This is a genomic window from Sunxiuqinia elliptica, assembly GCF_900113005.1.
GTDB lineage: Bacteria > Bacteroidota > Bacteroidia > Bacteroidales > Prolixibacteraceae > Sunxiuqinia > Sunxiuqinia elliptica.
On the sequence record NZ_FONW01000015.1, the window covers coordinates 1 to 94,762 of the forward strand.

At 41.5% G+C, this 94,762-nt stretch carries 73 protein-coding genes and 4 tRNA genes; 32 read left to right on the top strand and 45 right to left on the bottom strand.

The window, feature by feature from the left end:
* The first annotated feature begins 382 nt into the window (after window positions 1-382).
* Window positions 383-991, top strand: coding sequence for a hypothetical protein (locus BM156_RS18715; RefSeq protein WP_093921439.1), 609 nt, complete (start codon window positions 383-385; stop codon window positions 989-991).
* A gap of 109 nt (window positions 992-1,100) precedes the next feature.
* Here the strand turns inward: BM156_RS18715 and BM156_RS18720 are convergent, their stop codons facing one another.
* From BM156_RS18720 to BM156_RS18755, 8 genes are all read right to left on the bottom strand, one after another.
* Window positions 1,101-2,813 (bottom strand): acyl-CoA dehydrogenase family protein, encoded by a 1,713-nt coding sequence (locus tag BM156_RS18720; protein WP_093921440.1) that lies wholly within the window; start codon window positions 2,811-2,813, stop codon window positions 1,101-1,103.
* 43 nt (window positions 2,814-2,856) lie between these two features.
* Complete coding sequence (locus BM156_RS18725) at window positions 2,857-3,876, bottom strand: electron transfer flavoprotein subunit alpha/FixB family protein (protein WP_093921441.1); 1,020 nt, start codon at window positions 3,874-3,876, stop codon at window positions 2,857-2,859.
* Window positions 3,877-3,894: 18 nt separating this feature from the next.
* Window positions 3,895-4,770, bottom strand: a complete 876-nt coding sequence (locus BM156_RS18730; protein ID WP_093921442.1) for an electron transfer flavoprotein subunit beta/FixA family protein — start codon at window positions 4,768-4,770, stop codon at window positions 3,895-3,897.
* A 316-nt stretch (window positions 4,771-5,086) separates the two neighbouring features.
* Window positions 5,087-6,739: an AMP-binding protein gene (locus tag BM156_RS18735; protein WP_093921443.1), complete on the bottom strand. Its 1,653-nt coding sequence runs from the start codon at window positions 6,737-6,739 to the stop codon at window positions 5,087-5,089.
* Window positions 6,739-7,305, bottom strand: coding sequence for a helix-turn-helix domain-containing protein (locus BM156_RS18740; RefSeq protein ID WP_093921444.1), 567 nt, complete (start codon window positions 7,303-7,305; stop codon window positions 6,739-6,741). Before BM156_RS18740 ends, BM156_RS18735 begins: the two co-directional genes overlap by 1 nt.
* A gap of 189 nt (window positions 7,306-7,494) precedes the next feature.
* On the bottom strand, window positions 7,495-8,706 hold the full coding sequence (locus tag BM156_RS18745; protein WP_093921445.1) for a sodium ion-translocating decarboxylase subunit beta: 1,212 nt from the start codon (window positions 8,704-8,706) through the stop codon (window positions 7,495-7,497).
* A gap of 15 nt (window positions 8,707-8,721) precedes the next feature.
* A complete protein-coding gene (locus BM156_RS18750) occupies window positions 8,722-10,623 on the bottom strand; it encodes a biotin/lipoyl-containing protein (protein WP_212733559.1) in 1,902 nt (633 codons plus the stop codon).
* A gap of 48 nt (window positions 10,624-10,671) precedes the next feature.
* Window positions 10,672-10,935, bottom strand: a complete 264-nt coding sequence (locus BM156_RS18755; RefSeq protein ID WP_093921446.1) for an OadG family protein — start codon at window positions 10,933-10,935, stop codon at window positions 10,672-10,674.
* A 522-nt stretch (window positions 10,936-11,457) separates the two neighbouring features.
* Between BM156_RS18755 and BM156_RS18760 the strand changes: the two genes are divergently transcribed.
* From BM156_RS18760 to BM156_RS18770, 3 genes are all read left to right on the top strand, one after another.
* On the top strand, window positions 11,458-12,789 hold the full coding sequence (locus BM156_RS18760) for a Gfo/Idh/MocA family protein (protein WP_093921447.1): 1,332 nt from the start codon (window positions 11,458-11,460) through the stop codon (window positions 12,787-12,789).
* 144 nt (window positions 12,790-12,933) lie between these two features.
* The gene (locus BM156_RS18765; protein ID WP_093921448.1) at window positions 12,934-13,149 is read left to right on the top strand and encodes a dodecin family protein; all 216 of its coding nucleotides are present in this window, start codon (window positions 12,934-12,936) and stop codon (window positions 13,147-13,149) included.
* A gap of 208 nt (window positions 13,150-13,357) precedes the next feature.
* The gene (locus tag BM156_RS18770) at window positions 13,358-14,641 is read left to right on the top strand and encodes a citrate (Si)-synthase (RefSeq protein ID WP_093921449.1); all 1,284 of its coding nucleotides are present in this window, start codon (window positions 13,358-13,360) and stop codon (window positions 14,639-14,641) included.
* Between the two features lie 53 nt (window positions 14,642-14,694).
* Here the strand turns inward: BM156_RS18770 and BM156_RS18775 are convergent, their stop codons facing one another.
* The 21 genes from BM156_RS18775 to tamL form a co-directional block, all read right to left on the bottom strand.
* On the bottom strand, window positions 14,695-15,015 hold the full coding sequence (locus BM156_RS18775) for a DUF3467 domain-containing protein (protein WP_093921450.1): 321 nt from the start codon (window positions 15,013-15,015) through the stop codon (window positions 14,695-14,697).
* Between the two features lie 2 nt (window positions 15,016-15,017).
* Entirely contained in the window at window positions 15,018-19,295 is a 4,278-nt protein-coding gene (rpoC, locus tag BM156_RS18780) for a DNA-directed RNA polymerase subunit beta' (protein WP_093921451.1), read from the bottom strand.
* 54 nt (window positions 19,296-19,349) lie between these two features.
* Complete coding sequence (rpoB, locus tag BM156_RS18785) at window positions 19,350-23,162, bottom strand: DNA-directed RNA polymerase subunit beta (protein WP_093921452.1); 3,813 nt, start codon at window positions 23,160-23,162, stop codon at window positions 19,350-19,352.
* A 110-nt stretch (window positions 23,163-23,272) separates the two neighbouring features.
* Window positions 23,273-23,653: a 50S ribosomal protein L7/L12 gene (gene rplL / locus BM156_RS18790; protein ID WP_093921453.1), complete on the bottom strand. Its 381-nt coding sequence runs from the start codon at window positions 23,651-23,653 to the stop codon at window positions 23,273-23,275.
* Window positions 23,654-23,690: 37 nt separating this feature from the next.
* Window positions 23,691-24,209 carry a 50S ribosomal protein L10 gene (gene rplJ, locus BM156_RS18795; protein WP_093921454.1) on the bottom strand — a complete coding sequence of 173 codons (519 nt, stop codon included), beginning with the start codon at window positions 24,207-24,209 and terminating at the stop codon, window positions 23,691-23,693.
* A 14-nt stretch (window positions 24,210-24,223) separates the two neighbouring features.
* A complete protein-coding gene (rplA, locus tag BM156_RS18800; RefSeq protein WP_093921455.1) occupies window positions 24,224-24,919 on the bottom strand; it encodes a 50S ribosomal protein L1 in 696 nt (231 codons plus the stop codon).
* A 14-nt stretch (window positions 24,920-24,933) separates the two neighbouring features.
* A complete protein-coding gene (gene rplK / locus BM156_RS18805; RefSeq protein WP_093921456.1) occupies window positions 24,934-25,377 on the bottom strand; it encodes a 50S ribosomal protein L11 in 444 nt (147 codons plus the stop codon).
* Between the two features lie 22 nt (window positions 25,378-25,399).
* The gene (gene nusG, locus BM156_RS18810; RefSeq protein WP_093921457.1) at window positions 25,400-25,948 is read right to left on the bottom strand and encodes a transcription termination/antitermination protein NusG; all 549 of its coding nucleotides are present in this window, start codon (window positions 25,946-25,948) and stop codon (window positions 25,400-25,402) included.
* Between the two features lie 17 nt (window positions 25,949-25,965).
* A complete protein-coding gene (gene secE / locus BM156_RS18815; RefSeq protein WP_093921458.1) occupies window positions 25,966-26,157 on the bottom strand; it encodes a preprotein translocase subunit SecE in 192 nt (63 codons plus the stop codon).
* Window positions 26,158-26,298: 141 nt separating this feature from the next.
* Window positions 26,299-27,486, bottom strand: coding sequence for an elongation factor Tu (tuf, locus tag BM156_RS18820; protein ID WP_093921459.1), 1,188 nt, complete (start codon window positions 27,484-27,486; stop codon window positions 26,299-26,301).
* 43 nt (window positions 27,487-27,529) lie between these two features.
* Window positions 27,530-27,601, bottom strand: a tRNA-Thr gene (locus BM156_RS18825).
* Window positions 27,602-27,662: 61 nt separating this feature from the next.
* Window positions 27,663-27,735 (bottom strand) — tRNA-Gly (locus BM156_RS18830).
* Window positions 27,736-27,751: 16 nt separating this feature from the next.
* A tRNA-Tyr gene (locus tag BM156_RS18835) sits at window positions 27,752-27,834 on the bottom strand.
* Window positions 27,835-27,863: 29 nt separating this feature from the next.
* Window positions 27,864-27,937, bottom strand: a tRNA-Thr gene (locus tag BM156_RS18840).
* Between the two features lie 164 nt (window positions 27,938-28,101).
* On the bottom strand, window positions 28,102-28,404 hold the full coding sequence (hpf, locus tag BM156_RS18845; RefSeq protein ID WP_093921460.1) for a ribosome hibernation-promoting factor, HPF/YfiA family: 303 nt from the start codon (window positions 28,402-28,404) through the stop codon (window positions 28,102-28,104).
* A 19-nt stretch (window positions 28,405-28,423) separates the two neighbouring features.
* The gene (locus BM156_RS18850; protein WP_093921461.1) at window positions 28,424-29,308 is read right to left on the bottom strand and encodes a tyrosine-type recombinase/integrase; all 885 of its coding nucleotides are present in this window, start codon (window positions 29,306-29,308) and stop codon (window positions 28,424-28,426) included.
* Window positions 29,309-29,356: 48 nt separating this feature from the next.
* Window positions 29,357-29,548 carry a 30S ribosomal protein S21 gene (gene rpsU / locus BM156_RS18855; protein ID WP_093921462.1) on the bottom strand — a complete coding sequence of 64 codons (192 nt, stop codon included), beginning with the start codon at window positions 29,546-29,548 and terminating at the stop codon, window positions 29,357-29,359.
* Window positions 29,549-29,683: 135 nt separating this feature from the next.
* Window positions 29,684-30,607: a ComEA family DNA-binding protein gene (locus BM156_RS18860; protein WP_093921463.1), complete on the bottom strand. Its 924-nt coding sequence runs from the start codon at window positions 30,605-30,607 to the stop codon at window positions 29,684-29,686.
* A 77-nt stretch (window positions 30,608-30,684) separates the two neighbouring features.
* A complete protein-coding gene (locus BM156_RS18865) occupies window positions 30,685-32,046 on the bottom strand; it encodes a sodium-dependent transporter (protein WP_093921464.1) in 1,362 nt (453 codons plus the stop codon).
* Window positions 32,047-32,215: 169 nt separating this feature from the next.
* The gene (gene fbaA, locus BM156_RS18870) at window positions 32,216-33,298 is read right to left on the bottom strand and encodes a class II fructose-bisphosphate aldolase (RefSeq protein ID WP_093921465.1); all 1,083 of its coding nucleotides are present in this window, start codon (window positions 33,296-33,298) and stop codon (window positions 32,216-32,218) included.
* Between the two features lie 117 nt (window positions 33,299-33,415).
* Entirely contained in the window at window positions 33,416-35,752 is a 2,337-nt protein-coding gene (gene tamL, locus BM156_RS18875; protein ID WP_093921466.1) for a translocation and assembly module lipoprotein TamL, read from the bottom strand.
* A 98-nt stretch (window positions 35,753-35,850) separates the two neighbouring features.
* Between tamL and BM156_RS18880 the strand changes: the two genes are divergently transcribed.
* Window positions 35,851-36,621, top strand: a complete 771-nt coding sequence (locus BM156_RS18880; protein ID WP_093921467.1) for an RNA methyltransferase — start codon at window positions 35,851-35,853, stop codon at window positions 36,619-36,621.
* Window positions 36,622-37,111: 490 nt separating this feature from the next.
* On the opposite strand, the gene BM156_RS18885 is transcribed toward BM156_RS18880, so the two are convergent.
* The 4 genes from BM156_RS18885 to BM156_RS18900 all read right to left on the bottom strand — a co-directional run bounded on the left by BM156_RS18885 (window position 37,112) and on the right by BM156_RS18900 (window position 41,294).
* Window positions 37,112-38,668, bottom strand: a complete 1,557-nt coding sequence (locus BM156_RS18885; RefSeq protein ID WP_093921468.1) for an NAD(P)/FAD-dependent oxidoreductase — start codon at window positions 38,666-38,668, stop codon at window positions 37,112-37,114.
* A gap of 2 nt (window positions 38,669-38,670) precedes the next feature.
* Window positions 38,671-39,450: a type IX secretion/gliding motility protein PorT/SprT gene (gene porT, locus BM156_RS18890; protein ID WP_139218335.1), complete on the bottom strand. Its 780-nt coding sequence runs from the start codon at window positions 39,448-39,450 to the stop codon at window positions 38,671-38,673.
* A gap of 84 nt (window positions 39,451-39,534) precedes the next feature.
* The gene (ubiE, locus tag BM156_RS18895; RefSeq protein ID WP_093921470.1) at window positions 39,535-40,257 is read right to left on the bottom strand and encodes a bifunctional demethylmenaquinone methyltransferase/2-methoxy-6-polyprenyl-1,4-benzoquinol methylase UbiE; all 723 of its coding nucleotides are present in this window, start codon (window positions 40,255-40,257) and stop codon (window positions 39,535-39,537) included.
* The gene (locus tag BM156_RS18900) at window positions 40,254-41,294 is read right to left on the bottom strand and encodes an AIR synthase-related protein (protein WP_166642878.1); all 1,041 of its coding nucleotides are present in this window, start codon (window positions 41,292-41,294) and stop codon (window positions 40,254-40,256) included. The genes ubiE and BM156_RS18900 overlap by 4 nt, the downstream gene beginning before the upstream one ends.
* Before the next feature lie 107 nt (window positions 41,295-41,401).
* Between BM156_RS18900 and BM156_RS18905 the strand changes: the two genes are divergently transcribed.
* From BM156_RS18905 to BM156_RS18925, 5 genes are read left to right on the top strand one after another with little or no spacing between them, the layout of a single operon-like run.
* Window positions 41,402-42,160, top strand: a complete 759-nt coding sequence (locus tag BM156_RS18905) for an SDR family oxidoreductase (protein ID WP_093921472.1) — start codon at window positions 41,402-41,404, stop codon at window positions 42,158-42,160.
* Window positions 42,161-42,168: 8 nt separating this feature from the next.
* Window positions 42,169-43,257: an Ldh family oxidoreductase gene (locus BM156_RS18910; RefSeq protein ID WP_093921473.1), complete on the top strand. Its 1,089-nt coding sequence runs from the start codon at window positions 42,169-42,171 to the stop codon at window positions 43,255-43,257.
* Window positions 43,250-43,960: a glycosyltransferase gene (locus BM156_RS18915; RefSeq protein ID WP_093921474.1), complete on the top strand. Its 711-nt coding sequence runs from the start codon at window positions 43,250-43,252 to the stop codon at window positions 43,958-43,960. Before BM156_RS18910 ends, BM156_RS18915 begins: the two co-directional genes overlap by 8 nt.
* A complete protein-coding gene (locus BM156_RS18920) occupies window positions 43,960-45,000 on the top strand; it encodes a sensor histidine kinase (RefSeq protein WP_093921475.1) in 1,041 nt (346 codons plus the stop codon). Before BM156_RS18915 ends, BM156_RS18920 begins: the two co-directional genes overlap by 1 nt.
* On the top strand, window positions 44,997-45,698 hold the full coding sequence (locus BM156_RS18925; protein ID WP_093921476.1) for a LytR/AlgR family response regulator transcription factor: 702 nt from the start codon (window positions 44,997-44,999) through the stop codon (window positions 45,696-45,698). The genes BM156_RS18920 and BM156_RS18925 overlap by 4 nt, the downstream gene beginning before the upstream one ends.
* Before the next feature lie 324 nt (window positions 45,699-46,022).
* Here BM156_RS18925 and BM156_RS18930 read toward each other — a convergent pair whose 3' ends face one another.
* Together BM156_RS18930 and BM156_RS18935 are read right to left on the bottom strand one after the other, a co-directional pair.
* On the bottom strand, window positions 46,023-46,766 hold the full coding sequence (locus BM156_RS18930; protein WP_244525763.1) for a nitroreductase family protein: 744 nt from the start codon (window positions 46,764-46,766) through the stop codon (window positions 46,023-46,025).
* An 861-nt stretch (window positions 46,767-47,627) separates the two neighbouring features.
* Window positions 47,628-55,109: an Ig-like domain-containing protein gene (locus BM156_RS18935; protein ID WP_093921478.1), complete on the bottom strand. Its 7,482-nt coding sequence runs from the start codon at window positions 55,107-55,109 to the stop codon at window positions 47,628-47,630.
* Between the two features lie 1,837 nt (window positions 55,110-56,946).
* Between BM156_RS18935 and gap the strand changes: the two genes are divergently transcribed.
* Window positions 56,947-57,954 (top strand): type I glyceraldehyde-3-phosphate dehydrogenase, encoded by a 1,008-nt coding sequence (gap, locus tag BM156_RS18945; RefSeq protein WP_093921480.1) that lies wholly within the window; start codon window positions 56,947-56,949, stop codon window positions 57,952-57,954.
* Window positions 57,955-58,163: 209 nt separating this feature from the next.
* Here gap and BM156_RS18950 read toward each other — a convergent pair whose 3' ends face one another.
* Window positions 58,164-59,411, bottom strand: a complete 1,248-nt coding sequence (locus tag BM156_RS18950; RefSeq protein ID WP_093921481.1) for an ABC transporter permease — start codon at window positions 59,409-59,411, stop codon at window positions 58,164-58,166.
* 321 nt (window positions 59,412-59,732) lie between these two features.
* Between BM156_RS18950 and BM156_RS18955 the strand changes: the two genes are divergently transcribed.
* From BM156_RS18955 to BM156_RS18995, 9 genes are all read left to right on the top strand, one after another.
* Window positions 59,733-60,260: an IS1096 element passenger TnpR family protein gene (locus BM156_RS18955; RefSeq protein WP_093921482.1), complete on the top strand. Its 528-nt coding sequence runs from the start codon at window positions 59,733-59,735 to the stop codon at window positions 60,258-60,260.
* A gap of 64 nt (window positions 60,261-60,324) precedes the next feature.
* Window positions 60,325-61,230 (top strand): tRNA (adenosine(37)-N6)-dimethylallyltransferase MiaA, encoded by a 906-nt coding sequence (gene miaA, locus BM156_RS18960; protein ID WP_093921483.1) that lies wholly within the window; start codon window positions 60,325-60,327, stop codon window positions 61,228-61,230.
* A complete protein-coding gene (locus tag BM156_RS18965) occupies window positions 61,227-61,691 on the top strand; it encodes an NUDIX domain-containing protein (protein WP_093921484.1) in 465 nt (154 codons plus the stop codon). Before miaA ends, BM156_RS18965 begins: the two co-directional genes overlap by 4 nt.
* A 61-nt stretch (window positions 61,692-61,752) precedes the next feature.
* Window positions 61,753-62,898 carry a glycosyltransferase gene (locus tag BM156_RS18970; protein ID WP_093921485.1) on the top strand — a complete coding sequence of 382 codons (1,146 nt, stop codon included), beginning with the start codon at window positions 61,753-61,755 and terminating at the stop codon, window positions 62,896-62,898.
* Entirely contained in the window at window positions 62,891-63,472 is a 582-nt protein-coding gene (locus BM156_RS18975) for a D-sedoheptulose-7-phosphate isomerase (protein ID WP_093921486.1), read from the top strand. Before BM156_RS18970 ends, BM156_RS18975 begins: the two co-directional genes overlap by 8 nt.
* 156 nt (window positions 63,473-63,628) lie before the next feature.
* Entirely contained in the window at window positions 63,629-65,869 is a 2,241-nt protein-coding gene (locus tag BM156_RS18980) for a RelA/SpoT family protein (protein ID WP_093921510.1), read from the top strand.
* A 68-nt stretch (window positions 65,870-65,937) separates the two neighbouring features.
* The gene (locus BM156_RS18985) at window positions 65,938-66,378 is read left to right on the top strand and encodes a Fur family transcriptional regulator (protein ID WP_093921487.1); all 441 of its coding nucleotides are present in this window, start codon (window positions 65,938-65,940) and stop codon (window positions 66,376-66,378) included.
* Between the two features lie 186 nt (window positions 66,379-66,564).
* Window positions 66,565-67,842 carry an adenylosuccinate synthase gene (locus BM156_RS18990; RefSeq protein WP_093921488.1) on the top strand — a complete coding sequence of 426 codons (1,278 nt, stop codon included), beginning with the start codon at window positions 66,565-66,567 and terminating at the stop codon, window positions 67,840-67,842.
* Window positions 67,843-68,291: 449 nt separating this feature from the next.
* Window positions 68,292-69,395, top strand: a complete 1,104-nt coding sequence (locus BM156_RS18995; protein WP_093921489.1) for an alanine racemase — start codon at window positions 68,292-68,294, stop codon at window positions 69,393-69,395.
* On the opposite strand, the gene BM156_RS19000 is transcribed toward BM156_RS18995, so the two are convergent.
* The 5 genes from BM156_RS19000 to BM156_RS19020 are packed head-to-tail and all read right to left on the bottom strand — an operon-like array spanning window position 69,373 to window position 75,549.
* Window positions 69,373-71,184, bottom strand: a complete 1,812-nt coding sequence (locus tag BM156_RS19000) for a prenyltransferase/squalene oxidase repeat-containing protein (protein WP_093921490.1) — start codon at window positions 71,182-71,184, stop codon at window positions 69,373-69,375. The genes BM156_RS18995 and BM156_RS19000 overlap by 23 nt on opposite strands.
* A 13-nt stretch (window positions 71,185-71,197) precedes the next feature.
* Window positions 71,198-72,046, bottom strand: coding sequence for a hypothetical protein (locus tag BM156_RS19005; RefSeq protein ID WP_093921491.1), 849 nt, complete (start codon window positions 72,044-72,046; stop codon window positions 71,198-71,200).
* A gap of 6 nt (window positions 72,047-72,052) precedes the next feature.
* Window positions 72,053-73,597 carry a polyprenyl synthetase family protein gene (locus BM156_RS19010; RefSeq protein WP_170847016.1) on the bottom strand — a complete coding sequence of 515 codons (1,545 nt, stop codon included), beginning with the start codon at window positions 73,595-73,597 and terminating at the stop codon, window positions 72,053-72,055.
* A 5-nt stretch (window positions 73,598-73,602) separates the two neighbouring features.
* Window positions 73,603-74,778 carry a radical SAM protein gene (locus tag BM156_RS19015; RefSeq protein ID WP_093921493.1) on the bottom strand — a complete coding sequence of 392 codons (1,176 nt, stop codon included), beginning with the start codon at window positions 74,776-74,778 and terminating at the stop codon, window positions 73,603-73,605.
* A 3-nt stretch (window positions 74,779-74,781) separates the two neighbouring features.
* Window positions 74,782-75,549 (bottom strand): ATP-binding protein, encoded by a 768-nt coding sequence (locus BM156_RS19020; protein ID WP_139218336.1) that lies wholly within the window; start codon window positions 75,547-75,549, stop codon window positions 74,782-74,784.
* Window positions 75,550-75,797: 248 nt separating this feature from the next.
* On the opposite strand from BM156_RS19020, the gene BM156_RS19025 reads away from it, so the two are divergent.
* The 5 genes from BM156_RS19025 to BM156_RS19045 all read left to right on the top strand — a co-directional run bounded on the left by BM156_RS19025 (window position 75,798) and on the right by BM156_RS19045 (window position 81,276).
* On the top strand, window positions 75,798-76,079 hold the full coding sequence (locus BM156_RS19025; protein WP_093921495.1) for a TfoX/Sxy family protein: 282 nt from the start codon (window positions 75,798-75,800) through the stop codon (window positions 76,077-76,079).
* Window positions 76,076-76,522: a VOC family protein gene (locus BM156_RS19030; protein ID WP_093921496.1), complete on the top strand. Its 447-nt coding sequence runs from the start codon at window positions 76,076-76,078 to the stop codon at window positions 76,520-76,522. The genes BM156_RS19025 and BM156_RS19030 overlap by 4 nt, the downstream gene beginning before the upstream one ends.
* A gap of 227 nt (window positions 76,523-76,749) precedes the next feature.
* Window positions 76,750-78,789 carry a DUF3858 domain-containing protein gene (locus BM156_RS19035; RefSeq protein WP_093921497.1) on the top strand — a complete coding sequence of 680 codons (2,040 nt, stop codon included), beginning with the start codon at window positions 76,750-76,752 and terminating at the stop codon, window positions 78,787-78,789.
* Between the two features lie 19 nt (window positions 78,790-78,808).
* On the top strand, window positions 78,809-80,719 hold the full coding sequence (locus BM156_RS19040; RefSeq protein ID WP_093921498.1) for a DUF3857 domain-containing protein: 1,911 nt from the start codon (window positions 78,809-78,811) through the stop codon (window positions 80,717-80,719).
* Between the two features lie 116 nt (window positions 80,720-80,835).
* Window positions 80,836-81,276 carry a hypothetical protein gene (locus BM156_RS19045; protein WP_212733560.1) on the top strand — a complete coding sequence of 147 codons (441 nt, stop codon included), beginning with the start codon at window positions 80,836-80,838 and terminating at the stop codon, window positions 81,274-81,276.
* 631 nt (window positions 81,277-81,907) lie between these two features.
* Here the strand turns inward: BM156_RS19045 and BM156_RS19050 are convergent.
* Both BM156_RS19050 and ccsB read right to left on the bottom strand, forming a co-directional pair.
* Window positions 81,908-83,779 (bottom strand): AMP-dependent synthetase/ligase, encoded by a 1,872-nt coding sequence (locus tag BM156_RS19050; protein WP_093921500.1) that lies wholly within the window; start codon window positions 83,777-83,779, stop codon window positions 81,908-81,910.
* A gap of 152 nt (window positions 83,780-83,931) precedes the next feature.
* Complete coding sequence (gene ccsB / locus BM156_RS19055) at window positions 83,932-86,985, bottom strand: c-type cytochrome biogenesis protein CcsB (RefSeq protein ID WP_093921501.1); 3,054 nt, start codon at window positions 86,983-86,985, stop codon at window positions 83,932-83,934.
* 233 nt (window positions 86,986-87,218) lie between these two features.
* Here ccsB and BM156_RS19060 point away from each other — a divergent pair, with 233 nt between their 5' ends.
* Both BM156_RS19060 and BM156_RS19065 read left to right on the top strand, forming a co-directional pair.
* Window positions 87,219-87,431 carry a YgaP family membrane protein gene (locus BM156_RS19060; RefSeq protein WP_093921511.1) on the top strand — a complete coding sequence of 71 codons (213 nt, stop codon included), beginning with the start codon at window positions 87,219-87,221 and terminating at the stop codon, window positions 87,429-87,431.
* Between the two features lie 62 nt (window positions 87,432-87,493).
* Window positions 87,494-87,730 carry a putative signal transducing protein gene (locus tag BM156_RS19065; RefSeq protein WP_093921502.1) on the top strand — a complete coding sequence of 79 codons (237 nt, stop codon included), beginning with the start codon at window positions 87,494-87,496 and terminating at the stop codon, window positions 87,728-87,730.
* Window positions 87,731-87,795: 65 nt separating this feature from the next.
* On the opposite strand, the gene alaS is transcribed toward BM156_RS19065, so the two are convergent.
* On the bottom strand, window positions 87,796-90,417 hold the full coding sequence (gene alaS / locus BM156_RS19070; protein ID WP_093921503.1) for an alanine--tRNA ligase: 2,622 nt from the start codon (window positions 90,415-90,417) through the stop codon (window positions 87,796-87,798).
* A 305-nt stretch (window positions 90,418-90,722) separates the two neighbouring features.
* Between alaS and BM156_RS19075 the strand changes: the two genes are divergently transcribed.
* From BM156_RS19075 to BM156_RS19090, 4 genes are read left to right on the top strand one after another with little or no spacing between them, the layout of a single operon-like run.
* Window positions 90,723-91,694, top strand: a complete 972-nt coding sequence (locus tag BM156_RS19075) for a M23 family metallopeptidase (RefSeq protein ID WP_093921504.1) — start codon at window positions 90,723-90,725, stop codon at window positions 91,692-91,694.
* Window positions 91,695-91,706: 12 nt separating this feature from the next.
* On the top strand, window positions 91,707-92,045 hold the full coding sequence (locus BM156_RS19080; protein ID WP_093921505.1) for a MerR family transcriptional regulator: 339 nt from the start codon (window positions 91,707-91,709) through the stop codon (window positions 92,043-92,045).
* 49 nt (window positions 92,046-92,094) lie between these two features.
* On the top strand, window positions 92,095-93,189 hold the full coding sequence (locus BM156_RS19085; protein WP_093921506.1) for a Nif3-like dinuclear metal center hexameric protein: 1,095 nt from the start codon (window positions 92,095-92,097) through the stop codon (window positions 93,187-93,189).
* Between the two features lie 25 nt (window positions 93,190-93,214).
* Window positions 93,215-93,985, top strand: coding sequence for a zinc ribbon domain-containing protein (locus BM156_RS19090; protein WP_093921507.1), 771 nt, complete (start codon window positions 93,215-93,217; stop codon window positions 93,983-93,985).
* A gap of 120 nt (window positions 93,986-94,105) precedes the next feature.
* Here the strand turns inward: BM156_RS19090 and BM156_RS19095 are convergent, their stop codons facing one another.
* A complete protein-coding gene (locus BM156_RS19095; protein ID WP_093921508.1) occupies window positions 94,106-94,396 on the bottom strand; it encodes a hypothetical protein in 291 nt (96 codons plus the stop codon).
* Window positions 94,397-94,501: 105 nt separating this feature from the next.
* Here BM156_RS19095 and BM156_RS19100 point away from each other — a divergent pair.
* The coding region (locus BM156_RS19100; RefSeq protein WP_139218337.1) for a transposase at window positions 94,502-94,762 on the top strand (261 nt) is incomplete at its 3' end.

Consider the following 94,762-nt stretch of genomic DNA (forward strand, 5'->3'; position numbering starts at 1 on the left):
TCTCTCAAAGCGGGTGCAAATATAGGGACCTTTTTCTTTCCCGCAAGCGTTTTGATAATTTATTTTCTGCCTTTTTTTAACCCTTTTTCACATATACGCTAGAATACAATTACTTAAGCCTCGAAAAAAAATTCACACTATTTTCTATTCTTTCTTCGGGAAATAAAAACCGCCTCTTTCCGTTTTGCCATTGACTTGTAAATTGAGTATCTTACTCTAGTTAATACCTGGGCAGATTACCCCATATTCTGTTCGGGTCAATCAAGCAAAATAAATTTATACACTATATTGCACGATTCAAATTAGCGAATACAATTACCAAGTAATAGCTATTATTAAATAAGATCAGATATATCTTTATATGAATAAACAAATGAAAAAAATGAAAAGAGCGTTTTCGAAATACTTATTCTTCTGCTTGTTTTTAACCGTGTCTTCAGGACTTTCAGCACAGACGACATCCTTCAAAAGTGCATTTGACACCCTTAGCATTCAAGAACAATTTGACTTTTTATACAAAAGATCAAACACTTACGAGCAGTACAAAGTCATGTCGATTAGCGGTTATATGGATTTAAAGGCCAATCTTATTGATAGTGTATCAATGTACCAACAAGATGCCAACAGCCACATTCAAGAGATTAATACCCTAAAAGAAAACCTGATTGCGACAAATACGCAAATTGAGAAACTCGAAAAAGAGCTAAATGATACAAAGAATTCCAAGGATAGTATGAGTTTGCTTGGGATTGAGGTTAGCAAAGCCAGTTACAATGCAATCATGTGGGGGCTTATTATAGGATTGGCGGTTGTTGCATTGGTTTTATTCTCCTTATATAAACGGGGACACCAAGTGGTCAAAGAGACCAAAACACGACTAGGGGAAGTACAAGAAGACTTGGAGAGTCTTCGGAAGAATGCTTTAGTAAGGGAACAAAAGCTAGCAAGAGAATTGATGGACTACAAACTAAAGCATAAACCAAACCGCTAGGTTCGGTTTTAAACAAGCCGAAACACACTATATAATACATTGAAATTTTAACCATAAAAAATGGAGGACTGTTTTCAGACCTCCATTTTTCTTTTATACACGATATGATTTACTGCATTTCATATTTATAGGAGCCTAAGTCGCTTAAATCAGAAGTACGGATAAACTCAGCATGAGCTTTCACCTGAGCTTTGGCAATCCGAATGTAGTTTTTAGCTGACTTGGCAAACATGGCATCCCGGTTAGAGTCGAGCACCAGCAAATAACTCATGATAATATTTCCAGCCATTTCGACTAAACGACGAGCATGGAAATCGATAAACTCATTATCTTCAGTTGCCAGTACCTTATTAACTGCTTGTTCATACTCATCTGTTAAAATAATCAGCGTACGACGCAAGTGTTCAAGTTCCGGAGATACTTTTTCAGCTTCGTAAACCCGAATTTGATTGAGGTAAGCACCTGTAGTTACTCCGCGAATGGCTGCCACAACCTGTAACTGGGTAGTCCCTTCATAGATTGAGGTGATACGAGCATCGCGATAAATCCGTTCAACCGGATAATCCTTCATGAAACCTGATCCACCATGAATCTGCACAGCATCATAAGCTAACTGGTTGCTGTACTCACTGGACATTCCTTTAACCAAAGGCGTATAAATATCAGCAAGTCTCTGATATTTTTTCATCTCATCACGCTCTTCTTTCTCCAGTTTTCGCTCTTCGGCAATATGCATGTAGGTTTTATATACATCCACAAAGCGAGCTGTTTCATATAATAATGTACGCGATGCATCCAATTTTGCTTTCATATTGGATAACATTTCGTAGACTGCAGGGAAACGCATAATGGCTTTACCAAACTGCATCCGTTCTTTGGCGTAGGCTAAAGCTTCACGATAAGCAGCTTCAGAAACTCCAACCGATTGAGCGGCGATTCCTAAGCGAGCGCCATTCATCAAAGCCATTACGTATTTGATCAACCCCATTTTACGAGAACCGACCAACTCAGCAGGAGCATCTTTGAATACCAATTCACAAGTCGGTGAACCAATAATTCCCATTTTGTGCTCAATACGACGCACTGTTACACCTCCGTCATTCTTGTCATAAATGAACATCGACAATCCACGACCATCTTTCGTTCCTGGTTCAGAACGGGCAAGCACCAATGAAATATGACCATCACCATTGGTAATGAATCGCTTCACTCCATTCAAAATCCATTTACCTGATTGTTCATCATAAACCGCTTTCAACTGAACAGCCTGCAAGTCAGAGCCTGCATCAGGTTCTGTCAGGTCCATGGCCATGGTATCGCCATTACAAACACGTGTCAAGTATTTTTCTTTTTGCTCTTCAGATGCAAATTCGTTGATGGTTTCAGCACAATCCTGCAAGCCCCAAATATTCACAAAACCAGCATCGGCACGCGATACCACATCAGCAGCCATAATATAAGGTACAATTGGGAAGTTCAGACCACCATATTTCCGAGGTAAGGACATTCCCATCAAGCCTGCCTTATTCAATGCTTCAATATTTTCAGCAGTTCCACGGGCATAAACCACGTGTCCATCAACAACCTGAGGGCCTTCCGCATCAATTGACTCGGCATTTGGACCAACAAGGTCGCCACAGATTTCACCAACAACCTCCAGCACCTTATCGAAGTTATCCATCGCGTCTTCATGATCCATTGGAGCATATTCAAATGCTTCTTTCTCTGTGAAATTCCTTTCTTTTAAACGAACGATTTTCTCCATCAAAGGATGATCCAAGTGGAATTTCAATTCTTTATTATCGGTATAATAATTAGCCATTTCTTTAAAGATTTAAAGTTTTTACAAGCACACAAAGCCTACCCTATTTGGTATTCTTTTTATAATACTTGATCATTTTTGGAATAATTTCGGCTACATCGCCGGTAATCACATAATCAGCTACTGCATTGATCGGAGCCTCAGGATCCGTATTGATTGCAATAATCTGAGCTGACTCTTCCATACCCGCACGGTGCTGAATTTGTCCTGAAATTCCACAGGCAATATATAGTTTTGGACGAACGGTAACACCGGTTTGCCCAATCTGACGCTCATGCTCCACATAACCAGCATCAACAGCAGCACGAGATGCTCCAACTTCGCCTCCTAAAACTTCGGCTAAATCATACAGTAATTGGAAGTTTTCTTTTGAGCCCATTCCGTAGCCACCTGCGACAACGATTGGAGCTCCTTTCATGTTAACCTTGCTTTTCTCCATATGACGCTCAATGATTTCAACAGCGAAATCGGCATCACTGACATACTTAGCAACATCAAGCTTAACAACTTTTCCTTTATATTTTGGATCCAGAACTTGCTTTTTCATTACTCCTTCGCGAACTGTTGCCATCTGCGGACGACAATCCGGATTAATGATGGTAGCAATAATGTTACCTCCAAATGCCGGGCGAATCTGATAAAGTAAGTTTTCGTAGTTTTTATCTTGCTTTTTATCCAAATGGTCGCCAATCACCAAGCTGGTGCAATCGGCAGTCAAACCACTGTGCAAAGCTGAAGAAACGCGCGGCCCCAAGTCACGACCGATTGAAGAAGCTCCCATCAAAGCAATTTGTGGCTTCTGCTCTTCGAACAATTTTACAATAATTGAGGTGTGAGGCAATGTACTGTAGGGAAACAAGCGTTTATCATCGGCAACATGAACCGTATCGACTCCATAAGGGAAAATTTGTTCTTCAACACCCTCTAGCTGATGCCCAATAACAATCGCTTCCAATTTACATTTTAACTCGTTGGCCAACGAACGGCCTTTGGTCATCAACTCCTGGCTGACTTCAGCCACCTGACCATCTTCTATTTCGCAATATACAAATACGCTATTCATAACTGATCTGTTAGGGGATTAACCAATGGTGTGACTTTCAATCAGCTCGCGCATCAAATCATCGATGTCGCTATCTGCTGAAGTAATAACTTTTGCCTCTTTCGCCTGAAGAACAACGTTCTCCACCTTTTTTACTTTTGTTGGCGAACCACTCAAGCCCAACTCAGCATGATCCACTTCAATATCATTTACCGTCCACTCCGGAATATTCAGGTAAGGACGATCATTATAAAGGTGTAAATAATCTTCGTTTGAATTCTGAAGTTCAGTTACCGTTTTAGCGTGCTTGTACTTCATGATCAATTTGGCATTGCGCGCCCGACAATCAGGAGCCGACCCGTTTACTGTTAATACCAACGGAACCGGACAAGAAACAGTCTCCACTCCACGCTCCAAACGACGCTTCATCTCAACTTTACCATTCTCAATCTTTTGAATTTCTTCGACGTAAGTAACTTGAGGCAAGCCCAATTTTTCAGCAACCTGAGGACCTACCTGAGCAGTATCTCCATCAATTGCCTGGCGACCAGCAATTACAATATCAAAATCTTTCACTTTTTTCAATGCTCGAGAAATAGCATAAGAAGTCGCCAACGTATCAGAACCTGCAAAAGCACGATCGGTCAATAAAATACCGCCATCTGCTCCACGGAACATTCCCTCCCGAATAATCTCGGCAGCACGACCTGGTCCCATCGTCAAAATTGTAACTGTAGATCCAGGAAACCTATCTTTAATGCGAAGCGCTTGCTCCAATGCATTTAAATCTTCCGGATTAAAAATTGCCGGCAAAGCTGCACGGTTTATCGTACCGTCAGCTTTCATCGCATCCTTGCCAACATTACGGGTATCGGGTACCTGTTTGGCAAGAACAATAATCTTATAAGCCTTCATCTTATTTAAATTTGTCAGTTTTATTTCTGTTTATTTTGTGTTTTTGCAGAAGGGAGGAAGAGCGGGTGAAATGCCATATCTCCCTTGCAAGGCAAGCAAATATAACCAAACAGCCCTAAGAAATCAAGCAAATGGGCTCCCCTAGCCGCTCACTTCGGGATTCAAAAAAATCAATTCATAGTTCGAGTAAATTAATTCGAAAAGGAAGTATTCCTAAAAATCTTGGTCTACGAGCGTTTAAAACAATCTAACCTATTTTTCTAAAAATCATTTCCTTTCCGATCAACAACTCTATTTATAATGATTTTAATCTAAATTAAGCTTCTTCACCCCGAATTTCAACCCGTCTGATTTTCCCTGAAATTGTTTTAGGAAGTTCATCGACAAACTCCACAACTCGTGGATATTTGTATGGAGCCGTTGTATGTTTGACATGATTCTGAATTTCTTTACGTAGCTCAGGAGTTCCCGGACGATAATCTTTTGCCAGAACGATGGTTGCTTTCACCACTTGTCCTCTCACCTCGTCAGGAACCGCAGTAACAGCACACTCCACCACTGCCGGATGTTCCATCAAGGCACTTTCAACTTCAAAGGGCCCAATTCGATACCCTGAGCTCTTAATCACATCATCAGCCCGACCTACAAACCAGAAGTAACCATCTTCATCTCTCCATGCCAAGTCGCCGGTGTAATAATAGCCATTGTGCCAGACAGCTTTGGTTCGTTCTGGCTCGCAATGGTATTCTTTAAATAAGCCAACAGGAACATGTTCCTTCGTTTGCACTACAATCTCCCCCACTTCGCCATCTTCACAAAACCGCCCTTCGGGGTGTTGCAACTCAATTTTATAAGCAGGATTTGGCACACCCATTGAGCTCGGTTTAGGTTCCATCCATGGGAAAGTAGCAATTGTTAAGGTTGTCTCTGTTTGACCGTAGCCTTCCATCAATTTAATGCCGGTTAACTTAAAGAAACGATTGTACACTTCTGCACTTAACGGCTCGCCAGCAACAGTACAATATTTTAATGCCGATAAATCATAAGCTGAAAAATCTTCCCGAATCAAAAAGCGGTAGACCGTTGGAGGAGCACAAAAGGTATTTACTTTATACTTACTGATCACCCCCAACAAATCAACTGGATCAAATTTCTCGTGGTCATAAACAAACACTGCAGCACCAGCTAGCCACTGTCCATATAGCTTTCCCCAAACAGCCTTTCCCCATCCGGTATCGGCCACGGTTAGGTGTAAATCATTTTCGGATACCTTGTGCCAATACAAAGCTGTGACGATATGTCCTAAAGGATAGGTAAAGTCGTGAGCGACCATTTTGGGATTTCCAGTCGTTCCCGAGGTAAAATACAGCAACGAGATGTCAGAGTTTTTGGCAAGTGCTCTCTGAGAAGCAAATGGAGGAGCTGTTGCAATGCCCGATTTAAAATCAAGCCATCCCTCCTTCACCGAAGGACCGACAGAAATTCGGAATTGCACCGAGGGCGAGTGCTGCATTGCTTCATCAACTTCTTTGGTTATTTCGTCTTCGCCTACTGCAACAATCGCTTTCACTCCAGCCGAATTGTTCCGATACACCAAATCTTTCTTCTTTAAGAGGTGTGTCGCCGGAATACAGACCGCTCCAATCTTGTGTAGCGCTATGATTGAAAACCAAAACTCAAACCTTCTTTTTAAAATGAGCATTACTCTATCGCCATGAGAAATTCCAAGGCTTTGAAAGTACGAAGCTGTTTGATCAGAATATCGTTTGATATCAGCAAAAGAAAATTCGTGAAACTGACCTTGGTCATTCGTCCACACCAACGCCTTTTTTTCCGGCTCGAGCCGGGCATATTCATCAACGATATCGTAAGCAAAGTTGAAATTATCCGGAACCTCAATCTTTAGTTTACTATTAAATTCACTTAAGCCTTCAAATTCCGATTGGTGTAAATATTTTGTTGCTAGCATTATTCCGGTATTTTAAATATCATGGCTAAAAATTTGGCTTCTCTCTCATTCAAGGCAGTCATACAGTGGGGTAAGGAAGAATCGAACCAAATGGAATCACCTTCATCCAGAATGAGTGATTTTCCATTCAATACAATCTGCAACCGCCCTTCCAATACCAAATTAAATTCCTGTCCGGCATGGCGATAACCGTTACTCTGATCGATCTTGTTTTCTGGAGATACAGTCACCAAGAAAGGTTGCGCAGCCTTATTGATAAAACTTTCGTTTATTGACTGGTATTGATATTCTTTTCGACGAGCGACAATGGGACCAGTTCCTTTTCGGGTAATGGAGTAATGTTGCATTCGAGGATTGTCTCCTGTTAAAAGAGTTGTCAACTCAATATTATAGACTGAAGAAAAGCGATAAAGAAAACTCACTGGAATATCGACCTCTCCACTTTCATATTCCTGATACTGCTTCAGGGAGATTTCACAAGCCGTGGCACAGTCTTCTTCTGATAGATCTAATGCATCGCGAAGCCCGCTCAAGCGTTCAGCGATTTGCTTAAGTTTTATATCCATAGTTAGTTGTTGTTTTTTTGAAGTACTCTTAAACACTCCTGATCTTAAAAATAGAAATTATATCAAAAAAATCCCCCCATTAGCTCAACGAATCAAGAAAACACTTTTAGCCTTAACCTATGGTTCATGTCAACTAAAAAAGCCTCATCCCGCGAACGGAATGAGGCTTCTCCTTCAGTTTATTCTTTTTTACCCTAAAAATGAGATCAGAACACCAGCAGCAACGGCCGAACCGATTACTCCTGAGATGTTACTGGCCATGCAATATTGTAGAACATGATTCTTAGGATCATATTGAATTGCAATTTCATTTGCTACTCTGGAAGCCATTGGCACAGCACTTAACCCAGTAGCCCCAACCAAAGGGTTGATTTTTTTACGGGCAAACAGGTTATATACTTTAACAGCCAAAATACCGCCAGCAATAGAAATTGCAAATGCGATAAAACCACCAACAATAATCATGATGGTTTGAACATTTAAAAACACTTCTGATGTCATGGTCGCTCCAACCGTCAATCCTAAAAAGATAGTTGCAGTGTTCATAATAGAACCGGTTGCCGCATCGGACAAACGAGCAACAGTAACTCCAACTTCCTTAATCAGGTTACCAAAGAGCAACATTCCTAAAAGTGGAACTGACGAAGGAACGAAAATTGCAATAACAATTCCCAACACAATCGGGAACGCAATTTTCACTGCTTTTAGGTTCTTGATTTTACGCTTAGGAGGATACAACTTATCCATCTCCTTCATGTTGATCCGAAGCTCCTTTTCAGAACACAGTTTGCGTGCTACCAAAGGAACAATAACAGGAACCAAGGCCATATATGAATAGGCTGCAATGGCAATCGGTCCCAACAAATGCGGAGCCAACATGATGGTGGTATAGATCGCTGTTGGGCCATCGGCACCACCAATAATCCCTAATGAACCAGCCTCTGCCGGAGTAAATCCGAAAGCAATGGCTGAAAGTAGTACGGTAAAAATACCGATTTGCGCTGCTGCCCCAAAAAATGCCAGCCGCAAGTTACGAAGCATCGGGCCAAAGTCGGTTAAAGCCCCAACTCCCATAAAAATAATAGGAGGCAGAAAACCAGTTTTAATTAGCGAATAATACAGGAAGTTCATGATTCCATGATCATGCGCAATTTCAAACAAGTTCTTATAATGATGCTCGTCAATTTGAATATACTCTGCAGGAACGACTCCCATACCTCCTCCAGGAAGGTTGGCCAGGATTAGTCCGAAAGCAATTGGAATCAATAGAAGTGGTTCATACTTCTTCTTAATTCCGAGGTAAAGAAGCAAGGCTCCTATCACCAACATTAAAATTGTTCCCGGTCCATCAATAAAATCCTGGATGGCAGTCATATTGTAGAGTTTCTCTAAAATAGCCATAAACAGGATTTTGGATTATTGGATTTTTACTAATACGTCGTCTTCTTCAACTTCTGCTCCAGTGGCAAAGGCAACTTCTACAACCTTACCGGCGATATCCGATTTAATTGCGTTAAAAGTTTTCATTGCTTCAACATAGCCAATCAAGTCGCCAACCTTAATGTCGTCGCCAACTTTAATTGGTGTTTCCGAACTTTCCTTTGTCAGGTAGAATTTTCCTTCCAGAGGTGCTACTACTTCTTTCACGGCACCATTAACAACTGGAGCTGCAGGAGCTGGAGTGCTAGCTTGCACAGGTGCTTCTGCTGTTTGAACAGCACCATTTTCACCATATGCAACAGACACGTTGAATTTCTCTCCGTCCACATCAACAATCATTGAACTTGGAGCGAAGTTGGCTGGCGCTGCAGCTGGTACTTCAGCTTTCTTAGTTCCTTCAAGCAAACCGGCACCTTCTTCGCGACGCTTAGCCAAATCTTCTTCAAAAGCCTTTTTCGCTTCGCCTGATTTGTATGCCCGATATTGCTCAGGATGCATGGCCAACTCAAACAATTCTTCCTCGTCTTGCCCGTATTCCCAACCTTTTTCGTCCATTTCCTTACGGAAAGTATCCAATGCATTAGGGTACAAACTTTGTGGATTTTCGGTAAACTCTTCTTTTCCTTGCTCTTTCGCCAATGCTTTTAATTCAGGACCAAGTTCTCCCGGAAGTTTTCCGCCTTTGCCCATCAGCATATCCCAAATGTTATCAGCAATCATACTCCAGCGTTGTTTCCCTTTCTCAAGCTGCATCACATTCATCAAGGCGAGGTTTTTCACATACTGGCTATATGGAGTTACCAATGGTGGATAACCTACAATTGGCCAAATATGCTCAACTTCGTTAAACAGTTTAACCAGCAAGTCATCTTGCGATAAAGTCGGTTGATTATTTTTTGTTTTCCATTTATTAATACTTGCCAAGTTGCTTTCCAGGTCGGCCATCAACGATCCCATCATTCCTCCGGGGAGACCAGGTCCGATCAACAAGGAGTTCATGAAGCGGTTTTTAGGATTGATGTAGTAACCCAAGAAGTCATCGATAAAGCTTTGGGTCAAACTACGTACCTTCATGTAGGCGTCCATGTTAATTTCCGGCACATCAAATCCGGCATCTTTCAACATCGCATGAACTGCCAACAAATCAACATGACCTGTTCCCCACGAAAGTGGCTCCATTGCAACATCAACATATTCAACTCCCGCGCGGCAAACTTCTAAAATAGAAGCTAGTGCAAAACCTGGGCCTGAGTGAGAGTGGTATTGCAAAGGAATTTCTGGATGTAATTTCTTAATGCCTGATACAATTTTTCCAAGCCAAACCGGACGACCGATTCCAGCCATGTCCTTCAAGCAGATTTCGTCAGCTCCTCCTTTAATCAAGGTATCAGCCAAGTTTACGTAATATTCTACAGTATGAACTTTCGAATAAGTCAAACTCAGGGCTGCCTGAGCAATCATTCCTGCATCTTTGGCATATTTGATTGAATCCAAAATATTCCGGGGATCATTCAATCCACAAAACGGACGGGTAATATCTGTGCCTTGAGATTTCTTCACCTTATACATCATTTGACGTACATCAGCAGGCACCGGACTCATCCGCAAACCATTCAACGACCGATCCAACATGTGTGTTTGAATTCCAGCATCATTAAACGGTTGGGTCCATTTACGAACGGCATTATTGGGATTTTCACCAAATAGCAGGTTTATTTGTTCAAAGCCACCACCATTGGTTTCAACACGCGCAAAACATCCCATCTCAACAATGTGTGGTGCAACTTTTACCAATTGGTCTACGCGCGGCAAATACTTTCCCGACGACTGCCACATGTCGCGATAGACCAATGAAAATTTGATTTTTCTCGTTTCCATAAGGTTTACTATTTTTTATATGGTTTTTTCTCGCTAGAAATTGAAAGCTTAGGACATCTTTTCAATCTTTGTTACATGTCCTTTTCCTTCAGTAACTGTTTTAACTGCCGACACAATAGCAGCCACTTTTTTACGATTTAAAGCGGTGGTTTGCTCAGCTATTTTCTCAACCTTTTTACTAACTTCTTCAGGTAGGTATTTATTGACAAATCGAATAATCAAATTACCAATCAAAACAACCAAGGAAAGGATGATAAACACGGTTATCATACCAATGCCCATTAACTGTAATGCAAATCCAAAGTCACTCATCTTTTCTATCTTTTTTTATAAAAAATTCTTCCCATTATAATCGAATGGCGGCAATAATACCAAATTTTTCTCCGATCGAAAATGTTGAAAAAAATAAGCAGAATACAATTATTAATTAATTAACATTGATAAATATCAAATCGAAATCGATCGATATGTTTCAACTTACGATTTTCATCGATCATCCTCTTGTAACCCTCAGTCATTCTGTGCAACACAGCATTCTCACGCTTGCTTAAGTCATTTTCACACTAAAAACAAAAAGATCTTTAGTTCGTTTTTGCAATCGATTACCTCATTCCGTATTTAAACATCCGTTCCAAAAAATAAGAATTCATCTAATCGTCTATTTTTAACCTAAGCCAGAAAGTCAACCTTGAAAGTTGGCTATCACCTCATTTATGTTTCTAAATTTTTTTAAGAATAGAAACATAATCCGTATTTTTATGTCTTCGATAAACCAGAGCCAACGAAAGAGACTCTCTTATTATATACAACAACGTTTTATAAATCAACTAAAAAATGAAAAAACAATCAAGAAAGGAACTGTCCAGAAGACGCTTCCTAGGGACTGCTGCCATTGGTATGGCAGGAATTACCCTTCTTCCATCGCTAAGTTCTTGTAGTTCTCCTAAGAAAACCGACGACAAAATCAGACTAGGTTTTATTGGCATGGGACGCCAAGCCATGTTCCTGTTAAATGGATTCATCCAAATTCCAGGGGTTCGTGTCATTGCCGGATGTGATGTTTACGGTCGTAAGCGTCAACGTTTCGAGAATCGGGTTAACGAATTCTACTCGAAAAATAACGTACAAGTTGAAGTAAAAACCTACGAAAAATACCAAGATCTGCTTCAACGAGACGATATTGACGCTGTAGTTATTGCCGTTCCAGATCATGCTCATGCCATGATTGCCATTGCTGCTTGTAAAGCCGGCAAAGATGTTTACCTCGAAAAACCGATGACTTTCACGATTAAAGAAGGTCAAGAGTTGAGACATGTGGTTCGTGAAAACGATCGTATTTTGGCAATCGGAAGTCAGCAACGTTCGGATCCAAACTTCCAACACGCCATAAAAATGGTTCACACAGGCCGCTTAGGCGAAATTCAGCAAGTAAACGCCTATGTTGGTGCTCCTCCTGTTCCATACAACCTGCCTAAAGAAGAAATTCCTGCTGATTTAAACTGGGATTTGTGGTTAGGACCTCTTCCGGGAGACATCCACTTCAATAATGAACTAAACCCTCCAATCTCGCTTGACCCTGTTGAGCACGAAAAAATTTGGGGTGCTTGGCGTTGGTACAAAGAAATGGGTGGTGGCTTTACCACTGACTGGGGTGCCCATATGTTCGACATTGGTCAATGGGGACTTGGCATGGACGACAGTGGTCCTGTAGAGATTTCGCCAGTTGGTGATGGCACAGAATACATGCAGTTCAAGTATGCCAATGGTGTTGTCATGACTTCAGAGCCTTTCAACGAGCAAATGACTAAAGGGGTTAAATTTACCGGAACTGATGGTTGGCTTGAAGTATCGCGTGGTCACTTTGTAGCCTCTGACGATTCATTACTACCTCCAAAGTCAGCTCAGACAGATGACGACACACCTTACGAGACTAAGATCCCTCACCAAATCAACTTCATCGAAGCTGTTAGAAACCGCGTAGATCCAGTTGTTCCTGTTGAAGTAGGTCACCGAACTTGTACGGTTTGTACACTTGGAAATATTGCCTGCGATCTGAAACGCACCATTAAGTGGGATCCGGCAACCGAAACTTTTGTTGATGATCAGGACGGAGCAGCAACAGCTCACCTGCACTATCAATACCGCGATGGTTGGACACTTCTCTAGCCTGCGATAAAATACTTCATATAAAGCTACCCGGTGCTCTGGGTAGCTTTTTTTATCTCCCTATTGTTTAGCAGTTCGTTTTTCGAAACAAGGGGCTTCATTTCGGAGTACAAAAAAGTACTACATTAAAACAAAGGAGGCCCTATGACAAACAGTGTTTACAAAGTAATTGAATTGGTTGGCACCAGCAGCGAATCTTGGGAAAAAGCAGCTGCCAATGCCATATCAAAGGCATCTGAATCACTTCGTGATTTACGCATTGCCGAAGTATCTGCTATGGATATGCACATCAGTGATGGCAAAATTGAGTACTACCGTACCAAGCTAAAAGTATCATTCAAATTCGAAGGACACCACTAATGAATAAACAAACGCACTTGAAACAACTTGCAGGATGTTCATCATTTCTACATCCTGTGAGTTTTATTCCGCATTGTTTTAATTTCAAAACAATCGAATTGAATCTAACTCAGCAAGCTCCTTAATCTGTATTCCTGCTTTAAAATGCTATTGACTGTACCTTTCTCTCAGGAAAATTAAGGAAGCTGACCAATAAAATTTTAAAGCCATGAAACTACTTAAAGCGAAAATTGAACAACGAATCTCAAGTTTATGTCAGGAGATTACAGAGATTTATGCCAAACATACCCAACAACCAATCGATACAATCACTATAAAACATGTTTTAGGTGGCATGCGGGGCATGAAAGCGATGGTTTGTAACACTTCGTATGTTGATCCCTATGACGGACTTTTTATTAGCGGCTACAGTGTTCCCCAGTTTGAAGACAAGACACCCGAGGAAATATTCTTTCTGCTCTGCACCGGCACCTTTCCGTCCTTGGAAGAACAAGAAGAGTTACATCAAGAATTGCAACAACGTTCCGAAGTTCCCTCCTACATCTGGAACCTACTTCGGTCCATGCCTTCCACCACTCACCCCATGACTTTGTTTAGTATGGGAATCCTTGCCATGGAAGAGCTTTCAGTATTCAAACAAAAGTATCTTGAAGGTGCTCCCAAGTCAGACTACTGGAAGTACAGCCTGGAGGATGCTCTCAACCTTATTGCAAAACTCCCAGCATTAGCAGCCGGAGTATACAAGATTCTCTTTATGAATGGAGAGTTAGCTAACAACAAGCTGAATCTTGACCTTGCAGGAAAATTCACCCATCTACTTGGAGTAAATAACAAAGATGCATCGTTTACCAACCTCATGCGTTTGTACCTGGTTTTGCATTGTGATCATGAAGGAGGTAATGTTAGTGCATTCACAGCACGAGTTGTCAACTCTGCCCTTTCAAACCTTTACTATGCAGCCTCTGCCGGCTTAAATGGTCTTGCTGGTCCCTTACATGGCCTAGCCAATCAAACTTGCCTCCACTTTATCAATAGCATTCATGAACAAATCGGATTAGATGCATCATTAAATGATATCAGCTCCTTTGTACAAACAAAACTCGACTCGGGACAGGTCATACCAGGATATGGACACGCCGTGCTCAGGGAAACGGATCCTCGCTTTACCTCTTTTATGAAATTTGGTGACACCTATTGCTCCGACTCTCCCTATTTTAAAACCGTGAAAAAACTCTACGCCGTGACACCCCACATTCTGGAGAAATTCAAAGGTGGCAAAATCTCAAATCCGTGGCCCAATGTTGATGCCATTTCTGGCTCTTTATTGTATCACTATGGAATCACTCACTTCGACTTCTATACTGTCCTATTTGGCTTCTCCAGAATCCTCGGTTTTTGCGCTCAGAACATCATGGCCCGGGGCTTAAATCAACCGATTATTCGACCTAAAAGCATAACGAATGAACAACTCAAGGAGCTCGTTAATAAATAAAAAAAGAGCCGCTTCATAAAAATGAAACGGCTCTGTATTATCTTTTCTAAGAATTAAGCCTCAGCTGCAGGCCCTCCAAAACTCATGGGCGGAACCATTGGGTTTCCGGGACCACTAACCTTGATCGGACCATGTTGTTTCTCATATTTGTTAACATTGTCTTCGAGTGCCATCAAAAGCCTTTTGGCATGTTCCGGGGTTAAAATCACCCGCGACTTAACATTAGCTTTTGGAACTCCCGGCATAATGCGAACAAAATCGAGAACAAACTCAGAACTGGAGTGCGTAATAATAGCCAGGTTTGAATAAGTTCCCTGAGCTACTTCTTCACTCAATTCAATATTAATCTGATTTTTATTCTTATTTTCTGTCATAATTAACCCTCGTAATTTTGACGTTCAGTTTCCTTCACATCAACGATGCGATCATATTCTTCGCGCGACCCTACAACCAAGTTTTTGTATTCTTTCAAACCAGTACCTGCTGGAATTAAGTGACCACAAATAACGTTTTCTTTCAATCCGTCTAAATAGTCCACTTTTCCTTGGATAGCTGCTTCGTTCAATACTTTTGTTGTTTCCTGGAACGATGCTGCAGACAACCAACTACGAGTTTGCAGTGCTGCACGTGTAATCCCCTGCAAAATCTGGCTTGATGTTGCTGGAATTGCATCGCGAGATTCAACCAGTTTTTTGTCTTTACGACGCAAAACAGAGTTCTCATCACGCAAACGACGAGCAGTTACAATCTGACCAGCGCGCAACTCTGAATCACCCGGATCAACAACAACTTTCTTATTGTAAATCCAGTCGTTTTCATGGGCAAACTCGTTCTTGTCAACAATTTGTTTTTCAAGGAAACGCGTATCACCTGAATCCAGAATTTCAACTTTACGCATCATCTGACGAATGATAACCTCATAGTGTTTATCGTTGATACGCACACCCTGCATCCGGTATACATCTTGCACTTCGTTCAAAATGTAGTCCTGAACAGCTGTAGGTCCTTTAATCGCCAAAATATCAGAAGGCGTAATTGCTCCATCAGAAAGTGAGATTCCCGCACGGATATAGTCATTTTCCTGAACCAAAATCTGCTTAGAAAGTGGTACCAAGTACTTTTTAACTTCGCCAGTTCTTGAGGTTACGATAATCTCGCGGTTACCACGCTTAATCTTACCAAAAGAAATCTCTCCGTCAATCTCAGAAACAACCGCTGGGTTCGATGGGTTACGAGCCTCGAACAACTCGGTAACACGTGGAAGACCACCGGTGATATCGCCTGCTTTACCCGAAGCACGAGGAATTTTCACCAATACTTGACCAGCAGTAACAGTATCGCCATCACTAACAGAGATGTGACCTCCTACTGGCAAGTTATAGCTTCGAATAACTTCTCCTTTTTCGTCTAAAATACGCAAGGATGGGTTCTTCGTTTTATCACGGGTTTCAATAATTACTTTCTCTTTATAACCGGTTTGCTCATCCGATTCTTCACGGAAAGTGATACCGTCAAGTAAGTTTTCGAATGCAACTTTACCTTTATATTCAGAAATAATTACCCCGTTATATGGGTCCCATTCACAAATCTTTTGTCCCTTAGTTACTTCTTGTCCATTTTCAATGTACAATTTGGAACCATAAGGAATTGTATGAGTTGACAATGGAATCCGAGTATTCTTATCAATAATCTTCAATTCAGCCAAACGTCCAACCACAATGCCAATTTTGTTGCCTGTTTCGTCTTCAGTCTCAACTGTTCTAAGCTCTTCAATTTCGGCAATACCGTCGTAACGAGACTCAACCATTGATTGAGAAGAAATGTTACCCGCAATACCCCCTACGTGGAAAGTACGCAGTGTAAGCTGCGTTCCAGGCTCACCAATTGACTGAGCTGCAATAACTCCAACAGACTCGCCTCGCTGTGCCATGTTTCCAGTGGCCAGGTTACGTCCGTAACATTTGCTACATACCCCATTCTTGGCTTCGCAAGTAAGTACCGAACGAATTTCAACGCTTTCAATCGGAGAATCTTCAATCTTCCTACCAATCTCTTCGGTGATCATTTCACCTGTACCGATAATTAGTTCTCCAGTCAACGGATGGTATACATCGTGAACTGTTGTACGTCCAATGATTCTTTCGTAAAGCGACGCAACAACTTCTTCGTTGTTTTTGATTGCTGTTGCAACCAAACCACGTAAAGTTCCACAATCTTGATCTGAAACAATAACATCTTGTGCTACATCCACTAAACGACGAGTCAAATATCCGGCATCGGCTGTTTTCAATGCGGTATCCGCCAAACCTTTACGAGCACCGTGAGTAGAGATAAAGTACTCCAATACCGACAGTCCTTCTTTAAAGTTTGCCAAAATCGGGTTTTCAATAATCTGAGCTCCGGTAGAACCAGACTTCTGGGGTTTCGCCATCAATCCACGCATACCGCACAACTGACGAATCTGCTCTTTCGAACCACGAGCTCCCGAGTCAAGCATCATATAAACAGAGTTAAACCCTTGCTTATCGGTACTCAGTGTTTTCATTACAGAGCTAGTCAACTTGGCGTTGGCATGTGTCCAAATATCGATTACCTGATTGTATCGTTCGTTGTTGGTAATGAAACCCATATTATAGTTAGCCATCACTTCTTCTACTTCTTGATAGCCCGAGTCTACAATACTAACTTTATCTTCCGGAATAATAACATCACCTAGGTTAAACGACAAACCTCCATGGTAAGCCGCTTTATACCCCATACCTTTAATATCATCCAGAAACTTAACAGTCGTTGCATTTCCTGATTTCTTGAAGATATCTGAAATAATGGTACGCAATGACTTTTTAGTCAGCAATTCGTTAATGTAACCAGCCTGACGAGGAACAACCTGGTTGAATAGAACACGCCCTACTGTTGTTTCAACAATATGGTTGAAGTATTCTCCATTGTCGTCTACGTCTTCAACTTTCACCTTAATAATTGAGTGCTTTTCAAGACGACCTTCATTAAAGGCAATAATTACTTCTTCTGGAGAATAGAAAGTCATTCCTTCTCCTTTTGCTCCTTCACGATGTTTGGTCATATAATACAATCCCAAAACCATATCCTGAGAAGGTACCGTAATTGGCGCTCCGTTCGCAGGGTTCAACAGGTTGTGTGAAGCAAGCATCAGTAATTGAGTCTCTAAGATTGCTGCGTTACCTAATGGCAAGTGAACCGCCATCTGGTCACCGTCAAAGTCAGCGTTGAAACCGGTACATACCAATGGGTGCAACTGAATTGCTTTACCTTCGATCAAGACAGGCTGGAAAGCTTGAATTGACAAACGGTGCAGAGTCGGCGCCCGGTTTAGCATCACTGGATGTCCCTTCAATACATTTTCCAGGATATCCCAAACTACCGGGTCTTTCCGATCGACAATTTTCTTAGCAGACTTCACTGTTTTTACAATACCACGCTCAATCAATTTACGAATGATGAATGGTTTGTAAAGCTCAGCAGCCATATCTTTTGGAAGACCGCACTCATGTAATTTAAGCGTAGGTCCAACAACGATAACAGAACGTGCTGAGTAGTCCACACGTTTACCCAACAAGTTTTGACGGAAACGACCTTGCTTACCTTTCAATGAATCAGAAAGTGATTTCAAGGCACGGTTATTTTCCGTTTTAACTGCGTTAGATTTACGCGAGTTATCAAATAATGAATCAACAGCTTCCTGAAGCATCCGTTTCTCGTTACGAAGAATTACTTCAGGTGCTTTGATCTCTATTAATCGTTTCAAACGGTTGTTACGAATAATAACACGACGGTACAAGTCATTCAAGTCAGAAGTCGCAAAACGACCACCATCCAATGGCACCAACGGACGTAAATCCGGTGGAATAACAGGAACAACTTTAACAATCATCCACTCGGGACGATTTATGTTTTTGCTAGCACGGAAAGCTTCAACAACCTGTAAGCGTTTCAACGCTTCATTTTTCCGTTGTTGAGAAGTTTCAGTACTTGCTTTATGTCTCAATTCGTATGAAAGATCATCCAATTCAATACGCTCCAATAATCCGTAAAGAGCTTCAGCCCCCATCTTCGCGATGAATTTGTTTGGATCGTCATCATCAAGATATTGGTTTTCTTTTGGAAGGGTATCCAAGATATCTAGATACTCTTCTTCTGTAAGGAAATCCAATTTTTTAATACCATCTTGTGCTTTCACACCAGGCTGAATGACTACATACCGCTCGTAATAAATGATGGTATCTAGCTTTTTAGTCGGTAATCCAAGCAAGTAACCAATTTTGTTTGGCAATGATTTAAAGTACCAAATATGAGCAACCGGAACAACCAATGAAATGTGTCCCATACGCTCACGACGTACTTTTTTCTCAGTCACCTCTACTCCACATCGGTCACATACGATTCCTTTGTAACGAATACGCTTGTATTTACCACAATGACACTCATAGTCTTTCACAGGACCAAAAATCCGCTCGCAGAACAAGCCGTCACGCTCAGGCTTATACGTTCTGTAGTTAATGGTTTCAGGTTTCAGCACTTCTCCGTGAGAACGTTCCAAAATCTCTTCCGGAGAAGCAAGACTAATCGCTATTTTGGCAAAATTACTTTTAACTTTATTGTCTTTTCTGAATGCCATATATCGATGTATATTTATATCAAGTTAATAAAAGGAAAGGAAAAGCCACTGGTCTTAATCCAATGTCACACTTAATCCCAATCCGCGTAATTCGTGGAGCAGTACATTCAATGATTCAGGAATACCTGCCTGTGGCATCGGCTCACCTTTAACAATTGATTCGTATGCTTTAGCACGACCCAGCACGTCGTCAGACTTCACTGTCAGAATTTCCTGAAGAATATGCGATGCACCAAATGCTTCAAGTGCCCAAACTTCCATCTCACCAAAACGCTGACCACCAAACTGTGCTTTACCTCCAAGAGGCTGCTGGGTAATCAAAGAGTATGGTCCGATCGAACGGGCGTGCATTTTATCTTCAACCATGTGTCCCAGTTTCAACATGTAGATAATACCCACTGTTGCTGGTTGATCAAATGGTTCACCTGTTTCTCCATCGTGAAGAGTTGCTTTACCGTATGCTGGCACACCTGCTTTTTCAGTATATTCTGTTACTTCTTCAAGAGTTGCTCCATCGAAAATTGGCGTTGCAAATTTCAATCCCAATTCTTTTCCGGCCCATCCTAAAACAGTTTCATAAATCTGTCCAAGGTTCATCCTCGAAGGTACCCCCAGTGGGTTCAACACAATATCAACCGGTGTTCCATCTGGCAAGAAAGGCATATCTTCATCACGTACAATACGCGAAACAATACCTTTGTTACCGTGACGACCTGCCATCTTATCTCCAATTTGAAGTTTACGTTTCTTCGCAACGTATACTTTAGCCAATTGAATAATTCCTGCAGGTAGCTCATCTCCAATCGTTACATTGTAACGTTTACGACGAGCAACGGCTTCATGTTCTTTATATTTCTGGATATAGTTGACTACCAACTTAAAGATCAGCTCATTTTTAGCTTGATCAGTTGTCCACTTACTTGGATTAACGGTTAAGTAATCAATCTCTTGCAATTGCTTCAATGTAAACTTAACACCTTTAGGAATAATATCGCCACCGTAGTAGTCTTTTACTCCCTGACTGGTTTTCCCGTTCACCAATGAGAACAACTTATCTTCCAATTTAGCACGTAAGCCAGTTACAGCGCGATCCAATTCTTCATCGATCTGGTCGAGCAATGGCTTCGTAGCTAATTTCCCTTTCTTATCTTTTACTACACGAGAGAAAAGCTTCTTATCGATAACAACCCCCTTCAAGGATGGAGAAGCTTTCAACGATGCATCTTTTACATCACCAGCTTTATCCCCAAAGATTGCACGCAACAACTTTTCTTCCGGAGAAGGATCCGATTCTCCCTTAGGAGTAATCTTACCGATCATGATGTCGCCCGGCTTCACATTCGCACCAACGCGAATCAAACCAGCTTCATCCAAGTTACGTGTAGCTTCCTCGCTTACGTTAGGAATATCTGAAGTGAACTCTTCAACTCCTCGCTTGGTATCACGCACTTCCAATGAATACTCATCAACGTGAATTGAAGTGAAGATATCTTCACGCACAACGCGCTCAGAAATCACAATCGCATCCTCGTAGTTATATCCCTGCCAAGGCATGAAGGCAACTTTCAGGTTACGTCCCAGAGCAAGTTCTCCTCCCTCTGTTGCATACCCTTCAGTCAACACCTGCCCTTTTTCAACCCGCTGTCCTTTCACAACAATTGGTTTCAAATCAAGGACAGTACCTTGGTTGGTTTTCTGATATTTTGGTAATTTGTAAGAAACAACTTCAGGATTGAAGTTTACAAACTTCTCATCATCCGTCATGTCGTACCGAACAATTACTTCTTTAGCATCAACATAGTCAATTACACCTTCTCCAGTAGCTGAGAACAAAACGCGTGAATCACGAGCTGCGCTTCCTTCCAATCCAGTTCCTACAATCGGAGCTTCTGGACGTAACAATGGAACCGCCTGACGCATCATATTAGATCCCATCAATGCGCGGTTAGCATCATCATGCTCCAGGAAGGTAATCAAAGAAGCCGCAACAGAAGCAATCTGGTTAGGGCCAACGTCCATCAACTCAACTTCTTCCCGTTCAACAACAGGATAGTCACCTTCCAAACGAGCTTTTACCTTTTGATTTACGAAGTAACCTTCGTCATCAATTGGCGCATTCGCCTGAGCGATAATCTTTCCTTCTTCTTCCTCTGCGGTCAGGTATACAACGCCGTCTTCCGACAGGTCAACCTGTCCGTTAACAACTTTTCGGTATGGTGTAGCGATAAATCCAAGATCAGTAACCTTGGCGAAAACACACAATGAAGAAATCAAACCAATGTTTGGTCCTTCCGGTGTTTCAATCGGACATAAACGTCCGTAGTGAGTAAAGTGAACGTCACGAACCTCGAAACCGGCACGCTCACGAGACAAACCTCCTGGTCCTAATGCTGACATACGACGTTTGTGCGTCATCTCAGCCAAGGGGTTGGTTTGGTCCATAAATTGCGAAAGCGCGTTGGTTCCAAAGAATGAATTAATAACCGATGACAATGTTTTTGAGTTAATCAAATCAATCGGCGTAAACACCTCATTGTCCCGAACATTCATTCGTTCACGAATCGTCCGTGCCATACGTGCTAAACCAACACCAAATTGGTTAAACATCTGTTCACCAACTGTACGAACACGACGGTTACTCAAGTGGTCAATATCATCAACATCCGTTTTGGCATTCACCAACTGAATCAAATACTTGATGATTTCAATAATATCTTCTTTCGTTAGTACCTGCGTATCCATGTCAATATTCAGGCCTAACTTCTTGTTGATACGGTAACGTCCTACTTCTCCTAAGTCGTAACGCTTTTCGGAGAAGAACAATTTATCAATTACGTCACGGGCTGTAGCCTCATCTGGCGGTTCAGCATTCCGCAACTGACGATAAATGTGCAATACGGCTTCTTTTTCCGAGTTACACGGGTCTTTTTGAAGCGTATTATATATGATGGCAAAATCTTGCAAATTCTGGTCTTCCTTATGTAGCAAGATTGTTTTTGCTCCTGAATCCAGAATTTCTTCAATATGATCATTTTCAATCACCGTTTCACGGTCGATGATCACTTCGTTTCGTTCAATTGAAACAACTTCTCCGGTGTCCTCATCAACAAAATCTTCTACCCAGGTTTTCAAAACACGGGCAGCAAGCCTTCTTCCTACAACTTTCTTCAATCCGGATTTGGATACTTTAATTTCATCAGCCAGTCCAAAGATTTCTAAAATATCTTTGTCGCTTTCGTATCCGATGGCCCGCAACAAGGTTGTTACAGGTAATTTCTTTTTACGGTCGATATAAGCAAACATGACAGAATTGATGTCTGTCGCGAATTCGATCCATGACCCTTTGAACGGGATAATACGTGCCGAATAAAGTTTAGTACCATTAGCGTGCAAACTTTGTCCGAAGAAAACCCCTGGCGAACGGTGTAGCTGAGAAACGACAACGCGCTCTGCTCCGTTAATCACGAAAGTTCCCCTTTCAGTCATATAAGGAACGGTTCCCAGATAAACATCCTGAATAACCGTGTCGAAATCTTCGTGCTCGGGATCTGTACAGTACAATTTTAATTTTGCCTTAAGCGGTACGCTAAAGGTTAAACCTCGTTCGATACATTCTTCTATCGAGTACCTCGGCGGGTCAACCTGGTAATCAAGAAATTCTAAAACGAAGTTATTTCGAGTATCCGTGATTGGGAAGTTCTCTTCAAAAACCTTGTACAAGCCTTCGCTCTTTCTATTTTCCGGCATGGTAGCCATCTGAAAGAAATCGATAAACGATTTAACTTGAACCTCCAGGAAATCAGGATAATCAAATTTAGTTTTTGTGGACGAGAAACTAATTCTCTGATTTTCAGTATTTAACGACATGTATCAACAAGATTAAGTGAACTTAATACGTAAATATACAAAAAGGCTTAGAACCCCACGTAAGTGAGGTTCTAAACCACTACAGACCATTCATAAAGGTCTTAAGTCTCTTATTTAAGTTCAACTTCAGCTCCAGCTTCTTCTAACTGAGTTTTCAACGCTTCTGCTTCGTCTTTAGAAACTTTTTCTTTGATGGCTTTAGGTGCTCCGTCAACAACTTCTTTTGCTTCTTTAAGACCTAATCCAGTCAATTCTTTAACCAACTTAACAACTGCTAATTTTGAACCACCAGCTGATTTCAAGATTACATCGAATTCAGTTTGCTCAGCAGCACCACCTTCTTCACCACCAGCGGCAGCAGGTCCAGCAACAGCTACAGCAGCAGCTGCAGGCTCGATTCCATATTCTTCTTTTAAAATGTCAGCTAATTCATTGACGTCTTTTACAGTCAAGTTTACTAACTCTTCTGCAAGTGCTTTTAAATCTGCCATTTTCTCTAATTTTTATGCTATAAAATTGTAACTAAATTTATTCTTTTTCTGAAAGTGTCTGAAGGATACCATGGATTTTGTTTCCACCTGATTGCAATTGACCAACAACTGTTTTCATTGGTGATTGTAACAGGGCAACCAAATCGCCAAGTAATTCGTCCTTAGACTTGATTGTGGCTAACACATCCAATTGGTTTTCACCCACATAAACTGATTCTTCAACATACGCTGCTTTTAAAACAGGCTTGTCGTGTTCTTTAGTGAACTGCTTAATCACTTTAGCAGGGGTATTTCCAACTTCACAAAACATGATGGAAGTATTACCCTTGAGAGTTTCGTAAAGCTCTTCAGTATTCTTTTCTGAATTTTCCAAAGCTTTACGCAATAGTGTATTCTTAACTACAACCAGCTTTACATCTTTAGTAAAACATAGGCGCCTTAAACTACTTGAGTCTTCTGCATTCAGGTCAGCAATGTCGGCTAGGTAAAAATGATTGTAAGAGTTGATCTGTTCAGTCAGATTATCAATAATCGCTAATTTTTCTGATCTTTTCATCTTGCAATATTTTACTAGTCAGTAACTGACTTAGGTTCAACTTGAATTCCAGGACTCATTGTGCTTGACAGGTAAATACTTTTAACGTAAGTACCTTTTGCTGCAGTCGGTTTCAGTTTGTTGATTGTGCTCATAAACTCTTGGGCGTTCTCAACGATCTTATCAGCAGTAAATGATACTTTACCGATTGATGTGTGAACGATTCCGAATTTATCAACTTTAAAATCAATTTTACCTTGTTTAACTTCAGCAACAGCTTTGCCTACTTCCATAGTCACGGTTCCGCTTTTTGGGTTTGGCATCAAGCCTCTGGGACCTAAAACCCGACCTAACGGGCCAACTTTTCCCATAACTGGTGGCATTGTAATCACAACGTCAAAATCAGTCCAACCACCTTTGATTTTGTCGATCATATCGTCCAAACCAACGTAGTCAGCACCTGCTTCTTTCGCTTCCGCTTCTTTGTCGGGAGTTACCAAAGCAAGTACGCGAACTTCTTTCCCAGTTCCATGGGGTAAAGATACAACGCCTCTAACCATCTGATTAGCTTTTCTCGGGTCAACTCCAAGACGAACGTCTATATCAATCGAAGCGTCAAATTTTGTGAAAGTAATTTCTTTCAACAAAGAAGCAGCTTCTTCTAATGAATAGACCTTATCTTTTTCGAGTTTTTCCTGAGCAAGCTTTCTATTTTTTGTAATTCTGCCCATTTTAAAAATTTTAATTAGTTATTAGATGGAAATTCACCTGTTACGTTAATTCCCATACTTCTGGCAGTACCAGCAACCATTTTCATAGCAGATTCCACGGTGAAACAGTTCAAGTCAGACATTTTTGATTCAGCAATCTGTTTAACCTGATCCCAGCTTACTTTAGCCACTTTTTTTACGTGTGGCTCAGCTGATCCTGATTTCACTTTAGCGGCTTCAAGCAATTGAACGGCTACTGGGGGTTGTTTAATTACAAAATCAAACGATTTATCTGCATATACAGTAATGATTACTGGAAGCACCTTACCAGCCAACTCTTGTGTCCGGCCGTTAAACTGCTTGCAGAACTGCATAATATTAACCCCTTTGGCACCTAATGCTGGTCCTACCGGAGGTGAAGGGTTAGCTGCACCCCCCTTAATTTGTAACTTAATTAATCCAGCAACTTCTTTAGCCATAATAAAATCAATAAAAATTTAACTACTCCTTTTCAACTTGCATAAAGCTAAGTTCCAAGGGTGTTTTACGTCCAAAAATTTTGACCATCACTTTCAACTTCTTCTTCTCCTCATTGATTTCCTCAATGATTCCGTTGAATCCATTAAAAGGACCGTCAGTAACTTTCACTGTTTCTCCAACCACGTAAGGAATGTTAATTTCCTCATCGTTTTCGGCCATTTCATCAACCCTACCTAAGATACGATTAACTTCAGACTGGCGCATAGGAACAGGATCTCCTCCTTTGGTGTCACCTAAGAATCCGATCACGTTGGTAATATTTTTCAACATGTGTGGAATCTCACCTACCAGAGCAGCTTCGATCAAAAGATAACCGGGGAAGAAGTTACGCTCTTTGCTTACTTTTTTCCCGTTACGAATTTGATACACCTTTTCCGTTGGAATCAAAACCTGTGAAACGTACTCTTGAAGTCCAGCATTTGCAATTTCGCTTTCGATATATTCTTTTACCTTCTTCTCTTTTCCTCCAATAGTCCTAAGAACATACCACTTCTTTACAATTTCGCTCATGTCGATCTCCAATCGTATTAGTAAAATAAACTGTACACAAAGTTCATAATGGTCTCAAAAGAGATATCCATTAAGAATACAATAAGTGCTATAATAAAGGAAGCAACCATCACGATAAATGCACTATTCTGCAACTCTTTCCAAGTTGGCCAAGAAACTTTATGAACAAGCTCATTATAAGCCTCTTCGAAATAGATTTTAAGTTTCATTTTTGTGTGTTTTTTTTAGTTGCTCGGACGGCAGGAAATCGAACCTGCTTTATTAAACACATAAAAACTCCCTTTTGAGTTTCATCCGAAAAGAGTCCCGAACCTCGGGGCTCGGGACTTCTTATTATTTAGTTTCTTGTACTATTCAAGAATTTCAGTTACCTGTCCAGCACCTACTGTACGTCCACCTTCGCGGATTGCAAAACGTAGACCAGTATTCAAGGCTACAGGGTAAATCAAGTTAACAGTGATGGTAACGTTATCACCTGGCATTACCATTTCACGTCCTTCTTCCAAAGTAATCTCACCAGTTACGTCAAGCGTACGCAAGTAGAACTGAGGACGGTATTTGTTATGGAATGGAGTGTGACGTCCACCTTCTTCTTTTTTCAATACGTAAACCTCAGCTTTGAATTTCGTGTGAGGAGTGATTGAACCTGGCTTAGCCAAAATTTGACCACGCTTGATCTCTTTTTTGTCAACACCACGAAGCAACAAACCAACGTTGTCTCCAGCTTGACCATCATCTAAGATCTTACGGAACATCTCAACACCAGTACATACAGTCTTACGACCTTCAGCACCTAAACCAATCAACTGAAGCTCATCACCTGTGTGAACAACACCAGTTTCGATACGACCAGTTGCAACTGTACCACGACCAGTAATAGAGAATACATCTTCAACAGGCATCAAGAATGGCTTGTCAATATCACGTGGAGGAAGTGGAATCCAAGTATCACAAGCTTCCATCAATTCCATCACTTTTGCTTCCCACTCTGGTTCTCCGTTCAATGCACCAAGTGCAGAACCTTGAATTACAGGAGCGTTATCACCATCGAATTCGTAGAAATCCAACAATTCACGAATTTCCATTTCAACAAGCTCTAACAATTCTGGATCTTCCACCATGTCAACTTTGTTCATGAAAACAACCAGTTTAGGTACGTTTACCTGACGAGCCAACAAGATGTGTTCGCGTGTTTGAGGCATAGGACCATCAGTAGCAGCTACTACAATAATAGCACCGTCCATCTGAGCAGCACCAGTTACCATGTTTTTAACGTAATCCGCGTGACCAGGACAGTCAACGTGCGCGTAGTGACGCGTAGCTGTTTGGTACTCAACGTGAGCAGTATTAATAGTAATACCACGCTCTTTTTCTTCTGGAGCACTGTCGATAGAATCGAATGATTTCACTTCAGAGTGTCCATGTTTTGCTAATACTGTAGTAATAGCAGCTGTCAGGGTAGTTTTACCGTGGTCAACGTGGCCGATAGTACCAATGTTCACATGGTCTTTATCCCTGTTAAAATGTTCTTTAGCCATAACTCGTAATTATTAATTTTCTTTTCTATTAATTTATCTTTAGAGCCGAGGACGAGAATTGAACTCGTGACCTCATCCTTACCAAGGATGCGCTCTACCCCTGAGCTACCCCGGCCTTTTCGATCTTACAGTCCAAAAAAATGACTACTAAATTAGTAATCATTTTTTTAAAGTTGAGCGGGAGACGGGATTCAAACCCGCGACCCTTAGCTTGGAAGGCTAATGCTCTATCAGCTGAGCTACTCCCGCAAATTTATCTTCACCGTGGGGAGAGCAGGATTCGAACCTACGAAGTCATAAGACAGCAGATTTACAGTCTGCCCCAGTTGGCCACTTTGGTATCTCCCCAACAATATTTCTAAAGAACTTTTATTTTGAGCCGAATCTCAGATTCGAACTGAGGACCCCGAGATTACAAATCACGTGCTCTGGCCAACTGAGCTAATTCGGCAACATTTTCAAAACCTCTTTTCCCTTCTGCGACCACCCCAATAAAACCTGCTCATTGCGACCAAACCGCTGCAAGCCTTGATTAATCAAGGACTTGTCCGAAAAGGGTTTGCAAATGTATAAATATTTTCAATTAATCCACAAAAAAAAATCTTTTTTTTGCAATTATTTTTCCTTCAGTTTCTCCTTGAACTTAGTTAACTGTCGACGAATCGCGTCAGTAGCTAAATCAATAGCTTCTTCAAATGAGTCGGCTTCTTTTTTAGCGAACAAATATCCGTTTGATGGAATCGAAAGTTTAATCTCAGCTAACTTGTTTTCGGCAGTTTCTGGCTTCAATACTTTTAATGTTACTTCGGCTGAAATAATTCCCTCAAAAAAAGTATCCAGTTTATTTATTTTCTTATTGGCAAAGGTTACCAATTTTTGATCTGGTGTAAAATGAACCGCATTCACATTAATGTTCATAATTTTTCCTCCTCTTAATTTAGGCTCTTGGATGAGCTTGTTTATAAATGCTTTGAAGTTTATCCGTGCTTGTATGGGTATAAACTTGCGTTGCAGCAAGATTACTATGTCCCAACAATTCTTTCACGGCATTTAAGTCGGCCCCATGATTTAATAGATGCGTAGCAAAGCTATGTCTCAATACATGCGGGCTTTTTTTCTCCAATGTTGTTACTAACGCAAGATACTTTTTCACTACGCGATAAACTAATTTTTCATACACCTTTTTTCCTTTTTGAGTCAAAAAAATGTACGGAGAAGTCACTCCAAACTCGGCATCTCTAATTTGAAAATACGCTTCAAATAAAGAATTCAAGCTTCGAGGATATGGAACAATACGTTCTTTATTGTTTTTACCCAACACTTTAATCAAGTGTTCCCTTAAATAAACCTGACTTCGGGTTAGATGAATCAACTCTGAAAGACGAATTCCTGTTCCGTAAAACAGGCTAAGGATTAATTTATCCCTCACCCCTTCAAAATCTTTTTGAAAATAACCATCATCCAACAGGTGATGCAAACTATTTTCATCAACAAATACCGGAAGCTTCTTTGGAATCTTTGGAGTAATTACTCCATCAACCGGACTCAGCGGAACCACTTCCTGCCGAAGCAGGTATTTATAGCACGACTTTAAGGATGTAATTTTTCGTGTTACTGTTTTAGATGTATTACCATCATTCACCAAGGCAACCACCCAAGTTCGAATCAGTTTTGTATCTACCTGCTTAACATCAAAATCCCCGACCGTTTTGAAAACAAACTCTTCAAACTGATCGAGGTCTTTACTGTATGCTACCAAAGTGTTCTTAGAACACCTTTTCTCGAATTTCAAATATTTTAGAAATGATTCCCGATAGGACATTTAAAAACATCATTTAAAGATGCAACAGGGAATCAGGCTAAAAATAATTTAGTCTTCTTCGCGTTGCATTTGTTCAATATAGATAGCCTTTTTTATCTCTGCTCTTCTTTCTACAGAAGGCTTAGTATAGGCTTGTCTTCCACGTAACTCTTTAATCACGCCAGTTTTTTCAAACTTTCTTTTGAATCTCTTAAGGGCTCTTTCGATATTTTCGCCTTCTTTAACAGGAATAACGATCATATTATTTTATTTTAAGCTGTTTAAATTTCGAGCCGCAAATTTATGAATTCTACAGTACTAATCAAATTTATCTCATAAAATTTAACTCTTCTATTCATTATTATCTCAAAATACTCAATAAATTAACGTCTACAGCTATTCTTTAGTTTTCAAATAAGGGGAAATTCTTCGAAAATCCTGATCATTAATCAAGCCATTTAAACGTACAAGCTGAAGATCATGAATAAATCCGTTCGCTGAACGAAAGTCAACCAATGCTCTGGCCATATCCCAAGTAATGTAAGGATGACGGGCCAGTTCTTTTGTTTCTGCAAAATTGATATTAATTTGCGCAACCAAGCTAGTGTCTAGTTCCAGATACGGAAGAATCTTTTTAATAGTTTCCGGTTTTAAGCCATAAACTTCATTCAACTGTTCCAAGCTGGCAAATCCTCCCAACAAATTCCGATACTTGACAATTCGCTTAGACAACACCTCGCCTATCCCATAAAGTATAACAAGCTCTTCTGGTGTTGCAAGGTTGAGCTCGATCAAATCAGGCATCTCCTTTTCATGATGAACAGGAGCTTGGTATCGCTTCTTTGACTTATCAGACAACACATCTTTCTCCCGAGTTATTTCCTTCGGAACTTTCTTATGCGAAAATGTCTTTTCAACAACGATATAAGGCTCAAATTGAGCATAAATGGAATCCGTCACTCCATAGAGCTTGCCAAAGTCTGCAGCCTTATAAAAGCGTCCTCCTTTATCCCGATACTTTAACAGGTTTCGCTTTATTCTGAGAGGAAGTTTCAAACTATCCAGCGCTAGACTATCGATCGTATTTGGATCAAAAGTAAAAAGCACGCCCTTTGCTCTTTGTTCGTCCTTCCGCCTTTTGTCCAACACCAGCATTAGCTCATCCAACTCATCTGGATCAATCTTTGCGGGTTTCTCGAAATAAAAAACAAGCTGATTGGCAGCAATGCCCAAACCAATAAGAACAAGCAAGACAATAATTCCCAAGCGCTCATTACGAGTGAAGGTAAAATACTCACGTATAACATTACGAAACCGCATCTTAATGAATTTGGGTTCATAAAGTTAACACTTTATTTATTAAAATTATTCTTATCTGCCAATTAGGAAAGAGACAACTAGAAACTTAGCAAGCCTATTTGCTGCAAAAACACCATCGCGATAGCAAAAGGAGCAATAAATTTTACGATCAACATGAATGGAGTGATGTACCATAATTTCAAGTCTCCATCATTCGATAATTCCATTTCCGTTTTTTTACGCCCCAGGTACCACCCAACAAACAAAACAATAAGCAAGCCTCCCAGTGGCAATAAGATATTGGCAGAAGTAAAATCAAGAAGCTCGAACACATTCTTTCCCCAAATGCTCACATCTTTCATTGGCCCCCAAGATAACGCACACATAAAACCCAATACAGAAACCGATGCTGCTGCGAGCCAAGTTGCCTTCTTTCGACTCACCCGGAATTCTTCAACAAAGTAGGCTACAATAACCTCCAGCACCGAAATCGTAGAGGTAAGTGCAGCAACCCCAAGCAGTAAAAAAAACAATATTGAGAAGAAATATCCCCCGGTCATCTGTTGAAAGATATTGGGCAGTGTAATGTACACCAAGCCCTCGCCCGAACCTGGCTCAATTCCAAACGCAAACACCGCAGGAAAAATAGCGACACCAGCCAATACTGCAATTAAGGTATCAGTAAAAGCAACCGACAAAGCGGCACTTCCAAGGTTCTCCTTTTTCTGAATGTAAGAAGAATAGGTTATCAGCGTTCCCATTCCGATACTTAATGAAAAAAAAGCTTGCCCTAAGGCCTCCAAAATCGTGGAAGCTGTTAGTTTCGAGAAATCCGGTTTAAACAAAAACTCCATTCCTCCAGCAGCACCATCCAAGGTTAGCGACCGAATGCACAAAACAATCAAAATCACAAACAAAATGGGCATCAAAATCTTCGTATATTTTTCAATCCCATTTTTTACGCCCGACACGATGATTAATGCAGTTAATCCCATAAAGACAAAAAACCACAATAACGGCCTTGAACTCCCACTTCGGAAGTCATTAAACATGGTTGTCAGCTCAGTGGCATTTTTCCCGGCAAAGCCATTTGTAAACGACTGGTAAATATATTCAAGAGTCCAACCGGCAACAGCTGTATAGAAAGCTAAAATCATAAAAGCAGCAGCAACCCCCATAATTCCAACAACGGACCATGGTTTTCCGGGAGCCAAAAACTTGAATGCCCCAAAAGCATTTCGCTGCGAACTACGGCCAATAACAAACTCAGACATCATCACCGGCAAACCAATGGCAACAACAAAAGCCAGGTATACAATGAGGAATGCTCCTCCCCCGTTTTCTCCGACCACATACGGAAACCGCCAAATATTACCTAAACCAATGGCGGAACCAGCCGTAGCTGCAATCACACCAAACCTACTTCCAAACGAATCACGACTAGCGGGTACTCCTGACATACTTTTTGTTTTAAATCAGTAATTAAAGGTTATGTTTTCTTATATTTTTTTACTTTTTCGGCGTAAAAATGCAAATATTTTCTTTTTCATCAAATTATCCCTTTAAAAGCAAGCACAAAAAAAGGCCCTCCTTTTCAGGAGAGCCTTCGATTTATTGTATGGTCAAAAATTAGTTTTTGCCAATGCAGTTCAAGTCTTCGAATGCTACTTTCAAACGAGCAATCATTGCTTCTTCTGCTTTACGAATCCAAACACGTGGATCGTAGAATTTTTTATTTGGTTTTTCGTCACCTTCTGGGTTACCAATTTGTCCTTGCAGGTAGTCATGGTTAGCAGCTTCGAATGCACGAACGCCTTCCCAATATGCCCACTGCGTATCGGTATCGATATTCATTTTAATAACACCATAAGAAATTGCTTCACGAATTTCTTCCAAAGAAGAACCTGATCCACCGTGGAAAACAAAGTCTACAGGCTTAGCATCTGCAGTGTTGTATTTTTCTGCGATGAATTTTTGAGAATCATCCAAAATTTTCGGAGTCAATTTAACGTTACCTGGCTTGTAAACACCATGTACGTTTCCGAATGAAGCAGCAATTGTGAAGTTAGGGCTGATTTTGCTCAATTCTTCGTATGCGTAAGCTACTTCTTCTGGTTGAGTATAAAGCAATGAATTGTCAACATCAGTGTTATCAACACCATCTTCTTCACCACCAGTTACACCCAATTCAATTTCCAAAGTCATACCAATTTTGCTCATGCGAGCCAAGTATTCTTTGCAAATAGCGATGTTTTCTTCCAATGGTTCTTCTGACAAGTCAAGCATGTGAGAAGAAAACAAAGGTTTTCCTGTTTCAGCAAAGTGTTTTTCACCAGCGTCAAGCAATCCATCAATCCAAGGCAACAATTTTTTTGCGGCGTGGTCAGTGTGCAAAATTACTTTCACTCCGTAAGCTTCAGCCAACATGTGAATTGATTTTGCTCCAGCAACAGCACCAGCAACCTGAGCTTGTTGTCCTTCTAATTTCAAGCCTTTACCGGCATAGAATTGAGCTCCTCCGTTAGAGAATTGAACAATTACAGGAGAGTCAACAACTTTTGCAGCTTCGATAACCGCGTTAACTGAACTTGAAGTTGTTACGTTAACAGCTGGTAATGCAAATTGATTTTCTTTAGCAACTTTAAAAATGTATTGCACATCCTCACCAGTTACAACACCTGGCTTGATGTTATCAAAAAGTTTTTCGCTCATAGCTTCTATGTATTAAAAATTTATACGAGATTAAATTGTTCGGATTCTAAATCTTTGATCGGCTGCAAATTTACGAATAAAAAAGCAAAAAAAGTGAGCCGTTGTATTAAATGGAAGTTAAAACGGATACCCAATTGCAAAGCTTAAAGCAAAATGGTCTTTGTTAATCGGATAATTCCCAATAATAAATCGCTTACCAGGATCCAGTGATGGGTCGCGCAATTTCATTCCCAAGTCGAGCCGAAAAACAAAGTAGGTAAAATCAAATCGCAAGCCTGTTCCGGTACCAATTGCAATTTGCTTATAAAATTCGTCAATCCGGAATTGAGCCCCGGGACGGTTATCCTTATTATTGATGGCCCAAATATTTCCTGCATCCAGAAAGAAAGCCCCTTCAATCCGCCAAAAGAAACGGTAACGATACTCCAGGTTGGCTTCCAGTTTAATGTCTGACGACTGGTTAGGATATGCTCCTGTTTGTGCCTTATAAGTCCCCGGGCCCAATGAACGAACCTGCCAGGCTCTAATCCCGTTGGCTCCCCCTGTAAAATACTTTTTCTCAAAAGGCAAGACATCAAAATTACCATAAGGCAAACCGACTCCGACAAACGCACGTCCGACCAATGAATTGTATTTATCAATCATATAACCATAGCGGTATTCGAAGTCTGCCTTTAAGTATTGCGCAAAGCGCGTTCCCAAAATCTTATGATAGCTCGATGTCTGTCCAGTCACCGTATCGGTTACCACAGCCTTTTCATGATTCACCAAGCCGGTATAAGCTGACAACAAATTACCAGCCGATTCAAACGACCATTTCCAATAGCGGTAATTGGCTCTTTTCTTCAGGTTTTGATTGTTGTTTACCTGGGTGTAATTCAAGGCAAAAATAAGGTGGTCTGTAAAACTACTTTTAATGTATAGGTCCTTGATTGAATTAATGAACTCATCATTAAACTCATATAAATTGACGTAGTTAAAGTCAACCAAATTCAGAAAATGAGTTCGTTCTGTCGAGGATTTCCAGTTGTACCCAAAGCGAAAGTTGGTGATTGTCCGCGTATAATCAGGTCTACGCTGGTAGTTAAAACCCAACGTCAGGCTCGTCTGCGGAACCTGGTAATTAAACAAGCGTGGACTCTTTAGCGGACTCAAAAACTTCGGAATAGTTAAGGAGCCTTCCAAGCCAAACTCGCGGGTATTAAAATCCAGCTTATCATCACTGAATAATCGTTGCTGACGCTCAATGGCCCCTTTTAAATTTAGGTTAAATATTTCAGCTCCCCGAAAAACATTTCGATGTTGATAATTCAAGTTACCAGCGACTCCAAGATTCCCTGAAGAGTTTGTCCCTTCTACGTCTACTGAAAATCCTTGACGGGGAAGTGCCGTTAGTTGAAAGTTACAATCAAGAATACCTGTACGCTCATCAATTACCGAATCAGCCTCTTCAAAGTTAAGGTTGACCACCCGAAACTGCCGCAGCTGAATCAACGAACGGTATGTTTTCTCGACATTACTTAAAGAATAGTAAGTACTATCGCCAATCCGGTTAATGTTATAAAATAACTCTGGCTTGTATTTCAACTTATCCCGAAAAGTAAAGGTATAAGGCGCGTCCTGCAAGGTATCGTTTTTTGCCAGTAGTTCAGGAGTTACCAATGGGGCCGGAACAAAATCGGGAATGATATGATAATTGCGGACGACGTACTTCTTATGAGGTAAAACCGAGTCTTGCTCACTCTCCAAATCCCGATCAGACACCTCGACCACCAAATCCACTTGCTTTTCGGCTCCCCTTAAACTACTATCGGCCTGATAGGTGATGTAATCTTTTGTAAAATTATAATAGCCATGATTTCTCAGATGGTTAGCAATCCGACTTCGTTCAGCATTCAGAACATCCACATCAAAAACAGAACCACTACGGATTAATTGCTTGGTTGAATCGCCCATAATTAAAGGTTCAAGCGTTTTGTCCTGTATATGGTATGAATAGTTCCGAATGCGATAAGGCTTCCCTGTTTCGATACGATAGATTAAATCAACCTTGCGTTTTCGTACGCGTACCGTCAACTCTTCTTCGATATGCGCATCATAATAGCCTTTGTTTTTCAAATAGAGTTTCAACTGCTGCTTCGATCGCTCAGTCATATACTCATCATAAACAACCGGAGCCTCGCCAATTCGCTTAAACCATCCTTTCTCCTTCTTTTTTGATGATAAATTATACAAGCCCAAGTGAAATTTCGTAACCCCCAGGATCTTCAGGTTCTCCTTTTGACGAATTTGCGCTTGCAACTCTTCCTTATTCACCAACTTATTGTCGATCTCAACATCGGTATCATTCAGCAGGTATTTCCCTTCCGGGACAAAGCGGGTAGATGAGCAAGAATACAATACGCCTGCCAATAACAGACCTATCAAGTAATTAACCAGTTTTCTCTTGCTCATTGCTCTCTTGTTTCTAGTAGTTTTCACAAAAATAAACACTATCGGACGCAAACAAATCGATTAGGCTTTTTATTTTTACAAATTGTTTGCCAATCATCATGCTAAGTAAAAATAAAATAAAGTTCATCCAATCGCTTAATCGTAAAAAGATACGCGAGCAAGAACAGGTTTACCTTGTTGAAGGAAGTAAGATTGTACTAGAAGCCATTGAAAATAAGCTCACTATTAAGCTCCTGATTGGAACACCCGATTTTTTTGAAGCCAACCAAATCCCTCGGAATGTAGCTGAAGAATGTGTGATCTGCGGGTTGGACGAGCTAAAAAAGGCGAGTCTTCAACAAGCACCGCAGCAAGCCATCGCTGTCATTAGTCAAAATAAGTCGGACTTTATTCCCCAACAACTGCCCCAAGAGCTGGCTTTAGCGTTGGATTTCATTCAGGATCCAGGGAATTTGGGGACCATTATCAGAATGGCTGACTGGTTTGGAATTCGTCATATTTTTTGCTCGGATAATACGGTTGATTGTTACAACCCTAAAGTGATCCAAGCCAGCATGGGAGCAATCTTCAGAGTACAGCTACACTACATCAATTTAGAAGATCTCATTACCCAGGCTGCTAACGAGCAGCTACCTGTTTACGGAACTTTTTTAGAAGGCGAAAACATATACCAGGCAACACTTGCCCCTGCAGGGATTCTGGTTATGGGAAATGAAGGAAAAGGTATTTCAAATTCGGTTGCAAACAAAATCAACCAGAAAATTCATATTCCCTCATTTGCTTTTGGCAATGGTTCCGAATCGTTGAACGTAGCTACTGCTACAGCTATTTGTTGCTCCGAGTTTAAGCGAAGGGCTTTGGAAGATTAGAAGGTTGGAAGATTAGAAGGTTGGAAGGTTAGAATATTAGAAGGGTTGAATGACAGAAATTTTGGAGTTCGAGATCAATCATCAATCCTTCTAGCCTGAGCATCTGAAAATCCGACTATCTGAAAATCCGTCTTTTGCCTTCTTCTACCAGTCTCCTCTTTCCCAGAAGAAAAACTCCAAAAGCAGCGCAATGTAAAAATCAGCCTTTGACTATTTGCCAAAGGTCATTTTTTCAACAAAATAGGCTTTGGACAAAACTCCAAAGGTCATCCAACCAAGAAAACGCCGCATTTTAATTTATCCAAAGGCTGTCCAAGCAAAAAAACAGTTCATTTCTACTTCTCCAAAGCTCCACCAAGCAAAAAGCTGGTTTGGATAAACCAAAATAAAGCCAAATCAACTAGTTCTACTTTAATTCTTAAAATCATCGTTGAAAGATAATCCTTCTAGTCTGAGCATCTGAAAATTTTTGCCTTTGCCTTTTGGGTCTTTAATCTCCAATTGCCAAGGCTACCGCTTCTGCACATCGCTCCCCGTCAATAGCCGAAGAAGCGATTCCACCGGCATAGCCAGCCCCCTCACCACAAGGATATAAACCTTTGATGCGAATGTGCTGCAAATTGGTTTCATCACGCGGAATTCGCACCGGAGAAGAAGTACGGGATTCCACCCCCACCGCAATGCCTTCACCTGAAAGAAATCCGTGGGCTTTCCGATCAATTTGCCGAATCCCTTCCCTTAACCGGCTTGCAACACGCTTAGGAAGTTTCTCATGCAAAGGAGAACTAATTAGGCCCGGGCGATAAGAGCTCTCAGGCAAATCAGCAGAACGCTTCCCGGAAACAAAATCGGTCAGTCGCTGAGCCGGAGCAAACTGTGTTTGCCCATTCATCATGAAACAAAGTTTCTCGATATGCTTCTGAAACTCCAGGCCGGCAAAAACACCGTACTGCTTAAATTCGCGCAGATCTTCCGGCCGAACCTCGGCCACCAAGCCGGAATTAGCAAACGGCGAGTTACGCTTTGATGCAGACATCCCATTAACCACCAACTCGCCAGGAGCTGTAGCTGCCGGAACAATAAATCCACCGGGGCACATACAAAATGAATAAACGCCCCGATCGTTAACCTGCTCAACAAAAGAATAGGTGGCTGCTGGCAGGTAAGGTCCCCGCTGTGCTTGATGATATTGAATAGAATCAATCAGTGCTTGTGGGTGCTCCACCCGAACGCCCATTGCAAAGGTCTTTGCTTCCAAATTCACGCCCTGCTTCCAAAGCATTTCATAAATATCACGGGCCGAATGGCCTGTTGCCAGAATTACAGCATCAAAATCGTAACGTTGGCCATTAGCCAACTTCACTCCTTTACATTGGTCATTTTTCAACACCAACTCTTCTATCCGACTATTGAAATGAATTTCTCCTCCTGAAGCTATAATCTGTTCCCGAATTCCGCGGATCACTGCTGGCAATTTATCTGTTCCCACATGCGGATGGGCATCAATCAGGATCTGCGGATCTGCCCCAAACTGAACAAGCACCTCCAAAATCTTCTTAACACTTCCCCGCTTTTTTGAACGGGTATAAAGTTTCCCATCCGAAAAAGTTCCGGCTCCACCTTCTCCAAAACCATAGTTCGAATCGGGATCGACCGTGTGCTCTCGGTAAATTTTGGCAATGTCCCGCTTCCGATCATGGACATTCTTCCCGCGCTCAAAGATAATCGGTTTATACCCCAATTCGATTAATCGCAGGGCTGCAAACAAGCCAGCCGGCCCAGCACCAACAATCCCTACTGGTGGTCGGTGCGCCACTTCCGGATAGGTGTAAACAGTCGATTCCTGCTCAGGCTGCTCTCCAACAAAAACAGCTACACCCAGGTTGATACGAATTTGCCGCTGACGAGCATCAATCGACTTACGACGTACGACAATTGCCGTAATATCATCTTCAGTTACCCCCAACTTATGTGCGATTAAAGGGCGGTAAAACTGTTCATCCGACGCCTGTTTAGGAGTCAAGGAGATGTTAAATTCTTTCTTCAATGTTATTCGAAATGGAAACTTAAAGTGAATACGTTTGAACTCAGCTTTTTAATTGCTGAGGTATAATACTGGCGTTGAGTCATTCCGTCCGGGCCATCATTCAGCATGTTGCCAAGCCCCAGACTAACTTTCAACTCGGTAGACAATCGGAAAAAACGCAGGTAAGTATCCCAACCAACACCCGCTTCAAAATAAAAACCGCCCCGCTTGACACGAACCAAATCTTCCTTACCCGTTTTTGAGATATCGACCCTAAAGGCAGGTCCTGCAATCAGATAAGGCCGTTGGTTATTCAATCGGCTTGATTTGTACTTAACCAGCAAAGGCAAGTCAATGTAAGTACTCTTAATGGAGTAATATTCGAGTGGTTCAGAACCTTCATTCACATCATAAACGGGGACATTATAGGTCAGGCGACGCTCGCCAAAAGACAGTCCCGGTAAAAACCGTAAATCAAAGTACTCTCCCAATCTCAAGTTGGTCACAATCCCAACCGTTAAACCAGGAACCTGTTCCGCAATATCGGCATACACCGTATCTCGAGCAGTAACTGGCCGCTCTCCCGGATTAAACAGGGGCGACTGCCAAGTATCATCAATTTCAGGATTCAAGCTCAAAGGACGATAGTGTTCCAAGTGGAAGTCTAGCGTATTAATAGCGATGGTAAAACCAAAGTGCAAAGGTTTATCATCAAAGGTGGTTAAGTTCTTTACCCGCTCCATTTGGGCAAAGCCACTTAACGACAAATACAAAAATGCGATAATGCTAATGAGCTTTTTCACTGATCCTGGTCTGTATTAATATCCTAAATCAAAAACCACAATATTCGAAAAATATTGTCTGACAGAACATTTGAATGCCTGTAATTATTTCTGTGCAATATAAATCGTTGCAATCCCCAAAGTTAATCGCTTTTGCGAAACCTTCCGAAAACCGGTATCCCGAAGAATCTTCAGCATGACTTGGTCATCGGGGAAAGCCATCACCGACTCCGGCAAATAACTATAGGCCGATGCATCTTTTGACACCATTCGCCCGACAAGTGGAAGAATGTGGAAAAAGTAAAAACGATAAAGTTGTTTGAACGGGAAATAGCGCGGTTTTGAAAACTCTAAAATAATGGCAACCCCATCCGTTCTCAACACGCGTAAAAATTCATCCAACCCTTTCTGCAGGTGTTCAAAATTCCGCACCCCAAAGGCAACCGTAATAGCATCAAACTCATCATTATCAAAAGGCATCGCTTCCGAATCACCTTTTTTAAACTTGATGAGTTTCTCCAGGCCAAGCTTACGAACCTTTTCCTCTCCAACCTTCAGCATTTGTTCCGATAGGTCGAAGCCAACAATCTCGTCAACCTTCAATCGGGCTGTCGCAATGGCAAAGTCGCCTGTTCCCGAAGCAACATCTAAAATTCGTTTGGGCTGAAAGGTACTTAAAACGCGTACGGCTTTTTTCCGCCAAAGCTTATCGATGCCCAAACTTAAAAAGTGGTTTAAAAAATCGTATTTCGGAGCAATATTGTCAAACATCTGTTCAACTTGCTCTTTCTTGTTCTTATCAGAATCTTGGTATGGTGCTACTGTCATTCAGCGTTTGGTATCATTTTATCAATATAACCCAGCGACTCGTCATCAATTCGAATCTCCCCTTTTGTCACATGGCCTGCAGTAAAGAATGGGAGCTTTGTTTCTTGCATGAAATCAACAAAGTCATCCACCTTTTCCTGAGGTACTCCCACAATCAAACGGCCCATGGATTCGCCAAACAAAAAGGCATCGCGACGAATCTCTGCATCGGTTGTAATATCGAAGCCATAACCAGCCGACATTCCTGCCCGAAGCAACGAAAAGAAAAGTCCTCCTTTTCCTACAGGGCTTGCTGATGTTATCAGTTGTTGATCAACCAGCGTTTTCATCGCTGTTTGCAAGCGAACCTCCAAATCGATATTAAACTTTGGAAGTGGAGAATCAAATATCTCATGATAAAACTCCAGGTACTCCGAAGAGTTAATGTCATCGTAAGACTGTCCGATCACAAAAATGTTATTCCCCTTATTCTTCAGTTTGTGGGTGATCACCTTGTTTTTATCTTCCACACTTCCCATCATACTGATGATGATGGTTGGAGTAACTGCCCCGTGCCCACTAAAATAGTCGAAGCGAATTTTCCGGTCAGCCACTTTTATGCCAAATTTATCGCAGGCATTTTCCAATCCCTGTTTGGCTCCCGAAGCAATAAACTGTCCATTCGGATGAGCAATATTGATATGATAAAGGAAGGCGTTCACCGCTTCCGGTTTTACACCATAGCAAGCCATGCGCCGGGCTGCACGACTAATCAAAATCTCAATTGCGGTCTTCGGATCCGTTTCCAGGTGATGATGAAAAGCATGAGTGGTCATAGCCATCATCTGCCCATTGTCGGCAGTAAAAATCCCCGAATCATCGGTCTCTCCGTTAGCCACGTTTTCCAGATCAAATCCTTCTTCACTAAAATCATTAAAGTAATTAACCGGAGCCAAATTAGGATTGACCATTAGGTTAAAAACAATATCATTGATATCTTTGGGCTCTTCAATCTGATCAATAGAGAACACCTCTTTGTTTTCAGCAATTTCAGCCATAACTTTTAATTCTTTACATCGATTAACGAAAACAAAAATAGTCAAGTAGTTGATTTTTCCATAAAAAAAAGGGAATTTTAATTCCCCTGAAAAAATACCAATCAGCCATGAAACAAAAAATTGCATTCATTACCGGAGCAACTGCCGGAATCGGATTAGAGACAGCCAAAATACTTGCTGAGAACCAATTCAAGCTTATTCTTACCGGAAGGAGAAAAGAGCGCTTGGATCAATTGAAAACGGACCTGGAAAAAGAAGGGACTCAAGTAATCACCTTATGCTTTGATGTTCGCAACAAGGCAGAAGTGGAACAAGCCTTAGCGGCACTTCCCGAGGAATGGAAAAAAGTTGATGTCTTGATTAATAATGCCGGCTTAGCGGCTGGCCTTGATCCAGTTCACCAGGCAGCGATCGATGATTGGGAAACCATGATTGACACCAATGTTAAGGGCCTGCTTTATATGTCACGCATCGTGTCTAATTGGATGATTGAGCAACAAAGTGGACAGATCATCAATATTTCATCCATCGCCGGAATTGAATCCTACCCCAATGGATCAGTATACTGTGCCACCAAGCACGCCGTGAACGCCATTAGCAAGGCCATGCGCATTGAGTTGGCTCCTCATAACATCAAGGTGGGCACCATCAGCCCGGGAGCTCTCGAAACAGAATTCTCACTGGTTCGTTTTAAGGGAGATCAGCAAAAAGCCGATCAGGTTTATGAAGGTTTTACCCCTTTAAATGCCCGCGACATTGCAGAAAGTATTTACTTTGTGCTTTCAAGACCAGCCCATGTAAACATTGCAGACATTCTCATTATGCCTACAGCACAGGGCTCGGCCAGAGATATTTTCAGAAAATAAAAGAAGAAATGAAGGTAAGTTCAGAGTACCTAAAACAATTTACTCAAGACGTATTTGAACGCATGGGCTGCCCTGCCAACGAGGCGGAACTGGCAGCCGATTGTTTAAACCAAGCCGATTTGCGTGGTGTTGATTCACATGGCGTTGCCCGCCTAAGCGGCTATGTTCGCCTGTGGGAAAAACAACGCTTAAACGCAACTCCCCAATTAAAGCTTGTTCATGAAACACCATCAACCGCAGTACTTGATGCCGACCTGGCCTTAGGGCTTGTTGCCGGGCCTCATGCCATGCGCTTAGCCATGGATAAGGCCAAGCAAGTTGGTAGCGGATGGGTTGCGGTTAAGAATTCCAACCATTATGGAATTGCCGGCTATCATGCCATGCTAGCTTTGGAAGAAGATATGATTGGTATTTCAATGACCAATGCCAGCCCGCTGGTATCGCCAACGTTTTCCAAAAGTCGCTTTTTGGGAACCAACCCAATAGCGGTTGCCATTCCGGCTAAAGAGGAACCTCCTTTTGTGATGGATATGGCGACAACAACAGTTGCCAATGGCAAACTGGAAGTGCTTCAACGCAAAGGAGAAGATGCTCCACAGGGCTGGGCTCAGGATAAAGAAGGTAATCCAACAACCGATGCCTTTGCCCTAAAAAAGGGAGGTGCCATGTTACCTTTGGGAGGTGATCGTGAGCACGGCAGTCATAAAGGCTATTGTCTGGGATCGATGGTTGATATTTTTACGGCTGTATTGTCCGGAGCCAACTATGGCCCTTGGGTCCCTCCGTTTGTCGCTTTTCTAGATCCACCGGCCAATCCTGTTGGTGATGGTATCGGCCATTTTTTCGGCGCATTCCGGATTGATGCTTTCCGTCCAGCTGATGAATTTAAAGATCATATGGACAATTGGATTCGCACATTCCGCCAAGCGGAATCGGTTCAAGGGCAACCACAAGTACTCATCCCCGGTGATCCGGAACGACTACTCACCCAAGAACGCCAGCAAGATGGTGTGCCGATGCAGCAAGCCGTTATCGAAGATCTTGAAAAACTTGCTTCAAAATTTGAATTAACCTTCAACCCCATGCAATATGCCTAAGACACTTGTTATTACCCCCGTAAAAGACTCGCTCACGACCACTTTGGAAACCATCTCGGCCATCCACCGCTCAGAGGGCGACCATTTGTACCAGGTATATAATGATTTCAGTACCGCCGAAACAAAAGCGGTATTGGAGCAAAAGCAAAAAGAGTATGGGTTTGAGTTGATTAATTTAGAAGATGTCACCCAAACGCCTTCGCCTAACTACAACCTGGTTTTGCAAATGGCTCAAAAGAAAGCGCTGGAGCTTCAGATTCCCTTGGTTGTTGTAGAGTCAGATGTTATTGTAAAGCCCGACACCCTGAATCAAATGGCAGCGCTAAGTCAGAGCCTGTCAACCTGCGGAATGGTCGGTGCCATTACAACCGATGAAGCTGGAGAAGTGAATTTCCCTTACCTTAATTTCAAGGGAGAGAAGGAACCGGTTTGTGATACTTCGCACAGCCTGAGTTTTTGTTGTACACTGATGACGACCAAGCTACTGGAGCAATTTTCTTTTAAAGAGCTCTCCGCCGAGAAACATTGGTACGATGTGTTCATTTCAAGACAGTCCCGTGTGTTGGGCTTAAGAAATTACCTAATCACCAACTTACCGGTCGTTCACAAACCGCACAGCTCACGTCCTTGGAAACAACTGAAGTATTCCAATCCGATCAAATATTATTTCAACAAGCTGATTAAACGTAAAGACCGAATTTAATGGGCTTCATCAAGAATTTTCAACGCTTCAAGCTGCTACTCCAGGTTCTTTTCTGGGGCAGTAGTCTTGCTTTTGCGTTGGCTTCTTTTTATGTCGCCTCCGATTATCACTTTAACTTAGGCACCGATATTCTTCGGGCATTGATTCTTAACGCAGGACTGGCACTTGGCGTTTATATTAACCTGCTGGTGCTCATCCCCAAATTGCTTAGAAAGAAATACTACATTTTCTATGCATTTTGGTTGCTCATTACCATGGCGGTCTCGTCCTTGCTAATTCTTAGCCTGTTTTTTGTTCTTCAGCATTTTAACCGGCCGCACTTGTTCTCAACCTACTTTTTCACCACCGGGTTTTATGTTGGAATCACCTCGCTTGCCAAGTTTGTTCACGAATGGATCGAAATGCAAGACATCGCCCTGCGCTACCACAAGGTAGAACGCCAAAAGCTGGAAGCTGAACTCAACACCTTAAAAGCGCAAATCAACCCGCATTTTCTATTTAATTCGCTTAATAACATTTACTCCTTGGCACTGAGTAATTCGAGCAAAACCCCGCAAATGATTTTAAAACTGTCGGATTTGATGCGACACGTCCTTTATGAATCACGCGAAAACTACATCAGCCTAAAAAAGGAAATTAGTTTTATTGAAAACTTTATCGAACTGCAACGCATCAGACTTCCTGAAAACACTGACCTGCGTTTTGAACTCCATGGCGATCCCGGAAATCAGCGCATCATTCCGCTGATCTTTGAACCTTTTGTTGACAATGCGTTCAAACATGGCTGCAAATCCATTAACCCCGATTCCTTCATTCATATCAGCATTAATATTGACCAGGAATGGCTTCGCTTTACCTGCGAAAACAGCTTTGAACCAACAGAGCCACCAACCAAGGATAAAGCACACGGAATTGGCCTGGAGAATGCAAAAAAACGCCTCGCCTTCCTTTACAAAGAGGAAGATTACCATTTAGAAATACGCTCAAAAGAGCCTATCTTTAGCGTAGCATTAAACTTGAAGCTAAAAACAAACCAATGATTAAAGCAATTATTGTTGACGACGAACCACTTGCACAAAATGTTATTAAGCAATTTGCCAAAGACATTCCCGGCCTCGAAATAGTTTGTACCTGTAATAATGCGCTGGAAGCAACCTCCAAGTTGAAAGAAACACCAGTTGACTTGATGTTTCTGGATGTCAACATGCCTCGCTTGAGTGGGCTTGACTTTTTGAAAAACCTGAACAATCCGCCTTTAGTTATTCTGACAACCGCCTACGCAGATTATGCCATGGAAGGCTATGAGCTCAACATCCTCGACTATTTGAAAAAGCCCTTTTCATTTGAACGCTTTTTTAAAGCGATTCAGAAAGCCGAAGAACAATTGGCACTCATCCATCAGAAAGAAGAGACCAACGCCGAATACATCTTTATAAAGGCCAATAAGAAGGCTGTTCGGGTTGAGTTTAAATCAATCTGCTTTATCGAAGGCTTGGGCGACTACATCAAGATCCATCTTCAGGATAAACACCTGGTGACGAATCTTTCCATGAAAAAAATGGAAGAGCTACTCCCTTCGGATCAGTTTTTCCGAATTCATAAATCATTCATTGTTCGCCTCGATCAAATCCAAAGCATTGAAGGAAACCAACTTGAAGTTGTCGGGAATAAACTTCCCATCGGGAATAACTTCCGCCAGGAATTCCAGGAACTAATCAATCGGTTTCTTATTAAATAAGGCAGAGAGCCAAGAGCAGAGGGCAGAGAGCAGAGGGCAGAGAGCAGAGGGCAGGGAGCGAAGAGTTAAAAGGAGAACGGAAACCGGGAAAAGGAGACCGGACAAGAGAATTGATGATTTTTGAATGATGATTGATACAGCAGGGGGCAAAGAGCATGGGGCAGAGCGTTAAGATTGAAGACGAACTTGCCGACCACTATTCACTGATCACTGATCACCGATCACCAGCAGAGAGCAACGAGTAGGCGGAACCTCAAACAAAAAAATGGAAGCCGGACGATCTTGCAGCCAACTTCCATTCTCCTGTATATACCTCTTAAGACGTTAATCAAGCTTAAATCCTTGCTTACGCAGGGTCTCCATCAACTTGGCAGAGAAAAGCTCGTTATCGGCCTTCTTATAGCGTACATCGGTAAACACCTGAGCCAGGTTCTGCTTGTTGTTTTCCTTGACAAACTGTTTGGAGCTTTCCAGGCTTTCTTTCTCTGCATGCAAAGAAGCAATCCGCTCCGCAGCATAGTCTGCATACTTTTCTTGATGCACCACGGCTTCCAAAGGCAAACGATCCGTCAATGGTGGCTCCTGATCCGGATAGCCAACAACCAAAGCCGTAACCGGAAAAACTCCCTTAGGCAATTCCAAGGCATCAATAAACTCCTGGGCATTATATAGCGCTGTTCCCAGGTAGCAAATTCCCAATCCATGCGACTCTGCTTCAACACACATGTTTTGTGCAAACAAGCTGGCATCAATGGTCGCATTCAAAATCCACAACAGGTTGTTGTAGCCTGCATCAGCCTGGTTCAGCTCACACCATTGGTTAAACCGGTTAATATCGGCGCAGATCGTTAACAAGACAGGAGCCTGCTTTACCATGGGTTGATTAAAGTGTAAAGGTGCCAATTGTGCCTTTGCCGCTGCATCCTTCGTAACCACCACACTGTACAATTGCATATTTCCGGTGTTGGAAGCTCGTGTTCCCGCTTCAATCACCTTATTTAATACTTGCTCATCAATGGGCTCTTCCTTATACTTTCGAATTGATCGGTGCTTAAATAATAGTTCCATAATTTAATAGATCCTTTGATTTTTAGATTTTCGGACAGTCAAATATTGGCCAGCTATAAATTTCAAGCAGCTATGCGAATCAAGGCGAGCATCGGTGCAGGAAAAGTCCCATAGCCACTCCTACCTTGGCTTCGTATTTATCCTTCCTGTCACCAAACAAAGGTAAAACTTTCGAAGAATTGGAGAAGCTGCTCTTGGTCAATCTTCAAGTCTATTTAACACCCCAGGGGGGTACTTCGGAAGTGTTGAACCCGTTCCGGGTTCTGGGGACTGTGCCATTCATTACTGCCCGTAGGTCTCACCTACGGCTATCATCGTTAAACCCTCGGGGTTATTGGAATCCGGAAAAGGATTCAACAACAATAACGACAGGTGCAACCTGTTGTTATCAATGGCGAAACAAAAAAGAACCCCAGATGGGGTTCAATTAATTCCAAATAATGATTCCCTTACCAAGCTGTTGAACCCATTCCGGGTTCTGGCGACTGCACTATTCGCTATTGCCCGCAGGTTACACCTACGGCTACCATCGTTAAACCCTTCGGGTTGGTTGGAGAAATACCTCTTCTAAAAGCTTCTAAAAAAGGTTCATCATCCCTATTCCTGGCTATCGTATCATTCATTATTGCCCGCAGGTTGCACCTACGGCTACCATCGTTAAACCCTTCGGGTTGGTTGGAGAAATACCTTTATAAAAGCCACTAAAAACATGGTACATTTTCCTTGTTCCCGGCTATCGCGTCATACATTACTATCTGTAGGGCACCTACGACTAGCATTGTTAAGCTCTCCGGGGTAAATTGAAAGCACAAAAAAAGGGGAGACCAAATGGCCCCCCCTTCTTAATCAATCAATTCGGCATTACCTTTTAACAATTCGTTCAGTTTTGGCTACAACATCATCTTTAGTAACTAAAGTGATAATGTAAAGCCCACTGCGTAGGTCACCCGTTTGAATTGTTTCAGTTGGGTTTGCAATTTCTTTCACACGTTGACCAGCAACGTTTGTAATGATTACACGTGAAAGTTTATCAGCATTCTCAACTTTAACATAGCTATCAAATGGGTTAGGATAAACCTTGAACTCGAGAGAACCATCTACTGGGTCTTCTACACCTGTTGCAAAGTCTGCACCAGTTGTGAAAGTCCATTCAGCAGCATCAGAGATTCCGGCAAATACATTGCCTGTCATATCTTGGATTGCGTCAGCATCAACGGTTACAAAGTAGTCAGCATTCTTATCCAAACCACCAGTTTCAGCGTCGTATTCGTACTCAATAGTGATTACGTTATCAACGATCATGTCAGCAGTAAGAGGAATATCAAGAACAGCTGTCTCTTCTCCAGCAAGAGTAACGAAAATTGAACCACCAGTTTCAGTTAATTGAACATTTTCATCAAATGTCATGATAAATACTGGGTGGTTATCTTCAAGTGTTTCTTCATCTGGAGATAACTCTACAACAACTGGAGCAGCCATATCATCACCTGTAGTGAAGTTCCACTCTTGAGTAGTGATTACACCGGCGAATGGTAATTTATTACTTGCTGTATTCGTAAATGCTCCTTCAGTAATAATGATATAGTAGTTCTTATTGAACTCTAGGTTGTTTTCAGGATTAACAGTAACAACACGTCCATCAATCATCACTTTAGCAATATCAGTAGGATCAATTGACTCAACCAATACACCTTCAGTACCAACTTCTTCGTAAATATAAACCATACCAGCAGCATTAGCCAACACGCTACGGTCAAATGTAATCACGATGTCAGCAGAAGCATCAACACCAGTTGCGTCGTCAAGAGGAGTAATCTCATCCCAAACAATCATTGGAGCAGCATCATCTTCAGTAGAGAACATCCAAGTCATGCCTAAAAGACCATCAAATTGATTAGCTGGAGTAGCTGTATCCTCAAATGCACCTTCTTCAATCCTTACATAGTAAGTTGAATTTGCAGCAAATTCGTTATGAGTTACCGCAGCGATACGGTTTGCTTGATAAACAGGATCAGTCAATGGCTTCAATGAAACGTTTCCTCCATTTACTGGAATTTGTTGGAATGGAGTCCAATCTTCATTGTAGATTACAATGTAGTAATCATCTCCTGTATTCACTTTGATCTCTTTATTGAAAGTGATCATCAAGTTTTCATTCAAGGCAACATTCGTTGCTTCATTAGCTGGGAATAAAGCGTCAGCACCAAACAATTCTGGTTTTACACCATCAGCTGTGCTGAATGTCCACTCATCAATCTCAGCAGCTGCAATACCAACCCATTTGTTACCAGCAACGTCAGTGAAAGCACCTTCGTCAGCAGTTACATAGAAGTCCATATCAGCAGGAAGATCAGCATGTGCAATCTCTACGTAATCCAACACATCATCATCATCTCCCTGAGCGATTGTTACATTGGTTTCATTTACCTCAATAGCTTCAACCAAAGTACCATCTTCGTAGTCGCGAATGTACAAGCTACCTGTTCCCAAAGCAATCGCTTCGTTGAATTGGATAGACATTTTTCCATCAGCTTCTGTTCCACCCATAGGAGTGTAAACCTCTACTTCTGGCACAACAATATCCTCCAATTGGAAATAAGTACTTACTTCATCATTATAATTATCTGAGTAATCAACTACAGCCTCATCAATTAAAATAACCTTGTACCAAGTTTCTGAAGTTAAATCAACAGTTGGGGTTACAGTAATTGTCATATAATCTTCACTAATAGCACCTTCAAAAGCTATTTCCTCAGAACCAGGTCCTACATTACCATCCTTATCAGAAGTTAAGTAAACAACCAAGTCAACAATATTTTCGTCCAGTACAGGAACCCCATATTTATTGCCTTCATCTGTCCAAACAACATCATCATAAACAGGCTCATCAAAAGTAATAGTTACCACACCTGACGCATCAACTTGAATTGACTCTGCAACAGGATCAAATGTAACAACAGGAGCTGTATTATCCTCTGTTGTGAAGCTAATAGTAGTTTCCTCAGAAACATTTTCCTTATTATCAACAACTGGGCTGATCGTCAAAATATAATCAGTCTCGCTTGTCAAGTCCTCTTTTGGTTCTACCAAGATTTGATCTACATCAGTACCAGGATCATCACTATCATTAGCATATGTGTTAACTTCGATCACATTTCCAGCTGCATCTTTTAATACAATAACATCTGCTACTGACTCATCAGTGAAAGCTGTAGCATCTGGTGCTTTAAAGATATCTTCAGTAAAACTAATTACAATTGAATTATCAATTGGAACATCATTCTCAGCAACCAAACTCACTGTTTTCACGCCAGAAACAAACTCAAATGTCTCCACCTCAGGTGCAGTTTCGTCCAAAATCACGAAATCCCAATCAGTACCAGCAATACCAGCATAAGCATTTCCTGCCATATCCTTAATAACGCCAGCAGGAATCTGAACGTAGAACTCAGCCTGCTCTGCTGGAACATTCTCCATATTGATAGTAACCGTAGAGTCCGTTCCAAAAACAAGATCATTTACATTGATCACTTCAAACTCAGCACCACCTACAGCATAATATACTGTAATTGCAGCACTAGTTCCTTTTTGAACCATTTCATTGAATTTCAATGTCAATGCAGTTCCTGCTTCAATTTCTGGTGTTCCTGTTAATTTAGGCATATAACCATCAGCAACAACCATAGGAGCATCTGTATCTTTAATTGTGAATGACCATCCATCAACTAGATTAATTGCAGCCATCGCATTTGGAGCAGCAGCTACGTCAACGAATGCTCCTTCAACAACTTCAACGTAGTATTCTGTATTACTCAATAGAGTCTCAGCACGCTCAACTGTTGCAGTCCAAACATTGTCAACTTTTGCAACAGTTGTATTAGCGCCAATCACAATAGTTTCACGAACCACATCAGTTTCAACATCACGAATCAAAATAACAGCACCATTAGTCGCCGTAACTTCCTCGTTGAATGTCAATACCAAATCAGCATCAGCATCAACAGCTGTAGCGCCTTTAGCAGGAGCTTTCACTGTCGCAATTGGCTTAATTACATCTAATGTTTCAAAATCAACATCAACACGTATACCTTGATTTGCGTTACTTGATTTATCAACAGCAACCACATAAGCAGTGTATTCTACTGAAGAAGTAAGATCTTTAATATCTACAGCTTTTGATCCCGCAGCATCAAAACTTACTTCTTTACCATCTGCAATCAAAGTAGGTACAGTTGGAGCTGTAGCACTAGCTTCAAGAACCATATAATAAGCTGTAGCCTTCTCATCTAAAGTAATATTCAGCTTCGCAGCAGTACCAGTAATATTATCTACAGTAGCTACTACTTCTGGCTTAGTATTATCTTCAGTTGTGAAGGTAAAGCTATCATCAGCTCCATGAGCATTACCTAATTCATCCTCAATAACAGTTAGCTTAACAGAAACGGTATAGTCTGTTAAATCCTCTAGGCTATTGTCTGGATCAATTGTCCAAGTGTTTCCAGAAATCGTAACAACATAATTGTTTAAAACACCATTATCAATGCTAACAATAGATCCATCTTTAATTTCAGAAGCCGTATATACATTTCCTGTAGAAGGATTAATAGGAGCTTCATTCCAAGCGATAACAATATCAGTATCAATATCTACATCTTTTGCTGCCTCCTTAGGGGTAGCTGTATACTTAGGAGCATACTTGTCATAGGTATAGAAATTTACCACTTTATCTCCACCACCTAACGGACGATCATAAACGTCTTTCACGATTGCTTCGTGAATAGTCAATCGGTAATCTTTATCAGCAACCAATGGATCAACTGGGTCGATAGTTAAAGTTGAGCCTGAGTAAGTATAGTTACTTTGGTTAGCAGCATCATTAAATACTTCAGTATAGACACCAGCATCCTTATCACTAACCTCTAGCAAGATTGTTTCTGACGCAGAAGCAGTTCCAGCTTTAACAGGTTGAGTAAATGTTATAACAAAGTTATCTGTCAAACCAACCATATCATCCTCATTGGCTGGATCAGTAGTTTTTACTGCAAAGGCAACGTCCTCATCTGTTGTAAAATTCCATGCACTTCCAGTAATTCCGGCGTAAGCATTTCCTTCGTCATCAGTAATCAAAGTATTGCTAACTTCCACGTAATATTTAGTGCTAAAATCTAAATCAGCCTTCAATGTAAACGTGATTGTCATTTTGTCAGCTTCACGTTTCAGGTCAGCTTCATTCAATGTTTGAACTGCTAAATCTGTAGCAAAATTACGAACCACTGCTGTACCTGTACCAATTTCAACAATCTCGTCGAATGTTAACTTCAATTTGGTATCGATAGCTACTTCAGTTGCTGCCATAGCTGGAACATAAGTATCAACTGAAGGTTCAACATTATCAAATGTTGTAAATGTAATTGTAATTTCTGCATTACCAATAGTAGTTCCTTTACTATATACAGCATCAGCAGGGATAGTGACTACCACAGGAAGTTCTGATGCTGAGAAATCAGCATGAGGAATAACTAACGTATTTCCATTGATAACTTCGATACCGGCTTCCACAACAGAAGAACCGGCTTCCATTACAGTAATACCTGAACCATCATTCAACGCGATTTCACGATCAAAAACAACGTGAATTGGATCTTCTGCGCCAACTGCAGTTGCTTCATGTTTTGGTGTTGAAGAAGCAAGAGCTGGAGCATCAGTTGCTAAAGTTGTAAATTCTACACCTTTATTAACGAACTCATTCCCTGCAGCATCAACAATCGATTTTCCGATAGAAATCGTATAGGTTTTATTTGGGTCAAACGAAGTGGCAGCAACAGTAATTTCTTTGCCAGCAACAGTCCATTCAGCCGTGTAGGTTACATTAGCGCCTTCTTCATTGAAGTTCAATAAATCAGCAGCGCTAGTTCCCATGGTAACCGCTCCACCATCTTTACGTTCTACAACCTCAGCAAAAACAATAACGACATCTAGATCTGAATCTACAAGAGTTCCCTCTACAATTTCATTACCATCTGAAGTAAAAGTAACTGTAGGAGCAACAAAGTCAGCAACCGTAGGATTAGCCTGGAATGCAGTAGCCAATTCGTTACCTTCTGAATCTTCTACAGCACCCGCTCCGACTTTCACATAGTAAGTTGCACCAACTTCATCAAAATCATTAGCCGGATCAATAATGAAAGACTTACCATCTTCACTTACAGTGTAAGTTGCAGTTACTAAAGCTCCTGTTGCGTCAGCTCCCTTGCGGAAAATAACCATATTCTCAACATCAGCGTCAGTTACAGCAGAACCATCAGCATTGAAAACTTCTTCTGACCACTTAATAACGATGTTATCAGTAGCATTCAACTCCATTTTTGCCAAACTAGCTGTTGGAGCTGCAAAGTCTTTCAATGTGAATGTGTCTTCTCCGTCAGTACCTGCATTAGCAGCACCATCATAAATATTTTCACCATCAACAACTACCTTATACTCACCCTCAGACTCAGTATTGGTATTATCATAATTTACAGTAAAAACATACTGATCTTTTGCTCCATCAAAAGCAATATCATCAGGAGTCACTGAATTCCAGCTATCTCCATCTTTTACTTTGATGGTGACATACGTCCCAATATTTGCCTCGGTAATAGCAGCAGCAGCAGCAGTATAGATATCTTCAGTGAAATCTAAAGTAATAGTAAACTCACCTGAAGTTTCTTTCAAATTAGTTTGATCTAAAGCAAATGTATAAGTCGGCTTGATAAAATCTTTAATTGTGAATACCCAATCATCGTTAGACAACAAGCCTTCAGCCTCATTTCCAGAATTATCTTTGATAAACCCTTTAGGGAACTTAACGAAATACTTTACACCACTTTCATAAGCGTAATCAACAGGAACCCAAACTTCATCTTTTGGTCCAGTTTGTTGGAAAAGAATTGACTCATCAGTCGCAGCAATTGAAAATACCTTTACGTGGTTCAACCCTGCATCATACTTCCATATTTCAAGTTCTCCGGCGCCTGCAACAACCTCTTCATACTTACCGCCATCGATATCAATCCGAAGAGTATCTGCATCTAAATGATCAAGATCTGCTGGATCTTCTGCTAACACTGTTGAATTGTGCATTGGCCAACTATCCGAAACATCGATAATTGGAGCAGTAACATCTAACGTTAAAACCTTTGTTAATACCTTTTTTACCTCACCTGAATTAACGGGACTTTGAGTATTCTCAGCATAAGCGTAGATATCATAAGCCCAACTTTCTTGTACTGCAACAGCACCAGTGCCGTTAAAAGCCTGATCTACTGCTACTTTAAAAGTCTTAGTTGCATCATCAACAACAACATTCTCCATTCCATTGCCAGCAATAAAATCTGCTTTAACAGGAGCTGGATCTCCATTTTCAACAGCTAAGAAAAAAGCTTCACCTTTTTCATTCAAGTTGAAGAAAACATCGAACTTGTCTTTTGCAACATTATCAGCTACAACATTCGAAAATACGGGAGCTGTATTGTCACGAGTCGTAAAATACCATCCATCGTGGTTCAACCAACCAGCGAAAGCATTATTATTTTCATAAATTTCACCATTAAATGGTGCATCTTCTCCAGCTTGGCTATCAACAATAGCTCCTTCAGGAATAGTCACATAATACTTTGTTTCCGGCTCAAAAGCACGAGTTGGGTCTATTGTTAACACATTATCCACAACAATTAATGCAGCATCTTTTACGATCTCATATAAATCGCCATTAGCAGTACCATTATCCGTGTAAATATATACTTCTCCACCTTCAGCAACTTTAACGTCTTCATCAAAAGTAACAGTTAGATTATTGTCCAACTGAACATCTTTTGACTCCCCGGTTTTTGGGTCAAAGAAGTTAGTGTCTACCAACTTAGGAGCAGTATAATCTCCAACAGTCACATTAGCAACAGTCAATGAACCGCTAGCTTCTGCATCATCTGCAGCACGAACAAAATCGGCATCAAACTCTAGTTGATACACGTTCTCCTCTTCTAGATAAGAAGAAAAATCGACAGTGATTTCAAACAAATCAGCGTCGTTTGCTTCTTGTGCAATAGTAACATTGGCACTTGAAGCCTGGAAAGTTTTTAATGCAACGTTTCCATTTGTCACATCTACAAGACGAACAACTCCAACTCCTGTCACAACTGCCTCTGGGGCAGTCACTACAAACGTTGCAGAGGTCTCAAGATTGGTATAACCTTTCACATCCGGACTAAGGATGAGCCCACTAGGGACATCGATAGCGAACGCTTGTAAGGTCATTACCATGCTTAGTATAAAAATACTAAAAAGCTGAGTAAATGATTTTCTCATAGCATTTGTTTTTAATTGTACTTAATTGATTGATTGTAATTTATATATTTAATTCTTTTTCAGCATCGCAACGAGAGCCCGAACAACGGTCGTTATAAAACGACAACAAGACACCGCTACCTAGCACCGCCAGATAAAACCACGCCTTGTAAAATTTATGTTGATTTTTCATTGTATTTCAGATATATCTACCAGCAAAACTTCATTTTCCATTCAGACAAACGACCAATCTCAACTAGAAATTCGCCCTGTACAGTCCAAATAAATCATTAAGTTATACAGAAATGTAAATACGCAATACAAGTGTGCAGAGTAAATTTTTTCTTCATATAATTCGGTTTCACATGTAACTAATTGTCAATCTTTGAATCATCACAATTACCTTCATGCAGATTAATTTTTAACGCTCAATCGGCATAGATTCTACAAACCTATAAAATTTATTACCAATGTACAAGCATTTTTTGCGATAAAAACAAAGAATTATTCACAAAAAACAGAAGACGATAATCTCCGCAAATGTGGAATCTATGCCTAGTTCAAACGATCGCCCAAAAAGAGCTTAACGTAATTATTAATCCAATTATGGAGCCCTGAAAATCAGAAAATAATGGATTCAAAAGGTAGATTTTAGAGACACAATTCTTCAATGAAAATCAGAGAACCAATAATTATTCTATCTTTGTTTTCAGAGAAAAGGAGATTGATTTATGAAACAAAAAACGACTGGCATACTGCTTGTTACCTTTCTTGCAGGCGTCTTATTTAGCCAAACAGCCTGCAAAACGTGTAAGTGTCCGGCCTACAGTTATCACCCCAAGAAACAGCCCGAGCAACTCTCGCCTCTCCCAATCGACCAAAGAAGTCTAAAGGCTAAGAAAAACAAGCTGACTCAAATCGAAAATCAAGCAGGGAATCCCATAGAGACTGCAAGCATCAACTCGTAAAACATGCTGTGTAACACATCGACCTGTTTCCGCTCGCTTCCCTTTCCATGTAAAAGGTAAGCTTCCATTTTGGCCATTTCAGCCAAATTTTCGCCGTCTTCGTCTAGTTCAACTCAAAATACGCTATCTAAAAATCATAATAATAAAATCACACACAACTACTTATCGTTTTTTAAACCCACTGAGAATTGAATATTTTAACGCCCCCTGCCATTTATACAGGTATTTTCAGTTTTCAGGCACTTATCAAAACTAGAATTAATCCTCTTATTTTCGACAAGTGGATATTCAGAGAATAATATGATCAGATATTAAACTCATTTCAAAACAAGAAACAAACACCTCCATACTAAAATACCTGAATAGCTTTTTATCTCTATTGTAATCTATTTCATCAAAAGAAATAACGCTATCCAACTCTGAATTTCTTTATCTCGACTTGCCCCACACAAATTCGTTTCATTTTTTGAAAACTCCTCCCCTTAATTCACATACAGTCTGAACACTCGCTAAACCTCGTTTTCACAAAGCGCCCAAGCGCCCCCCCTTTCTCAATAGCAGTGCTTTTTCTCCACGCTAAGCTTTCCGGAGCACGCTTACCTTCACTCAACTCAAGAACACAATACCTTCTATGCCAGAGTTTTAAATTAAGACACAACATCAAAACAAAACCCAGCTTTACGGTTTCCGTACAAAATAGCAGTCCTTAAACGGTGACTTTCCGAGAAACATTAACTGAATTTTAAGCTCTGGATAAAAAAAACAAATCAAAAACGAAAAATTTGATCATCTTGATTTAAGTTAGTTATTTTGTGTGGCTTTGAAAAACACATCTATAAAAGCTAATAGATCAAAAGAATAATCTTTCATTAATTTTTAAATTATCAACTATGTCAAAAATTAAAATCGGTATCAACGGATTTGGCCGTATTGGTCGTTTTGTTTTCCGTCAAGCTATTGCAAAAGGCACTATTCAAATCGTGGCTATCAACGACTTGATCGATGTAGACTACATGGCTTACATGCTTAAATACGATTCAACTCACGGACAATTCGACGGAACTGTTGAAGTAAAAGACGGTAAATTGATCGTTAATGGAGACGAAATCCGTGTAACAGCTGAAAGAAACCCAGCTGACATTAACTGGGGTGCTGTTGATGCTGAATACGTTGTTGAGTCAACTGGTCTTTTCTTGACAAAAGAAAAAGCACAAGGTCACATCGACGCTGGTGCTAAGAAAGTTGTGATGTCTGCTCCTTCAAAAGACGATACTCCAATGTTCGTTATGGGTGTAAACAACGCTTCTTACACAAACGATATGAACTTCGTTTCAAACGCTTCTTGTACTACCAACTGCTTGGCTCCTGTAGCTAAAGTATTGAATGACAAATTCGGTATCAAAGAAGGTTTGATGACTACTGTTCACGCAACTACTGCAACTCAAAAAACTGTTGACGGTCCTTCAATGAAAGACTGGAGAGGTGGACGTGGCGCTGGCCAAAACATTATCCCTTCTTCTACTGGTGCTGCTAAAGCTGTAGGTAAAGTTATTCCTGAATTGAACGGAAAATTGACAGGTATGGCTTTCCGTGTTCCTACTCCTGACGTATCTGTTGTTGACTTGACAGTTACTTTGGAAAAAGGAGCTTCTTACGAAGAAATTTGCGCTGCTATGAAAGCTGCTTCTGAAGGCGAATTGGCTGGTGTTCTTGGTTACACTGAGGACATGGTTGTTTCTAACGACTTCGTTGGTGACACTCGTACTTCTATCTTCGACGCTGGTGCTGGTATCTCATTGTCTCCAAACTTCGTAAAAGTTGTTTCTTGGTATGACAACGAAATGGGTTACTCTGCAAAAGTTTGCGAATTGATCCAATACATGGACTCAGTAAAATAATTCTGATACCATTATAATATAGAAAGGCGTCCTTGTGGGCGCCTTTTTTATTTTTGAAAAAGAGACTTCAAAGTTTTGTATCACCTATCAACTCCTGAACGAGTAGCGTTGTCAAAATATTAGAATGCTCAAGTATTAGACTGATAAGAACAACAGCTAAGAACCGAAAAGAAGTAAGAAGTTGAACTTCTATCTAAACTGACCAACACTTATTCATAACGCAAACTCTCAATCGGATCGAGACGGGAGGCCTTTTGAGCCGGGTAATAGCCCGAAACAATTCCAACACCATAACAAACAACAACGCCAGTTATTATCCATACCCAAGGCACAATAAACGAACTTCCAATCAACACGGACACAATATTCCCTACTAAAATCCCCAACACAATTCCAAGCAAACCGCCAATTTGCCCAATAACCACCGCTTCCATCAAAAACTGCTGCCTGATCAAACGGGAATTAGCTCCAATGGCCTTCCGAACACCAATCTCTCGGGTTCGTTCAGTGACCGAAACCAACATGATATTCATCAAACCTACAGCTGCACCAAACAAGGTTATAATACCAATGACCGTCGCCACCAAGGTAATGTTCCGAATATTATTCAACAACATGTTCACCAAATTATCACTCTTCTCTAGGTTAAAATCGGTTTCATCGGTTGGATTTAAGCCTCTGACAATCCGAAAAGTGCCTTCCGCTTGCCCCAAAGCCGCGTCTACCAATTGGGTATTCTCGACTTTCACTTGCACATTGAAGTTCATCTGAGGGCGGGAAAAGTACGTTCTCACGTTGGAGTACGGCAGCAGACAAACTTCATCTCCATTATCACCAAAGCCACCTCCTTTAGACTTCAACGTGCCAACCACCTCATAACGACCATTGCCAATGGTAATCTCTTTATTTAGTGGATTCTCTCCTTTATCAAATAATCTTCGGACCAAGCCATCGCCCAACAACACCCGGTTCGAAGCAGTTTCCAGATCCACCCCAGCCAAGTTTCGGCCTTTATCAATCTCAAAGCCTGAAGCCAAAATGTAATTCTCATCGACTCCCCGCACCGTCACGTTTGGGTTTGATTTTTCAGAACCATATTTCACAGTCGCGGTTCCTGTCGCAGTTGTTGAAATAGATACTACTGCCGGAAAATCAAACTGATCTTTAAATTCCTTGGCTTGGTAATAATTAATGTAGGCATGATTTTTCGTTCGAACACGCTCATTGCCTACCTGTACATTAATTGCACGCGAAGTAATGGTAAACGTGTTAGCCCCCATGAAGGTAAACTCCTTGGTGATTGACGACTTAATCGAATCAATGGCAGTAAGAATGCCAACCAAAGCGGTAATCCCAACTGCAATAATTAATACCGTCAAAATGGTTCGCAATAAATTCGAGCGAATAGATTGAATCGAAATTCTCAGGTTTTCGTATAGTAAAGCTCCGTATTGCATGTTCTTCTATTTCGGAGGTTAAGTTCAAAAATAATTTGCATTAATACAACGATCTATTAATCAAAAAAATCAACCTAATCAATCTATTATTCATCGAATTAGTGACACATAAGTTCAATTATTCACTATTGACGTTCAGCTTGTTGACAAAAAAAACGCTACTAATAAACATCAATGCAACGAGTTAAGACTGCCATTTTAGCAATTAATCTTTTTTAACATTTATTACCTAACCTTTTCAAAACGATAGCCGTTTAAAAGACCTGTGTGCAAACAAGACAACTTTTTAAAGTTTTTTAAAAATCATTTTAAAGCGTTTTAATGGTTTATCGATTCAAAATAACATCTATAGAAAAGACGGATTTTGCCAGGGTGCTTGAAATAGATGGACGAAAAACATTTGCTGATTTACATTGCTGCATCCAGAATTGCTGTCACTACAGCTCTGATCAACTTGCATCATTTTTTGTTGCCAGCGATAAGTGCGGCAAACAAATTGAAATCTCTCAAATTGATTATGGAAAGAATGGTTCCCAATTTCAAAACATGGGGAAAACCAAACTACATGATATCCTCTCTGACATAGGACAACGTATGCTCTATGTGTTTGATTTTTTTAATGACAGATCTTTTTATATTGAATTAACAGACATTTACATGAAAAAGAATCTTCAAGAAAAACAAGTCACCCACAGACTAGGTGATGCCCCTGCACAAGTGCTGGAAGAAGAATTACAGGACCAGGGTCTTAATGTTCTCGACCAAGAGAACCAGTACCAAGATTATGGTGATTTAGATGATTATACCGAAATTTTTGGCGAAATGGAGGATCTAATCGAAGGGGACTGAAAGGACCCCTTCCTTTTTTTAGCAAAACCACTACCTTTGCTTTTTCAACCCCTCGTATTAAAGTATGAACAAAGCATTAATCGTTGTACAAGGTCCAACAGGTATTGGTAAAAGCCACCTAAGCATTCAGCTTGCGAAACACTTCAACACCGAAATAATTTCTTCCGACTCCCGCCAGCTGTTTAAGGAGTTAAGTATTGGGACTGCAGTCCCCTCCCCTGACGAGCTCAGCCAGGTTCCTCACCATCTTATTCATTCTCATTCAATTCATGACGATTACAATGCCAGCCGCTTTGAAACCGAAGCTCTTGAACTCATAGAACAACTTTTTTCATCGCGTAATCAGTTAATCATGGCTGGTGGTTCCATGCTTTATGTCGATGCTGTTTGTAAAGGAATCGATTTTCAGCCTGATGTTGATCCTGTTATCCGGGAATCACTGGTCAATGATTGGCAAGAAAAGGGGATCGAACATTTACGCCTCAAATTAAAACAGCTGGACGAAACCTATTACCAACAAGTAGACTTAAAAAACCCGAAACGATTAATACGGGCGTTGGAAGTCTGTTTAATGACCGGGAAACCGTACTCTTCATTTCGAAAAGAGACCATCAAAGAACGCCCCTTTAAAATCATAAAAATAGGGCTTAACATGGATCGGGAGGCTCTTTACGACCGAATTAACCAGCGTGTAGATCAAATGATAGCAGAAGGCTTAGAAGATGAAGCCAGAAAGATTTACCCCTTTCGTCATTTGAACTCGCTAAACACCGTGGGCTATAAAGAACTCTTTGCCCATTTTGATGGAGCAATAAGCTTAGAAAAAGCCATTGAACTCATTAAGCGCAACACCAGGCGCTATGCTCGAAAACAACTAACTTGGTTGCGAAAAGATGAACACATCAATTGGTTTCACCCGGATAATTTAGATGAAATAATCACCTTTACAGAACAACAGTTGCCAACATGAAAGCGTCCATTCCAAACCAATTTACCATACGCATTTATGGAATCTTCAGCAATTCACAGAACGAGGTTTTAGTTACCGATGAATTTCAACTGGATACCCCAATGACCAAGTTCCCCGGAGGAGGCTTGCAATTTGGAGAAGGGCCGATCGATTGCTTACGACGGGAAATGCGCGAAGAGTGTCAACAAGAAATTGAAGCGATCACACACTATTACACCACGCACTTTTACCAGAAGGCTTTGTTCTGGGACAACCATCAGCTCTTGAGCATCTACTACAAAGCAAAGTTGCTTCCTCCCTTACAATTTAAAATCTCCGAAAAAGCATTTGACTTCGGTCAATTTGAAAACGGACAACAATCTTTCCGTTGGGTAAAACAAGAAGCATTAAATGCTGACGAATTTACTTTCCCAATTGACAAACATGTAGCAACTTTGTTACTGAACGAAAAACAAAAGTAAAACGACCATTTCCGGCCTAACAACAAGCTCGGAAATAAACATACCTTTTGAAAACTGACAGATGAAGACAATCAAAATAATTGGTCCTGCCTATCCCTACCGGGGAGGACTCGCCTCATACAACGAACGCCTTGCCGAAGAGTTTCAACGACAAGGCTACCAGGTCAATATTGAGACCTTTACCGTTCAATACCCTAACTTGCTGTTCCCCGGAAAATCGCAGTATGTTGACGGACCTGCCCCTTCAAAACTATCCATTCAACGTACCGTAAACTCAGTCAATCCAGTCAACTGGCTTGCTGTGGGCAAACGAATCAAACGCGAAAAGCCTGATCTTCTAATGGTTCGCTACTGGCTGCCCTTCATGGGCCCCTGCCTCGGATCAATTTGCCGGTTGGTTCGCCAAAATAAACACACCAAAGTTGTCTGCCTGGCTGACAACATTATTCCACATGAACAAAGGCCCGGCGACAAACAGCTAACAAGTTATTTCATGCATAGCATCGATGGCATGGTAGCAATGTCTCAATCGGTACTCAACGATATCGATAAGTTCAATCCCAAACTACCACGTCAGCTATGTCCGCATCCCTTGTTTGACAACTTTGGAGAACGGCTTGATCCTTTACAAGCCAAAAAGCTTCTTCAGCTTGACCCCCAAACAAGCTACCTACTCTTCTTCGGATTTATTCGCGACTACAAAGGCTTAGACCTGTTGCTAAAAGCTTTTGCCGACAACCGATTAAAGAAACTACCAGTAAAGCTAATTGTAGCTGGCGAATTCTACACCAAGCCGGAACCTTACCTGCAATTAATTGAAGACTTGGGCCTCAAAGACCGCGTGTTATTGCATACCGATTTTATTCCAAACGAAAAGGTGAGCCAATACTTCAGTGCTTCTGATCTGGTTGTTCAACCCTACAAAAGCGCGACTCAAAGTGGGGTTACCCAAATTGGCTATCATTTTGAGAAATCGATGCTTGTAACTGACGTCGGAGGTTTGTCTGAAATCATCCCGGATCAGAAAATTGGTTACGTTGTCCAACCGAGTCCTGATGCTATCGCTGATGCTATCGTTGACTTTTACAGTCAAAATCGCCAAGCCGAATTTGAGCAAAACCTAATTGAAGAGAAAAAGAAATTCTCCTGGGAACATATGGTTAATGCCTTCTTATCCGTTTACAAGCAAACCCAACAGAATGACTGAACAACTAAGCAAACGCTTACAAGAAGCCATCGAAATAAAACAAGCTATCCTGTCGGACACGAAACTTCTGGAGCAAATTGGCCAAGCGATTGATGAGCTGGTTTTCAGTTATCGCCATAAAGGCAAAGCACTTTTTTGTGGTAACGGAGGAAGTGCTGCCGATGCGCAACACCTGGCAGCAGAGCTTTCCGGAAAGTTTTACCTCGATCGACCACCAATCCAGGCAGAAGCTTGTCATGTCAACACGTCCTTTTTAACCGCTTACTCCAACGACTATGATTTTGAAGTCGCCTATGCTCGTTATATCGAGTCAGTTGGGCGTCCCGGCGATGTGCTTATTGCAATTTCCACATCAGGCACATCAGCCAATGTGGTAAAAGCAGCCCAAAAAGCGCGAGAATTGGGCATGCGGATTATTGCACTTACCGGCTCCGGTGGAGGCGAGCTTGCCAGCATCGCTCACATCTGCTTAAAAGTGCCTTCAACCAATACGCCCCGCATCCAGGAAGCCCATATTTTGATCGGCCATTTAATTTGTGAGCAGGTAGAGCAAGCTCTCTTTGCAAAACAATAGCCAAACGCCTGAACAAAGCATAGGTTTCAAGCCTTTCATTAACGATTGGTGAAATCTGATTTTTCGCAAGAAAATGGAGAATCATTTTCTAACAATTAAACTATATTTACCGTTTACAATACGAAAAGGCTTCAAGATTTTAGTTGAACGATGGAGATGAATAAATTACAAACAAAGGCAGAGCAACGACTTATCGCTGATTACTACGAAAATCTCACCAATACTTTTGATCAGCGAATTACAGATGAGGGGCGGGAGCGAATTCAAAAAGCATTTGAGTTTGCCAACAGTGCACATGCCGGAGTAAAACGGAAATCGGGAGAACCCTACATCATCCATCCGATTGCAGTAGCCCAGATTGTTTCTGGAGAGATCGGACTTGGAGCCACCTCGATTATTGCAGCCATCCTGCACGATGTGGTTGAAGACACCGACTACTCGCTGGATGATATCCAGAATTTGTTTGGCGAAAAGGTGGCAAAAGTTGTTGATGGGCTGACCAAGCTTTCCGACGAAATAACGGCTCAGCACGATTCAAAACAAGCAACCAATTTCCGAAAAATGTTGATGACACTATCCGATGATGTTCGTGTTATCCTCATCAAGTTGGCAGACCGCTTGCACAACATGCGCACTTTGGATAGCATGCCAGCCGCAAAACAGTTGAAAATTGCAGCTGAAACGCTATACATATTCGCTCCTTTAGCTCATCGTCTGGGGCTATATTCAATCAAAACAGAGCTTGAAGACCTAAGTCTGAAATACAAACAACCGGAAACATTCGATCAAATTGTTCTCCGGTTAAGTAACCAACGTGAGCGGCGCGAATACCTCGTTAATGAGTTTGTCAAACCGATACAAACTCAACTGAAAAGTGAGGACATCAATTTTTCCATTTCCGGTCGCTTAAAATCCATTTATTCCATATGGAATAAAATGCAAACAAAAGGGGTTTCGTTTGACGAAGTTTATGACTTACTCGCCATCCGAATTGTTTTCAAGCCCAAATCCAATGTCTCTGAAAAGCGGCAATGCTTCGATATTCTCTCGCTCATCACCGACATTTATAAGCCAAAGCCTGACCGTATCCGCGATTGGATCACCATTCCCAAAGCGAATGGTTACGAGGCGCTTCATGTCACGGTGATGGGCCCGCAAGGAAAGTGGGTTGAAGTTCAAATCAGAACAGAGCGAATGGATGAAATTGCAGAACGTGGTTTTGCAGCACACTACAAATATAAAGGTGTCCAGTCACCCGAAACTGAATTGGACAAATGGCTGGAGAAAATCCGGGAAATGCTTCAAAATCCAGAATCCGATGCGATGGAGTTTTTGGACGAATTCAAGATGAACTTGTTTTCTTCTGAGATTGTAGTGTTTACCCCAAAGGGCGATATGATTAACCTACCCAAAGGCGCCACCGTTATTGATTTTGCTTACGAGATTCATACCGATCTGGGGAATCGATGTATTGGTGCTAAAATCAATCATAAGCTCGTCCCCGTTAGCTATGTCCTCCAGAGTGGCGATCAGGTTGAAATTCTGACCTCAAAAACACAAAAGCCAGATTTGGAATGGCTTCAATTCATGGTGACAGCAAAAGCCAAAAGCAAAGTCAAACAAGCCTTTAAGTTAGATAAGAAAAGGCACCTGGAAAAAGGACGTGAGATTATTGAAGAAAAGCTTCGTCAATACAAAATAAAGCCGTCTTCTGATACCTTGAAAAAGCTGACATCGCACTACAGCCTTTCCAATAAAGACCAGCTCTATGCTCATGTAGGAATGGGATTCATCCAAATTGACGATTTGGAAAGCATTTTAAAAACCAGACGCGAAAACAAACTGGCCAAGTATTGGAAGCTATCGTTTGGAATGGGACGCAAAAACTCGGAAACAGAGCATGAGTTAAACCTTCCAACCAAGTCAATCAATAAGAAAAATACGTTTCTACTCAAAGAAGATCCTGACGAAAGTACCTACTCTTTAGCAAAATGTTGCCAACCAATTCCCGGGGATGACGTTTTAGGTTACCTGAATTCAGCCAATCATGTCATCATTCACAAGCGTAACTGCCCTGAGGCGAACAAACTGATGTCTCAACATGGCGATCGGATTATAACCGCTGAGTGGACTAACTTTAAGAAACGCTCTTACCTTACCCACATCAAAATCAACGGATTCGATCGCGTTGGGATTGTAAACGAAGTAACGAACATCATCTCGAAACTGAGCAACATCAACATGCGCACAGTCATGTTTGACACCCACGATGGTATTTTCGAAGGCGACCTGTATATATACATTCACAACCTTGAGGATTTAAATAAATTAATTTCCCGACTAATGAAAATCAAAGGGATAGACACAATCGAGCGGATTGAAAAAATCGACAATTAATTTTTATTTAGTCTAAACAATCATTAAAATTTTACTATTTTTGGGCTTTATTTAAAACTGGTTTAAGTATGAATAGCCATAAAACGAAAGATACTGTGAAGAACATGTTCACAGAATACCTGGAGAAAAATGGTCACCGGAAAACACCCGAGCGATTTGCAATCCTGGAAGAAATCTATTCCAGAGAAGGGCACTTTGACATTGAGTCGCTTTATATATCCATGAAAAATAAAAATTACAGGGTCAGCCGGGCAACATTATACAATACGATTGATCTATTACTCGAATGCAAATTGGTCGTCAAACATCAGTTTGGCAAAAACATTGCCCAGTTTGAAAAAGCTTTTGCAACCCTGCAACACGACCACTTGATTGACACCAACAGCGGAATTGTCAAAGAGTTTTATGACCCTCGAATTCGGGAGATTATTGAAGAAGCTTGCTCGAAGTATAATTTCAAGTTATCGCACCACACCCTGTATATTTATGGGGAAAGCCTTGACTCCTAAAATGTTTTAACTCATTATAAATAGTTAACCTCTGATGAAACAGAGGTTTTTTTATGCCCGATTGAAAAAATTATTTGTAATTTTATTCGCCAAATAAATTTCATGTTGGCACCGTAGAAATCAGTCCTTGTTTTTGACTTAATTTCTGCGGTTTACTTATGTTTGAAAATTAGTAAACCACATAGAATGAAAGTAGATGTAATATTAGGTCTCCAGTGGGGAGATGAAGGAAAAGGAAAAATTGTTGACGTTTTAACCCCTAAATACGATGCCATTTCCAGGTTTCAAGGAGGTCCAAACGCAGGTCACACGCTTGAGATCAACGATTTTAAACAAGTTTTACACACCATTCCATCCGGAATTTTTCATGAGAATAAGGCCAACGTGATTGGAAATGGGGTTGTCCTTGATCCTTTAATTTTCAAAAACGAAATTGAGAGCATCAAAAAGCATGGTCTTGATCTTCGCAAAAACCTTTATATCTCTAAAAAAGCACATCTAATTCTTCCAACGCACAAAATGCTTGATGCAGCATCAGAAGCTGCCAAAGGCGATACAAAAATTGGATCAACCTTAAAGGGAATTGGACCAACTTACAAAGACAAGATTGGACGCGATGGCTTACGTGTTGGAGATCTGACTGAGAACTTTGAAGAAAAATATACTTCACGTATTAACGCCCATAAAGACCTGCTGGACAAGTATTATGAGTTTGACTACTCCAAGCTATTGGAAGAAGTTGAAAAAGAATGGTTCGAAGGTATTGAGGCACTGAAACAATTTACATTCGTTGATTCAGAGCACATGATCAACGATATGATTCAGGATGGCAAATCAGTTTTAGCTGAAGGAGCTCAAGGAACATTGCTCGACATTGATTTTGGCTCTTATCCTTTTGTGACTTCTTCCAACACTATTTGTGCAGGAGCTTGCACCGGACTAGGAATCGCCCCTCAAAAGATTGGTAATGTTTACGGAATTTTCAAAGCCTACTGTACACGTGTAGGAATGGGACCATTCCCTACAGAGTTACACTGCGAAACAGGACAGAAACTTCGCGATGCCGGAAATGAATACGGATCAACAACAGGACGTCCTAGACGTTGTGGCTGGTTAGACTTGGTTGCTCTAAAATACTCCATCATGATCAATGGTGTTACCGAGCTGTTCATGATGAAAGGTGACGTATTAGATGATTTTGACACCATCAAAATTTGTGTGGGATATGAAATCGACGGAGAAGTGGTTGACAAGTTTCCATTCGAATTAGGAGACAATGTGAAGCCTGTTTTCGTGGAGCTTCCAGGATGGAAAACCGATCTTACAAAGCTAACGCACCAGAATGAATTTCCAGAAGAGCTAAACAACTACATTAGCTTTATCGAGAAAGAAACTGGTCTTCCAATCACCATCGCATCTGTTGGTCCTAACAGGGCTCAGACCATTAAAATTGAACAAAAATAATTGACAATATATCTCAATTTGCAAAGAGCTCCTTCTAAAAAAAGGGGCTCTTTTGGCATTCAAGCGTCTGCATAAACATCAACTTTGTAAACTTCATTTCTACGAAAACCCAACAAGCTATAGCCTAATTTAGTCTCCCAAGCTTGTTTTTACGTTAATTCGAACCACTTTTCTTTTCAAAACAAACTTTAAATACTATTTTTAGGTTGCTTATTCGGATTGTGCGACTTTACTCCCTTCAACTGATTTTGATTTTATTGACAAACAGAACATAAATACAAGCTGTTGAGTATGACACAGGTCGCACCCAAAGCTGCCGTATAAGTGTTTGCGATTTGAATGATTAACAAAATAGAACCACGAGTTTTATTTTTAGAACGTTCAAGAACTTATCGATCTCGAAGAGTTTGAAACAAAACAGGTATAAACACCCAGAAAAAAGAACGTTTATGGATATTGTGCGCCCAACCCTGGTACTGGACAAGGAAGTTTGCTTAAGAAACATCAAACGAATGGCCGATAAAGCCAAAGCCAAAAACTTATTCTTCAGGCCTCATTTTAAAACCCACCAATCGGCCGAAATCGGGGAATGGTTCCGTGATGTTGGCGTTACTGCAATCACCGTATCCTCCGTTCACATGGCCAACTATTTTGCTCAACATGGCTGGAAAGACATTACCATTGCACTTCCGGTAAATCCATTAGAGATCAATGACATTAATTCACTGGCCAACAAAATTAACCTCAACCTGCTTGTTGAAAACAGGGATACAATGATCCAACTGGACAAGTTCATCAAATCACCGGTTGGGATCTTCATTGAAATCGATACTGGTTATAACCGAACTGGAATTATGGCCAGTAAGACCAACCAGATTGATGCCATTCTAAAAATCTGTTCGCAAAATCCCAACCTTCAATTTAAAGGTTTTCTGACACATGCCGGACACACTTACAAGACCAAAACGAAGCACGAGATTTTCAACATTCATTTTGATGCACTCCTAAAAATGCGAGGGTTAAAAAGCCGGTATCGTAAGGATTGGCCCGACCTGATTGTTTCATTAGGGGACACACCTTCGGCAAGCATTTGTGAAAACTTTGACGGAGTGGATGAACTCCGCCCCGGTAACTTCGTATTTTACGACCTAATGCAGCATAAGCTTGGCAGCTGTTCGTTCGAGGATATTGCCATACGACTTGTCTGCCCGGTTATTGCCAAGCATGGCTCGCGCAACGAGGTTACCATTTATGGTGGAGCCATTCATATTTCGAAAGACTCGATTGTAAATATTGACGGAAAAAACCTCTACGGGAAAATTGTTGTTCGGGAAGGTAAAGAGAAGATTCTGTTGGATGAGAAAAACTACCTGTGCGACATGTCGCAAGAGCATGGTATTTTAAAGATTACTTTCCGGGATTTTCATCGATTTAATGTAGGAGACTTGGTCGAAATCATTCCTGTACACAGTTGTCTAACCGTTAACCTGATGGGAAATTACCATACCACTGAAGGAGAACAACTAAGCACTATACGGAAAGCTGATTTCTAAGCTCCAACAAACGCGACAAAGCTTCCAGATAAGCAGTCAACGGATACATCTGCTCATCATACCACAGCGATGCAAAATAAAGTCCAATTGGACTTGCTTTCAAGCCTTGTTGCTGGTAGTAGGTATCCATCCATTCCACCCCGCGCTTAACATGCAAACGCCACTCACTGCCAGCCAAAGCCGCTACGGCCAGTGCCGTCTCTTCCAACGAACCAGGACACCCCTTTTGTCCGCCCCAACTACCATCTTCATTTTGTGCTCCACCTAAATAACGAATACCTGAATGCATCAGCTGCTCCAACAGCAAACGCTCATCATCTTTTAACCATCTGTGCTGACTCATATCCTTCAGGTAAGTAATAACACGCGCTGTTCCATACACGGGGTTGGCATGTTCGTCCACCTGCTGATTACCAAACCACAAAGGCAACCAACTACCATCCTCTCGTTGATGTTTGCGAAGATACTGCAATGCCCGTTGGCAAAAACGCTTGTCCTTTTTGGCGGCCTGTGTCGATAGGACATCGCCATAAGTTTCAATACAAGTTGAAACAGCCAGCAAAGCATGCCCGGTTAAATCCGCACAACTCTGATCGAATGGCAATTTTCCCCACCCTTTAGAGAAAGTTGGCATTCCACCGTCCCGGTTTTGCAATTGGACCAGCCACTCAGCTGCTGCCAATACTTCCGCCTGCACCTTTTCTTTATCTTGCAAGCGCAACAAGGCGAGCACCGCTCCAGGAGTATCATCTCCGTCAGGAACAGAGCCAGAAAAGTTTGTCCACCCCCACCCTCCCGGACGACTTCCGTTGAATGGATGTATTTCTTTATTTTGAATGCATTTAAAGTGGTCTACAATGGCTTCCTGTTCTTCTTTGGCAAGCACTTCCTTCACGTTCGATCGTAACGATTTAACCGATAAAGAGGTCACCCAGGTTGAAAGATCAATATCGATTGGCCAGCTTCCATCCTCTCGTTGTGTGCGGCACAAAAACTGAATTCCTTGCTCAACAACTTCCTCATCCGCATAACCAGCCTCAACCAAACTTAAACAAACAAAAGCAGTCAATGGCATGGCTTCCAAAAAGCCACCACTTGCAGGCATCAACCGCCGCAACAAGTTTAGTGCAGGTCTTATCGCCCACTCACGCCCCATCCGACTCAGCATATTGGAAGGTTTCTTTTTATACACCACAATACCAACTGCAATTAATGCAGGAATGGCATAACTCACCACGCTCAGGTTAAGCAGATGATAAAACCGTCGGGGAACCAAGGCCAACTCAAATGGCAATTGCGGAATCGCCCGAAAAGCTTCCGGACCGGGAATTCCACAGAGCCCACACATGGTAAGAATTGGCACTGAAAAGGTATAATCTTTCTGGTAATGTTGTAAAATGGCTTTGGTAACCTGCCCCGTAGAAATATCAATATCGTGACACTTCAAATAGGTTTCTATTTTGTGCTGAAGAGAAGCTAAGTCCGCGTCATTTTTTGCATACAAATTAATGGCAGCGTAAACCAGCAAACTTGTGCTAACATTTCCTTTACTCTCCGGAGTATCCCCAAAACTTCCATCTTGGTTGATGTTCCGCTTCAGCCAACTCAAGCCTTTAGCAATCGCTTGCTGATGTTTGGACTCGTTGTGAAAATGCAAAGCAGCAATCGCTACAGCTACCCCCAAAGCACTGGAAGATAAACGCCCCTCCCAGTATCCTTTCTCATTGTACCGGGTTCTAAGAATTGCCGTCAGTTCATCGTAGCGTCTTTCTAGCTGATCGTATTTCATAACAGTCCATTTGTTAGTTCAATATTGTTTCTTCTGAATCCAATATGCATCCTAAAGCCAATAAGCCATAGAACGTGTATTCCAAATCCCGGGTCTCATCACCATCGCCCGATAGAAATGCTCCTTTCTCATAATTCGCCTGAATAAAATTCAAACTTCCGGGAGTTAGCAACCGCAATTCAGCTTCCGCCTCACGAAGCGCAAAAAGTGCGACTCCTGTGGATAGTAAATCACTGGAGATTCCATTTTCGAACGCTTTAAATCCATGCTCCCCATCCCAATAATTCATTAAACGCGCTTGCATTCGATTGGTTTTAAGCCCTACTTGGCTGGATGCAACCAGCCAAGCCGCCACCAAGCTACAAGGAGCTCCGGAAGGAATACGGTACAAGCCAATCAGTGATTGAAATATCCGATACCACTTTCTTCGATAGCCGTATCGCGCATCAAAAACCAAAAGGAATAGAAAAAGCTGGTACGAAAAATTGACCGGATAATCGCGTCGAAAAAGCTGTCTAAAAAAATTCAAGCCTCCTTGATCGGCTAAATTCAATCCCCTTCGCAACAACATCAACGAATAGCGATCAACCAAGTTGAGCTCTTCCTCTTGCTGCAAAATAAAGTTTTGAAGTGCTTCCAACTGTTGTTCCAAGCCTGCAGCCTTTGCCAGCCAAAAGCCAAACAGCGAATAATATAAATCTTCCTGTTCGCCACGGTCTTTAAAACCACCACTTGACTGCTGCTGATCCTCGATAAAGGCGATAACTTCCTCCCGGCTTTCCTGATCTAAAGCAAGTAGCCCAACTTTCACATAACGAATAAATCGTTGGTAAATGGGAAGGTATTCGGAGTGGTTATTCATGCTTTGCTAAAAGATTTTTCCCATCACCCCATACAGGCTTAACCTCAACTTCAAATTTTGTAAGCGATCCAATTCATGATAACACTTATTCACATAGAGTTCTAAAAACGCTTCGGCATGCTTATCAACTTCCTTGTTAATAAGTAGCTGATGAACAATCTCAGGCTTACCATTAGAAGCATACTCCGGATGATTTTCCCGAAGCAAGGCCATCAAGAAAGGGAAATGATGCAAGTGTTCCTGCTGATTTGCGTCACGAAACTCATTCAGGTCGTCCCGAATTTGATATGCAATACCAAACCAGTCAGCAAATTGTCTCAAGGTCTTTTGGTCTTCTTGGGAAGCTCCACCATTGATTGCCCCTAAAAGCAGTGCAACTTTCACTGCTTCACCGGTTTTCTGAATAAAGATGGTCAGCAACTCATCCACCGAAAACTGATAATTCTGCTTTTCCAGTGCCAAATCCGCTCCCTGCCCAACAGCCAGGGTCAAGTGAGAATTAGCGACGATCTTCAATGATTCGCTCAGCACGAATGGAGCGACCTTTAAGTCGGCTAATAACTGATAGCCTTTTCCTACCAAATAATCGCCTACATTAATGGCGATCGGCGTACCATGTGTTTTATGTAGATTCTTCTGCTCGTAGCGGAAATCATCATCATCTTCTATATCATCATGAATTAGCGAAGCTTTATGAAAACACTCGATAATTAATGCCAGTCTTGCTTGAATATCATCATCCGGATTTGACGCATAAGATCGATAGGCTAAAACAGTCAAAAGCGGGCGGATACGCTGTCCTCCGCGCATAAGCATTTCTTTGGCTAAAACAGATGTTTCATCCTGATTCTGAAAAAAGTGCTGTAAGGTATAGTCCGAAAAATAATCCTGCACCTGATCTTTTAATAACGAAACGGACAAAGGGGTTTTCTCCGGCTTTCGGTTCAGTTGATGCATCTCTTCAAAGAGCCAACCATAATCCAGCTGCGTATTCTCACACCCGTCATCCAGCAAAGGCAAGCCCAACACAGGAACTGCAGCACGCGATACCGGCTCGAACGAACGCTGTAGAACAGGCATGCAACTCACTCCAATCACGGCATCGATCGCTCCTTCCTCAACCAAGCCAACAGCAACGGTTGTTCCTTCGGCCACCAAAGTAGTGTATCCCAACGCTTCTGCTTTACTCAGCACCGACTCAATCTGGCAGCCTTTACATCCTGCACACAGCAAGCCCAACTCATCCATTTCACCTTGGCATGAATTGGCATTTTTTAAACACTGAGGCAAGAGCAATAAGCGGCGTTCAAATGGTGTTGCTGCAACCACCTCACGCCAAATTTCATTTCCAGCCAACACAATAACAAAATCCAGGTAAACCTCATCAACCCCGAGCTGCTGAATTAACTCCAAAGCCAACTCCTGCAAGCGATCGAAATCGACCGGAGGCTGCAACTGCTTTTGCGCAACCAACTGTTCAATTTCCTTTCGCAGCAAACTACGAAGCCGCACATCCTTTGGGACCTTTAATAGTCGTTGTGTATTAATCATGCTCATTATCCATAGGCGCCTAATCCAAAGAAGGCGCGTTTTTTAGCAAATCGGTAAATCCAACTCGTTTCCGGAATCGGCTCCCCGGCACCATGACTGCAAACCGGGGCCATCGCCCGCAAACGCTCAGCTTCATTGCCCCGCCCAGACGTATCTAAAGCTCCATACTTCTCGGTAAAATCAACCAACCACTGGGGATCTTCCATAATGATGCATCCCGATGTTTTTGCCGGAATAGCTGTCTTCAAATCTTTCAAGAAAGCAGAGTCCCGATAAATATCAGCTAATGGTTGGTTTCCAACACGATCAGTCGCAAACTGAATAACCGGACAAGGCTCAATGTAGCCCGATGCATTGATATGATGACTCAAGCCCGATGCAGCCGGACACAAGCCTTTTCCTTTTTCATCCCAGTAAGCATCAATAATCATGAGCTTATATTTTGAGCGTGCATCCACCATATGTTGCCGCAGCTGTTGAATTTCATCCAGGCTTAAGCTTAACTCTGCTGTAGCATTTTCGCCTACCGGCCGATAAATGTAATACCACAAATAGCTCACTCCTTTTTGAATCAGCGAATGAATGAAATCCGGAGAAAGTGCCAATTCCAAGTTCGACTTGCACACGCTCATGGCGACTCCTGTCACCAAACCCGCTTGCGTTGCCACATCAATCGCCTGTTGTGTTTTGCGATAAACCTGTTTCCCCCCACGACGAATATCGGCCACCTGCTCATCCCCTTCAAAACTAATCAGCGGGCTAACGTTAGCACACTTCCGAAGTCTATCGGCAGTAGCCGCATCCAGCAAGGTGCCATTCGTAAACAACTGAAAATAACAATCTCGGTGCTTTTCAAAAACCTCGAACAAGGGCTTGTACAAAAGCGGCTCTCCGCCCAAGATACCAAAGAAATATGATCCTTGAGCTTTGGTCTCTGTTATGATTTGATCCAGTTGCTCCATACTCAACCGGCTGTTTTTCTTCTTACCAGTCACCCAGCATCCCTGACAATTTAAATTACAGTCATCCGTCACCGAAATAAAGTGAAAAGCCGGAAAGAACTCCCCCCGATTCAATCGTTTCTGAAAACGATTAAAACTAAGGGTTCCCTTAATTCCCAGATTGTACACAAACTTGTACAAACACTTCTTATCTGTTTTAAATAACAATTGCTTCAACATGAATCATTCTTCCTTTCTGCTGGATTGTTTCAACGCTTCCAATGCTTTTCGTCTCTCTTCTTCCGCTAGTTGAACCACTCCCTCTCGAAAAATTGATTTTCGGTTTTGGTTACGTTCATTCAACAAGACAAACAAACCTCCTTTTTTCTCCGGTACCTGAACAGCACGTGTTGGTTCTGCTCCTGCCAAAGGTGTTTTCTCGGCTAAGCGCGGAAAAATAATCGCAGAAGCAGGACAGGTTCTTCCACAAGCCGGGCAGTTATTTTTGCAGGCCAATGGATTAATTACCTTCAGGCTTTTCCGGTTATAACTATACACCCCGAACAAACAAAAACGGGCGCATTGCCCACACAAAGTACAACGCGACTCATCAATAACCGGAAACCAAGCTGGCACCTTTAAATCAGTATCTCGAACATGGTAATGAGCTTCCCCTGCAGTTAGGTCGTAATCTTCTTGCAATTTGTGTTCAATCTCAGCCGGCTCCAATTCTTTAAAATTCAGAACCGCCACATCATCCCAAGCAATTTTAGCCTGACGAAAGAGATTTTCAACAGCCCTTGGATAGCAGGCAACAATGATCTTCTTTTGATAATCTGCCATGATTGTTTGCAGCACCTCTTTCTCATTCACAGAAAAAGCACACAAATCATTTAGCTCAAAAACATCAACGGCCAACTGCTTAAAACAACTACTTAGTTGGTCTAACTTTTCTGAAGAAATTACACCAGCGCTACACCGGCAAAAGAGGATACAGGCAGGTTTTATCATGGTGTTAGTCAATTAGGCTAGCTAAATAAGTCAAAATCTGGTCAATTGAGAAATCGCAAACACACTTCTACGACAGCATTAACAAGTTTTTACACTTTTGTTTGCTTCAATTGCACCTACCCCCCTGAACCTCATAAAACAACCTCTCAATTCAATTCAGCTATTTTACAACATTTTTTCTTAATTCGATACAAAAAATACATGGGCAATCACCCCTTCTGGTTAAATTTGTAAAAAAACCACTTTTGATGGAACAACTGGCCCAACTTCCGAACCTTGGAAAAACCATCGTCAACAAGCTCCATGAAGCAGGAATCGATACTCCCGACGAACTCAAATCTCTGGGAGCAGAACAAGCTTTCATCCGGCTTAAAACAATAGACACCACAGCTTGCTTCAGCATGCTTTGCGCCTTGGAAGGAGCTATTCAGGAAATACGCTGGCACCAACTATCGGCTGACCGAAAGCGCGAACTAAAAGCATTCTTTACGACCTTTTCAAACCAGCAATACTCCCATCCCAAGCCATGAACAAACCAAGCCAATCGTTATCTCCTCGTTTAAATATTGTTACCCTAGGTGTACAAGACCTGAACCGTTCCCGTACGTTTTACAAAAATGCACTAGGCTGGATTCCCTCAACAGGAAGCGACGAGCAAATTGCCTTTTACAACCAGGCAGGAATCATCTTTGCTCTCTATCCCATCGTCCCTTTGGCTGAGGATGCCGCTTGCTCGCCTGAACGAAGTGGGTTTTCCGGGATTACCCTCGCAATCAATCTTCCAAACAAAACAGATGTCGATACACTCTTCGCTCAAATCATTGCCAATGGAGGAACTTCGCTGGTTAAACCTGTTGAAACATTTTGGGGAGGTTACCATTGTTACTTTGCCGATCCGGATGGCCATCATTGGGAGATTAGCTGGGCGCCATTTTGGGAACTCGACGAACAAGGAAACCTCCTTTGGGAATAGCTAGAATTCATATAAAATCGAATAGAAAAGAAGTCTTTTCTATGTAGACATAAAATAAATAATGCCCATTTTTCGTCTGAAATTATGATTCAACATTAAAAATCCATAACTTTTATCAAAATATTAAACACAAGCAATCTACTACTAACCAACTAATTTAATCAAGACTATACACACTACCAGAATAATCAAAGCTTACAACATTTCTTAACCAAAAAACCTCACTTATGAAAATCACACCCTATGTTATCTTCGCTCCGATATTTTTGGCTTTAATTTTCGGACAAGCTCTGGCCCAAACCAACCCTCCTAAATTTGGAAAGATAGAAAAAGAAGAATTCGATGAATTGTTATGCCCCATTGACTCCAATGCACATGCCTTCTTTATTTTTGACTTTGGAAAGTCTGAATTCAAGTACAACACAACAATGGAAGACAAAGGTTTTCAGCTTCATTTCAAACGTCATTGTAAAATCAAAATAGTCGACAACCAAGGTTTCTCCTGGGGAGATATTCGTATCCCTTTATATCGTTCAAATTCGGATAAAGAAGAAGTTTTCTCCATTCGAGGATTCAGCTATAACCTTGTTGATGGAAAAATAGAAAAAACAAAGCTCGATCGTAAAGACATCATTTACGAAGAAACCTCCGAAAACTGGGAGACTTGTAAATTTGCCATGCCAAACCTAAAAGCAGGAACAATTATTGAAATTGAATACCTGGTTATTTCAGACTTTCTATTCAATCTACAAGAATGGTACTTTCAACGGCAAATACCTGTTTTACAAAGCAATTACGAAGTTACAATTCCTGAGTATTTCAATTACAATCAAACACAGTTTGGCTATTATCCATTTAGCGTAAGTCAAAAAGCCAAAAGAGGGAGAATTACCCTAACAAGTCGTGAACGAACTGGAAACAGAATTGTTAAAAGCACGCTCCACACCAATGAAATTGACTTTGAAGAAATAGTCAACTATTATGAAGCGACGAACGTTCCAGCTTTTCCAGACGAAAAGTTTGTAAAAACAGATGAAAACTATCTATCCAAAGTTGATTTCGAACTACAGTATACAAAATTCCCCAACCAGCCACTAAATTACTACACGACTAGCTGGGACGAAATTGACAAGAAATTGCTCAACAACGAATATTTTGGCAGAAGGCTTAATGACACAGGACACCTACGTGAGGCGATTGCAACACTCAAAGAGTCGGGAGCACAAAATGAAGAATTAGTAAATGCCGCATTGGAACATATTCAAAGAAAAATAAGCTGGAACAATGTCAGGAGCAAATATGTAGACACCAATTTATCCAAACCTTATAAAAACGGAGAAGGCAATAGTGCTGACATCAATCTAAACCTGGTAGCCCTTCTTCGAAGCCTTGATATTAATAGCTTTCCGGTAGTACTAAGCACTCGCGATAATGGTATTATTCACCCTGCTCACCCATCATTGAGTCGCTTTAACTATGTTATAGCTATGGCTGAAATTGACGGCAATACTTATTTGCTAGATGCAACCAGTCCAATATCGAGTTTGAACTTAATTCCCCCGTACTGTTTGAACCACAACGGTCGAGTTATCGGCAACTACCCCGAGAAATGGATTGACCTGGAAAACTATAAGCCATATACAATCAAAGCGATGTACCAACTCTCCATCGATTCGTCACTAGCTCTTTCAGGAAAAGTAAGTAAAAATTTTCAGGACTATGGCGCCTTTGATTATAAATCGAGGCTCAACGAAATCAATGATCCTCAAGAGTTCTTCTCAGAACTGGAAGAAAAAAACACAGGCTTTGAGGTAAAAAATATGGAAATTCAAGGACTTGAAGGAGAGCAACAAAAATTGAGTTTAGCCTATGAGGTCCTTCCAAAACATAAAATTGAAGGTGCTGGTGAAATGCTCTACTTCACTCCAACTTTAGATCCATTTTTTAGCGAGAATCCATTCAAGTTAGAGAAGCGAGAATATCCGGTTGAATTCAACTACCCTCATACCTTCCAAAATGTTTACACTTATATTATTCCTGCCAACCTGGAAATAACTGAAATTCCTGAGCCGATGATCGTCAAGTTGCCTGAAGGGAATGGAAGCTTTCACTTTCAAGTACATCGGGCCGGCCAGCACCTAACCATAAATTCGGTCATGAAGATTAACAAAAGCATATTTAGTCCATTGGAGTACGATGCTTTAAAAAAATTCTTTCAGTTTGTCATTGATAAACAAAATGATGTCATTGTTCTAAAGCAACTTTAATCAATAATTCGGATTTTTGATGATGAAACGATTCACATACGCACTATTCGTCTTCTTATTCTTTCATATCAGCAGCAATGCTCAATCCAACTGGGACAGCGATTTAATTCCTGATTCCTTAAAGGAAGATGCCAATGCTGTCATTCGGCACAGCTCCACCCAATACGTAAGAACCGGGCTTTCAACTTACGAGAAAAGCATTCACTACATCGTTACCATTCTGAATGAAAGTGGAGAATCTACTGCTGAACTCCGAATCTACTATGACCGAAACTCAAGTGTTGATGATATATCAATACGGCTATACAATCAGCAAGGAGAGTCCATTCGAAAAGTCAAATCGAAAGAAGTTGCGGACTACGCCTATTCCAATAGCTACACCTTATTCACCGACAGTCGAATAAAGCACTACACTCCAGCGTATAGTCATTACCCTTACACCGTTGAGTATAGTTATACGACCAAACATAAAAGTGTTGTCAGTTTTTCGGATTGGTATCCAACGGATTGGTTTGACACTGCCGTTGAGTTTGCGGAATTAAGCTACTCCACTCCTGTTGACTTTGATTTAAAATACCAAGCATTCAACACCGAGATTGAATATAGCTCAACCAACGATGAAAAGACGATCCATCATGTTTGGCAGGCCAAAAACCTCCAGGCAATTCCGAACGAAAGCTACACACTCTCCTATCAACAACTACTCCCTGTTGTTATGCTTTCTCCAGTTCAAATTTCATTTGAAGGATATGAAGGAAACTTTGAGACCTGGCAATCAATGGGACAGTGGGTCGCTCAACTCATTCAAGGGAGAGATCAACTTCCTCAGGAAAGGCTAGCTGAAATCACCAACTTAACTGATACCATCACGACACCTAAGTTAAAGGTGAAAGCACTTTACGAGTACATGCAGGCGAAAACCCGGTACGTTAACGTAGCTTTGGGCATTGGCGGCTTTCAACCACTAACCGCTCTGGAAGTTGATGAGAAGGGCTATGGAGATTGCAAAGCGCTTAGTAATTACATGAAATCACTCCTGCAAGGAATCGGGATTCATTCCTATTATACGGTAATTGGAAATGGGAAATATCGCGAAATTAAATACCCCGACTATTCAAGCCTTAACCAAACAAACCACATCATTTTATGTGTTCCTTTAGAGAAGGATACCATCTGGCTTGAATGTACCAATCAAAACTATCCCTTCGGTTACATCGGTGCTAGCAATGCCAACCGCTTCGGCTTACTAATTGATGAGCAGGGAGGCACCTTGGTCAAAACAACCAACTACCTTCCTTCAGAGAATACACGGAACAGCACCATAGCTGTCGTTCTGCAAGAAACAGGAGAAGCTCGCTTTAATTCACAAACACGCTTTAAAAATTACCTGTTTGAAAGCGTTTTTTCCCTTGTTCATAGTTCTGCTGAAGAACAAAAGAAAATGCTATTAAAAGCCTTTTCAATCGACGGACTTTCTTTTACCAATCTTGAAATTGCAAACCCGGAGAAAAGTCTTCCTCTAGCGACAGTCAGTATGGAAGGAACAATCAGTCGTTACAGTCAGAAAGCAGGAAGCCGTCTATTGGTCAAGCCACATTTCTTATTCGAAAATCTATTTCCTAGTCGATTAGATCAAGATCGAAAAGCGAGTTTCTTCCTAGCCAATGGCTATACCACAAACGACACCATTCAATTTGAGATTCCAACTGATTATACGATTGAGTTTACTCCGAAAGACCTGACTCTGGAATCAACCTTAGGAAACTATTCTCTAAGCTATGAAGTCACAGAAGAAAATAAGCTCCGAATTATTCGTTCAACCTTTATCAAACCGGGCAACTACGAGCCTGCTCTTTTCCCGGAAATTGATCTTTTTTTACGCACCTGCTCCGGAAAAGAAGAGGATAAAGTTGTTCTAAAAAAGATCTAATACGCTCGAAATCATTTGAGCCTTGAGAAAAGCCCTTAATCGACGCCGAAATCGTGAAATATTTTCAACCAAAAGTCGCGGAAAACGTTCTATGATAAGAATACAAATTAATGACTATGTACACAGGATTATTACACTTGCATAATTCGCTGCGATGGTTGATTTTATTGCTGGCACTGATTACACTATTGAAGTATTTTATGGGTTGGTTCAGCCAAAAAAGCTGGCGTAAATCAGACAATATTCTGAGCATTGTTTTCACCTCAGTCATGGATCTTCAGCTACTTACGGGCTTGGTGCTGTACTTTTTTATCAGCCCCATTACTCAAGCGGCTTTTCAAGACTTTGGTGCAGCCATGAAAAATGCAGACCTTCGTTTTTACGCGGTGGAGCATTTTCTGATGATGCTTATTGCTGTTGTTTTGGTGCACATTGGGCGCAGTAAAAGTAAAAAAGCAGGCAGCGACCGGAAAAAATTTGGTCTTTCGCTGGTCTTCTTCGGAATTGCGTATCTAATTATACTTGCTGCAATTCCATGGAGCCGGGTAATTATGTAATTAAACGATTTTCTTTTAAAGAAAGCGCTTGTCTCTATAAGATAGGCGCTTTTTCTTTTTGTCACAGAATAAAAAAAATAGCAAAAAAGTTCCGTGTTCTCGGTGATTCAAAATCAAAGAAGCCACAGAGGAACACAGAGATTTAGCTATGAAAGAAATTTGTCAACACCGCTTGGGATAACTCTTGAAGATTCCTTAAAAGAAATCGCTTGACTCCGCCAGACAAGTACTTTCCCTTTTTTGTCTCAGAATAAAAAGAATAGCAAAAAAGCTCCGTGTTCTCTGTGATTAAAAATCAAACAAACCACAGAGGAACACAGTAATTTAGCTATGAAAGAAATTTTCCAACACCGCTTGAGATAACTCTTGAAGATTCCTTTTAAAGAAGCCCTTGACACCAACAGACAGGAACTTTCCCTTTCTGTTTCCGAGTAAAAAAATAGCAAAAAAGCTCCGTGTTCTCTGTGGTTAAAAAACTAAGAGAGCACAGCGTAACACAGAGATTTAGCTATGAAGGAGATTTGTCAGACACCCCGTGCATAACACTTGACAATTTCTTTAAAAAGAAAAAGGAAGCAATCCTCGAAATAACAGATTGCTTCAGTCGTTCCTCCTTCGCAAGGACGGAAAATTATTCTTTTAGCTTTTTCAGCAATTCGTTCATATCAAAACGTAGGTTTACTTTCAGCTTGGGTAATTTCAATTTGCCATTTCCATTACCCGCTTTCGATGAGTAAATCTCATCAATAATATGCTGGTACTTTTTAGCGACGTAGTTGCGCTTTAATTTCAGCGTTGGAGACAACTCCCCGGTTTGTGGTGTCCATTCTTCACAAACCAACCGAAATCGCTTAATTTCCTCATGCTGCCCCAAGGTTTTATTGATCACCGCCACTTCTTTTAGCAATTGTGTGTTAACCGCCTTCTTTTGCACCAATTCTTCATTATCGCGAAAATGGATTTTATGCTCCGAACACCAATCGTGCAGGTACTCAAAGTTTGGCGAGATCAGGGCACTGGCAAACTTTTCATTCTCACCAATTACCATGGCTTGCTCAATAAAGAAAGACTCCTTCAGCTTATTCTCAATCATCTGCGGAGCAATGTATTTGCCGCCCGACATCTTAAACATCTCTTTCTTGCGATCGGTAATTTTCAGGTACTTCCCTTCATCCAGGAAGCCAATGTCGCCGGTGTGAAACCACCCTTCCTCATCAATCACCTCAGCGGTTAAATCAGGCGCTTTATAGTAGCCTCTCATAATGGATGGGCCTTTGCACAAGATCTCCCCATCATCAGCAATCTTCACCTCAACACCATCCAGCACCGGGCCAACTGTTCCCACCTTCATTTCACCCAAAGCCGGGTTATTCACCGCAATAACCGGTGAAGTTTCTGTTAATCCATAACCCTCCAAGGTGTACATTCCGGCCATGCCCATCACCCGGGCAATACGAGGTTGCAATGCAGCACCTCCCGAAACCACATAGGTAATGTTATTTCCCAATGCTTCGCGCCATTTCGAATAAACCAGCTTATCGGCCAACTTAATCTGCAATTTCAAAAAGAGGTTGTACTTTCGGTTGTATTCAAAATGCCGCGTCAGGCTCAAGGCCCAAAAATAAATGGCACGCTTAATGCCTTTGAGTTCCTTTCCTTTGGACACAAAACCATCATAAACACGCTCCAACAAGCGAGGAACTGAGTTAAACATATGTGGTTTCACTTCCTTGATGGCTGATACGATCTGCCCCAGGTTACCGACGTAATAAACACCCATTCCCTTGTATTGAAAGTGGTAATTAACACTCCGCTCGTACACATGGCACAGCGGTAAAAAGCTAATGACCCGGTGATCTTTTCCTAAATGGTGCATTTTTGAGTGAGCCGTGAAATTAGCCACCAAGTTCTCCTGGCTAAGCATCACTCCTTTCGGCACTCCGGTTGTTCCTGAAGTATAAATTAAAGTTGCAATATCCTCCGGGGTAATGGAGGCCTTTATCTTTTCCAGCGCCCCTTTCCATTGAGCCTCCTGCTCTTTTCCCAAGTCAATAATCTCTTGGAAATTAGCAGCTCCCTCAACTTTCTCAAAGGTATAAATCTGCTTGACGGTTCCCAGTTCATCCGCAATGGGCTTGAGCTTTTCAAACAGCTTCTTCTCCCCTACAATCAGGTATTTTGCTTCAGCATGTTCCAGAATATACCGGTACTCCTCATCTCCAATTGTCGGATAAATGGGGACATGCACCATGCCTGCCATGGCCAAGCCCATATCTACAAAATTCCACTCTGGTCGGTTAACTGTAACCGTGGCAACTTTATCTTCCTTTTGCAGGCCTAAGGCCAGCATTCCCATCGCGAAGTAGTGCGATTGCTTTTTATATTCCGAAGTAGAATAGGTGTACCACTTCCCATTGGCTTTGCCTCCAAGAGCATCTTCCCGCGGATAGTTTGACTCACACCAATCTAAAATATCAAACGTTCTCTTAACGTCATTTCCCATGTTTCCTTGTTTCGTTAAACATCTCAGAACGCGGCAAAGGTAATATTTCACCTTATATTTGAACTAACCCGTTGCCATGCTGTCAAGTCCGAAAATTATTCAAAATAATTCAGAATCGAAACAATGAGCTCATTTTCAACAGAGAAACAACATCAATCCTTCATAACTTCCTCGTATTTCTTAAACTTGAAATAGGACCAAACGGCCATGAAGGTAATCAAGCCTACGGAAGCATAAACTGCCCAGTGAATTCCCTCTGCTGATCCTTTCCCATAGGAATGAAGTCCAGATAAGAAGTAGTTTACCCCAAAGTAAGTCATCAGCACTGAAGCAAAACCAATAATGGTTGCCAGGTTATAATTGTAGCGGCCACGCAACGAAGGAATCAAACGCATGTGAACTATAAAGGCATAAATCACTGCCGTAATCAGCGCCCAGGTTTCTTTCGGGTCCCAGCCCCAATAGCGTCCCCAACTTTCGTTAGCCCATACTCCACCAAGGAAAGTTCCGATGGTAAGCATGTACAAACCAATTGTCGCCGACAATTCACTAATTGTGGTTAACTGGTCAATAAAATGATCAACATTCTTTTTGTTCCGCTCATTCATGATGATGTACAGCAACAGCACCAGAATTCCCAAGAAAGCACTCAAGCCAATAAACCCATAGCTGGCGGTAATTACGGCCACATGGATCAGCAACCAATACGATTTTAACACCGGCACCAAATGGGTAATCTCCGGATTCATCCAATTTAGATGAGCCACAAACAAGGTAATTCCGGTCAGGAAAGCCGCAGTTCCCAGTACCATTGGGTACTTGCGTCCGAAAATGATACCGGCCAACATGGCTGCCCAAGCAACATAAATCATCGACTCGTAACCGTTACTCCACGGAGCATGTCCTGAGATGTACCAGCGCAAAATCAAACTTCCCGTATGAATCAGGAAAGTGAGTATAATCAGTCCCGAGAAAATACCTTTTACTCCCTTTTGAATTCCTTTTTGTCTGAAAATATTAACAAACAGAATGGTTAGCAATACAAAACCAAGTAATAAGTAGAATGGGAAAATACGTTTGAATGGTTGGTATTGATTGTAAACCATCTCGGCCGAACGTTTTTGCTCTGATGGTAAAATTTCTTTTCCAAATTTATCCTGAAAGGCAGCAACTGTTGCCATTATTTGCCGTGGTTGAATGTCGCTCTCCGGATTGTTAATTGCTTCGGACAACAAGCCAAAGCTTCGGTTGACAAACAATGAATCGGCCGTTGGATAGCCTGTGGGATTGCTTCCCACTCCCCACCATGCATCCGACTGATCAACCGGCGGGAAGAAGGTCAACAGGTCGCCATTGAATACCATGAAACAAATGTTGATTCGTTCATCCAGAAAGATATACTCCTTATCCATTTTGTTTCTGAATGCAGGAGCTTTTGCAAAGGCCGCCTTCACTTGGTCGGTAATCAGATAATGGCCACCCAAATCAAACAAATCAGTAATCCGGGCATATTTTTGTTTCACCCCAATGGCTTTCGCCACTTCTGGGTCAATTTTCAAGAATGGAACAGATTTCCATTGATCCGGATGTAAGTTCATGCTTAAAACCACCTCATCCGAAGACATGCCATTGAGCGAAGATTTCCGGCTCAACTTCCGAAGGATTTCTCCCGACAAGGTTGACATCGGCTCAATCCGGCCATCACGCCCGTGCACCCACAAGCGGGAAAAATCATCCACCAGCTCCTTGTCCAAACGTGGGATCGTAGCCGTGCTGCTAGACTGAGCGGTTGCTGTATTGCCAGCCAACACAAACAACAAGGCGATAACGCCCACTTTGGAAGAACCAGCCATTTTTAGGTGACGAACCAAATATTGGAAATAAGCATTTTTATTGACCAAAGACCAAATCATGCCCAAGGTCAAAAGCAAATAGCCAACGTAAGTCACAAATGTTCCCCAGAAATCTTTATTCACTGAAAGTACGGTTCCCAATTCATCCTGATCGTATGACGACTGATAAAAACGGAAACCACGATATTTCAACGTATTATTCATAAAAATACGGACATCCCGTTGCACATTGTGCTCCTGATCAAGCAGCTCAATCTCACTGGCAAATGACGATGGGCTTTCAGAACCGATGTAACGTTCCAACTGAAAATCCTTCAGCCTCAGGCTAAAGGGCAGGTAAACCGGTTTTGATCCATAGGTAAGCTCCACGGGCGTGTTTCCAACCATATACGTTATCGGCTCGCCAATCTGTCCGGCTTTTCCAAAGACATTCACAACGGCCTGCCGTTCGCCATCCGATATTTCAACAATCACAGCATCTTCCGGAGAGCTGCCCGAACCATCTTTGGTTACACGCAGGCTCGCTTTCTCATAAAATTTCTTCACCAACACCAGGTAGTTGTCAAATCCGTAGAGGTGCATCAACTTCACTTCGGAGCGTGTTCCTGCGGGAACAACTTCTGGCTCTCCGCCTGCCATCGAACGAATCTCCAAATCACGATCCGCTAAAATAAAAAGCTTAGCGCCTTCCTGCTCAAATCGAATGTCGGCATTCCCTTCAAATCCCAAGGTTGCGGGTCCCAGGTTCACCAACTCGCCTTTACCAAAAGTAAATCCCTGCATGCCTTGTCCGGCCGAAACCACAAAATCAACCATCGGCTTTCCTGTTGGGCTCTCAATGGGCGAACGCAAGGCATGTTGCACAAAACCAATTGACTTAATCGAAACATCCTGCCCATCAATCGTGAGATCTTCGTCAAACTCTTTATAGCTCAATTCTGAAAAGATCACCTTCTCTGCAGTCTCTTCTCCATTCACTTTTACCGAAAAATAGGAATCGGTAGAAACAATAAAATCAGAAGTAGCCCCTTCCCTAATGTGCATAATTCCTTCGAAACTAATGTAACGAGTAATCGCTGCTCCGATAATAATTACAATGAATGAAAGGTGGAAGAGCCCGATGCTTAACTTCTTTTTGGTGTAAAGTCGGTACCGAAAAAAGTTGTGCACCAAATTGATTCCTAAAAACAGAAAAACAAGCTCAAACCAGCGGGTATTATAGATTAATGCTTTTGCTGCCGGTGTTCCATAACTACTCTCTACAAACGTAGCAATGGCCATGGCAAATGCCAGCACCAACAACAGAAACCCCATAAATGACGTGGAAACTAGAAAGTGATAAATTCTCTTCATCGAAAGTGTCTTTTGGTAAAGTGAAGTGAAAATAAAATTTTTAAAATGAGAAAGAAAATACTTTTCATCTAATAGCTATCACATTAACACTTATTGTGATTTTTAGTTTATGACAACTACCAATTACCGAAGCGATTGAATCAGCAGCAGCATCGTTAACAATTCGTCCTTCAATGAAACTTTATTCCGGAATGCGCTGTAAACAAGAATATTCAATCAAAAAATTGAGAAAAATGAAAAAGAACATGGGAATCGCGGATCGGCTTATCCGGTTAATTGTCGCAGCCATCATTGCTGTTTTGTATTTCACCGATATTGTAACCGGCACATTTGGAATCATCTTACTGATTCTGGCTGTCATTTTCTTACTGACCAGTATGTTAGGTCATTGCCCGTTGTACTGTCCTTTAAAAATGAAAACAACGCCTCCTGAAACCAAAGAGTAGGTCCGTTTTCAAAAGATTAGGAAAGCATTCTTTTTAACATGGAAAGCTCAACCGTTTGATAGATGATAAACACAGCCAAGACATTTGTCATTTACTCCGGAAACCCAATCAATGCCGAAGCAGTAAGTATGCTGCTTAATGAGCATGGCATTATCAACTTTTTAAACAACCGGCTACTGGGAAGTTTAGCTCCTTGGCAAGTCTCATCAGGAGGCTTTGCCCCCGTTGAAGTAATCATCAATGAAACGGATAAAGAAGAAGCTCGAAAATTGTTAGAAGAGTTTCATCCGCTCTGTTAGAAAAAGAAAAGGTTCCATTTGACTAGCAAACGGAACCTTTTGTATTTTTTAAGCAACAGGTTGCTTTATTTACGAATAAACGAACGTGCTTTTTCGATTGCAGCCTGCAAGCCATTAACATCTTTACCACCGGCTGTTGCATAAAATGGCTGGCCACCGCCACCACCTTTGATCTCCTTGCCTGCTTCCCGTACAATTTTGCCGGCATGCAAGTCTTTATCTGCAACAACATTATCCGAAATCATAACGGTTAACATAGGCTTGCCATCAATGTCGGCACCAATGACCAAGAACAAATTCTCGATCTCTGCTTTCAACTGAAAAACCAAGTCTTTCAGCAATCCGGCGTTGTCAACTTCCACGCGCTCAGCAATAATGTTAACGCCCCGCTCCATCATGACCTTGCTTTTCAGGTTAGCCTTAACAATCTTCAGGCTCTCACGTTGGAAGTCCTCAATTTGCTTCGACAGCTCGTTATTTTGCTTCATCAAGGTAGCGATACTTTCCACCACATCCTTCGATCCTTTGATGGTATCTTTAATTGTTTGCAGCAACCCTAGCTGATCGTTCACATACTTTTCGGCACGGGCGGCAGTAATTGCTTCAATACGACGAATACCTGCAGCAACAGCACCTTCTGAAACAATTTTTAACAATCCAATCTGGCCTGTGGCCTCCGCATGAGTACCTCCACAAAGTTCAACCGATTCGCCAAATTTAATGACACGAACAGCATCGCCATACTTTTCACCAAAAAGCATCATGGCGCCCAGTTCCTTGGCTTCGTCTATTGGGATAGCCCGCTTCTCTTCCAGGTTCGCATTCTCACGAATCTTATTATTGACCAAAGCCTCAACCTTAGCCAATTCCTCGTCTGTCACTTTCTGAAAGTGTGAAAAGTCAAAGCGCAAGTGGTCAGCATTCACCAACGATCCTTTTTGCTCCACATGGGTTCCCAACACTTCGCGTAGAGCAGCATGCAGCAAGTGGGTGGCTGTGTGGTTGCTGGCAATTTGCTTACGACGGTCGCCATTAACGACTGCTTTAAACACCTGCTCCGGATTTTCAGGTAATTTCTCAACCAGATGAACGGTCAGATTATTTTCTTTTTGGGTATCAAAGACTGGAGTTTTCACCCCGTTCGCTTCAAGGTATCCTTGATCTCCAACCTGTCCACCAGCCTCACCATAAAAAGGCGTTTGGTCAAACACCAGTTGATAGAACGACTTTTTCTTCTGAACAACTTTCCGGTAACGGGCAATTCGAATTTCGGCTTCCAACTGATCGTATCCCAAGAACGCTGTTGACTCAATTTTAATCAGCTCTACCCAGTCATCTGTTTCTTGTTGTGCCGCATTTCTTGAGCGGTTTTTCTGAGCTTCCATTTCCTTATTGAAACCAGCCTCGTCAACACTCAAGCCATTTTCGCGAGCAATTAGTTCAGTCAGGTCCAGTGGAAATCCATAGGTATCATATAAAACGAAAGCATCTTTGCCTTCAATCTCCTTTTTATTATTATCGGCTGCTTTTCCAATCAGTTCATCCAACAGTTTAATTCCAGTTGAAAGGGTGCGTAAAAAGCTTTCTTCTTCTTCTTTAATCACCTTTTCAATTAAAACCTGCTGAGCCTGCAATTCAGGGAAAGCATCTCCCATATTTTCTTTTAAGGTTTCTACCAACTGGTAGATAAACGGCTCGCGGAAACCCAGAAAGGTGTATCCGTAACGTACCGCACGGCGCAAAATACGACGAATCACATAACCAGCCTTGTTGTTTGATGGCAGCTGTCCGTCAGCAATCGCAAAAGCAATTGCACGCAAGTGGTCAGCAATTACACGCATGGCAATATCATCTTTTTCATTTTCGCCATACTTCTTATTGCTCAAGGTTCCCAACTTGCCAATCACGGGTTGGAACACGTCGGTATCGTAATTTGATTTTTTGCCTTGTATAATCATGCACAGGCGTTCAAAGCCCATTCCGGTATCAACATGCTTGGCCGGAAGTTCTTCCAAACTTCCGTTGGCTTTGCGGTTAAACTGAATGAATACCAAGTTCCAAATCTCAATCACCAAAGGATGATCTTGATTCACCAAGTCAACACCCGGCACTTTTGCTCGTTCTTCATCATCGCGCAAGTCAACATGTAATTCAGAACAAGGACCACAGGGGCCAGTATCTCCCATTTCCCAGAAATTGTCTTTCTTGCTACCGTTCAACACACGATCGGCCGGCAAGTGCTTCAACCAGATTCTCTGAGCTTCAACGTCCAATCCCAAGTTATCATCTTCACTTCCTTCAAATACGGTGGCATACATCCGATCGGCGGCAATTCCCATTTTATCGTGCAGAAATTCCCAGGCCCAATCGATCGCTTCTTCTTTAAAATAATCGCCAAACGACCAGTTTCCCAACATTTCAAACATGGTATGGTGGTAGGTATCGTGTCCTACTTCCTCCAGGTCATTGTGCTTCCCTGATACCCGCAAACATTTCTGTGTATCCGCCACTCGCGCCGCTTTCGCCGCTTGGTTACCCAGAAAAATGTCTTTAAACTGATTCATTCCCGCGTTGGTAAACATGAGTGTCGGGTCATTTTTTACTACCATCGGAGCGGAATCAACAATCGTATGCTGTTTCGAAATAAAAAAATCCAGAAAGGCTTTCCTGATCGCTTTGGAATTCATGTTTTTATCTTTTCTATTTAAAGGTTTTACAACTAATGCCCAGCGTTGAGCTACCAACTTCACCAAGTTTCCCCAGACAAAAACCGAAGAATAAATCCTTCATTTTTTAGGATGGAAAGAGAGCAGCTCTCCCTCTGCTACGTTTAAAATTTGTTAAAAAGCGCTTGCCAACAAATTATCAAACCGATTAACTCAATAATTCAATTACATTTGCGTTTCGTAGTTAATCTGCCTGATTTTTAAGTCTTGCAAAGTTAGATTAATTACTTAAATTTGTTACACATCAGAAAAAGAAATTGGTTTTTATGGCAAAAGTTAAGTATAAGTTTAACCCCGACACACTAAGCTACGACAAGGTTGAACGCAACTTAAAAGCAAAAATCCACCGTTTCTTGCTGTTCCTTTCTGCTAGTTTAGTGTTGAGTATCGTGCTAGTAGTTATTTTTCTTCAGTTTTACGAAACACCGAAGATGCGCAGTTTGAAACGGGAAAATAGCCGACTACTCACCCAATACGAGCTAATGTATAAAAACCTCGAAAGCATTGAAGGGGTTTTAGAAGATATCCAACACCGCGACGATAATTTATACCGGGTTGTTTTTGAAGCCGATCCTATTCCAAACTCCGTGCGTAAAGCAGGTTTTGGCGGGGTCAACAAATATGCTCACCTGGAAAGTCTGGATAACGCAGATTTGGTTGTTAACACCGCACGCAAACTGGATGTTGTTGCTAAAGAAGCCTACATCCAATCCAAATCATACGACGAAGTTTTAAAACTAGCCCTTGACAAAGAGGCCATGCTTGCCAGTATTCCGGCAATTATGCCTGTTTCGAACAAAGATTTGAAACGAACAGCTTCGGGCTGGGGATTTCGGATTCATCCGATCTACAAAATTCGTCGTTTTCACTATGGCATGGACTTTACCGCTCCTGTAGGAACCGAGATCTATGCAACCGGAGACGGCGTTGTGAAAGATGTACAAAGCTCGCGCGGAGGATTCGGACGTTGGGTGGTTATTGACCACGGCTATGGTTACGAAACCCTTTACGGGCACATGAATGAATTTAATGTTCGCAAAGGGCAGAAAGTAAAACGAGGAAGCGTCATCGGTTATGTTGGTAGCAGCGGTACCTCTTCCGGGCCACACATCCACTACGAGGTTCACCGAAATGGGAAAGCTGTCAATCCTCAGTACTATTACTTTAAAGATTTGACGCCTCAGGAGTACGAAAAAATGATTGCCATTTCGTCGAACATGGGACAATCCTTAGACTAAATACCTGCGGCCGTGCCCTACCGTAAACCCAAAATAGAAAAAGTCTTTTATTCAATTGGTGAAGTTGCTGATATGTTTCAGGTTAATACTTCACTGATTCGTTTTTGGGAAAATGAATTCGACATTCTAAAACCCAAAAAGAATAAAAAGGGGAATCGTCTTTTTACGCCCGAAGACATTGAAAATATCAAAATCATCTACCACCTGGTAAGAGAACGGGGCTTAACGCTAAAAGGCGCCAAGCAAAAATTGAAAGACAATAAAGAAGATACCATTAATAAATACGAACTGGTTGACCGGTTGAAAGACATCCGGCAGATGCTTCTCGATATGAGAGACCATATGGATTGAGGAGAAAGGAAGCCAGCAAAACGAGAAGTAACAATTTAACACCTGAAGCATGAAGATTAGCGAAATAACGAACTACCTTGAATCGGTAGCACCTTTAGCCTACCAGGAATCATACGATAATGCCGGCTTACTGGTTGGAAACCCCAGCCAGGAAGTGAAACAGGTACTGATAACACTTGATGTAACCGAAGCGGTTTTAGAGGAAGCCATTCAAACGAAATGTGATTTGATCCTCGCCCACCATCCCCTGATTTTTGGAGGAATCAAGAAACTAAATGGGAAAAATGAGGTGGAGCGTTGCGTCATCAAAGCCATTCAGCACAACATCGCAATTTATGCTTCGCACACCAACCTCGATAGCGTTCCGGAAGGTGTGAACGGGAAAATCTGTGAGAAGATCGGCTTGGAAAACTGTCGGATTTTATCGCCGGTGAGTGGCCAACTGAAAAAGCTGGTCACCTTTATTCCGTTTGACTATGCCGAAAAAATGCAGGAAGCTGTCTTTGAGGCCGGAGCTGGAAATATTGGAAATTACGATTCCTGTGCCTATTCGATTGCCGGTAAAGGAAGTTTCAGAGGCAATAACTCAACGACACCATTTGTTGGTAAGCCTGGAGAAATTCACTACGAAAACGAACTCCGTTTCGAAACCATTTTCCCAGCCCACACGCAAGGAGCTGTTATTCGGGCTCTCATTCAAGCACACCCCTACGAGGAAGTCGCTTACGACATTTACTCGCTGGACAATCAGCATCCACAGGTTGGCATTGGCATGATTGGCGAACTGCCACGCGAAATGGATGAGAAGCGCTTTTTGCGTTCGCTTAAGCGAACATTTGGGACAGGCGTGGTTAAGCACAGCCCACTGCAGGAAAAGAAGGTGAAAAAGATTGCCGTTTGTGGTGGCTCCGGAAGCTTCTTAATCAAGCAAGCCATTCGCGAGCAAGCTGATGTATTTATTACCGGCGATTTGAAATACCACCAGTTTTTTGAGGCTGAAAATAAAATTGTACTGGCCGATATTGGGCATTTTGAAAGTGAGCAATTCACTAAAGAAGTTTTTTATGAATTACTTACAAAAAAATTCCCTAAATTTGCAGTCCGTTTATCTGAGGTAAACACCAACCCGGTAAACTACCTTTAACATAGAAAATTAGAGCATTCCAAATATGAATACACAGTACCAAGAAGACAAATCAGTTCCAATTAGCGAAAAGCTAAAAGCACTTTTCGAGTTACAAACTGTTGTTTCTGAAATCGACAAGATTAAAACGCTTCGCGGAGAGCTTCCGCTAGAGGTACAAGACCTGGAGGACGACATTGCTGGTTTAAGTACCCGTGTAAGTAATTACAGTGATGACATTAAAACCCTTGAAACCTCAATTGCCAACCGCAAAGCAGCGATCAAGGAGTCTGAAGCTTTAATTACGAAGTATACGGAGCAACAAAACAATGTACGTAACAACCGGGAGTACGATTCATTAAACAAGGAAATTGAATTCCAAAAGTTGGAAATCGAACTTTCAGAAAAGCGTATTAAAGAGTTTACTGCTGAGTTGGCCTCTAAAAAAGAAGCCACTGAATCTTCAAAAACATTGCTTTCGGAGCGTCAGGAAGACCTGAAACGCAAAAAAGCAGAGCTGGAAGAAATTACAGCCGAAACGAAAATTGAAGAGGAAAAGCTGAAAGGAAAAGCCGAGAAAATTGAAAGCGTAATTGAACCACGTTTATTAACAGCTTTCAAACGGATTCGTAAAAACGCACGCAACGGACTTTCTGTTGTAACGGTTCAGCGTAATGCATGTGGCGGTTGTTTCGCGAAAATTCCACCACAGCGCCAAATGGACATTGCCAACCGCAAGAAAATTATTGTTTGCGAATATTGCGGACGAATCCTGGTTGACAAAGACATTTTGGAATCAGACCAAGTAAGTGAGTAAATAGTCCTTGTACTAATTGATATAAAAAAAGCCTTTGGAGCATGCTCTAAAGGCTTTTTTATGGCTTATTAGTTCGAATGAATACATCTCTAAAACGCTTTTTAAGGGATTAGTCGCTCGCTACTCTTCTGCTTCCGGGCTAAGCTCCGGACGGCTTCCACTTTGCCGGGCAGCTGCTGTAGCTTCGCGAATCGATTGATCAAGCTCTTCAACTGTTGCGCGAATACCATCAGGCTCATCCAGCGCATAAAGGGCATTCAGCATATTACAGAGCAAATCAAGCGAAGCTCGCAACTGGTCGAAAGCTACCTTATCTGTCACGGTATCATCAGCCGAACGAACGGCACTCCGTTCTTGCGAAAGACGAACAAAAGCCTGGTTGTCACGTTCCAGTTCAGCCTTCCACTCCACGGCATTGTAAGCTTCCCTAAAAATGTAAGCTTCCCTAAAAATGTAAGCTTCCCTAAAAATCGGACAGTTTAAAATTAGACAAATTATTAATTTTAAGCTGTAATTATGAAACGATCGACATTTAGTGAAGGCCAGATTCTGAAGATGGTCAAAGAGTATGAATCAGGCCGTGATGTGCAAAGTATTTGCCGGGAATACGGTGTCTCCCGGGCAACTTTCTACAATTGGAAGAAGAAGTATTCCGGGATGGATGGCAGCCAGGTCAAGCGTTTAAAAGAGCTGGAGGAAGAGAACCGCCGGTTAAAGCGGATGTATGCCGATCTAAGCCTGGATCACCAGATGCTTAAAGATATTTTAGGAAAAAAG

What these genes read in the sequence shown, in the direction of transcription:
- BM156_RS18715 (WP_093921439.1), top strand. Translation starts at nt 383, where the DNA reads ATGAAAAGAGCGTTTTCGAAATACTTATTCTTCTGCTTGTTTTTAACC.
- BM156_RS18720 (WP_093921440.1), bottom strand. Translation starts at nt 2,813, where the DNA reads ATGGCTAATTATTATACCGATAATAAAGAATTGAAATTCCACTTGGAT.
- BM156_RS18725 (WP_093921441.1), bottom strand. Translation starts at nt 3,876, where the DNA reads ATGAATAGCGTATTTGTATATTGCGAAATAGAAGATGGTCAGGTGGCT.
- BM156_RS18730 (WP_093921442.1), bottom strand. Translation starts at nt 4,770, where the DNA reads ATGAAGGCTTATAAGATTATTGTTCTTGCCAAACAGGTACCCGATACC.
- BM156_RS18735 (WP_093921443.1), bottom strand. Translation starts at nt 6,739, where the DNA reads ATGCTAGCAACAAAATATTTACACCAATCGGAATTTGAAGGCTTAAGT.
- BM156_RS18740 (WP_093921444.1), bottom strand. Translation starts at nt 7,305, where the DNA reads ATGGATATAAAACTTAAGCAAATCGCTGAACGCTTGAGCGGGCTTCGC.
- BM156_RS18745 (WP_093921445.1), bottom strand. Translation starts at nt 8,706, where the DNA reads ATGGCTATTTTAGAGAAACTCTACAATATGACTGCCATCCAGGATTTT.
- BM156_RS18750 (WP_212733559.1), bottom strand. Translation starts at nt 10,623, where the DNA reads ATGGAAACGAGAAAAATCAAATTTTCATTGGTCTATCGCGACATGTGG.
- BM156_RS18755 (WP_093921446.1), bottom strand. Translation starts at nt 10,935, where the DNA reads ATGAGTGACTTTGGATTTGCATTACAGTTAATGGGCATTGGTATGATA.
- BM156_RS18760 (WP_093921447.1), top strand. Translation starts at nt 11,458, where the DNA reads ATGAAAAAACAATCAAGAAAGGAACTGTCCAGAAGACGCTTCCTAGGG.
- BM156_RS18765 (WP_093921448.1), top strand. Translation starts at nt 12,934, where the DNA reads ATGACAAACAGTGTTTACAAAGTAATTGAATTGGTTGGCACCAGCAGC.
- BM156_RS18770 (WP_093921449.1), top strand. Translation starts at nt 13,358, where the DNA reads ATGAAACTACTTAAAGCGAAAATTGAACAACGAATCTCAAGTTTATGT.
- BM156_RS18775 (WP_093921450.1), bottom strand. Translation starts at nt 15,015, where the DNA reads ATGACAGAAAATAAGAATAAAAATCAGATTAATATTGAATTGAGTGAA.
- rpoC (WP_093921451.1), bottom strand. Translation starts at nt 19,295, where the DNA reads ATGGCATTCAGAAAAGACAATAAAGTTAAAAGTAATTTTGCCAAAATA.
- rpoB (WP_093921452.1), bottom strand. Translation starts at nt 23,162, where the DNA reads ATGTCGTTAAATACTGAAAATCAGAGAATTAGTTTCTCGTCCACAAAA.
- rplL (WP_093921453.1), bottom strand. Translation starts at nt 23,653, where the DNA reads ATGGCAGATTTAAAAGCACTTGCAGAAGAGTTAGTAAACTTGACTGTA.
- rplJ (WP_093921454.1), bottom strand. Translation starts at nt 24,209, where the DNA reads ATGAAAAGATCAGAAAAATTAGCGATTATTGATAATCTGACTGAACAG.
- rplA (WP_093921455.1), bottom strand. Translation starts at nt 24,919, where the DNA reads ATGGGCAGAATTACAAAAAATAGAAAGCTTGCTCAGGAAAAACTCGAA.
- rplK (WP_093921456.1), bottom strand. Translation starts at nt 25,377, where the DNA reads ATGGCTAAAGAAGTTGCTGGATTAATTAAGTTACAAATTAAGGGGGGT.
- nusG (WP_093921457.1), bottom strand. Translation starts at nt 25,948, where the DNA reads ATGAGCGAAATTGTAAAGAAGTGGTATGTTCTTAGGACTATTGGAGGA.
- secE (WP_093921458.1), bottom strand. Translation starts at nt 26,157, where the DNA reads ATGAAACTTAAAATCTATTTCGAAGAGGCTTATAATGAGCTTGTTCAT.
- tuf (WP_093921459.1), bottom strand. Translation starts at nt 27,486, where the DNA reads ATGGCTAAAGAACATTTTAACAGGGATAAAGACCATGTGAACATTGGT.
- hpf (WP_093921460.1), bottom strand. Translation starts at nt 28,404, where the DNA reads ATGAACATTAATGTGAATGCGGTTCATTTTACACCAGATCAAAAATTG.
- BM156_RS18850 (WP_093921461.1), bottom strand. Translation starts at nt 29,308, where the DNA reads ATGTCCTATCGGGAATCATTTCTAAAATATTTGAAATTCGAGAAAAGG.
- rpsU (WP_093921462.1), bottom strand. Translation starts at nt 29,548, where the DNA reads ATGATCGTTATTCCTGTTAAAGAAGGCGAAAATATCGAAAGAGCCCTT.
- BM156_RS18860 (WP_093921463.1), bottom strand. Translation starts at nt 30,607, where the DNA reads ATGCGGTTTCGTAATGTTATACGTGAGTATTTTACCTTCACTCGTAAT.
- BM156_RS18865 (WP_093921464.1), bottom strand. Translation starts at nt 32,046, where the DNA reads ATGTCAGGAGTACCCGCTAGTCGTGATTCGTTTGGAAGTAGGTTTGGT.
- fbaA (WP_093921465.1), bottom strand. Translation starts at nt 33,298, where the DNA reads ATGAGCGAAAAACTTTTTGATAACATCAAGCCAGGTGTTGTAACTGGT.
- tamL (WP_093921466.1), bottom strand. Translation starts at nt 35,752, where the DNA reads ATGAGCAAGAGAAAACTGGTTAATTACTTGATAGGTCTGTTATTGGCA.
- BM156_RS18880 (WP_093921467.1), top strand. Translation starts at nt 35,851, where the DNA reads ATGCTAAGTAAAAATAAAATAAAGTTCATCCAATCGCTTAATCGTAAA.
- ubiE (WP_093921470.1), bottom strand. Translation starts at nt 40,257, where the DNA reads ATGACAGTAGCACCATACCAAGATTCTGATAAGAACAAGAAAGAGCAA.
- BM156_RS18900 (WP_166642878.1), bottom strand. Translation starts at nt 41,294, where the DNA reads ATGGCTGAAATTGCTGAAAACAAAGAGGTGTTCTCTATTGATCAGATT.
- BM156_RS18905 (WP_093921472.1), top strand. Translation starts at nt 41,402, where the DNA reads ATGAAACAAAAAATTGCATTCATTACCGGAGCAACTGCCGGAATCGGA.
- BM156_RS18910 (WP_093921473.1), top strand. Translation starts at nt 42,169, where the DNA reads ATGAAGGTAAGTTCAGAGTACCTAAAACAATTTACTCAAGACGTATTT.
- BM156_RS18915 (WP_093921474.1), top strand. Translation starts at nt 43,250, where the DNA reads ATGCCTAAGACACTTGTTATTACCCCCGTAAAAGACTCGCTCACGACC.
- BM156_RS18920 (WP_093921475.1), top strand. Translation starts at nt 43,960, where the DNA reads ATGGGCTTCATCAAGAATTTTCAACGCTTCAAGCTGCTACTCCAGGTT.
- BM156_RS18925 (WP_093921476.1), top strand. Translation starts at nt 44,997, where the DNA reads ATGATTAAAGCAATTATTGTTGACGACGAACCACTTGCACAAAATGTT.
- BM156_RS18930 (WP_244525763.1), bottom strand. Translation starts at nt 46,766, where the DNA reads ATGGAACTATTATTTAAGCACCGATCAATTCGAAAGTATAAGGAAGAG.
- BM156_RS18935 (WP_093921478.1), bottom strand. Translation starts at nt 55,109, where the DNA reads ATGAGAAAATCATTTACTCAGCTTTTTAGTATTTTTATACTAAGCATG.
- gap (WP_093921480.1), top strand. Translation starts at nt 56,947, where the DNA reads ATGTCAAAAATTAAAATCGGTATCAACGGATTTGGCCGTATTGGTCGT.
- BM156_RS18950 (WP_093921481.1), bottom strand. Translation starts at nt 59,411, where the DNA reads ATGCAATACGGAGCTTTACTATACGAAAACCTGAGAATTTCGATTCAA.
- BM156_RS18955 (WP_093921482.1), top strand. Translation starts at nt 59,733, where the DNA reads ATGGTTTATCGATTCAAAATAACATCTATAGAAAAGACGGATTTTGCC.
- miaA (WP_093921483.1), top strand. Translation starts at nt 60,325, where the DNA reads ATGAACAAAGCATTAATCGTTGTACAAGGTCCAACAGGTATTGGTAAA.
- BM156_RS18965 (WP_093921484.1), top strand. Translation starts at nt 61,227, where the DNA reads ATGAAAGCGTCCATTCCAAACCAATTTACCATACGCATTTATGGAATC.
- BM156_RS18970 (WP_093921485.1), top strand. Translation starts at nt 61,753, where the DNA reads ATGAAGACAATCAAAATAATTGGTCCTGCCTATCCCTACCGGGGAGGA.
- BM156_RS18975 (WP_093921486.1), top strand. Translation starts at nt 62,891, where the DNA reads ATGACTGAACAACTAAGCAAACGCTTACAAGAAGCCATCGAAATAAAA.
- BM156_RS18980 (WP_093921510.1), top strand. Translation starts at nt 63,629, where the DNA reads ATGAATAAATTACAAACAAAGGCAGAGCAACGACTTATCGCTGATTAC.
- BM156_RS18985 (WP_093921487.1), top strand. Translation starts at nt 65,938, where the DNA reads ATGAATAGCCATAAAACGAAAGATACTGTGAAGAACATGTTCACAGAA.
- BM156_RS18990 (WP_093921488.1), top strand. Translation starts at nt 66,565, where the DNA reads ATGAAAGTAGATGTAATATTAGGTCTCCAGTGGGGAGATGAAGGAAAA.
- BM156_RS18995 (WP_093921489.1), top strand. Translation starts at nt 68,292, where the DNA reads ATGGATATTGTGCGCCCAACCCTGGTACTGGACAAGGAAGTTTGCTTA.
- BM156_RS19000 (WP_093921490.1), bottom strand. Translation starts at nt 71,184, where the DNA reads ATGAAATACGATCAGCTAGAAAGACGCTACGATGAACTGACGGCAATT.
- BM156_RS19005 (WP_093921491.1), bottom strand. Translation starts at nt 72,046, where the DNA reads ATGAATAACCACTCCGAATACCTTCCCATTTACCAACGATTTATTCGT.
- BM156_RS19010 (WP_170847016.1), bottom strand. Translation starts at nt 73,597, where the DNA reads ATGATTAATACACAACGACTATTAAAGGTCCCAAAGGATGTGCGGCTT.
- BM156_RS19015 (WP_093921493.1), bottom strand. Translation starts at nt 74,778, where the DNA reads ATGTTGAAGCAATTGTTATTTAAAACAGATAAGAAGTGTTTGTACAAG.
- BM156_RS19020 (WP_139218336.1), bottom strand. Translation starts at nt 75,549, where the DNA reads ATGATAAAACCTGCCTGTATCCTCTTTTGCCGGTGTAGCGCTGGTGTA.
- BM156_RS19025 (WP_093921495.1), top strand. Translation starts at nt 75,798, where the DNA reads ATGGAACAACTGGCCCAACTTCCGAACCTTGGAAAAACCATCGTCAAC.
- BM156_RS19030 (WP_093921496.1), top strand. Translation starts at nt 76,076, where the DNA reads ATGAACAAACCAAGCCAATCGTTATCTCCTCGTTTAAATATTGTTACC.
- BM156_RS19035 (WP_093921497.1), top strand. Translation starts at nt 76,750, where the DNA reads ATGAAAATCACACCCTATGTTATCTTCGCTCCGATATTTTTGGCTTTA.
- BM156_RS19040 (WP_093921498.1), top strand. Translation starts at nt 78,809, where the DNA reads ATGATGAAACGATTCACATACGCACTATTCGTCTTCTTATTCTTTCAT.
- BM156_RS19045 (WP_212733560.1), top strand. Translation starts at nt 80,836, where the DNA reads ATGTACACAGGATTATTACACTTGCATAATTCGCTGCGATGGTTGATT.
- BM156_RS19050 (WP_093921500.1), bottom strand. Translation starts at nt 83,779, where the DNA reads ATGGGAAATGACGTTAAGAGAACGTTTGATATTTTAGATTGGTGTGAG.
- ccsB (WP_093921501.1), bottom strand. Translation starts at nt 86,985, where the DNA reads ATGAAGAGAATTTATCACTTTCTAGTTTCCACGTCATTTATGGGGTTT.
- BM156_RS19060 (WP_093921511.1), top strand. Translation starts at nt 87,219, where the DNA reads ATGAAAAAGAACATGGGAATCGCGGATCGGCTTATCCGGTTAATTGTC.
- BM156_RS19065 (WP_093921502.1), top strand. Translation starts at nt 87,494, where the DNA reads ATGATAAACACAGCCAAGACATTTGTCATTTACTCCGGAAACCCAATC.
- alaS (WP_093921503.1), bottom strand. Translation starts at nt 90,417, where the DNA reads ATGAATTCCAAAGCGATCAGGAAAGCCTTTCTGGATTTTTTTATTTCG.
- BM156_RS19075 (WP_093921504.1), top strand. Translation starts at nt 90,723, where the DNA reads ATGGCAAAAGTTAAGTATAAGTTTAACCCCGACACACTAAGCTACGAC.
- BM156_RS19085 (WP_093921506.1), top strand. Translation starts at nt 92,095, where the DNA reads ATGAAGATTAGCGAAATAACGAACTACCTTGAATCGGTAGCACCTTTA.
- BM156_RS19090 (WP_093921507.1), top strand. Translation starts at nt 93,215, where the DNA reads ATGAATACACAGTACCAAGAAGACAAATCAGTTCCAATTAGCGAAAAG.